This is a genomic window from Fonticella tunisiensis, assembly GCF_004364155.1.
Lineage (GTDB): Bacteria > Bacillota > Clostridia > Clostridiales > Caloramatoraceae > Fonticella > Fonticella tunisiensis.
Genome location: NZ_SOAZ01000002.1, coordinates 57,672 through 173,014 on the forward strand (window position 1 = coordinate 57,672; position 115,343 = coordinate 173,014).

124 protein-coding genes, 2 tRNA genes and 5 pseudogenes (2 of these 131 cut by a window edge) are annotated in these 115,343 nt (G+C 36.4%); 104 read left to right on the forward strand and 27 right to left on the reverse strand.

The window, feature by feature from the left end; all coding sequences use genetic code 11:
• From EDD71_RS01405 to EDD71_RS01415, 3 genes are all read left to right on the forward strand, one after another.
• Nucleotides 1-595 carry the 3' portion of an amino acid ABC transporter ATP-binding protein gene (locus tag EDD71_RS01405; protein WP_133626954.1) on the forward strand. Its footprint begins 161 nt before the window's first position, so only the last 595 of its 756 coding nucleotides appear in the window; its start codon lies beyond the left edge, outside the window; its stop codon occupies nt 593-595.
• A 205-nt stretch (nt 596-800) separates the two neighbouring features.
• The gene (locus EDD71_RS01410; RefSeq protein WP_133626955.1) at nt 801-1,913 is read left to right on the forward strand and encodes an amidase domain-containing protein; all 1,113 of its coding nucleotides are present in this window, start codon (nt 801-803) and stop codon (nt 1,911-1,913) included.
• 118 nt (nt 1,914-2,031) lie between these two features.
• Nucleotides 2,032-3,417 (forward strand): CehA/McbA family metallohydrolase, encoded by a 1,386-nt coding sequence (locus tag EDD71_RS01415; RefSeq protein ID WP_133626956.1) that lies wholly within the window; start codon nt 2,032-2,034, stop codon nt 3,415-3,417.
• Nucleotides 3,418-3,431: 14 nt separating this feature from the next.
• Here the strand turns inward: EDD71_RS01415 and EDD71_RS01420 are convergent, their stop codons facing one another.
• Nucleotides 3,432-4,280 (reverse strand): DMT family transporter, encoded by an 849-nt coding sequence (locus EDD71_RS01420; RefSeq protein WP_133626957.1) that lies wholly within the window; start codon nt 4,278-4,280, stop codon nt 3,432-3,434.
• Between the two features lie 160 nt (nt 4,281-4,440).
• Here EDD71_RS01420 and EDD71_RS01425 point away from each other — a divergent pair, with 160 nt between their 5' ends.
• Nucleotides 4,441-5,580, forward strand: coding sequence for a glycosyl hydrolase family 18 protein (locus EDD71_RS01425; protein ID WP_166636283.1), 1,140 nt, complete (start codon nt 4,441-4,443; stop codon nt 5,578-5,580).
• A gap of 27 nt (nt 5,581-5,607) precedes the next feature.
• On the opposite strand, the gene EDD71_RS01430 is transcribed toward EDD71_RS01425, so the two are convergent.
• The 4 genes from EDD71_RS01430 to EDD71_RS01445 all read right to left on the reverse strand — a co-directional run bounded on the left by EDD71_RS01430 (nt 5,608) and on the right by EDD71_RS01445 (nt 7,381).
• Entirely contained in the window at nt 5,608-6,126 is a 519-nt protein-coding gene (locus EDD71_RS01430) for a ferritin (RefSeq protein WP_133626959.1), read from the reverse strand.
• A gap of 209 nt (nt 6,127-6,335) precedes the next feature.
• Nucleotides 6,336-6,908, reverse strand: coding sequence for a manganese catalase family protein (locus tag EDD71_RS01435; protein WP_133626960.1), 573 nt, complete (start codon nt 6,906-6,908; stop codon nt 6,336-6,338).
• Between the two features lie 13 nt (nt 6,909-6,921).
• Nucleotides 6,922-7,182, reverse strand: coding sequence for a spore coat protein CotJB (locus EDD71_RS01440; protein ID WP_133626961.1), 261 nt, complete (start codon nt 7,180-7,182; stop codon nt 6,922-6,924).
• Nucleotides 7,183-7,204: 22 nt separating this feature from the next.
• The gene (locus tag EDD71_RS01445; RefSeq protein WP_243116361.1) at nt 7,205-7,381 is read right to left on the reverse strand and encodes a spore coat associated protein CotJA; all 177 of its coding nucleotides are present in this window, start codon (nt 7,379-7,381) and stop codon (nt 7,205-7,207) included.
• Nucleotides 7,382-7,753: 372 nt separating this feature from the next.
• Here EDD71_RS01445 and EDD71_RS01450 point away from each other — a divergent pair, with 372 nt between their 5' ends.
• The 9 genes and pseudogenes from EDD71_RS01450 (at nt 7,754) to EDD71_RS01485 (ending at nt 17,285) form a co-directional block, all read left to right on the forward strand.
• Nucleotides 7,754-9,736, forward strand: coding sequence for a sensor histidine kinase (locus EDD71_RS01450; RefSeq protein ID WP_133626962.1), 1,983 nt, complete (start codon nt 7,754-7,756; stop codon nt 9,734-9,736).
• 545 nt (nt 9,737-10,281) lie between these two features.
• Entirely contained in the window at nt 10,282-11,637 is a 1,356-nt protein-coding gene (gene rlmD / locus EDD71_RS01455) for a 23S rRNA (uracil(1939)-C(5))-methyltransferase RlmD (RefSeq protein ID WP_133626963.1), read from the forward strand.
• Between the two features lie 84 nt (nt 11,638-11,721).
• Nucleotides 11,722-12,003 (forward strand): annotated as a pseudogene (locus EDD71_RS15895) (recombinase family protein); the annotation flags it as partial.
• Nucleotides 12,004-12,141: 138 nt separating this feature from the next.
• Nucleotides 12,142-12,615, forward strand: coding sequence for an IS200/IS605 family transposase (tnpA, locus tag EDD71_RS15640; RefSeq protein WP_166636298.1), 474 nt, complete (start codon nt 12,142-12,144; stop codon nt 12,613-12,615).
• A 222-nt stretch (nt 12,616-12,837) separates the two neighbouring features.
• On the forward strand, nt 12,838-13,533 hold the full coding sequence (locus EDD71_RS01465; RefSeq protein WP_133626965.1) for a lantibiotic protection ABC transporter ATP-binding protein: 696 nt from the start codon (nt 12,838-12,840) through the stop codon (nt 13,531-13,533).
• Nucleotides 13,533-14,291, forward strand: coding sequence for a lantibiotic immunity ABC transporter MutE/EpiE family permease subunit (locus tag EDD71_RS01470; protein WP_133626966.1), 759 nt, complete (start codon nt 13,533-13,535; stop codon nt 14,289-14,291). Before EDD71_RS01465 ends, EDD71_RS01470 begins: the two co-directional genes overlap by 1 nt.
• Nucleotides 14,291-15,076, forward strand: coding sequence for a lantibiotic immunity ABC transporter MutG family permease subunit (locus EDD71_RS01475; protein ID WP_133626967.1), 786 nt, complete (start codon nt 14,291-14,293; stop codon nt 15,074-15,076). Before EDD71_RS01470 ends, EDD71_RS01475 begins: the two co-directional genes overlap by 1 nt.
• Before the next feature lie 27 nt (nt 15,077-15,103).
• On the forward strand, nt 15,104-15,799 hold the full coding sequence (locus EDD71_RS01480) for a response regulator transcription factor (RefSeq protein WP_133626968.1): 696 nt from the start codon (nt 15,104-15,106) through the stop codon (nt 15,797-15,799).
• Nucleotides 15,800-15,824: 25 nt separating this feature from the next.
• Nucleotides 15,825-17,285, forward strand: coding sequence for a HAMP domain-containing sensor histidine kinase (locus EDD71_RS01485; RefSeq protein ID WP_133626969.1), 1,461 nt, complete (start codon nt 15,825-15,827; stop codon nt 17,283-17,285).
• A 603-nt stretch (nt 17,286-17,888) separates the two neighbouring features.
• On the opposite strand, the gene EDD71_RS01490 is transcribed toward EDD71_RS01485, so the two are convergent.
• Nucleotides 17,889-18,224: a winged helix-turn-helix transcriptional regulator gene (locus EDD71_RS01490; RefSeq protein ID WP_133627127.1), complete on the reverse strand. Its 336-nt coding sequence runs from the start codon at nt 18,222-18,224 to the stop codon at nt 17,889-17,891.
• Between the two features lie 203 nt (nt 18,225-18,427).
• Here EDD71_RS01490 and acgA point away from each other — a divergent pair, with 203 nt between their 5' ends.
• The 29 genes and pseudogenes from acgA to EDD71_RS01630 all read left to right on the forward strand — a co-directional run bounded on the left by acgA (nt 18,428) and on the right by EDD71_RS01630 (nt 42,617).
• On the forward strand, nt 18,428-18,634 hold the full coding sequence (gene acgA / locus EDD71_RS01495) for an ACGX-repeat peptide (protein ID WP_133626970.1): 207 nt from the start codon (nt 18,428-18,430) through the stop codon (nt 18,632-18,634).
• A 125-nt stretch (nt 18,635-18,759) separates the two neighbouring features.
• A pseudogene (gene acgM / locus EDD71_RS01500) lies at nt 18,760-19,779 on the forward strand (radical SAM/SPASM domain protein, ACGX system); the annotation flags it as partial.
• Nucleotides 19,776-20,744, forward strand: coding sequence for a zinc-binding dehydrogenase (locus tag EDD71_RS01505; RefSeq protein ID WP_243116362.1), 969 nt, complete (start codon nt 19,776-19,778; stop codon nt 20,742-20,744). The pseudogene acgM and the gene EDD71_RS01505, both read left to right, overlap by 4 nt.
• A 145-nt stretch (nt 20,745-20,889) precedes the next feature.
• Nucleotides 20,890-22,116: a multidrug effflux MFS transporter gene (locus EDD71_RS01510; protein WP_133626971.1), complete on the forward strand. Its 1,227-nt coding sequence runs from the start codon at nt 20,890-20,892 to the stop codon at nt 22,114-22,116.
• A gap of 564 nt (nt 22,117-22,680) precedes the next feature.
• Nucleotides 22,681-23,853 (forward strand): iron-containing alcohol dehydrogenase, encoded by a 1,173-nt coding sequence (locus tag EDD71_RS01515; RefSeq protein WP_133626972.1) that lies wholly within the window; start codon nt 22,681-22,683, stop codon nt 23,851-23,853.
• Between the two features lie 11 nt (nt 23,854-23,864).
• The gene (locus EDD71_RS01520) at nt 23,865-24,443 is read left to right on the forward strand and encodes a sugar O-acetyltransferase (protein ID WP_133626973.1); all 579 of its coding nucleotides are present in this window, start codon (nt 23,865-23,867) and stop codon (nt 24,441-24,443) included.
• 197 nt (nt 24,444-24,640) lie between these two features.
• Complete coding sequence (locus tag EDD71_RS01525; RefSeq protein WP_133626974.1) at nt 24,641-24,961, forward strand: carboxymuconolactone decarboxylase family protein; 321 nt, start codon at nt 24,641-24,643, stop codon at nt 24,959-24,961.
• 31 nt (nt 24,962-24,992) lie between these two features.
• Nucleotides 24,993-25,412, forward strand: coding sequence for a cupin domain-containing protein (locus EDD71_RS01530; protein ID WP_133626975.1), 420 nt, complete (start codon nt 24,993-24,995; stop codon nt 25,410-25,412).
• Nucleotides 25,413-25,595: 183 nt separating this feature from the next.
• Nucleotides 25,596-26,069, forward strand: coding sequence for a flavodoxin (locus tag EDD71_RS01535; protein ID WP_243116363.1), 474 nt, complete (start codon nt 25,596-25,598; stop codon nt 26,067-26,069).
• Between the two features lies 1 nt (nt 26,070).
• Nucleotides 26,071-27,033 carry an aldo/keto reductase gene (locus EDD71_RS01540; RefSeq protein WP_133626977.1) on the forward strand — a complete coding sequence of 321 codons (963 nt, stop codon included), beginning with the start codon at nt 26,071-26,073 and terminating at the stop codon, nt 27,031-27,033.
• 39 nt (nt 27,034-27,072) lie between these two features.
• Nucleotides 27,073-27,918 (forward strand): aldo/keto reductase, encoded by an 846-nt coding sequence (locus tag EDD71_RS01545; RefSeq protein WP_133626978.1) that lies wholly within the window; start codon nt 27,073-27,075, stop codon nt 27,916-27,918.
• Between the two features lie 53 nt (nt 27,919-27,971).
• Nucleotides 27,972-28,970: an aldo/keto reductase gene (locus EDD71_RS01550; RefSeq protein WP_279232993.1), complete on the forward strand. Its 999-nt coding sequence runs from the start codon at nt 27,972-27,974 to the stop codon at nt 28,968-28,970.
• Nucleotides 28,971-29,331: 361 nt separating this feature from the next.
• Entirely contained in the window at nt 29,332-31,290 is a 1,959-nt protein-coding gene (locus EDD71_RS15990; protein ID WP_133626981.1) for an alpha/beta hydrolase-fold protein, read from the forward strand.
• 141 nt (nt 31,291-31,431) lie between these two features.
• Nucleotides 31,432-31,815: a nuclear transport factor 2 family protein gene (locus tag EDD71_RS01565; protein WP_133626982.1), complete on the forward strand. Its 384-nt coding sequence runs from the start codon at nt 31,432-31,434 to the stop codon at nt 31,813-31,815.
• A gap of 292 nt (nt 31,816-32,107) precedes the next feature.
• Complete coding sequence (locus tag EDD71_RS01570; RefSeq protein ID WP_133626983.1) at nt 32,108-32,725, forward strand: flavodoxin family protein; 618 nt, start codon at nt 32,108-32,110, stop codon at nt 32,723-32,725.
• Nucleotides 32,726-32,832: 107 nt separating this feature from the next.
• Nucleotides 32,833-33,981: an iron-containing alcohol dehydrogenase gene (locus tag EDD71_RS01575; RefSeq protein ID WP_133626984.1), complete on the forward strand. Its 1,149-nt coding sequence runs from the start codon at nt 32,833-32,835 to the stop codon at nt 33,979-33,981.
• Between the two features lie 221 nt (nt 33,982-34,202).
• Nucleotides 34,203-35,286, forward strand: a pseudogene (locus EDD71_RS01580) (aldo/keto reductase).
• Between the two features lie 93 nt (nt 35,287-35,379).
• Nucleotides 35,380-36,096: a RibD family protein gene (locus EDD71_RS01585; RefSeq protein WP_133626985.1), complete on the forward strand. Its 717-nt coding sequence runs from the start codon at nt 35,380-35,382 to the stop codon at nt 36,094-36,096.
• Between the two features lie 16 nt (nt 36,097-36,112).
• Nucleotides 36,113-36,289 (forward strand): hypothetical protein, encoded by a 177-nt coding sequence (locus EDD71_RS15655; protein WP_243116364.1) that lies wholly within the window; start codon nt 36,113-36,115, stop codon nt 36,287-36,289.
• Nucleotides 36,290-36,479: 190 nt separating this feature from the next.
• Nucleotides 36,480-36,686, forward strand: a complete 207-nt coding sequence (locus tag EDD71_RS15660; protein WP_243116373.1) for a carboxymuconolactone decarboxylase family protein — start codon at nt 36,480-36,482, stop codon at nt 36,684-36,686.
• Between the two features lie 29 nt (nt 36,687-36,715).
• Nucleotides 36,716-37,861, forward strand: coding sequence for an MFS transporter (locus EDD71_RS01595; protein ID WP_133626986.1), 1,146 nt, complete (start codon nt 36,716-36,718; stop codon nt 37,859-37,861).
• A gap of 136 nt (nt 37,862-37,997) precedes the next feature.
• Complete coding sequence (locus EDD71_RS01600) at nt 37,998-38,210, forward strand: hypothetical protein (RefSeq protein WP_133626987.1); 213 nt, start codon at nt 37,998-38,000, stop codon at nt 38,208-38,210.
• A gap of 180 nt (nt 38,211-38,390) precedes the next feature.
• Entirely contained in the window at nt 38,391-38,537 is a 147-nt protein-coding gene (locus EDD71_RS15135; protein ID WP_166636284.1) for a hypothetical protein, read from the forward strand.
• Between the two features lie 119 nt (nt 38,538-38,656).
• Complete coding sequence (locus tag EDD71_RS01605) at nt 38,657-39,187, forward strand: flavodoxin (RefSeq protein WP_133626988.1); 531 nt, start codon at nt 38,657-38,659, stop codon at nt 39,185-39,187.
• 43 nt (nt 39,188-39,230) lie between these two features.
• The gene (locus EDD71_RS01610; protein WP_423244795.1) at nt 39,231-39,542 is read left to right on the forward strand and encodes an aldo/keto reductase; all 312 of its coding nucleotides are present in this window, start codon (nt 39,231-39,233) and stop codon (nt 39,540-39,542) included.
• Nucleotides 39,543-39,644: 102 nt separating this feature from the next.
• Nucleotides 39,645-39,809: a hypothetical protein gene (locus tag EDD71_RS15490; protein WP_207669254.1), complete on the forward strand. Its 165-nt coding sequence runs from the start codon at nt 39,645-39,647 to the stop codon at nt 39,807-39,809.
• Nucleotides 39,810-40,086: 277 nt separating this feature from the next.
• Nucleotides 40,087-40,473, forward strand: coding sequence for a MerR family transcriptional regulator (locus EDD71_RS01620; protein ID WP_133626989.1), 387 nt, complete (start codon nt 40,087-40,089; stop codon nt 40,471-40,473).
• 136 nt (nt 40,474-40,609) lie between these two features.
• On the forward strand, nt 40,610-41,479 hold the full coding sequence (locus EDD71_RS01625) for a Cof-type HAD-IIB family hydrolase (protein ID WP_166636285.1): 870 nt from the start codon (nt 40,610-40,612) through the stop codon (nt 41,477-41,479).
• A 157-nt stretch (nt 41,480-41,636) separates the two neighbouring features.
• Complete coding sequence (locus tag EDD71_RS01630; protein WP_133626991.1) at nt 41,637-42,617, forward strand: aldo/keto reductase; 981 nt, start codon at nt 41,637-41,639, stop codon at nt 42,615-42,617.
• Nucleotides 42,618-42,875: 258 nt separating this feature from the next.
• On the opposite strand, the gene EDD71_RS01635 is transcribed toward EDD71_RS01630, so the two are convergent.
• Entirely contained in the window at nt 42,876-43,337 is a 462-nt protein-coding gene (locus EDD71_RS01635) for a MerR family transcriptional regulator (protein WP_133626992.1), read from the reverse strand.
• A gap of 173 nt (nt 43,338-43,510) precedes the next feature.
• On the opposite strand from EDD71_RS01635, the gene EDD71_RS01640 reads away from it, so the two are divergent.
• A complete protein-coding gene (locus EDD71_RS01640) occupies nt 43,511-44,356 on the forward strand; it encodes an aldo/keto reductase (protein WP_133626993.1) in 846 nt (281 codons plus the stop codon).
• A gap of 146 nt (nt 44,357-44,502) precedes the next feature.
• Here the strand turns inward: EDD71_RS01640 and EDD71_RS15665 are convergent.
• Together EDD71_RS15665 and EDD71_RS15670 are read right to left on the reverse strand one after the other, a co-directional pair.
• Nucleotides 44,503-44,778: pseudogene (locus EDD71_RS15665) on the reverse strand (integrase core domain-containing protein); the annotation flags it as partial.
• Between the two features lie 42 nt (nt 44,779-44,820).
• Nucleotides 44,821-44,976 (reverse strand): annotated as a pseudogene (locus EDD71_RS15670) (transposase); the annotation flags it as partial.
• A gap of 443 nt (nt 44,977-45,419) precedes the next feature.
• Here EDD71_RS15670 and EDD71_RS01655 point away from each other — a divergent pair.
• The 13 genes from EDD71_RS01655 to EDD71_RS01720 all read left to right on the forward strand — a co-directional run bounded on the left by EDD71_RS01655 (nt 45,420) and on the right by EDD71_RS01720 (nt 64,101).
• Nucleotides 45,420-46,532 carry an aldo/keto reductase gene (locus tag EDD71_RS01655; RefSeq protein WP_133626995.1) on the forward strand — a complete coding sequence of 371 codons (1,113 nt, stop codon included), beginning with the start codon at nt 45,420-45,422 and terminating at the stop codon, nt 46,530-46,532.
• Between the two features lie 150 nt (nt 46,533-46,682).
• Complete coding sequence (locus tag EDD71_RS01660; RefSeq protein ID WP_133626996.1) at nt 46,683-47,672, forward strand: aldo/keto reductase; 990 nt, start codon at nt 46,683-46,685, stop codon at nt 47,670-47,672.
• Nucleotides 47,673-47,807: 135 nt separating this feature from the next.
• Nucleotides 47,808-48,788: an aldo/keto reductase gene (locus tag EDD71_RS01665; protein ID WP_133626997.1), complete on the forward strand. Its 981-nt coding sequence runs from the start codon at nt 47,808-47,810 to the stop codon at nt 48,786-48,788.
• Between the two features lie 872 nt (nt 48,789-49,660).
• Entirely contained in the window at nt 49,661-49,972 is a 312-nt protein-coding gene (locus EDD71_RS01675; RefSeq protein ID WP_133626998.1) for a nucleotidyltransferase domain-containing protein, read from the forward strand.
• On the forward strand, nt 49,953-50,351 hold the full coding sequence (locus EDD71_RS01680) for a nucleotidyltransferase substrate binding protein (protein ID WP_133626999.1): 399 nt from the start codon (nt 49,953-49,955) through the stop codon (nt 50,349-50,351). The genes EDD71_RS01675 and EDD71_RS01680 overlap by 20 nt, the downstream gene beginning before the upstream one ends.
• Nucleotides 50,352-50,466: 115 nt before the next feature.
• Nucleotides 50,467-53,703, forward strand: coding sequence for a helicase-related protein (locus EDD71_RS01685; RefSeq protein ID WP_133627000.1), 3,237 nt, complete (start codon nt 50,467-50,469; stop codon nt 53,701-53,703).
• Between the two features lie 5 nt (nt 53,704-53,708).
• Complete coding sequence (locus EDD71_RS01690; RefSeq protein ID WP_207669256.1) at nt 53,709-54,467, forward strand: DUF4391 domain-containing protein; 759 nt, start codon at nt 53,709-53,711, stop codon at nt 54,465-54,467.
• A 14-nt stretch (nt 54,468-54,481) separates the two neighbouring features.
• Nucleotides 54,482-55,369: an STM4504/CBY_0614 family protein gene (locus EDD71_RS01695; RefSeq protein ID WP_133627002.1), complete on the forward strand. Its 888-nt coding sequence runs from the start codon at nt 54,482-54,484 to the stop codon at nt 55,367-55,369.
• 153 nt (nt 55,370-55,522) lie between these two features.
• Nucleotides 55,523-57,655, forward strand: a complete 2,133-nt coding sequence (locus tag EDD71_RS01700) for a helix-turn-helix domain-containing protein (RefSeq protein ID WP_133627003.1) — start codon at nt 55,523-55,525, stop codon at nt 57,653-57,655.
• 431 nt (nt 57,656-58,086) lie between these two features.
• A complete protein-coding gene (locus EDD71_RS01705; protein ID WP_133627004.1) occupies nt 58,087-59,910 on the forward strand; it encodes a site-specific DNA-methyltransferase in 1,824 nt (607 codons plus the stop codon).
• Between the two features lies 1 nt (nt 59,911).
• A complete protein-coding gene (locus tag EDD71_RS01710; protein WP_133627005.1) occupies nt 59,912-62,842 on the forward strand; it encodes a type III restriction-modification system endonuclease in 2,931 nt (976 codons plus the stop codon).
• Nucleotides 62,843-63,047: 205 nt separating this feature from the next.
• On the forward strand, nt 63,048-63,401 hold the full coding sequence (locus EDD71_RS01715; protein ID WP_133627006.1) for a CidA/LrgA family protein: 354 nt from the start codon (nt 63,048-63,050) through the stop codon (nt 63,399-63,401).
• Nucleotides 63,394-64,101, forward strand: a complete 708-nt coding sequence (locus EDD71_RS01720; RefSeq protein WP_133627007.1) for an LrgB family protein — start codon at nt 63,394-63,396, stop codon at nt 64,099-64,101. Before EDD71_RS01715 ends, EDD71_RS01720 begins: the two co-directional genes overlap by 8 nt.
• Before the next feature lie 163 nt (nt 64,102-64,264).
• Here EDD71_RS01720 and EDD71_RS01725 read toward each other — a convergent pair whose 3' ends face one another.
• Together EDD71_RS01725 and EDD71_RS01730 are read right to left on the reverse strand one after the other, a co-directional pair.
• Complete coding sequence (locus tag EDD71_RS01725; protein WP_133627008.1) at nt 64,265-65,107, reverse strand: YjjW family glycine radical enzyme activase; 843 nt, start codon at nt 65,105-65,107, stop codon at nt 64,265-64,267.
• On the reverse strand, nt 65,097-66,623 hold the full coding sequence (locus EDD71_RS01730) for a YjjI family glycine radical enzyme (RefSeq protein ID WP_133627009.1): 1,527 nt from the start codon (nt 66,621-66,623) through the stop codon (nt 65,097-65,099). Before EDD71_RS01730 ends, EDD71_RS01725 begins: the two co-directional genes overlap by 11 nt.
• Nucleotides 66,624-66,889: 266 nt before the next feature.
• Between EDD71_RS01730 and EDD71_RS01735 the strand changes: the two genes are divergently transcribed.
• Complete coding sequence (locus EDD71_RS01735; protein ID WP_133627010.1) at nt 66,890-67,699, forward strand: DUF2935 domain-containing protein; 810 nt, start codon at nt 66,890-66,892, stop codon at nt 67,697-67,699.
• Between the two features lie 35 nt (nt 67,700-67,734).
• Here EDD71_RS01735 and EDD71_RS01740 read toward each other — a convergent pair whose 3' ends face one another.
• A complete protein-coding gene (locus EDD71_RS01740; protein ID WP_133627011.1) occupies nt 67,735-69,330 on the reverse strand; it encodes an ABC1 kinase family protein in 1,596 nt (531 codons plus the stop codon).
• 40 nt (nt 69,331-69,370) lie between these two features.
• The gene (locus EDD71_RS01745; protein ID WP_133627012.1) at nt 69,371-69,658 is read right to left on the reverse strand and encodes a phasin family protein; all 288 of its coding nucleotides are present in this window, start codon (nt 69,656-69,658) and stop codon (nt 69,371-69,373) included.
• A gap of 180 nt (nt 69,659-69,838) precedes the next feature.
• Between EDD71_RS01745 and EDD71_RS01750 the strand changes: the two genes are divergently transcribed.
• The 3 genes from EDD71_RS01750 to EDD71_RS01760 all read left to right on the forward strand — a co-directional run bounded on the left by EDD71_RS01750 (nt 69,839) and on the right by EDD71_RS01760 (nt 71,912).
• Entirely contained in the window at nt 69,839-70,063 is a 225-nt protein-coding gene (locus EDD71_RS01750; RefSeq protein ID WP_133627013.1) for a DUF1858 domain-containing protein, read from the forward strand.
• 11 nt (nt 70,064-70,074) lie between these two features.
• Nucleotides 70,075-71,292 (forward strand): DUF438 domain-containing protein, encoded by a 1,218-nt coding sequence (locus EDD71_RS01755; RefSeq protein WP_133627014.1) that lies wholly within the window; start codon nt 70,075-70,077, stop codon nt 71,290-71,292.
• A 212-nt stretch (nt 71,293-71,504) separates the two neighbouring features.
• Nucleotides 71,505-71,912 (forward strand): hypothetical protein, encoded by a 408-nt coding sequence (locus tag EDD71_RS01760; RefSeq protein WP_133627015.1) that lies wholly within the window; start codon nt 71,505-71,507, stop codon nt 71,910-71,912.
• A 13-nt stretch (nt 71,913-71,925) separates the two neighbouring features.
• On the opposite strand, the gene ltaE is transcribed toward EDD71_RS01760, so the two are convergent.
• Nucleotides 71,926-72,960, reverse strand: coding sequence for a low-specificity L-threonine aldolase (gene ltaE / locus EDD71_RS01765; RefSeq protein WP_133627016.1), 1,035 nt, complete (start codon nt 72,958-72,960; stop codon nt 71,926-71,928).
• Between the two features lie 338 nt (nt 72,961-73,298).
• Here ltaE and EDD71_RS01770 point away from each other — a divergent pair, with 338 nt between their 5' ends.
• Together EDD71_RS01770 and EDD71_RS01775 are read left to right on the forward strand one after the other, a co-directional pair.
• Nucleotides 73,299-74,684, forward strand: a complete 1,386-nt coding sequence (locus EDD71_RS01770; RefSeq protein ID WP_133627017.1) for an aminotransferase class V-fold PLP-dependent enzyme — start codon at nt 73,299-73,301, stop codon at nt 74,682-74,684.
• A gap of 80 nt (nt 74,685-74,764) precedes the next feature.
• Nucleotides 74,765-75,241, forward strand: coding sequence for a DsrE/DsrF/DrsH-like family protein (locus EDD71_RS01775; protein WP_133627018.1), 477 nt, complete (start codon nt 74,765-74,767; stop codon nt 75,239-75,241).
• Nucleotides 75,242-75,299: 58 nt separating this feature from the next.
• Here EDD71_RS01775 and hcp read toward each other — a convergent pair whose 3' ends face one another.
• Nucleotides 75,300-76,967: a hydroxylamine reductase gene (hcp, locus tag EDD71_RS01780; RefSeq protein ID WP_243116366.1), complete on the reverse strand. Its 1,668-nt coding sequence runs from the start codon at nt 76,965-76,967 to the stop codon at nt 75,300-75,302.
• Nucleotides 76,968-77,266: 299 nt separating this feature from the next.
• Nucleotides 77,267-78,193 carry an arginase gene (gene rocF, locus EDD71_RS01785; protein ID WP_133627019.1) on the reverse strand — a complete coding sequence of 309 codons (927 nt, stop codon included), beginning with the start codon at nt 78,191-78,193 and terminating at the stop codon, nt 77,267-77,269.
• Between the two features lie 577 nt (nt 78,194-78,770).
• Here rocF and cls point away from each other — a divergent pair.
• From cls to EDD71_RS01810, 5 genes are all read left to right on the forward strand, one after another.
• The gene (gene cls / locus EDD71_RS01790; protein ID WP_133627020.1) at nt 78,771-80,213 is read left to right on the forward strand and encodes a cardiolipin synthase; all 1,443 of its coding nucleotides are present in this window, start codon (nt 78,771-78,773) and stop codon (nt 80,211-80,213) included.
• Nucleotides 80,214-80,299: 86 nt separating this feature from the next.
• A complete protein-coding gene (locus EDD71_RS01795) occupies nt 80,300-80,953 on the forward strand; it encodes a helix-turn-helix domain-containing protein (protein WP_133627021.1) in 654 nt (217 codons plus the stop codon).
• Between the two features lie 197 nt (nt 80,954-81,150).
• Entirely contained in the window at nt 81,151-82,890 is a 1,740-nt protein-coding gene (locus EDD71_RS01800) for a sensor domain-containing diguanylate cyclase (protein ID WP_133627022.1), read from the forward strand.
• Nucleotides 82,891-82,988: 98 nt separating this feature from the next.
• Nucleotides 82,989-83,684 (forward strand): phosphatase PAP2 family protein, encoded by a 696-nt coding sequence (locus EDD71_RS01805; RefSeq protein ID WP_133627023.1) that lies wholly within the window; start codon nt 82,989-82,991, stop codon nt 83,682-83,684.
• A 6-nt stretch (nt 83,685-83,690) separates the two neighbouring features.
• Nucleotides 83,691-84,596, forward strand: a complete 906-nt coding sequence (locus tag EDD71_RS01810) for a radical SAM protein (protein ID WP_133627024.1) — start codon at nt 83,691-83,693, stop codon at nt 84,594-84,596.
• A 237-nt stretch (nt 84,597-84,833) separates the two neighbouring features.
• On the opposite strand, the gene EDD71_RS01815 is transcribed toward EDD71_RS01810, so the two are convergent.
• The 4 genes from EDD71_RS01815 to EDD71_RS01820 all read right to left on the reverse strand — a co-directional run bounded on the left by EDD71_RS01815 (nt 84,834) and on the right by EDD71_RS01820 (nt 88,354).
• A complete protein-coding gene (locus EDD71_RS01815) occupies nt 84,834-86,807 on the reverse strand; it encodes a SpoIID/LytB domain-containing protein (protein WP_133627025.1) in 1,974 nt (657 codons plus the stop codon).
• Between the two features lie 108 nt (nt 86,808-86,915).
• Nucleotides 86,916-87,080, reverse strand: coding sequence for a hypothetical protein (locus EDD71_RS15140; protein ID WP_166636287.1), 165 nt, complete (start codon nt 87,078-87,080; stop codon nt 86,916-86,918).
• A gap of 5 nt (nt 87,081-87,085) precedes the next feature.
• A complete protein-coding gene (locus EDD71_RS15145) occupies nt 87,086-87,250 on the reverse strand; it encodes a hypothetical protein (protein WP_166636288.1) in 165 nt (54 codons plus the stop codon).
• Between the two features lie 54 nt (nt 87,251-87,304).
• Entirely contained in the window at nt 87,305-88,354 is a 1,050-nt protein-coding gene (locus EDD71_RS01820) for a YkvI family membrane protein (RefSeq protein WP_133627026.1), read from the reverse strand.
• A 161-nt stretch (nt 88,355-88,515) separates the two neighbouring features.
• Here EDD71_RS01820 and EDD71_RS01825 point away from each other — a divergent pair, with 161 nt between their 5' ends.
• Nucleotides 88,516-89,676, forward strand: coding sequence for a hypothetical protein (locus EDD71_RS01825; RefSeq protein WP_133627027.1), 1,161 nt, complete (start codon nt 88,516-88,518; stop codon nt 89,674-89,676).
• 50 nt (nt 89,677-89,726) lie between these two features.
• On the opposite strand, the gene EDD71_RS01830 is transcribed toward EDD71_RS01825, so the two are convergent.
• Complete coding sequence (locus tag EDD71_RS01830; RefSeq protein ID WP_133627028.1) at nt 89,727-90,509, reverse strand: anti-sigma factor domain-containing protein; 783 nt, start codon at nt 90,507-90,509, stop codon at nt 89,727-89,729.
• A 12-nt stretch (nt 90,510-90,521) separates the two neighbouring features.
• Nucleotides 90,522-91,169 carry a sigma-70 family RNA polymerase sigma factor gene (locus EDD71_RS01835; RefSeq protein ID WP_166636289.1) on the reverse strand — a complete coding sequence of 216 codons (648 nt, stop codon included), beginning with the start codon at nt 91,167-91,169 and terminating at the stop codon, nt 90,522-90,524.
• A 204-nt stretch (nt 91,170-91,373) separates the two neighbouring features.
• Here EDD71_RS01835 and EDD71_RS01840 point away from each other — a divergent pair, with 204 nt between their 5' ends.
• From EDD71_RS01840 to EDD71_RS01865, 6 genes are all read left to right on the forward strand, one after another.
• Nucleotides 91,374-92,555, forward strand: a complete 1,182-nt coding sequence (locus EDD71_RS01840) for a DUF5667 domain-containing protein (protein ID WP_133627030.1) — start codon at nt 91,374-91,376, stop codon at nt 92,553-92,555.
• A gap of 135 nt (nt 92,556-92,690) precedes the next feature.
• Complete coding sequence (locus tag EDD71_RS01845; RefSeq protein WP_133627031.1) at nt 92,691-92,870, forward strand: hypothetical protein; 180 nt, start codon at nt 92,691-92,693, stop codon at nt 92,868-92,870.
• 148 nt (nt 92,871-93,018) lie between these two features.
• Nucleotides 93,019-94,128 carry an ABC transporter ATP-binding protein gene (locus EDD71_RS01850; RefSeq protein ID WP_133627032.1) on the forward strand — a complete coding sequence of 370 codons (1,110 nt, stop codon included), beginning with the start codon at nt 93,019-93,021 and terminating at the stop codon, nt 94,126-94,128.
• Nucleotides 94,129-94,139: 11 nt separating this feature from the next.
• Nucleotides 94,140-95,069, forward strand: a complete 930-nt coding sequence (locus EDD71_RS01855; RefSeq protein ID WP_133627033.1) for a PucR family transcriptional regulator — start codon at nt 94,140-94,142, stop codon at nt 95,067-95,069.
• An 11-nt stretch (nt 95,070-95,080) separates the two neighbouring features.
• Nucleotides 95,081-96,106, forward strand: a complete 1,026-nt coding sequence (locus EDD71_RS01860) for a LacI family DNA-binding transcriptional regulator (protein WP_133627130.1) — start codon at nt 95,081-95,083, stop codon at nt 96,104-96,106.
• Nucleotides 96,107-96,363: 257 nt separating this feature from the next.
• On the forward strand, nt 96,364-97,065 hold the full coding sequence (locus tag EDD71_RS01865; RefSeq protein WP_133627034.1) for a 2-phosphosulfolactate phosphatase: 702 nt from the start codon (nt 96,364-96,366) through the stop codon (nt 97,063-97,065).
• Between the two features lie 330 nt (nt 97,066-97,395).
• Here the strand turns inward: EDD71_RS01865 and EDD71_RS01870 are convergent, their stop codons facing one another.
• Nucleotides 97,396-98,568 carry a class I SAM-dependent rRNA methyltransferase gene (locus tag EDD71_RS01870; RefSeq protein WP_133627035.1) on the reverse strand — a complete coding sequence of 391 codons (1,173 nt, stop codon included), beginning with the start codon at nt 98,566-98,568 and terminating at the stop codon, nt 97,396-97,398.
• A gap of 198 nt (nt 98,569-98,766) precedes the next feature.
• Between EDD71_RS01870 and EDD71_RS01875 the strand changes: the two genes are divergently transcribed.
• The 3 genes from EDD71_RS01875 (at nt 98,767) to EDD71_RS01885 (ending at nt 99,402) form a co-directional block, all read left to right on the forward strand.
• On the forward strand, nt 98,767-99,087 hold the full coding sequence (locus tag EDD71_RS01875) for a hypothetical protein (RefSeq protein WP_133627036.1): 321 nt from the start codon (nt 98,767-98,769) through the stop codon (nt 99,085-99,087).
• Between the two features lie 109 nt (nt 99,088-99,196).
• Nucleotides 99,197-99,272 (forward strand) — tRNA-Pro (locus EDD71_RS01880).
• Between the two features lie 54 nt (nt 99,273-99,326).
• Nucleotides 99,327-99,402, forward strand: a tRNA-Pro gene (locus EDD71_RS01885).
• Nucleotides 99,403-99,510: 108 nt separating this feature from the next.
• Here EDD71_RS01885 and EDD71_RS01890 read toward each other — a convergent pair.
• From EDD71_RS01890 to EDD71_RS01905, 4 genes are all read right to left on the reverse strand, one after another.
• On the reverse strand, nt 99,511-100,644 hold the full coding sequence (locus EDD71_RS01890) for a site-specific integrase (protein ID WP_133627037.1): 1,134 nt from the start codon (nt 100,642-100,644) through the stop codon (nt 99,511-99,513).
• A 205-nt stretch (nt 100,645-100,849) separates the two neighbouring features.
• The gene (locus tag EDD71_RS01895; protein ID WP_133627038.1) at nt 100,850-102,052 is read right to left on the reverse strand and encodes an exonuclease domain-containing protein; all 1,203 of its coding nucleotides are present in this window, start codon (nt 102,050-102,052) and stop codon (nt 100,850-100,852) included.
• 214 nt (nt 102,053-102,266) lie between these two features.
• Nucleotides 102,267-102,689 carry an ImmA/IrrE family metallo-endopeptidase gene (locus tag EDD71_RS01900; RefSeq protein ID WP_133627039.1) on the reverse strand — a complete coding sequence of 141 codons (423 nt, stop codon included), beginning with the start codon at nt 102,687-102,689 and terminating at the stop codon, nt 102,267-102,269.
• Nucleotides 102,690-102,735: 46 nt separating this feature from the next.
• On the reverse strand, nt 102,736-103,215 hold the full coding sequence (locus EDD71_RS01905) for a helix-turn-helix domain-containing protein (RefSeq protein ID WP_133627040.1): 480 nt from the start codon (nt 103,213-103,215) through the stop codon (nt 102,736-102,738).
• Between the two features lie 165 nt (nt 103,216-103,380).
• On the opposite strand from EDD71_RS01905, the gene EDD71_RS01910 reads away from it, so the two are divergent.
• The 27 genes from EDD71_RS01910 to EDD71_RS02025 form a co-directional block, all read left to right on the forward strand.
• On the forward strand, nt 103,381-103,623 hold the full coding sequence (locus EDD71_RS01910; RefSeq protein ID WP_133627041.1) for a helix-turn-helix domain-containing protein: 243 nt from the start codon (nt 103,381-103,383) through the stop codon (nt 103,621-103,623).
• A 101-nt stretch (nt 103,624-103,724) separates the two neighbouring features.
• Nucleotides 103,725-103,871, forward strand: coding sequence for a hypothetical protein (locus tag EDD71_RS15150; protein WP_166636290.1), 147 nt, complete (start codon nt 103,725-103,727; stop codon nt 103,869-103,871).
• A gap of 5 nt (nt 103,872-103,876) precedes the next feature.
• Nucleotides 103,877-104,053: a helix-turn-helix domain-containing protein gene (locus EDD71_RS01915; RefSeq protein ID WP_207669257.1), complete on the forward strand. Its 177-nt coding sequence runs from the start codon at nt 103,877-103,879 to the stop codon at nt 104,051-104,053.
• The gene (locus EDD71_RS01920; protein ID WP_133627042.1) at nt 104,050-104,361 is read left to right on the forward strand and encodes a hypothetical protein; all 312 of its coding nucleotides are present in this window, start codon (nt 104,050-104,052) and stop codon (nt 104,359-104,361) included. The genes EDD71_RS01915 and EDD71_RS01920 overlap by 4 nt, the downstream gene beginning before the upstream one ends.
• A 22-nt stretch (nt 104,362-104,383) precedes the next feature.
• Nucleotides 104,384-104,923, forward strand: a complete 540-nt coding sequence (locus tag EDD71_RS01925; RefSeq protein WP_133627043.1) for a host-nuclease inhibitor Gam family protein — start codon at nt 104,384-104,386, stop codon at nt 104,921-104,923.
• On the forward strand, nt 104,924-105,499 hold the full coding sequence (locus EDD71_RS01930) for an ERF family protein (RefSeq protein ID WP_133627044.1): 576 nt from the start codon (nt 104,924-104,926) through the stop codon (nt 105,497-105,499).
• Nucleotides 105,500-105,605: 106 nt separating this feature from the next.
• The gene (locus tag EDD71_RS01935) at nt 105,606-105,917 is read left to right on the forward strand and encodes a LysM peptidoglycan-binding domain-containing protein (protein ID WP_166636291.1); all 312 of its coding nucleotides are present in this window, start codon (nt 105,606-105,608) and stop codon (nt 105,915-105,917) included.
• Entirely contained in the window at nt 105,914-106,075 is a 162-nt protein-coding gene (locus EDD71_RS15155; protein WP_166636292.1) for a hypothetical protein, read from the forward strand. The genes EDD71_RS01935 and EDD71_RS15155 overlap by 4 nt, the downstream gene beginning before the upstream one ends.
• Nucleotides 106,076-106,091: 16 nt before the next feature.
• Nucleotides 106,092-106,694 carry a hypothetical protein gene (locus EDD71_RS01940; protein ID WP_133627046.1) on the forward strand — a complete coding sequence of 201 codons (603 nt, stop codon included), beginning with the start codon at nt 106,092-106,094 and terminating at the stop codon, nt 106,692-106,694.
• A 41-nt stretch (nt 106,695-106,735) separates the two neighbouring features.
• Nucleotides 106,736-107,485, forward strand: a complete 750-nt coding sequence (locus tag EDD71_RS01945; RefSeq protein ID WP_133627047.1) for a BRO family protein — start codon at nt 106,736-106,738, stop codon at nt 107,483-107,485.
• A gap of 58 nt (nt 107,486-107,543) precedes the next feature.
• Nucleotides 107,544-108,443 carry a hypothetical protein gene (locus tag EDD71_RS01950; RefSeq protein WP_133627048.1) on the forward strand — a complete coding sequence of 300 codons (900 nt, stop codon included), beginning with the start codon at nt 107,544-107,546 and terminating at the stop codon, nt 108,441-108,443.
• Between the two features lie 33 nt (nt 108,444-108,476).
• Complete coding sequence (locus tag EDD71_RS01955) at nt 108,477-108,719, forward strand: hypothetical protein (RefSeq protein WP_133627049.1); 243 nt, start codon at nt 108,477-108,479, stop codon at nt 108,717-108,719.
• Nucleotides 108,712-109,104, forward strand: a complete 393-nt coding sequence (locus tag EDD71_RS01960; protein WP_133627050.1) for a single-stranded DNA-binding protein — start codon at nt 108,712-108,714, stop codon at nt 109,102-109,104. Before EDD71_RS01955 ends, EDD71_RS01960 begins: the two co-directional genes overlap by 8 nt.
• 58 nt (nt 109,105-109,162) lie before the next feature.
• Nucleotides 109,163-109,759 carry a hypothetical protein gene (locus EDD71_RS01965; RefSeq protein WP_133627051.1) on the forward strand — a complete coding sequence of 199 codons (597 nt, stop codon included), beginning with the start codon at nt 109,163-109,165 and terminating at the stop codon, nt 109,757-109,759.
• 53 nt (nt 109,760-109,812) lie between these two features.
• Nucleotides 109,813-110,004: a hypothetical protein gene (locus EDD71_RS01970; RefSeq protein WP_133627052.1), complete on the forward strand. Its 192-nt coding sequence runs from the start codon at nt 109,813-109,815 to the stop codon at nt 110,002-110,004.
• Nucleotides 109,985-110,251, forward strand: a complete 267-nt coding sequence (locus tag EDD71_RS01975) for a hypothetical protein (RefSeq protein ID WP_133627053.1) — start codon at nt 109,985-109,987, stop codon at nt 110,249-110,251. The genes EDD71_RS01970 and EDD71_RS01975 overlap by 20 nt, the downstream gene beginning before the upstream one ends.
• Entirely contained in the window at nt 110,232-110,525 is a 294-nt protein-coding gene (locus EDD71_RS01980; protein WP_133627054.1) for a pyrophosphohydrolase domain-containing protein, read from the forward strand. The genes EDD71_RS01975 and EDD71_RS01980 overlap by 20 nt, the downstream gene beginning before the upstream one ends.
• Nucleotides 110,515-110,913: a RusA family crossover junction endodeoxyribonuclease gene (locus tag EDD71_RS01985; RefSeq protein WP_133627055.1), complete on the forward strand. Its 399-nt coding sequence runs from the start codon at nt 110,515-110,517 to the stop codon at nt 110,911-110,913. Before EDD71_RS01980 ends, EDD71_RS01985 begins: the two co-directional genes overlap by 11 nt.
• Before the next feature lie 11 nt (nt 110,914-110,924).
• Nucleotides 110,925-111,206, forward strand: a complete 282-nt coding sequence (locus EDD71_RS01990) for a hypothetical protein (RefSeq protein ID WP_133627056.1) — start codon at nt 110,925-110,927, stop codon at nt 111,204-111,206.
• Nucleotides 111,184-111,762, forward strand: coding sequence for a DUF5651 domain-containing protein (locus EDD71_RS01995; protein WP_133627057.1), 579 nt, complete (start codon nt 111,184-111,186; stop codon nt 111,760-111,762). Before EDD71_RS01990 ends, EDD71_RS01995 begins: the two co-directional genes overlap by 23 nt.
• Nucleotides 111,759-112,157 carry a hypothetical protein gene (locus tag EDD71_RS02000; protein WP_133627058.1) on the forward strand — a complete coding sequence of 133 codons (399 nt, stop codon included), beginning with the start codon at nt 111,759-111,761 and terminating at the stop codon, nt 112,155-112,157. Before EDD71_RS01995 ends, EDD71_RS02000 begins: the two co-directional genes overlap by 4 nt.
• A gap of 11 nt (nt 112,158-112,168) precedes the next feature.
• On the forward strand, nt 112,169-112,501 hold the full coding sequence (locus EDD71_RS02005) for a hypothetical protein (protein WP_166636293.1): 333 nt from the start codon (nt 112,169-112,171) through the stop codon (nt 112,499-112,501).
• A 58-nt stretch (nt 112,502-112,559) separates the two neighbouring features.
• Entirely contained in the window at nt 112,560-112,931 is a 372-nt protein-coding gene (locus tag EDD71_RS02010; protein ID WP_133627059.1) for a hypothetical protein, read from the forward strand.
• Nucleotides 112,919-113,341, forward strand: coding sequence for an ArpU family phage packaging/lysis transcriptional regulator (locus EDD71_RS02015; protein WP_133627060.1), 423 nt, complete (start codon nt 112,919-112,921; stop codon nt 113,339-113,341). Before EDD71_RS02010 ends, EDD71_RS02015 begins: the two co-directional genes overlap by 13 nt.
• A 213-nt stretch (nt 113,342-113,554) precedes the next feature.
• The gene (locus EDD71_RS15160; RefSeq protein WP_166636294.1) at nt 113,555-113,728 is read left to right on the forward strand and encodes a hypothetical protein; all 174 of its coding nucleotides are present in this window, start codon (nt 113,555-113,557) and stop codon (nt 113,726-113,728) included.
• Between the two features lie 172 nt (nt 113,729-113,900).
• On the forward strand, nt 113,901-114,674 hold the full coding sequence (gene terS, locus EDD71_RS02020; protein ID WP_133627061.1) for a phage terminase small subunit: 774 nt from the start codon (nt 113,901-113,903) through the stop codon (nt 114,672-114,674).
• Nucleotides 114,652-115,343, forward strand: partial view of a PBSX family phage terminase large subunit gene (locus EDD71_RS02025; RefSeq protein ID WP_133627062.1) — the 5' portion only. The gene runs 589 nt beyond the window's last position; only the first 692 of its 1,281 coding nucleotides appear in the window; it begins with the start codon at nt 114,652-114,654; its stop codon lies off the right edge, out of view. The genes terS and EDD71_RS02025 overlap by 23 nt, the downstream gene beginning before the upstream one ends.

A 115,343-nucleotide genomic window follows, 5' to 3' on the forward strand; every position in this document is an offset into this window, starting at 1 on the left:
AATGGATGATGGAATTATTGAAATTGAAGGAGTTAAGATAGATAACCACAGTGAAGGAGGTATATTAAGAAGGTTAAAGGGAAATTCAAATAAAAATTCTTCAAAGGTAGGAATGGTATTCCAAAATTTCAACCTCTTTCCGCACAAAACGGTACTTGAAAACATCATAGAAGCACCTATTATTGTAAATAAAATGAAGAGGGATGAAGCTGTTGAAATAGCAGAAGAGCTTCTTAAGAAGGTTAATCTTTTTGATAAGAAGGACTTTTATCCTTCAAAAATTTCAGGGGGTCAGAAGCAAAGAGCGGCCATAGCAAGGGCCCTTGCCATGAAGCCGGATATAATGCTCCTCGACGAGCCAACCTCAGCCCTTGACCCTGAGCTTGTGGGAGAGGTTTTAAACGTTATAAAGGATTTAGCAAAGGAAAATCTTACAATGGTTATAGTAACCCATGAAATGGCCTTTGCCAGGGAAGTTTCAGACAGGGTAATATTCATGGACAGGGGAGAGATAATAGAGGACGCCCCACCGGAAAAAATATTTGAAAACCCGGATAACCAGAGGATAAGAGCCTTTTTGAGTAAAGTTATGTAATAAAGCAATAAGTCATGCACAGTGCACATGACTTATTGCTTTTACTTTTTGCATGCCATCCTTCAAAGGTTTAAATATATCCCTTTAGCAAAAATTGTAGATATAGCTCTGAAAATTTTGCACATCCTATGAGTATGATATTTTTAATTCTACAGTTTTGAATTTCTTCATATAATCTTATGAGTAAGGTACAGGGAGAGATGGTATGTATTTATTTAGCGCTATAAAAAAATCAACACTTATTTATATTCTGTCCTTTACAGTTATCACCATACTTCTAGTATGTCTATATATTTTCGAGCCACTTGCAAAGGATGTAGTTGTTAATGAAGAATTTACTGCCAGGGTTGAGGAGCTTTTTCAGATTAGAAATATGGCTATGCTTAAGAACAATTTAAAAGCCCTTGAACCGCTGTATGACAGGGGAACAAGAAATGGGCAGTGGGCCTATGAACATGAAGTTAAAAAGACAAAATATCTTCACAAATGGGCTGATAAACAGGGTATAAAATTTATAGATATAAAAACCAAAGTACTCGTAAGGAATGCGAAGCAAAAGGGAGATGGATATTATATAAACTATATAGCTTCAACGGAGTATAAATATGTATATGAAAACGACCCTGGAACTATAAACATGTTCAGAATAGGCACATATCATTCCCTGGATGTTAGAGATAACGAGGAAAACTGGGTAATAAAAAGGGAGTGGTATACCGACCCCTTTGCAGATTCTTTAAATCTCGATGAAATAAAGGCTTTGGACATAGAACAGTATATTACATCACAGCCCCCCAGGGATTTTTCCGGAATAAGTGAAAGGAGAAAAAACGCTGTAAAATATGCAGATCAGTACTGCGGTGCTGCAGGAAATGAGGAGACGGGTTATAAATACAATAAACAGTACAGGGATTATAATCCACAGGGAGGGGATTGTGCAAACTTTGCGTCCCAGATCCTTTATGAGGGTGGAAAGTTTAAAAAAACAGCTGCATGGAACTACACTAAAAGGGATGCAAGCAGAGCATGGGTAAATGCGCAGGGTTTCAAGGATTACATGATAAACAGCGGAAGGGCATCACTTATAGCCTATGGAACCTATAATCAGGTATATAAAGCCTCATATAAGCTGCTGCCTGGAGACTTTGTTGCATACGAGAAAAATGGCAAGGTAACCCATATATCGGTGGTAACGGGAGCAGATTCAAAGGGCTATGCCCTTGTCAACTGCCACAACACTGATAGATACAGAGTTCCCTGGGACCTTGGATGGAGCGATAGGGGAATTAAATTTTACCTTGTAAGGGTGCACTATTAAAATTTGATGCGCAGCTATTTTGGTGTAATTCGTCAAAATAGCTGTTTTTTGTTTTGTAACAAATCAGGTTTGAATAAAGTATTATATATAGTGATTTTAGCATTTCGGAGGGGAATATATGAAGGATATGTCCGGATATTTAAAGGAGTATATTAGAAGCTCAATAAAAAGGGATTTTAAATCCTCCGAAAATATAAAGGGTTTTCATAAAGAAAAAATGAGTGTTTACAATTTAAAACCTTTAAATATGACTTCTACCTTTGAAAGAATGCCGTTTATATCTGCAGAGATCAGTGGTTTCGAAATTTTAAGTGCCAGGATGTTTCTAGATGGTAAGGAGGTTTGTCCACTTATATCTAATTTTAGGATGGAGTATAAGCCCCTTGAGCCTATGGATTTCGGTGAACATAAAGTACAAATTGAAATGGAGGATATATATGGAAATATAAAGAAGTTAGAATGGGGTTTTATAGTTCAGGATAGGGAGGCTAAGTATAACTTCTATTTTGGAGTGCCACACTGCCATACCTCCTATTCCGATGGAAGGGGGAGGCCATATGATGCATGTGCGCATGTAAGAAAAAATAATCTTGATTATATAATCATAGCCGATCATTCAAATTTTTTGGATGGGGTAATGAATAACAACTACGAGTATGATAAGGAAAGGGATGAGTATGTTGAAAGGAAGGGTTCAAGATGGTATAAAACCAGAAAGGAGATAGAGAAGATTAACAGAATATATGATGGATTTCTTGCCATTAGAGCATTTGAGATGAGCTCAAGCAGATGGGGCCATATAAACGTCATTGGCAGTGAAACATACGTAGAGGCAAATAGGCAGGCAATGGATATAAACAAATTTTTTGCATGGCTCAAAAAGCAACGTAATATAGCTGTGGTTATAAACCATCCCCATAAACATTTCAAGTACATTAACTATATGGAGGATATGGACGGAATTATAAACTTAATAGAAGTTGCAAACGGGGCGCCTCCCCGAAAGTATAGGAGGCTCGAAGAACATTATTATAGAATGCTTGATATGGGCTGGCACCTCGGAGCAGTAAATGGCCAGGATAATCATAGAGCTAACTGGGGAGATAATGATAACCTTACTGTTATACTGGCAAAAGAGCTTAATAAAGATGCTTTTATTGAAGCCCTTAGAAATAGAAGGACATATTCAACGGAAACGAGAAATTTGAAGCTTTATTTTAAAGCAAATGGCTTTTATATGGGAAGTATAATAGGTCTGAATGAGGGAGACAAGATTAATTTTAATATTAACGCCCAGGATGAAAGGGTACCCATAAAAAAGATTCAACTCATATCAAATGGAGGCAGGGTAATAGATGAAATCAGGTTTAAGGGGGATAATAATGTACGATGGAACCCGGTCCTAAAAGCTCAAAGGGACAGAACATGGTATGTGGTTAAGGTTACTCATATAAACGGAAGGCAGGGTATTTCATCTCCAGTGTTTATAAAATTTAACAGCTAAATATAAAGTATATGTTAACGTTCTCCAATGAAGGTAGAACCTAAAATTAAAAACCCTCCAATTATCTGATAGAGATTTAAAGGCTCAGCTAAAAATATCGTTCCAAAAATAATCGCTGCAATAGGGTCAATATAGCTGAGTATTGCAGCCCTCTGAACTTCAAGCTCCTTTATTCCGGAGAAGTAGAGAAGGTATGCAAGTCCCGTATGAACTATTCCTAAAACAGCAATGAGCAAAAGATTTTTAAGATTTGTGATTGTTAAAGCACTCCTGTATATTATAAAAGGCAGAAGAACAAGGGCCGAGGTAGAAATCTGTATTAGCGTCATCATATATCCTGAAATACCCTTTATATATTTGTTAAGAAGGACAACACTTCCATAGAGCCCTGCTGCCATAAGCCCGAAGGCAATTCCCTTTAAATGGTTTGGAGAGCTGACGGAGGCTTGTGATTGGTTATTTACAATAAGGAAAAGCCCTATCATTGCACCTGCTGCTGCAATTAATCTGGATTTAGTAAGCTTCTCCTTAAAAACAACTGGCGACAGAAGTATTACGAAAACAGGGGCAAAATAATAGCTTAGTGTTGCATTTGAAATCGTTGTGTAGTTATATGCTTTAAAGAGAAGTATCCAATTTGCACCTATTGCGCCGCCTGACAGTATCAAAAGCAGTATATTTTCCTTTAAATTTTCTGAGTCCCTTTGGGATTTGAACATCGGATAAACAAGGGCAAGAACAGTACTTGCAATAACTGCCCTTAAAAAGGCAAGTTCCACTGAAGGAAGATTTATATTTTTAACGAAAATTCCTATGCTTCCCCATATAACCATAGAGATTATGATTTTAATAATTGACGGCATAGCAGTTTTCCCCCTGGTTTGTTTTGATATTGTCGATATTGGTTCCTTTTAGTATAAAATAAATTTTTTTCAATATCAATTCTTGAATACCACTTTTAGACATACCCTACTTATTTTGTGGAGAATATACTGTTTAGTAGTGGAAAATGGGGGAATGCCTATGATATATGTAGTTAGAAAAGGTGAACCTTTGGGGCTTATTGCAAGGCAGTTTGGAGTAAGCCCTGAGGAAATAATAGAGGAAAACGAACTTAGATTTATTTCTTATCCTGTTCCGGGACAATCGGTTATTATACCTGAAGGAGAGCTTTCCAAGCAGCATGTATATAGAAATATACACACAAATGGATATATAATACCTTCATCAATAAATAGTGACTTTTATATCCTTGAAGATGGAAGGGAGGTATTAACCTGGGCTTGTCCCTTAACCTGCTTTTCAGCTGGAGATGAAGGGGACAGCTATGACAAGAATATTGCATTGAGGTCAAAGGAAATTAAAATCAGCCCGATGCTTTATGTTTCAAATGGAAAGGAAAATCAATTCGACGGCAATATGGTTCATGATATATTAATAAATCCTGATAGACAGGCAAAGATTATAGAAAATATATTAAATATTTTAAAAAACAATGGCTATTACGGAATCAATATCCACTTTGAAAGGGTTTTTCAGGAGGATAGGGAAGCACTGAGCAGCTTTTTTAAAAGACTTTATTATTCACTAAAACGTGAAGGATACTATCTTTTTATATCCCTTCCACCGAAGCAATTTGATACGGACTCAGGACAGTGGTTTGGAGCCTTTGACTATGAAGAGATAGGAAGAAATTCAGATGCGGTTATAATTATGCCTGGAGAGTGGGGATGGCACGAAGGACCTCCCATGTCGCTGCTTCCAATGGAAAAGCTGAAAAACGTTATTGAATATGCCGTTTCCCTTATAAATTCTAATAAAATCATGATATCAATGCCTCTGTATGGATATGACTGGATTATGCCCTACTGTCCCGGCGGGCCCCCCGCGAGGAGGATTACAACTTATCAGGCATTTATGATTGCGGCAAAATATCATTCGGAAATACTTTATGATGAAAAAAATCAGTCCCCATATTTTGATTATAGCGACGATAAAAATTCCCACAGGGTGTGGTTTGAAGATCTTAGAAGCTTTGAGGTAAAATTAAAGCTCATATGGGAGTACTCACTTAAGGGATTGAGTTTCATATTTTTTGAAAAGGTTTATACTCCATTTTTTAAAGTTTTAAATGATATATTTAAAGTTCAAAAAATAGTTTAAAGGGATGCTTAATGGCATCCCTATATGTTATTCAGCCGAATCTGCAGCTGGAGGTGTGAAGGCCCTCTGTGCAAGTTGGGAATCCAGCATATATATAGCAGCGGGATCATTTTGAATTCTCTCAAGCTTCTTTATAATTCCATTGAAAAGATCCTGTTCCTCAATTTGTTCATCTACAAACCATTTTAAAAAGCTTATTGTAGCATACTCCCTTTCTTCCGCAGCAATGTCCATAAGATTATATATTTTAGTAGTTAGGGCCTTTTCATGCTCAAAGGCATGGTTAAAGGCATCCAATATGGATGAAAAATCGTTTTTGGGGGCTTCAATCCCGCCTATTTTTATTCTTTCATTTATTTGGTTTATGTAGTTAAATATCTTCATTGCATGAAATCTCTCTTCATCAGACTGAACCATAAAGAAGTTGGCAAATCCAGGAAGATCCTCCGAGTGGAAGTATGCCGATATTGCAATATAGGTATGAGCTGATTCTAATTCCCTTGTAAGCTGTTTATTAAGTTCGTCAATAAGCCTTTGGCCTATCATATGTTATTACCTCCTTAGTATTTAATACTATCGCATTAAATTAATCTAATATAAATATAGTTTTACCAGAAAGAGAAATTTAATTAACAGTTTATGTATTAAAATATTGCTTATATTTTCCCAGAAAATCGGTGGTCGGGCATGTAAACCCGACCAAATTGCAAGGGAGGAGGTTCGCCAACACAGGGAAATAAACATCATTTTAACGCTTAGAAAAACTTTTTGCTGTCGAGGAATTCATATACGTTAACCAGGGCTTCTCCAAATCTCTGGAAATGTACAACTTCCCTGGCCCATAAAAATCTCAGTGGAGCGATTACGTCAGGGTCATCCGTTAAATCAATTAAATGTTCGTATGTTGATCTTGCCTTCTGTTCTGCAGCCATATCCTCGGTTAAATCAGTTACAGGATCTCCCATAGATTGAACATATGCACCGGTCCATGGTACACCGTTTGCATCTGCCGGGTAGATTGCTTTATCGTGTTCAGCGTAGTATCCTCCAAGGCCTGCAGCTTTAAGCTCATCTGGTGTGGCATCCTTTGTCAGCTGATAGATCATGGTTGCGATAATTTCAACATGTGCAAGTTCCTCTGTTCCTATATCGGTTAGAAGACCCTTGGTTTTGCTTGTAGGCATTGTATAGCGCTGGCTCAGATATCTTATTGAAGCGCTAAGTTCACTATCGGGACCACCATATTGAGCCATAAGGAATTTTGCCATTCTTAAATCCTTATTTTTTATTTTAACTGGGAATTCAAGCTTTTTTTCATATATCCACATAGCAAGACACCCCCTATTCCCCTGTTTCCCAGGGCCATGGCTCATTTACCCACTGCCATGGATAAGCACTTGGTGCATTTCCAAAATTACAAAGAGGCCCATATTTAGATTCATATTCCTTTTTAAGGGCACAAAGATCCTTTGAGATGTTGTTATAGTCAACTAAAGCCTTTTGTTCATTCGGATGATTGTCTAGGTACAAGTTTAACTCTACTGCAGCGAATTCAAGTTTCTGTATTTTTCTTTTCAACTCTTCACGAGTCATGTCTACCATTTAGCTTCCTCCTATTAATTGATTACTCTTTGCTTTTAATGGCATAGGGAATGTCAAGGTTTGGGAAGAGAACGCCCTTTTTAAGAGCCTCATCCAGCGGGAGAATGCCTATATAGGGCTGGTCCGGGACGTAGGCACGGGCAAGCATGAGGTTTATAACCTTTGACTTATCAGGTGTGGATCTGTAATATGGGTACACTTCATTCACTCCTTTAACTGAACTACAATATTATAATATTCATTGCGTTAAAAAGTGTTCATTTCACTATTTATTAGGGTTATTATGGATATAGGCTGTAAATATAATGGTTTAAGGAATAAAGATGGGATTATGGTTACTCTTTGTTTATCGGACCATCTAATACTGATTTATTCGAGGATTTGAGAACAAAGATGAATATTGTTAAGGAGCTGTCAGGTATTATAAAGGGCTTTGGCAGCATAATCAAAGTAGACTTATAATTCTGAAATATCAAAAAAATTTAACATAAGGCAGGATTTTGTATTTTTTAGCAGAATATATAATACAATTAAAATTTTTTAATATAACATTTGCTAAGGAGGGGCTTTGATGGAGGGGGAAATAATCAAAAGTTATCTGCTTTTCCACACTTTAATAGAAATGGCTACTATTTTGATCGCCTTTTCAACTTTTATAATAGCTTTTAACACCTATGAAATATCCAAAAACAGTTATTTTACATTTATAGGAATAGCATTTGGATTTGTTGGGTTAGCAGATTTTATGCATACAATTTCCTATAAAGGAATTGGTATTTTTAGAATGGATAACGCTAATATTGCTGTACAGTTTTGGATTATAGCAAGATACTTGGAGAGCATATCCCTCTTCATTTCTTTGGTTTTTGTAAAAAAAAGCATAAAGCCCCTAAAAGTTCTGGCTTCATACTCTGTTATTCTTTTAATACTTTGTGCTACTATTTATCCTTTAGGAATATTTCCTGATTGTTTCATAGAAGGGTATGGCCTAACTGAGTTTAAAGTTATTAGTGAATATATAATTATAGTGTTTTTAATAGGTTCGGCTTATTTATTGAATAAAAACAAAGAAAGCCTTGATAGAAACATATTTGAATGTATGATGGCAGCTATAGGAATGAAAATTTTATCGGGAATATTTTTTACACTTTATAAGGATGTTTATGCGTTTTACAACATGCTTGGCCATATATTTAAGCTCATATCCTTTTATTATATCTATCAGGTTATGATAAAAAAAGGAATTAAAGAACCATATAAACTTCTATTTAATAGGCTGGATGAAGCTAGGAACGATCTGAAGAATAAGAGCAATGAGCTTGAAAATATAATCAAACAGCTCAATATTCAAAAGTCAGAAAAAAAAAGCATAGAAAAGCAGCTCTTAAAAAGTGGGGAATATTATAAAATGCTTGTAGAGTTCTCTAACTGTTCCATATTTGCACATAGTGAAGGTAAGTTTTTATTTGCTAATTCAATAGGTGCAAAGCTTCTGGGTATGAACAGCCCCGATGAGTTAGAGGGATTAAATATTTACGGTTTTATTGATCCTGTATATCATGAGAAAATAAGAAAGGAAATTGAGGAAGTTTCTAAAAAGAACATAACTCTTCCTCCAATGGAGTTTAAAATAATAAGCAGAAGCGGGGAAGAGATACTTGTAGAGTCTATGGCTACATCGTTTATTTATAATGGAAAGCCTGCAGTTTTGAACGTTTTGAGGGAGGTTTCAATTAGAAAAAAAATAAATGAATTTATTGAGAAAGACAGGATTAAAACGAAGGTTTTTGCAAGTATATCCCATGAGCTTAAAACCCCCATAAACGTGTTTTTTGCATCCCTTCAGCTTTTAGAGCTTTATTTAAAAAATGGGCAGTCATGGGATAAAAATGGGCAGATAGATAAGCATATAAAAACTATGAAGCAAAACTGCTACAGGCTTATAAGGCTGGTTAATAATATTATAGACATTACCAAAATAGATGCTGGTTATTATAAACTCAATCTTCACAATTATAATATTGTAAACGTTATAGAGAGCATTACCTTATCCGTCGCAGAGTATGCGGAGGATAAGGGAATTGAGCTTGTATTCGATACTGATGTTGAGGAGAAGATTATGGCATGCGATCCCGAAAAAATTGAAAGAATTATGTTAAATCTTATTTCAAACGCAGTTAAATTTACAAATCCTGGAGGGAAAATTGAGGTTAATATATATGACAGGAATGAAAAAATATTGATATCGGTTAAGGACTCGGGAATAGGAATTCCAGAGGATAAGCTTGATATCATATTTGAAATGTTCAGCCAGGTTGAGAGTTCCCTTGCAAGAAACAGACAGGGAAGCGGTATAGGGCTGTCAATTGTGAAGTCCCTTGTGGAGCTCCACGGAGGCAATATAAAGGCAAAAAGCGAATATGGAAAGGGAAGCGAGTTTATAATTGAAATGCCAGTTAGGGTGATCGATGAAACATGCAGCATGTTAGAAAGTGGCCTTGAAAACGATAATGTAGAGAAGATCAATATAGAGTTCTCAGATGTTTATATGTGAAAACTATGATGAATTTCATAATCAAATAGAATATAAGGCTACTTGAAAAGTCCGTTGGAATAAAGGTAGAAAATATAAACAGATTGGCGCTGCGATAAAAAATATATTTCATTCACCAGCACGCTTGGCAAAGAAGTTCTAAGGCTTTTGATTTGAAAAATCAAGAACTTTCGTTAAACTCGCCTTGCTTAAGTCACGAAAGTTCCAGGATTTTTCTTCATCCCTTCGCCAAGAACTTCTAATTGCCCGCTTTATGTGAATTTCATATATTTTTTATCGACCCCTAGGTACTGCAAAACGTTAATGTTAATATAAAATCTTTCTTAACTTATGTTTAGATTATTATTAGTGAAACTGTTTTCATAATCTTGTGGTGAAATTTATTTCATGTATAGCTAGTAAAAAATAAAGGCGGGGAGAGTTCATCAGAGGAATAGATAATCATATTTTGGATTTTAGAAAGGCATGGGGTATAATAGTTGTTGTGTTAGATTAAAATATCAAAAGGAAAAACAGCGATGGCAGCGTTTAAGGAGGAAGAGACCTTGAAGAAACATGATATTATAGAAACGGTTATAGAGGATGTTCATTTCCCCAATAGAGGAATAGCAAGGGTAGATGGAAAGGAAGTTATTATAAAAAACGCAATCAAAGGTCAGAGGGTAAAGGCCAGGGTTGTTAAAAATAAAAAGGATAGGGCGGAGGCTTCCATAATTGAAGTTCTTGAGAGAGCCCCCTATGAAACGGAGCCCATATGCCCCCATTTTGGGGTCTGCGGTGGATGTTCCTATCAGACGCTATCCTATGAGCATCAGATTGAGCTTAAGGCCAGCCAGGTTAAGAGACTCCTTGACGATGCGGGAATAGGGGAATACGAATTTTTAGGAATCGAGAGAAGCCCAAGGGAATTTCAATACAGAAATAAAATGGAGTTTTCCTTTGGAGATGTTGAAAGGGGAGGAGAGCTTGCCCTTGGACTTCATAGGAAGGGTAGTTTTTATGAGGTTGTTACTGTAAATGGATGCCAGATAGTTGATGATGACTTTGGGAAAGTTTTAGAGGTAGTTCTTGATTATTTCAGGGATAAGGGGATCCCTTTTTATAAGAAGAAAACCCACGAGGGAGTTTTAAGGCACCTCGTTGTAAGAAAGGCTCAAAGGACGGGGGAGCTCCTTGTAAACCTTGTAACGTCATCACAGATGGAGCTTGATTTAAGCAGTCTTGTGGAAAGGGTAAGGGGTATAGAGCTTGATGGAGAGCTTGTAGGATTTTTACATACTATAAACGATTCCATATCAGATGTAGTAAAAAGCGATGAAACAAGGGTTCTGTTTGGAAGGGATTATATATTGGAAGAGATACTGGGCCTTAAATTTAAAATATCCGCCTTCTCATTCTTCCAGACTAACTCCCTCGGGGCGGAAAGACTATACTCAATTGTAAGGGATTTCGCTGGAGAGACAAGGGATAAGGTTATATTCGACCTTTACAGCGGAACAGGCACTATAGCACAGATAATGGCCCCGGTTGCTAAAAAGGTTATAGGCATTGAAATCGTTGAAGAGGCGGTTGAAGCCGCGAGGGAAAATGCTGCTTTAAACGGCCTTACAAACTGCGAATTTATTGCAGGAGACGTTTTAAAGAAGGTTGAAGAGCTTAAGAATAAACCGGATATCATAATACTCGATCCTCCAAGGGATGGAATACATCCAAAGGCCATAGGAAAGATAATAAGCTTTGATGCTCCGAGGATTGTATACGTATCCTGTAAGCCAACATCCCTTGCAAGGGATCTGCAGGTATTTGTTGAAAGGGGATATGAGGTTAAAAAGGTAAAGTGTATGGATATGTTTCCACACACGTATCATGTGGAAACGGTGGTTTTAATAGAGAAGAAATAACTTTGTTTGAAAGGTTTTGGGGCAATTTGCCCCTATTTTTTATGTGTGTTTTATGTTTCCATGAACGAGAAAAAGTAAGGGAGTATGAGTAGGGGGGTGCACCCCCCTATTAGTTTTTATGCAGTTTTTGCAGATAGAGGGATTACAGGAACAACAGATAATAGACCAGAGTTTCAAAAAATGCTGGAGCTCTGCAGAGATGGGAAGACAGATTTAATCATAACAAAATCTATCTCAAGATTTGCAAGGAATACAGTTATAATGTTACAAGTTGTAAGAGAATTTAAGAATATTGGTGTTGCAGTTTATTTTGAAAAAGAAAATATAAACACATTGTCCGGGGACGGTGAGCTTATGCTTACTGTCCTCTCTTGTATTTTGAATACCACGGGCTATGCCCGTGGTTCCAAAAGGCTTAAAGCTATGAGTAGAAAAAATAAACCTCCTTTGATAGAATGGAAGTGTGTTTGCCAACCACAACCAAATCAAAGGAGGAAAATCCATATGGATAATGAAAGTTTATCACATACTAAATGGAATTGCAAATATCATATTGTATTTGCACCAAAATATCGAAGGCAAATAATATATGGAAAAATAAAAGAAGATATAGGGAAAATATTGAGGAAATTATGCGAATATAAAGGAGTAGAAATAATAGAAGCAAATGCATGTAAAGATCATATACATATGCTTGTGAGTATACCACCGAAATTAAGTGTTGCACAATTTATGGGATATTTAAAAGGGAAAAGTTCATTGATGATATTTGATAGACATGCAAATTTAAAGTACAAATACGGGAATAGACAATTTTGGTGTAAAGGATATTATGTAGATACGGTTGGAAGAAATAAAAAGGTAATAGAAGAATATATAAAAAATCAACTTCAAGAGGATATTGCATATGATCAAATAAGTTTAAAGGACTATATAGACCCGTTTACGGGTGACCCAGTAAATAAAGGCAAAAAATAAAGCCCCTTTAGGGGTTGCCTGAAAAAATTATGCGGTTGGCAGACCATTCAGTGGGTCTTGAGACACAGCCAGTAATATGCCCTTATAGGGCTAGAGCAAACCACCCGTTTTACGTTACGGGTGGTCATGATTAGTAAAGAGCAACTTTATAAATTCTTTATAATTGCCTGTTACATTAATAATCGTAGTAGAGATTAATAATGTTATGAAAGGATGAGTTAAATGTCAAACTTGATACTTGAAACAAGAGGGCTGAAAAAATACTATGGAAAGCAGCTTGCCGTAAATGATGTTTCACTCAAAATCCCAAGGGGTTCAATCTACGGATTACTTGGTCCAAATGGAGCAGGAAAATCCACTATATTAAAAATGCTTACGGGACTATTGTATCCGTCAAGCGGTGAAATTATTGTTTTTGGTGAGCCATGGCAGCGAAAACACCTTGAGCGAATTGGAGCATTAATTGAATCCCCTGCTTTATATGGCAATCTAACCGCAGTTGAAAACCTTCTCGTTCACACAAAATTGATGGGACTTCCAAAAGAAAGAATTTACGAAGTGCTTGAGACAGTAGACCTTAAAGATACAGGCAAAAAGTTGGCAGCGCAATTTTCAATGGGTATGAAGCAAAGGCTTGGCATTGCAATTGCGCTTTTAGGATATCCAGAATTATTGATACTTGATGAACCTACAAATGGCCTTGATCCTATAGGCATTCAGGAACTGAGGGAATTAATCCGTTCATTCCCCAAAAGAGGGATTACGGTAATTCTATCAAGCCATATATTGCCGGAAGTGTCACAGCTTGTTGACCATATTGGTATCATAAGCGATGGTGTACTTAAATACCAGGGTAAAATAAGTTATGGTGAAGACCTTGAGGAATTATTCATGAAAGTTGTAAAGGGGGCTAAATAATGATTAATATAATAAAGTCTGAGAGCCTTAAATATAGGAGGACTTTTACCAGACGCCTTATATTACTTGCACCACTGTTTTTTATAATAATAGCATTACCACAAAAATTATTCATGCCTGCTAATTATTTAAGGCCATGGCAGCTTCTTCTTGACCAGGTATACAATTGGTGGCCGGTAATATTCATTCCACTTGGTATAGCTTTATTTGCTGCATTAGTGGCGTTGCAGGAAAAAAAGGTGGGAAATTACCGCAATTTGCGAGTTCACAATATTCCACCGTCCGTTATCTGGACAGGTAAAATTGTATTAATGGCATATCATACGATGCTGGCGACACTTGTTCTTATTGCCGTCATAATAATATCGGGGCTTATTACAGCAGGAGGAGAAATTCCATGGGTAAAGATTTTTGTGGGTGGGTTTACGATATGGCTCACATCCCTTGCTGTAATACCACTCCAGTTATGGGCAGCAACATGGAAAGGCACCTTTTTTAGTATGGCTATGGGATTTGCTGGACTTATTGCCGGTGTTATAGCGGCACCCAAATCCTATTGGATATATGTCCCATGGAGCTGGCCGACAAGGCTTATGTGTCCTGTAATAGGCGTACACCCGAATGGGGTCCCCCTGGAAGCATCAGATTCTCTCATGAATCCTTCAGTAATACCAGTAGGAATAGTCCTGGCAATTGCTGCCTTAATAATCTTTACTATAATTACAGCAGTGTGGTTTAATAGAAGGGAGGTAAGATGATGAAGATATTAATATCAGAATGGATTAAGACAAAGCGCACGCCTATAAGATGGCTTACGTTTTTAACACCTATGATTTTAGCAGCGCTTATTGTATGGTATTTTTCATTAAAGGCAATAACGATAGATACTCAAATTTCAATATTTCAGGCATTTTTTGAAGTATGGACGGCACTGGTTATTCCGTTGGGTACAGGTTTAATATCAGGAATTATGATACATCAGGAGGAACTTGCCGGCAGTTTCAACGGCTTTCTCGGAAGCAAACTACCGCGCAGGGATTTGTACCTTGGAAAACTTACAATGCTTATCTTATTGACATCGGCAAGTACCTTACTTGCGGCATTGGCGCTTTTAGTAGGATTAAGTTTTATATTGAATATACCCCTATCCTGGCCGATTTTTATTATAGCAGCTCTAATGGCTATGATTGGAACCCTTCCACTATTGGCATTCCATTTATGGATAAGTTTCGCATGGGGAATGGGTGCATCAATTGGGATTGGCGGCGGTGGTATTCTAATAGCTGCTTTGATGGCAACAAGTCTGGGCAATAAGATCTGGCAATTTGTACCGTGGGCATGGCCAGTTCGTTTAACAGGGTTAGCAGGAGCATATTTATTATATTTGCCTGGTATGAAATTACCACCCGAAATCATATCTGCAGGTTTTATCGCAGTTCAGGCTATAAAGGGTCTTATTCCAGCTGCAGTATTTTTTTTAGTTATGTTGGTTGGAGGTTTGATTTGGTTTGAAAGGTGGGAAGGCAGAAAAATATCTGATTAAAGAAAAATTAAAAGGAGGCATGATGGTATGAGTAAGATTCTTATCATTGATGATGAGGAAGATTTAGTCACTCTTTTAAAAGATTCTCTTGAGAGCAGAGGTCATATTGTATTAGCAGCATATGATGGTGAAAGCGGTGTTAAAAAAGCCCAAGAACAGCCGGATATCATTATTCTCGACATAATGATGCCCGGCATTGACGGGTATGAAGTTTGTAGAAAAATAAGGGATGCAGTTTTTTGCCCGATCATATTTTTGAGTGCAAGACAGTCAGAGGCTGACAGGATAAAAGGCCTTGCCCTAGGAGGCGATGATTATTTAATAAAGCCTTTTAGCCTTAATGAACTGCTTGCGAGAATAGATGCACATTTAAGAAGAGAGAAAAGGGCTATCTTCCTTAATAACTCAAACAAGAGAGTGTTGATTAGCTTTGGCAGACTGTCGGTTGATTTAAAATCAAGACAGGTTAATATTAATGATAATATCATTTCCCTTACTAAACGAGAATTTGACATTTTAGAACTGCTTTTAATGCATCCGGGTCAGGTGTTTTCGAAAGAACAGATTTATGAGAAGGTTTGGGGATATGATGCAGAAGGAGATTCTTCAACTGTGACTGAGCATGTGAAAAACATAAGGGCAAAGATAGCTGAATTTGATCCCGATACAGAGTATATATCGACAGTATGGGGTATCGGCTACCGATTTAACAGAATAATGTAAGGCGAAATTTGGCGGGTGTATTGATATGTTGGAAAGAAAGCCTCTCAAGTCCCAATTTGTAATAACGTTTATTTTGATTATCATATCAAGCATAATAGCTACAATAGCTACGTATTATGCGGGTTATATTATTTATACAAAAATTGAATATAAAAAAATATATCCGGCCAACTACTATGAAAAGAAAATTCCTGATATTGAAGGCTATATCAGAAAAGAAGGTGTAATTCTTTTAAACGGGAGCGAAAAACAACTCATTGAGAAAGTAATTCCTTCAGAAGGTATATTGTATCAGGTGATGGATGAAAATGGCAATATGATATATGGGACGGATTATAAAAAACTTTTAAATAGCAAAGAGGATCTATATAATAAATTGAATACTACCATCGGTACAGATGGGAGATATGTAAGAATCATCCCGGTATTCGATTCTCAAGGAAAGATAAGCGGAGCAGTTTCATTATCATATACATTAACACCTCATTATCCAAGTACATCAGATAAAATATTGCTCGCACCATTATTTGTTGTAGTTGTTTTTTCTCCGTTTATTTATATAGTAATCTTTACGTTGCTTTTTTCAAAGAAATTTGCCGCTAATATAGGCAAGCCAGTTAATATGCTTATTGATGCATCAAGAAAGGTTAAAGAGAAGGATCTTGATTTTAATATAGATTATTTTGCCGATAATGAACTTGGAAGACTTTGTAAAGCATTTAATGAAATGAAAAACGAACTTAAGGAGTCATTAATATCACAGTGGAAAGCAGAGCAGGAAAGACATGAGATGGTTCAAGCCCTTGCCCATGACCTGAAAACACCTCTTTCTGTAATACAGGGCTATGCTGAATCACTTCTGGAAGGCAATTATGTTGATACTCAAAAAGTAAAAAAATATCTACAGGTAATAAAAGACAATGCAAATAAGGGGTCGGAACTTATCAAAAAAATGCTTTACGCCGCAGAGCTTGAAACGTCCGGCGCAGAGCTTAATATCACTCCAGTGGATATATACTCTTTCTTAATGTATAAAAAAGAAAGTTATGAGATGATGGCAAAAAATAAAAAGATAGGTTTTAAAGTTGATGTAACTTATGAAAACCAGGCTAAAATGACATGCCCTGTTGATATTGTAAAACTTGAGCGTATTCTTGACAATATCGTTTCGAACTGCATCTGTTATACGCCGGAAAATGGGACAATAACAATTAATGCTAATATTACTTGTTATAATATTTGTTTTAAAGTATGTGATACAGGAAAGGGGTTTAGTAGTAAAGATCTATCTAATCTTTTTAATAAATTTTACAGGGGAGATGAATCCCGTTCTTCCAAAGATGGTCACGCCGGACTAGGACTCTATATTGCAAAAAGACTGGTAGAAATGCATGGTGGAAGTATTGTTGCCTTTAATGCAAAGGACGGTGGTGCATGTATTAAATTCGATTTGCATTTTCTAAAAAATAATAACAATAAGAAATGATGCAATTACGAAAAGCGTTTCCTATCTATATCAGTATATTTGGTATTTTTAAGTATTAAAGCTGATATGGAAACATATTAGGTATTTTCTTTTAACCGCTGAGACAGCTGTATCAAAAAGCTAACTTGGAGGCTTATCTTTTTCGTGCACTCAAGGCATATGGAATGTGTAATAATTATTGCGTAAGAATGTAAATATATATAATTCTGAACCACCTTACTTTTAGGGGGTTCACCTTTACGCAAAATCAATATTAATGCGTATTAGTATCATTTTTCTATCAAAACACACGTGGAGTGCGTGGTGTTGATGCAAAATGTAAAAAATAAATAAAAGCCTGAAAAATAGCTTAAATACAGGGTTTTCCGGTAATTTGCCGCCCGCCGAAAATGTGTTTTTTGGCGGCACAGGCACAGGAAAGCCCTGTTTTTTATCTGTGTGATTGTTCGAGGAAACACATCCACAGCCGTTCGAGTAGGCCTTTCGGTGGGCAGGGTTGTGTTGACGGAAAATACGGAAATTGAAATGGCTTGATGTGTTCGCGGGAACATGTCTATGGGAACTTGCATACTTTTATTCCACTTTTTATATTAAAGCCCAGCTTTAAATTTGGCTTTTTACAATTTTCTGATACTCTACTCCCCATATTTCCATTGCCTTGATAATTGGACGCATACTTTCGCCTAATTCACTTAAGGCGTACTCTACGCGGGGCGGTACTTCTGGATACACAGTGCGGATAATAATTCCATCTGCTTCCATAGACCTCAAGCTATCCGTCAGTACCTTTTGACTGATACCTGGGATGTTTTTTCGCAGTTCGTTAAAGCGCCAAGGGCGCTGAAGCAAATTTCGCAAGATCAACAGTTTCCACTTGCTGCCTATCAACTGAACCGTGGTCGCTACAGGACATTCAGGCAATTCTTCTTTTGTTAGCATCGCACGCATCATCTCCTTCATAAGTTCAGATTTGAATGTTACATTCAAATTATAATATAAGATAACGATTAAGACAAGTTGGTTATAAAAAGGTAACTAAGTAATAGATTTGTGCGTACTTTTCTTTAAATAGAGCAGAAGCTAAAATAATAATTGCGGACGAACAAAAAGTTCGTAAAATCCAAAAATGGAGGTAAAACACTATGGCACTTTCTAATCTATTTGGATGGAACAAAAAAGAGGCGTCTTCTGCTTGTGGTTCTGCCTGTGGAGCATCCGATAAGCCTGCTGAAGCTCCCGCTGCCTGTGGTGCTGCCGATGATGCTCCTGCTGCTTGCGGCACTGCTGACAAGCCGGAAGAAAAACCTGCCGCCTGCGGTTCTGCCTGCGGCGCTGGTGACAACAAATAATCCAGTCAACACGCCAACACATCCCCGGCATAGCTGGTCTTGCCGGGGACTTTTAAAATCATTCCGGCAATTGCCAGTTTTCATATAAAGAGAGGTAATCAATGATGAAATAATATTTTGCTTTTCAGTGGCACATCACTGACGAGTGCGATCAGCGATGCAAACATTGTTATATCTTTTCGGAAGATAATGGAAAATATCTGGACTCTATGAACTGGGAGCAGATGGTGGACGTAGTGGACAACTGCTGTGATATGTGTGAAATGTACGACCGGCTGCCCTATTTTTATATTACCGGCGGCGATCCAATCCTGCATCCCGATTTCTGGCGGCTGCTTGACCTTCTGAAAGGAAGGCGTATCCCTTTTACTATCCTCGGTAACCCATTCCATCTGAATGACGAGGTATGCAAAAGGTTGAAAGAATATGGATGCCAGAAATACCAGCTCTCCCTTGATGGGATGCGGGAAACCAATGACTGGTTCCGTAAACCCGGCTCATTTGATTGCACCCTTGAAAAAATTGACTGCATTAAAAAGGCCGGTATCCGCTCAGTCATCATGACTACGGTATCTGGAAAAAACATTAAGGAAATCCCGGATATTATTGACATCGTTGTGGCACATAAGGTGGATGTGTTTGCTTTTGCACGGTACTGCCCGACCAGCGAGGAAAAGGACATAGGCATAACACCACAGGAATATCGGAAACTGCTGGACGTGTGTTATCAAAAGTTTCAAAAATATAAAGAAGAAGGTTGCCAGACATACTTCAATCGAAAAGACCATCTATGGACGCTCTATGAATACGAAAAAGGCATTTTTAAAATCCCGGAGAATACACAGGAGGGTATGATCTACGGCGGATGTAACTGTGGCAACTGCCATTTGACCATTTTGCCTACCGGTGATTTATATGCATGCCGTCGCTTTGAAAGCAAGGTGGGTAATGTGTTTGAAGATCGAATTGCCGATGTGTGGGTAAGCGATTGTATGGAATCCTACCGTGACTATACTAAATTTAAAAAATGTTCCAAATGTGAATTGCTGGCTTGGTGCCGGGGATGCCCCGCCGTTGCTTATGGTACAACCAGGGATTTTTACGAGGCTGATCCCCAATGTTGGAAGGAGGTTAAAGGAGCATGATTCCAAAAACAATGAAAGCCGTTGTATTGTCCGGCATTACTGAAGCGGCCAATATAGAATTGACAGAATATCCTGTACCTAAAGTAAAACCTGGCTGGGTGCTGGTTAAGATAAAGGCATTTGGTCTGAACCATTCCGAAAAAATTTTGCGATTGTCGGAAATTCAGGAGGATTATATCAAAAAACCCATTATTCCTGGCATTGAATGTGTCGGAGAAATCGCAGATGCGTCAGACAGCGGCTTTGCTGTGGGACAAAAGGTAGTTGCTCTGATGGGAGGCATGGGCCGCAGCTTTAATGGAAGTTACGCTGAATATGCTTTATTACCGTCACATCACGTGTTTGCGGTTGAAACAAACTTGCCATGGGTTCAGCTTGGAGCAGTACCCGAAACTTATTATACCGCATGGGGATCGTTATTCGATTGCTTGCAGCTTAAACCAGAAGATAAGCTTCTTGTTAGAGGAGGAACCTGTGCTTTAGGCTATGCGGCGATTCAGCTTGCAAAGGCGCTGGGTTGTCGGGTGATTGCCACAACTCATCGGGAAAGCAAGCTGCCCCTGCTGAAAGAGGCAGATGAAGCCATTTTGGACACAGGTAAATTGGAAGGCACATTGTCCGGCGTGACAAAGGTGCTGGAATTGGTAGGACCTAAGACCCTTCATGATACCCTGCGCTGTGTGGAAAAGGGCGGAATTGTCTGTAATACGGGGATTCTCGGTGGCGTCTATGCATTGAATGGCTTTGATCCCATCAAGTTTATCCCAAACAGCGTATATCTCACGGGATTTTACAGCAACTCGCCCACGCAGGAAACCATGAATGACATTTTCTCCTTTTTAGATATGCACAATTTAATCCCCTGTATGGGAGAGGTGTATTCGTTTGCCGACATTGCAAAAGCTTGTGTGGATCTGGATAACGGGAAAGTGAACGGAAAGATTGTAGTGGAGGTATCGGAATGAATTGAAAAAAGATCCCGCTAACAAAAATGTGTGTACTTTTCGTAACACTAACGGTATTGTATGATTGCATTGTAAATTGAATAATCCATGAATTGCAATGAGCTAATTCTGCAGTTATAGAACGAATTTAAAGGAGGTGTACACGATGGAACAAACAATTCAGCAACATGACGGAAGTCATTTAAAACAGAAGTATCTTGGTAAAAAAGGGTTTATTGTTTTTATAGCATTTTTAGGTGCCTTTGTACCGCTTTCAACAGATGCCTATCTACCAGCACTGCCACAGATGGTTCAATACTTTAATACAACAGTAAGTAGGGTCAATCTAAGCTTGGTTATGTTTTTCATCTTTTATGCTGTCGGAATCTTGTTTTGGGGGCCGCTAAGCGACAAATATGGTAGAAAACCCATACTGATGATTGGTATGATTTTTTATACCGGTGCCAGCATTTTGTGCATATTTGCACAAAATGTTCAGCTGCTGATTGCATACCGTATCTTGCAATCCATTGGCTGTGGTGCAGCAACCGCTGTATCGACTGCAATGATTAAAGATGCCTTTGATGGTAAAGAAAGAGTAAGAACTTTAGCCATTGTTCAAACGATGTCTACAATCTCTCCGGTTATTTCACCGGTCATTGGTGCGTTTGTATTGAGTTTTATGTCTTGGCGTGGCGTTTTTGTCGTTTTTACTGCAGTTGGTGTCATTAGCCTTATTTTTGGTTTAATGTTACAGGAAACCTTGAACCATAAATCGGAGATTAATGTCTTCAAAACAGTTGCGCGTCTGGGAACTGTGGCGAAAAATAAAAGTTTTACCTCCTTGCTATTGTTATTTGCCATCTTACAAATTCCATTTCTGGGCTTTATTATATCTTCATCCTTTATTTATATTGAAGGATTTGGTGTTAATGAGAAGGTCTATAGCTATTTCTATGCGGCTAATGCCATATTTTTGTTGCTTGGACCTTTAGTTTACCTGAGATTAAATCGTATTTTTAGCTATCGAACCATTATATCGATGGGATATCTGGTCATTTCGCTAAGCGGTCTCTCTGTCATGACAATAGGGACACAAGGTCCAATAATCTTTTGCTTGTTGCTGATACCGGCATCCTTGTTCGCAAATGTTATTGGACCGCCAAGAATGAGCCTTATGTTGGAACAAATTGAAGGCGACACAGGCTCTGCCGTCTCGCTGATTAGCTCGACACAGATGGTTTTTGGAAGTATTGGTATGTTTATTATGCCTCTTGTATCAGGATTCAAAATTCAGTTTCTTGGCGGAGCATACTTAATAGTAGGCACGATTAGCTTTATAGGTTGGAAAATCCTGTTTAAAAAGCCCTTTATTAAACATCTGGAAGATTAAGTAATAAAAACATTCTATGAGGCAGAAAAAATGAGTTTCAAAAATATTGCGATTGAAGAATTAAAATTGAACCCTATGACGATGATTTGGAAAGAGTCTAACAGAGTTAAGCAGCGAATATGGCGTTTCAAAATCTACTATCAATGGCTGGATTAAGAGCTCCAGGCCTGTAATTGTTGATGATGGTGAAGCTGTAACTATGAAAGATTTAAAGCATTGAAGCGAGAAATGGCTATGCTTAAGGAGGAAAAAAGAGACTTTTCCACAACTACAATCAATGAAAAATGGGTTACTGATATTACATATATCCATAGAAAAAGAATCCGTAGTAGCATAGGGTATATTACTCCTCGGCAATGTGAGGATAGAGCCAGGAAATCAGCATAAAAAATTCGAGTTTTTCTGTCTACTATATTGACATAAGTCCAAAAAAGTTCATCTAAAAATGAAAAACAACTTTTAAGACCTCTTGACTTAGAGTTAACTCTAAGGTTTATCATAATGTTACCAAACATAAGTATATGTGTCAACAATTGAAATGAAAATCCATAGGAGGAATTAAAAATGGGATTTAATATGTATGTGCCAACAAGATTTATTTTCGGCTGCGGAAGGCTTAACGAACTGCACGAGCAGAAGCTTCCCGGCAAAAAGGCAATGATAGTTATTTCAAACGGAAAATCTGTTAAAGAAAATGGTTCGCTTGACCGTACAAAGGAACAACTAAGGATGGCAGGTGCGGAATTTGTTGTATTTGATAAAGTACAGGCAAATCCGCTTAAGTCTACTGTTATGGAGGGAGGCGCATTTGCTCGTGAAAATGGCTGCGACTTTATTGTTGCTCTCGGCGGCGGCAGCGTAATGGACGCTTCCAAAGCAATGGCGGCAATGGCGACCAACGATGGTGACCTTTGGGATTATATAAGCGGCGGCACTGGCAAAGGTAAAGCGCTTATAAATGATCCGCTTCCGGTAGTTTGCATTACTACAACAGCAGGAACCGGTTCGGAAGCAGACCAATGGGGTGTTATCACAAATGATGAAACAAATGAAAAAATCGGTTTCGGTGGTGATGATCGTTTATTCCCGGTAATATCAATAATCGACCCTGAACTGATGAAGACAGTACCACCTAAATTTACCGCTTATCAGGGCTTCGATACACTTTTCCATGCTACAGAAAGCTATATTTCAAAATTTGCAAGCCTTATGAGCGATATGTATGCGCTGACTGCAATTGAAAATACAGCTAAATATCTTCCACGTGCGGTAAAAGATGGCAGCGATATGGAAGCAAGAGAACACATGGCATTTGCCAATACCATTTCTGGTATAGTTATGACTGTCAGCGTTACTACTGCTGAGCATTCCATTGAGCATGCGATGAGTGCATATCATCAAGATTTACCTCACGGGGCAGGACTTATTATGATTTCAAAAGCGTTCTATGAATTTTTTATTGAAAAGCATGCTTGTGATGAGAAATTTATAGCGATGGCAAAGGCAATGGGAATCAAAGATGCCGATAAGCCGGAGGATTTCATCACAGCGCTTGTGGACTTGCAAAAAGCTTGTGGTGTGGCAGAACTTAAAATGAGCGATTATGGTATCACACCGGATGAATTTGATAAAATTGCGACCAATGCTCGTGAAACCATGGGCGGTCTGTTTGTAGCAAATCCATGTGAAATGACACATGAGGATGTTGTTGAGGTACTAAGAAAGTCTTATCGATAAGGAGGATACAGATGGACATTCATGAATTCTTAGATTATTTGAACCGAGGTGAAACAATTGAGGGAGGTTCTGAAATACATCAGATGATGTATATTGTCGCACAGGAAGCGCTAAAGTTAACGGCTGAACTTAACGGGCAATATCATACTCCGGAAGAAATTAGGGAATTGTTTTCCAGATTAATCGGAAAGCCTGTGGATGAAACATTCTCCATGTTCCCTCCTTTTTATACGGATTGCGGGAAAAATATTTCTGTTGGCAAGAATGTCTTTATTAATTCGGGATGTCGTTTTCAGGACCAGGGCGGCATTACAATTGGCGATGGTACCCTTATTGGGCACAATGTAGTGTTGGCTACCCTTAATCACGAGTTGAATCCGAAAAAACGCAGCACTATGCATCCTGCACCTATCGTAATTGGCAAAAACGTTTGGATTGGGTCAAATGCCACTGTTGTTCCAGGTGTGACCATTGGTGATGGTGCTGTTATTGCTGCCGGTGCAGTTGTGACAAGGGATGTACCTGCAAATGTTATTGTAGGCGGCGTGCCTGCTAAAATTATCAAGAAAATTGAGACCAACCAGGAGTAATCCTGTTGGTTTCATTTAAGATGCTGCCGTAAAAGGATTGCAGGGATGGATTGCATGCTTTGATAAGGCAAAACTATCGGGTGTCATCCGGTGTAGGGGTAACAGATACCGGCGATATTCAATATAATAAGAAATTATTGAGCGAAGCATATAAAATGGGGAAAGCAATTTAGAATTTACGGAAAGGATGATAAGCGATGAAAAAACAAACAGCAGGCAGAGATGCCCTGGGATCATTTGCACCAAAATTTGCTGAATTAAACGATGATATTCTTTTTGGAGAGGTTTGGTCTAGAGAAGACAAATTGTCATTAAGAGATCGAAGTATTATCACTGTGACTGCCCTCATATCAAAAGGTATATTTGACAATTCTCTAAAACATCATATTGCCAATGCAAAAAATAACGGTGTTAGTGCTGAGGAAATGGCAGAAATAATCACGCATCTGGCATTCTATGCAGGATGGCCAAATGCATGGGCAGCATTTTCATTGGCAAAAGAGATATATGTTGAATAATCAAAAAAATTTGAATGGAGTGAATTTTATTATGGATAGAAATGAATTAGAAAAGATATCTGATTTTCCATTAGGTGAGGAAAATGTGACATTTGCACAATATTTTACTGGAAAGAGCTATTTAAGCCTCTTAAATGATAAAGAAGTAAATATTCATAATGTTACCTTTGAACCGGGATGCCGAAACAATTGGCATATACATCATGGCTGTGGTCAGATACTGATCTGTGTTGGGGGGCATGGCTGGTATCAAGAAGCTGGGAAAGATGCACGGCCATTAAAAAGCGGTGATGTAGTATATATACCACCGGAGATTAAGCATTGGCACGGCGCTGTCAAGGATGAAGGGTTTGCACATCTGTCATTAACAGTTCCGACGGAAGGAGCAAACACTGAATGGTGTGAACCGGTTACCGATGAAGAATATAACAAACTACTTCGAAATTTTTAGATAAAGTGAAAACCTCTTGACTTAGAGTTAACTCAAAGGGCTATTATTATATTAACGCGCACAATTATATGTTTAAAGTGTTGATTTGAAGTGAAGTGAGAGGAAATAAATAGATTTAATGGCTTAAAAAAATTAATACCATATTTTTCAAGAGAAGGAGACAATTATGTAAGTGGCTGTATTGTGAATTTGCCGGTTGGGAATACAGAAGTAGCTGCAAAAAGGATTCAGATGATAACCGGCTGTGAATTGTTCCGCATTAACACGGTAAAAAAATATCCTGATGATTATACAGAAGCTACAAAAGTTGCCCAGCAGGAATTGCGTGATAATGCAAGGCCTAAGCTTTCAGAATATCTTGATAATATTGACGACTATGAAATTATCATATTATGCTATCCCAATTGGTGGGGAACTATGCCAATGCCTGTATTTACATTTCTTGAGAAATATGACTTTACAGAAAAGACCATTCTTCCGGTCTGTACACATGAAGGAAGTGGTTTAGGACACAGCGAAAGTGACATAAGAAAGACTTGTCCGTCTGCAAGGCTTGAAAAAGGTCTTGCTGTTAAGGGGAGCAATGTGTATTCAGCTCAGCCTGAGATTGAGAAATGGCTGCAAAAATTCATAAATAATTTTAAGAGGAGGAAGTGAAATGGAATATTCAAAACTGGGAAATTCTGATATTCTTGTTTCTCGCATTTGCATGGGCTGCATGAGCTTTGGTGACACGTCAAGTAATTTTCATGCATGGACACTAAACGCTGAAGATAGTGAAGCAATAATCAAGCATGCTCTTGATCTTGGCATAAATTTCTTTGACACTGCAAATGTATATTCTGGCGGCACAAGTGAAGAATATCTCGGCCGTGCGATAAAGAACAATGTAGCTCGTGATAAAGTAGTTATAGCGACTAAAGTTTATTTTAACGAAGGCAAACTTTCAAAAAAAGCGATACTGCGTGAGATTGACGGCTCACTAAAACGACTTGGTACAGATTACGTTGATCTTTACATTATTCATCGCTTCGATTACGACACACCGATAGAGGAAACGATGGAGGCACTTGACAGTCTTGTCAAGGCAGGAAAAGTGAGAGCTCTCGGCGCTTCGGCAATGTATGGCTACCAGTTTTACAATATGCAGCTTGCTGCCGAGAAGAACGGTTGGACAAAGTTTGTCTCAATGCAGAATCACTATAATCTGCTTTACCGTGAGGATGAACGAGAACTTATTCCAATCTGCAAGCAGATGAATGTTGCACTTACTCCGTACAGCCCACTTGCTGCAGGAAGGCTTTCACGTCTTGAATGGAAGGCTGATACGAAACGAAGCCAGACAGATAAAACTGCAGTTTCAAAGTATGACAGTACACAAGAGACAGATTATGGTATTGTACTTCGTGTAAATGAACTTGCCAAGAAGTATGGTGTTACAATGACGCAGATTTCTCTTGCATGGCATTTTGCTAAGGGAGTTACAGCGCCAATTATCGGTGTAACAAAGGCAAAATATTTAGACGACGCTGTAGGGGCTCTCAATGTAAAACTTACGGATGATGATATTGCCTACCTTGAGGAACTGTATGTTCCCCACAAAATAGTTGGTGCGCTTTAACTATATAACTATAAATATATATTAAAGGAGAGTGTTTTTATGCAAAAGGTAGTTTTAAATAATGGTGTGGAGATGCCTATCTTAGGATTCGGTGTTTATCAAATAAATGATGCTAATGAGTGTGAACGTTGTGTTTATGATGCAATTGAAACAGGGTATCGTCTTATCGATACCGCTGCATCATACGGCAATGAAGAAGCCGTAGGAAGAGCAATAAAAAGGAGCGGTGTTCCAAGAGAAGAACTTTTTATTACAACGAAACTTTGGGTTCAGGATGCCGGTTATGAAAAAACCAAAAAAGCCTTTGAAAAATCGCTTAAGAATCTTCAGCTTGATTATCTCGATCTTTATTTGATTCATCAGCCGTTTGGCGATGTGTATGGTTCATGGCGTGCTATGGAGGAGCTGTATCGAGAGGGGAAAGTCAGAGCAATTGGAGTAAGCAACTTTTACCCAGACAGGCTTGTTGATTTAATCCTCAATAATGAAATACCTCCTGCGGTTAATCAGGTAGAAACGCATCCATTCTGTCAACAAATTGACACTCAAAAAATAATGGAAGAATACAAGGTTCAAATAGAATCCTGGGGACCTTTTGCTGAGGGCAGAAACAACATGTTTCAAAATGAAGTGCTGATGTCGCTGGCCCAAAAGCACGGTAGATCGGTTGCTCAAATTATATTGCGTTGGCTTGTGCAGAGGGGAGTTGTTGCAATTCCAAAATCAGTACACAGAGAAAGGATTATTGAAAATTTCAACATATTTGATTTTGAACTTTCTTCAGAAGACATGGATAAAATTGCAGAACTGGATAAAAAAGAAAGTGCTTTCTTTTCACATAGGGATCCAGAAATCGTAAAATGGATTTGTTCATTAAAGAGATAATTAATGGTATTGGAGGTCTACGTATGAGAAAAAGATTTTTAGGTAAAAGTTGACTGGAAGTTTCCACTGTCGGATTAGGATGCATGGGATTATCTCATGCTTATGGAGCGCCAATCGAGAAAAATGAAGCAATCCGTCTGATCCAGCAGGCGGTGGAGATAGGTTATACATTCTTTGATACAGCCGAGATTTACGGAACACTGGATAACCCGCACCACAATGAAATGCTGGTGGGGGAAGCACTGAAACCTTACCGGGATCAGGTGGTCATCGCGACAAAATTCGGTATCCGGTTTGATACTAACAGTCGTGAAGTACCTTATCCTATTATCCCGGATTCCCGCCCTGAGTGCATCCGCGCTTCAGTGGAGGGTTCTTTGAAACGGCTCAAGATCGACTGCATTGACCTGTATTACCAGCACCGAATCGACCCGAAAATTCCCGCCGAAGAAGTGGCTGGTGTGATGTCCGACTTAATCCGCGAGGGCAAGATCAAGCATTGGGGAATTTCGGAGGCCAATGAGGAATATATTCGCCGCGCTCACGCAGTATGTCCGGTGACGGCGGTACAAAACCGGTATTCAATGATGGCCCGGCACTATGAGCCTTTGTTCCCTGTATTGGAGGAACTGGGTATTGGATTTGTTGCTTTTTCTCCGTTGGCAAACGGGTTCCTAAGCGGTAAATATAGAAAAGGAATTGAATTTGATGAGAAATATGATTATCGCAGCAAAATGCCGCAGTTTACTGATGAAGCCATTGAGAAAAATCAGGAACTGATAGAACTATTAAACCGGATGGCAGAAAAAAAAGATGCTACGCCTGTTCAGATTTCGTTGGCGTGGATGTTGTGTAAAAAGCCGTGGATTGTTCCGATTCCTGGTACCCGTAAGGCTGAGCGCCTGAAAGAAAACGCAATCGCTGCTGATATAGAACTGACAGACGCAGAGGTTAGGGCTTTGGATGACGCGTTGGATACCATTCCCATGTCTGAGGTATTCGGAGGTACCCGACTCAATGGAAATAATGAGAACATGAGTAAAAGGAAATAATACAAAAAGCTGATATTGACTGCCAGCTTCAGCAAAGATGGGAATTCTGCCATGTTTTGCGATACATGTTATTGAGGTTTCTATAATGAAATTAAATTTCCTAATAGGCTTATTGTGTTTTTCACTTCTTTTTTTAAAGGTTGTGCTGACAAAGGTGCTATTGTCGATACCTCATTTAAAAATCAGCAATACGGTGCATGACATCGCAAACCATTCGAAAGAAAGTGCATTCTTTTCACACAGGGACCCTGAAGTCGTAAAATGGATTTGTTCATTAAAGAGATAAGCTATTAACTGGTACAGTTGAAAGGATCTTTAAAAGAGCCCTTTCAACTGTATATTAATGAAGGAAGGAGAGAAAATGAGAAAAATCGTAATTACAGGGTTGGTTATGCTCATGGTGTTACTGCTTGCTGCCTGCAGCATTACAAAAAAATCTTTGGGTGAAGTGGCAACGGAAAATACGGTAATAACAAAAACACAAGATAAAAATGCCCAGAAAACAAAGCAGAATGTCATGATTCCGAAAGCGATCGAAAAAATTCCTGATCGGTATTTTAAAGCATCAGAGCAGCCAGGAACATTAACGAATTTATATTACGATACATATGAATCCTTTTCTTATGATAAAAAATCAAGACCACTTAAAAAACATGCGGTTGTATATCTCCCCTATGGCTATAGTAAGAATCAAAAATATGATGTGTTCTATCTGATGCATGGCGGTTGGGGCGATGAAACCACGATGCTCGGAACTCCGGCTAAACCATCCTCCTTTAAAAACGTCATTGACAATGCAATTGCTGCAGGCGAGATTAAACCGCTGATCATAGTATGTCCGACTTATAACGACACAAACGAGAATGGATTGGATTCCGCCAGCTTTTCTCTGGCAATGCAGCTGACGAGGAACTATCATAACGAGTTATTAAATGATTTGATTCCTGCAGTGGAAGGAACGTACAGCACCTATGCTACCAGTACATCTGCAGAAGATCTGATTGCTTCCCATGATCACCGTGGATTCGGCGGGTTTTCCATGGGATCGGTCGCAACCTGGCGGACATTCCAATACGGACTTGATTACTTCCACTATTTCCTGCCGATGAGCTGCGGAACAACTCTGGATGACAAAGAGATCTTTGCCGCAGCTGAAGGACATGATCCGAATGATTATTTCGTCTTTGTGATGACAGGAACTAATGACTTTGCGTACAGCTACGATAAAGCCAGAACGGATCTTATGAGAACGTCCCCTTATTTCATCGATATCGATGATAGAGCTGATGGTAATTTTGCGTTTCGTGTCAAAAATGGATATTCACATGACGGAACCGCTGCGATGGAATACACCTATAACGGGATGAAAGCATTCTGGAGCGGTGAGGAGGAGACACAGGAGAAGCAGAAAGGGGTTCAGTCAGTCTTGGGAAATGATCAATCCTATAAAGCTTTCACTGCAGATACAAGAATTGAAGATGTGATTAAGGATCCAGCTTTCGGAAATTTTGGAAGGCTTCTCTTTCCGATAGATAATAGATACTACAGTGGGGATACTCTTGGAAAACTTTACCTGACATGGTATAGCAACATTAGCCCGAATAAAACAGTGGAAATCGTTAATTACTTGAAAAAACGTGCCGAATCAGGAGATACAATTTTCTATGACATTTATTCTGATGAAGAAAAAGCGCAAGACCCTACCAAAGAGGATACAGGGCTGTTCTTTTTCCGCGGCAATAAAGGCGCAAAAACAGCAATTATCAATGCAGGCGGGGGATTTGTATTTGTCGGCGCGATGCAGGACAGTTTTCCACATGCTCTTGAACTCAGCAAAAAGGGGTATAACGCATTTGCCTTAATTTATCGTCCAGGTGCGCAGACTGCCTGTGAGGACCTCGCAAGGGCAATTGCTTTCCTGTATGAGAACGCCGACGAACTCGGAATAGACATGAAAGACTATTCTCTATGGGGCGGATCTGCCGGAGCACGTATGGCAGCATGGCTTGGAAGTTACGGCACTGAGAGCTTTGGAGAAAAGAGATATCCGCGTCCTGCGGCTGTCATTATGCAGTATACTGGTTTGTCGGAAGTAACGGGAAAGGAACCCCCGACATTTGCATGCGTGGGAACGAATGACGGAATTGCATCTTACAAAACGATGGAAGACAGAATCAACAGGATTAAGGCAAATGGAACCGATGCGGAAATAGAGGTCTTTCAGGGACTTTCACATGGATTTGGGCTTGGGGAAGGAATAGTCGCAGAAGGCTGGATAAATGATGCTATAAAATTTTGGGAAAAACATATGACAGAATAAGGAGTATACGCTTATGAAAAAATTGGCATGGTATCTATATCCATGCACATCATCGAATATACATACAAATCCCTTGATTTTGAGTTACTTTTACGCGTTAAATTTCACCAATATAATAATTTGCAAAGGAGATAGATAGTTATGAACAACGAAAAATTTGAACAAGAATTAATTTCTCTTTCTAATGAAAAATGGCACTGGATGTCAGAATGTAAAGTAGATTCCTTGAGCTCTCTCTTCCACGAAAAAGCTGTTTTTGTTCATATGGGCGCAACCATGTCCAAGGAAGAGGAACTCGATGTCATTCGAAGCGGCAGAATTCATTACAAAGATGTGGACATTCAAGAAGTATCAGTACCGTTTATTGGAGAGACAACAGCGATCCTTTTGAGTAAAATTCGTTTAGTAGCCGTCGTTGGCGGTAATGAGGTTACCAATCCTTTTGTTGTCACAGAAGTGTATGTGAAACAAAACGAAACTTGGATGTTAGCCTCACTCTCATTTACAAGACTGATTACTCCTTAAGAAAGCGGGCGTTACAATAAAATCCCATGCGCTGGAAAGATGGTCACATGGTTTTGTGTATCGTGGGGGATGGGTTCTCGCTATAGATCGCTTTCTTACAGTAGTATTTGATAAATAAAATGGAGTAATTATAAAACGAAACTAAAAATATTGACAATAAATCACAAAGTTTCTTATTTTATAAATCAATAAAGACTGATAAAGAAAAAAAGATATTGATCGCTTATTTTTCATGCACGGGAAACACAAAGGCTATAGCGAAAAAGATTAATTAGGATTAGGAGGAAATAATGTGAAAGTATTATTAATTAATGGAAGTCCAAACAATAAAGGATGTACATATACGGCTTTGAGTGAAGTAGCAAAAACTTTGGCAGAACAAGGAATTGAAACAGAAATTGTTCATGTGGGAAATAAGGACATCAGAGGATGCATCGGATGTCGCAAATGCAAAACTATAGGCAAATGCGTGTTTAATGATGTAGTAAATGAAGTGGCTTCTAAGTTCGAGCAAGCGGATGGCATTGTAATTGGATCGCCTGTATATTATGCCTCGGCAAATGGAACACTTATATCTTTTTTAGATCGTCTTTTTTATAGTGTACCGTTTGATAAAACCATGAAGGTAGGAGCGGCGGTTGTATCGGCAAGGAGAGGCGGATGCTCAGCAACCTTTGATGAAATCAATAAATATTTTACAATTTCAGGCATGCCAATTACTTCAAGTCAATATTGGAACAGTGTTCATGGATATACGCCAGATGATGTGATGAAGGATGAGGAGGGAATGCAAACAATGCGCACATTGGGTAGAAATATGGCATTTTTAATCAAGTGCATTTCGTTAGGAAAAGAAAAATTCGGCTTACCGCAAAAAGAGCAGCGAATTGCTACCAATTTTATTAAATAGAAAAATGTAAAAGAGAAATGAATGTGGTCATGACATAATAATAATCTAAATGGACAAAAGTGAGTTTGGTATTTAATAGGAAGATTAAATGATGGAGGTTATTATCAATGGAAAATTTTATTTTTGAATACGCAACAAAGGTTTATTTTGGCAAAGACGCTGCAAAAGAATATCTGGCAAAGGCACTTTCCACATATGGAGGAAATGTCATGCTTGCCTATGGCGGCGGTTCTATTAAGAAAAACGGCATTTATGAAGAACTGATAGACATCTTAAAAGATGCTGGAAAAAACGTGACAGAATTTTCCGGCATCATGCCAAATCCAACTTACACAAAGGTACAGGAAGGTGCTGCATTGGCAAAAAAAGAAAAGATTGATTTTATTCTGGCTGTTGGAGGTGGCTCGGTCATTGACTGCTGCAAGATTATTGCAGCGCAGGCAATGATGGACGAGGACTTATGGGAAATGGAGATGGAACGACACCAGCTTCCCTCCGTCCAGCCGATTCCTATGGGAGCGATTGTTACTGCCTCCGGTACCGGTGCAGAAATGAATGGCGGTGCAGTAATTACCAACGAAGAAAAGAAAATCAAAACCGGACTGTTTTCTGCTCCACCCCGCTTTGCAATCCTCGACCCGGAATATACCAAGTCCGTGCCACCTATGCAGGTGTTTTCTGGCGCTTTTGATACGCTGAGCCATGCCATGGAAACCTATTTTGGACGCTCTGACATGGACAATGTGTCCGATGATGTAGCATTGGCGATTATGCGGAATACGGTAGTCAATATGCGTCGCCTGCTTACAGACATCAATGATATGCAGGCCCGTGGCAATCTGATGTGGGATTCTGCTATGGCAGAAAACGGCATCCTTAAGGTTGGACGTTTTACAGACTTTCAGGTACATCAGATCGAGCATCAGCTTGGAGCTTTTACCGATTGCAACCATGGTCAGGGGCTGGCTGTTATTCACCCTGCTTACTATCGACATATCGTGAAAGATGCGGAGGAAAAGTTTACACGGTTTGCAAAGATCGTGTTTAATGTTGATAATGCTAAGGCAGGTATTGACGCTTTGGCCGACTTTATCAGGGAGTGTGGACTGCCCACCAAAATGGGGCAACTGAAATCTAAAGTGGAGATTACATCGGAGGTGCTGCGCCAAGTAGCTGATACCTGCAATATCATTAAATGTAATCCTCGTGAACTGAGTCGTGACGAAATTTATGAAATCCTGATGGAATGTCTGTAATTATGTCAGCAGAGTGAATGCTCATCCTTAGTATGATAATGTTTTTTTTAAAACCTAAAAATACTTGCCCTAATCAGAAACGATGGAGGCACTTGACAGTCTTGTCAAGGCAGGAAAAGTGAGAGTTCTCGGCACTTCAGCAATGTACGGCTACCAGTCAAACTTTAAAAATAATTGAAGATATATTTAAAGCCTTAAAAAAAAGGAGAGAATAACACATTATGAAAAAATTAGGCTTTGGATTGATGCGTCTGCCACTATTAGACAATAACGATCAGGCAAGCATCAATATGGAAGAAATGAAAGATATGGTGGATACTTTTATTGAGAATGGATTTACTTATTTTGATACAGCATATATGTACCATAATTTCAAAAGTGAAATAGCAGCCAGAGAGGCTCTTGTAAAAAGGCACTCTCGCGACAGTTTTACTTTGACAACAAAAATGCCGACAATGTTTCTAAAAACAAAACAAGATATGGAGCGTATTTTTAATGAACAGCTTGAAAAATGCGGCGTTGAGTATTTTGATTATTATCTGATTCATAATCTTGGAGTATCTCATTATGAGATAGCACAGAAGCTTGACAGTTTTGAATTTATTCAAAACAAGAAAAAAGAAGGTAGAATCCGAAAAATCGGCTTTTCTTATCATGACAATGCTGATTTGCTTGATAAAATATTAACTGAACATCCCGAGGTTGATGTGGTACAGCTTCAGATTAATTATTTGGATTGGGATAATAAAAGCATCCAATCTCGAAAATGTTATGAGGTAGCAAGAAAACATAATAAAGACATCATTGTAATGGAACCTGTAAAAGGAGGTACACTTAAGATTACGCTCCAATTATGTCAGTTGCTTCTTGGGCAATACGCTTTGCTGCAAGTCATGACGGCATCATGGTTGTGCTGAGTGGTATGAGCAATATAAAGCAGCTTCTTGACAATATCAGCTATATGTATGATTTTAGACCCATGACAGAAGAAGAATTTGGAATTGTTAAAAGGCTGTTGATATAATTAATGACTCCATTGCCATGCCATGTACTGCCTGTGCTTATTGCGTTGATGGATGCCCTATGAATATTCCAATTCCAAAGTATTTTGCTTTGTATAGTGCTGAAAAGTAAGCCATCAATACAGCCTTTTCAATACAAGGCGTATATTACAACGATTATGCGCAAACCTGCGGGAAGGCTTCTGAATGCATTAAATGCAGACAATGCGAAAGACAGTGTCCGCAGCATCTGCCTATTTCCGATTTGCTCAAAGAAGTTGCCAAAACTTTTGAAAGTGTCTAAGCTTGTTTAGTTGATAATAGAAGCAAATCCGAAAGCAGATCCAGTCGAATGGCTGTAAACAATGACCAAAGAAGATAATCAGGAGGTGTGCCTATGGACAGACCGTACATAATATGCCACATGGTGACATCGTTGGACGGAAAAGTCACTGGAGATTTTTTAAAAAAAAGTGAATACAGTAAATTCATTGAGGACTACTACAGAATACATAGGGAGTACGGTGCGGATGGTTTTCTCTGCGGCAGGGTGACGATGGAGGGCAGTTTTCCCCAGCCGTCCGTTCCTTCTAATGATTATGACGGCCCGCCCATTGCGCGGGAGGATTATATCGCAGAGAAAGCGGCGTTTTATGCGGTTGCAATAGATCCGAAGGGAAAGCTCTGGTGGAGCAATCGTGCGATTTCTGACACGGACGAAGGCTACGACGGTGCGCATATCATAGAGGTGCTGACAGAAAGTGTCCCAGACGCCTTTCTGGCGCATTTGCGGAATAAAGGCGTTTCTTACCTGTTTGCCGGAAAAACCGAGCTGAACCTTCCCCTTGCCGTCCAAAAACTCAAAAAACTATTCGGCATTCAAACACTGCTGCTGGAGGGCGGCGGCATTGTCAACGGATCCTTTTTACAGGACGGTCTGATTGATGAAATCAGCCTTGTGGTAGTGCCGACAGCCGAGCCGTCGGAAAAGGCGATTCCGCTCTTTCAAACGGGCAAATATCAAAGCGGCGATAAGGCGCCGGCTTCCTTTCGGCTGAAAGACACAAAAAAATTAGACCACGGCGGCCTTTGGCTAATCTATTTAAAGAATTAAAAAGGAGTGTTAATTTATGCGTATAAGTGAAACAGCAAATAAAAATCTTGAAAAATTGTTTCCAAATCATAAATCAACATTAGAAGTAACAGATCCGGAACTTGTAGAAGTTTTTGACAATTTTGCTTTGGAATTGCAAAAGCACTTGATTTTATACATGCCACAAATGAGATATTGGAAAGCAGAGGAATAAAACTGCCATAAGAAGGTCAATCTACAACTTCACCGGAAACACGATATCAAAAAGGATTGGAAATATAAAAATCAATATTCGGGCAAAGGATTGATAATATGTATAAGGAATCACCGGCAAATCAATTCATATTCAAAAATATTTATCTGCAAATTGTTTTGGTGATTACTACACCAGAAAAGGACTGGATATAAAGACAAGAGAATTTTTAACTTTTTCTATGATTTTATCTTTGGGTGGATGTGAGCCGCAGTTAAAAGGACATATACAAGGCAATTTAAATGTTGGCAACGATAAAGAAATATTGCTTAGTACAATTACACAGTTATTGCCGTATGTAGGATACCCCGGAACATTAAATGCACTAAGATGTTTAAATGAAGTAATACCAGAATAGATATAATTTATTTGGAGGAGATACGAAATATGGAGCGTCTATGGACAAGGTCTTTTATTCTCATGATCCTGGGAACATTTTTTCTGTTTACCGCATTTTATATGCTTTACCCAACTTTACCACTGTTTATAAAGCAAATAGGTGGTAATGAAACCCATGTGGGTCTCTCTATGGGTATCTTTATGTTGTCTGCAGTTGTTTTCCGACCAGTTATCGGGGGACTTCTGGATAGGTTTGGCAGGCGATCATTTATTATACTGGGGCTATCTTTCTTCACTTTAACAATGTATATGTATAATTCGGTGAACGGAATTACTGATTTGATATGGCTTAGAATATTTCATGGAGTAAGTTGGGCTATTTCTACAACTGCTATTGGTACAGTAATTGCAGACATAGTTCCCAAAGCTCGCTATGGGGAGGGTATGGGATGGTATGGTACAGCCATGACCTTGGCTATGGCTATTAGTCCAATGTTGGGTGTCTGGATTGTACAGAACCTTTCATATCATGCTCTGTTTCTATTTGCTGTAGCTCTTTCTATCACAGCATTACTATTACCGTTTGGTGTGAAAATGCCTTTCCAACCACAACCGGATGTAAAGAGAATCGAATTTTTTGATAAATCTGTCTTGTTTGTTGCGATATCGGTCTTACTTCTGTTTATCTCCTATGCCAGTATTACCACTTTTGTTCCACTGTTCGCTGACTTGCTTAAGGTCAATTCCGGTTTATTTTTTCTGGTTTATTCTGCAACACTTTTCTTAAGCCGTCCCATTGGAGGAAAACTTTCAGATCAGTATGGTGAGACGTTTGTGGTTATACCTGCTCTTTTGATTTCTATTTTAGCTCTGATTGTTCTGAGTCTATCAACGGGATTGTTCGGTATGCTTGTTTCAGCGATTCTGTACGGTATTGGTTTTGGTTCTGCACAACCAGTTCTCCAAGCGACGATATTACGTCTCGTTCCTCTAGATCGTCGGGGAGTAGCCAGTGCCTCCTTTTCAACTGCTACTGATCTTGGCATCGGATTGGGTTCAATTATATTTGGTTGGATTGCAAAATACGCAAGCTACCAGATATTATTTATAATTAGTGCTGTTTCGGTTATATTTTCCTTGTTAGTGTTTGTTTTTTTTGTGAAACATTTGTTGAAAAACAAAGGGCTTCGCTAATAGTTCTTCGCGTTATTCAAAAGAGGAGGTATTTTCCTGAGAGATTTGTCAATTATATCTTTTGGAAGATAGTTAGAGAGACTGTTATTGTGTAATGGCATGTGGCTGTCCTACAGTGGTCTCCAATTTATCCTCTTTGCTTGAGATCTGCAGTGATGCAAGCTTTTATGTAAATCTATATGATTTAGAATGTATTGCAGAGGGGATTGAAAGGGTTATTGAGGATGAAAATCTCAAAGATACTCTTATTCAAAAGGGATTTTTAAGGGTTAAAAATTTTTCCTGGGGGAAATCTGCAAAAGAACATATAAGGGCTATTCTTGAACTTATTAACAGAAATTCCGTATAAGGATTAGAAGGTGAAACCTTCGTAAATTTTTAAATATTCTATAGCCTTAAATGGATATTGATTTGGAGTTAACTACAGCATGTATACTTTAATTATGGACACCAAAAAGGACATGCCATGGCTGGTTTTGGCGGCGCAATATAAAACATGTCAATTGGTATTGCGTCGTCTGGTAGAAAAATGTGGATTCATACAGCAGGGGTCACCGGTAAAATTAGTGATTTTAAGCTCTGCTTCGAAACCCAGCAGGAGGCGTTTCTAGAGTCTATGGCGGAAGCAGCCGGCGCTGTAATAAATAGTCTTGGAAACAAATCACGATGGACATGATTTGATAGAGCGAATGGAATCAAAAAACGGCATCCATACTCTGGAGTACGCGGAAGAACTTGGTCTTTGATATTTAATAGGTAGAATAAAAAATATGTTTGATTGGGAAGGGATAGAAAATGGCAAATTCAAAGAGCCTTATCGCTTATTTTTCACGCAAAGGAAATAATTATGTGGGCGGTAGTATTGTATACCTGCCAATTGGTAACACAGAAGTAATAGCAAAGAAAATACAGGAATTAACAGGAAGCGACATGTTCCAAATCAAAACAGTAAAATCTTATCCAGAAGATTATACGGAAACAACAAATGTAGCACAGGAAGAAAAGAGAAAAAATGTCAGACCTGAGCTTACAGAGACAGTAGACGATATGGATTCTTATGATGTGATTTATCTCGGGTATCCGAATTGGTGGGGAACAATGCCAATGGCGGTATTTACGTTTTTAGAGTCCTATGATTTTTCAGGAAAGATCATTATTCCATTTTGCACACATGAAGGTAGTGGAATGGGAAGTAGTGAACGCGATATCAAGAAACTTTGTCCGAATTCAAAGGTGCTGCCTGGTTTAGCGATTCGAGGCGGCAGTGCTGAAAGAGCAGACAAAGATGTTGCAAACTGGCTAAAAAAACTCTATTTGATACCATAAACGAAAGGGAAAATAAAATTGGAAAAACGTAAATTAGGAAACAGTGGTACCCCGCTTCAAACTGGAGAATCTCGAAGCAAATCAGGTTTTGGTCGAACTGATAAAGAAGGTTGCAGCAAATAAAAACGCACCACCAGCTCAAATTGCACTGGCGTGGGTGCTTGCCCAGAAGCCATGGATTGTTCCGATTCCCGGCACGCGCAAATTGGAGCGTCTGGAAGAAAATCTTGGCGCAGTGGACGTTGAGTTGACTTACGAGGAACTAAGTGATTTGAACGACGCCCTCTCGAAGATCAAGATTTCTGGAGATCGCTATCCGGCAGGTTCTGACTACGCAAAAAGAGCGGGCAGATAACGGGTAATAATTTCAAATGTTGCAGAAGTGTTTAATCTAAATCTCAACATTGAAAGAGGAGTGACATTGTGGTATTGAGCCAAACTCCGTTACGAAACATTGATGAAAGCTGCAGAAATTGTACGGAAAGAGAATGTTGATTTTTTACTTGTAGTTGGCGGTAGCGAAGACGAAAAGATAGACTTGGCAATCCAGAAAACCAGAGAATTCTTTGAAAGCCTTATGGCGTCGGAGCAGATAAAATACCTGCAATTATTGAACAGCTAAAGGTTCATGGTATGACTTCACTCTCAGAAACTGGGGATCTAACATTGGATATAAGCCAAAAGATTCTTGAAAGAGCTCTGTAATGCTCCTTCATAACTTATTCTTTGTTTGCCAGGAAGGTATTTTAAGCGCATCAAACAGCTTGCTGTAGAACCCTGAAAAGACGAATGCACATAATATTTTTAAATAGTAGCATAATTCGTGCTACTATTTAAAAAATCTTGACTTGAAGTTAACTCCAAGCGCTATAATATCGGGTATCAGGAGGTGAAAACGTATGACGATTGCAGAAGTAAGTGAAAAATTTGGTCTTTCGCAGGATACAATCCGCTATTACGAACGCATCGGACTAATTCCTCGTGTGAACCGCAATAAAAGCGGAATCAGGGATTTTACGGAAGAAGACTGCAGGTGGATTGAATTTATCAAATGTATGCGAAGTGCAGGTCTTCCGATTGAAGTATTGATTGAGTATGTTGCGCTGTTTCAACAGGGTGATGAAACCATTGAGGCAAGAAAAGAACTCTTAATCGAGCAGCGTGAGCAGCTCATAAAAAGAATGGAAGATATGAAGAAAACGCTGGAACGCCTGGATTATAAAATTGCAAGATATGAACAGGCAGTAGTTGAAAAAGAAAAAACACTAAGAAGATCGGTGGATTAGTTTTTTGATTGTTGAGTAACTATTTTAAAATGCCATAGTTCGAAGTGACAAATTATTAAACATTGTATGAAAAGGCTTATATTCCGTAAATATACCTATTGTTATTATCTATTTTTTGCAAAGGAGGGAAATGTTTTTGAAACTAATTGCACTTGATTTAGACGGTACTACACTAAATTCAAAAAAAGAAATTAGTGAAGAAAACATCCGAGCAATTAAAAAAGCTCAACAACAAGGACATATCGTTATGGTATTATCTGGACGTTCACCGAAATCGATTAATGCCCTATTGGCTAAATACGGCTTAGAGTGCCCGCTTGGCGCCAATAACGGAACGGCTGTGCTTGCTGATGGAAAATTGTTAGAGTTAACCTCTTTGACTCCATCTCAAAATCAAAAAATTGCCTTAGAGCTTGAAAAGGAATTTGTGCCATATAATATCTCTACCAACAAAGGAGTTTTTGCCCCTAGAAATTGGAGGGAACGATTAGAAAGAGTTCTGTCATCAGGACGTGTACCAGATGAATACTACGAAAATGAACACTACAAAATGTTCACTACACCTCCTGAAGAATACGGACATGCGTTTTTTGACCAAATTGAGGAAGTAATCAATAATAAAGAATTCATGATACAAAAATTTCTTATTTTGGGGTTTGACCCAGAGCAGAAAAAACGTTTGCAGCTGCATTTGGAATCCATTGAAGAAATCAATGTTACCGGTTCTACTCCTTTTAATCTTGAAGTCACTCACATTAATGGAAACAAAGGGAACGGTCTAAAAGTAATGGCGCGCTATTTTAATATTCCATTAGAAGATACGGTTGCTATCGGGGATGAAAAAAATGACATTCCGATGTTTAAAGTAGCTGGGTTATCCATCGCAATGGGAAATGCCGAAGAAGAAGTGAAAAAACATAGTGATATTGTTACTTTAACCAATGATGAAAATGGAGTTGCCTACGCTATTGAAAAATACATTTTAAAAGATCGAAATGTTGCATGAAAGTAAAAGCAAAGACAAATGCAGAGATACCGTTTATTTGTGTTCGGTATCTCTTCTTCCTTGGTTTAATTGGTGTGGTAGCTTGTTTTGAGACATACAATCCTAATAAAACAATGATTAGCTATATTAAATCTACTAGAAAGTGAGGATCAATCAGATGGAATATGTAAAACTTGGAAATACCGGCTTGGAGGTATCCAGAATTTGTCTTGGCTGTATGGGTTTTGGTGATGCAGAGAGGTGGATTCATCCATGGGTACTTGATGAAGAGCGCAGTCGTCCTATTATTAAAAAAGCCCTTGAGCTTGGTATCAATTTTTTTGATACGGCGAATTCGTATTCGGGCGGAGCCAGCGAAGAAATTGTTGGACGCGCTCTAAAGGATTATGCAAACAGGGATGAAGTTGTCATTGCAACAAAGGTTTATTTTCCAATGCGTAAAGGCCCAAATAGTGGAGGACTTTCGCGTAAGGCTATTATGAGTGAAATTGATAAAAGTCTTAAAAGACTGGGAACTGATTATGTAGACCTCTATCAGATTCACAGGTGGGATTACAATACTCCCATTGAAGAGACCATGGAAGCCTTGCATGATGTTGTGAAGGCTGGGAAGGCAAGATACATAGGTGCTTCTTCCATGTCCGCATGGCAGTTTCAGAAGGCGTTATATGTCGCTGAGAAAAATGGGTGGACCCGGTTTGTAACGATGCAGAGTCATTACAACCTTATTTACCGCGAGGAGGAGAGGGAGATGCTTCCCCTTTGTAAGGAAGAAAAAATCGGTGTGATTCCATATAGCCCGCTTGCATCAGGAAGATTGGCGCGTGATTGGTCGGAAACAACACATCGTTCCGAAACCGATCAAGTTGCAAAAGCTAAATATGATGCGACTGCAAATACCGATCGATTGGTTGTGGAGCGGGTTGCGGCAATCGCAGAAAAACGCGGCGTTTCACGCGCTCAAATCGCACTTGCCTGGTTGTTGCAGAAAGAACCAGTAACAGCTCCTATTATCGGCGCTACGAAAATGTCCCATCTCGAAGATGCGGTAGCTGCTCTATCAATTAAGTTAACACCTGAAGAAATTGCGTTCCTGGAAGAACCTTATGTACCGCATCCAATAGTTTTTTATAGGTAATTGTGGTGCTGCGACAGCTTTAAAGGAGAGTAAAGTATGGATAAATCAAACAACTTAAGTGAAAGTATAATCTTCATGAAAGGTGAAAAAATTAGTCCAAAAGGGAGACGTGGAATGGTTGGAACCAGTAACGGATGAAGAATATAACAAATTAAAATAAAAGAATGTCTGTTTCAGAGAAAAAGCTGAATGATTTGCAGAGGCAATTATCATTCAGCTTTTCTATATAGCGATGAAGTTATACCATTTAGTGGTATGCTACAAAGCTTCATGTCCAACCGAACCCAGAGATGCATAACTCTCCACTTGTGATTCTGAACCAGAAGTACTCCATGTTCCTGGATTACTGTTATCCGGTATACGATGATTCATGATGTCCAGATACCAGTTTACTTTATGCTCAATATATTTGTATCTTTCATTCATTTCCTTTAACTGTTCTTCTAGCTTTTTCTTTTGCTCTAAAATAATTTCATATCTTATTTTTAAAGTTGATTCACCCTGCAAGCACAGGTTTACATATTCCTTGACAGCTTGTATGGACATACCAGATCCTCTAAGATTTTTTATGCCAATCAGCCAGTTCTTGGATTGCTCATCAAAAAGTCTGTTTCCGTTCTTATCACGTTTTAAAGAAGGCACTAATCCCATATCTGTATAGTACCTTACCGTATGTTCTGACATATCAAGGAGTTTTGCAATCTCTTTTACTGTATACATTTTTACCTCCTTTCCATAGTCAAAGACGAAATATATTTTTTATGAAATACTTGACTTAGAGTTACTCGAATGGAATACAATAATTTTATCACAGCAAATTCAGTTGTGTAAAGATAGTTCAGCTCAATCAGATAACAAAGAGCAGAAAAAATTAGGGGAAAGGAGAAATTAGTATGGAGTATGTAGAGTTAAACAATGGTGTTAAAATGCCAATCTTGGGATATGGAGTATTCCAAATTACAGATCAGGAAGAATGCGAAAGATGTGTACTGGATGCAATAGAGGTAGGTTATCGCTTAATCGATACTGCTCAAGCTTATGGCAATGAAGAAGCGGTAGGAAAAGCTATTAAAAAATGTGGTGTTCCAAGAGAAGAATTATTTATTACTACAAAGGTATGGATTTCCAATGCTGGATATGAAAAGGCAAAAAAATCTATCGAAGAATCATTAAAAAGACTTCAGCTTAATTATTTGGATTTATTATTAATTCATCAGCCTTTTAATGATTATTATGGAACCTATCGTGCAATGGAAGAACTATATAAAGAAGGAAAGATTAGAGCCATAGGTGTAAGTAACTTTTATCCGGATAGATTGATAGACCTTATTAAGTTCAATGAAGTTGTTCCTGCAGTCAATCAGGTTGAAACACATCCATTTAATCAGCAGGTAAAGGCACAGGAAGTTATGAAGAAATATGGAGTACAAATTCAAGCTTGGGCACCTTTTGCTGAAGGGAGAAATAACATGTTCAGTAATGAAACATTAAAATCAGTTGGAGATAAATATAATAAATCCAATGCTCAAGTTGCTTTAAGATACCTTATTCAAAGAGGTGTAGCAGTAATTCCTAAAACTGTTCGTAAGGAAAGAATGATACAGAATATTGATGTATTTGATTTTGAGCTAACAAAAGAGGATATGGATCTCATTGCTACTTTAGATAAAGGAGAAAGTTTATTCTTCTCACATTATGATCCACAAACCGTTGAATATTTAACAAGCTTAGTAAGATAGAATTAATTGTTAATGCATCTAGAATAAGAACTGTCTGAAACAATCAGGCAGTTCTTATATAATACATTGATTTCACCAGTGAATCGAAATGCGGGGGAATCAGAGTGGACTTATGTCAATATAGTAGACACAAAAACTCGAATTTTTTATGATGATTTTCTAGCCCTATCCTCACATTGCCGAGGGGTGATATACCCTATGCTACTATGGATTCTTTTTCTGTTGTACCAGGATTCTATATATTCAAACATTGCTAGCTTAGCAGCATTGAAGTCATAATAGGTTACTAAGTTAACCTCTTCCTTTTTTAGGGCAGCATGAAAAGACTCAATGCAGGCATTGTCATAGGGATTTCCCTTTGAACTGAATGAGTGAATGATTTTAATACTTGAAATATATTCTGCAAACTTAAAGTCTGTATACCATGCTTTAAATTCTTTTATAGTTACAACTTCACCATCATCAACATTTACAGGCTTGGATCTCTTGATCCAGCCATTGATAGTAGATTTTGAAATGCCATATTCGCTGCTTAGCTCTGTTAGACTCTTTCCGAAATTATACAGCTCTACAATTGTATTTTTAAATTCCTCAGCATATTTTCTTTGATTTCTTGCCATTTTGTAGACACATCCTCTCTCTTTCTTATTTTAATTTGTTCGAGTTATTGTGTCTACAAAACTATACTAACACCAGTTGGTCCCAGATCATTTTTTACGAATCAAAGGAAACCCCAAATGGGTTTCCTTAAAAAATGTATAAATATCAACAATATTTTTAAACAGAGCAAAATTTAAAAAAGTGCTTGACTTGGAGCACACTCCAAGTTATATCATAGTCTATGTACTAGCTGTATTAATGCTGTTCGATTAGGTATCAAAAAAGAAAATTAGGGGGAAAACAAATGGCAAAAAGAAAAAGGTATTATTTATGGTACAGGTGCATGGAGTATTGGAGATATTAAAGGCAGCAAAGCAATGGAAGATGCATATGAAATTGGAAGAAATGTTTAAATTGAGTGGTGAATAGAATAAATAAAAAATATAGATTAGGAGGATTAATAATGAAAAAATTAGGATTTGGGTTTATGCGTTTACCGGTAATAGACAAGGATGATGCTGGAAGTATTGATTTGGATGCAGTTAAGAAAATGGTAGATATTTTTATAGAAAGAGGGTTTACGTATTTTGATACAGCCTATCCTTATCATAAGGAAATGAGTGAAATAGCGATTAGAGAAGCGGTAGTAAAGCGTTATCCAAGAGATAAATTTTTTCTTGCAACTAAATTGCCTGTTGCTCGTTTAAAAACTATGGAACAACAGGAAAGTATTTTTAACGAGCAATTAGAAAAGTGTGGAGTAGAATATTTTGATAATTATTTACTTCATAATTTAGGTGAAGTCCATTACAAAATCGCCCAAAGATTAAATAGTTTTGAATTTATTCAAAAAAAGAAAGAAGAAGGGAAAATAAAAAATATAGGTTTTTCTTACCATGATCGAGCTGATTTATTAGATGAGATTTTAACTTCTCATCCGGAAGTAGATTTCGTTCAATTACAAATTAATTATTTGGATTGGGACAATGAAAGTATTCAATCAAGAAAATGTTATGAAGTTGCAAGAAAGCATAACAAACCAATTATTGTTATGGAACCAATTAAAGGTGGTACTCTTGCAAAAGTACCTGAAGAAGCAGAAAAATTATTTAAAGAATATCATCCTGATATGTCTGTGCCATCATGGGCAATCCGTTTTGTAGCCAGCCTTGAAGGAGTAATGATGGTTTTAAGTGGAATGTCCAATATGGAGCAATTATTGGATAATACAGGTTATATGCAGGATTTCAAACCATTTGTAAAGGAAGAATATGATATTGTTGAAAAGGCAGTTGATATTATTAATAAATCAATTACAGTACCTTGTACAGCCTGTGAATATTGTGTAAAAGATTGTCCTAAAAATATTGCTATTCCAAAATACTTTGCATTATATAATACTGAAAAACAATTTACCCCAGGGTATTTTTCGCTTCAAAAGGTGTATTACAATAACTACATTCAAAAGTATGGTAAGGCATCAGACTGTATTGAGTGCAAACAATGTGAAAGACAATGTCCCCAGCACATTAAAATTACTGAGTTTTTAAAAGACGTCGCAAAAACATTTGAATAATTTTATTAATAAACTCCATCCCCAGAATTGGAAGTTTGCTGCCGCTTGGGTGTGAACAAACCTGAACACAGAGCTATAACAAGAAAGTGAAAAGCACTTTAGGTAATATAATTATGCACTGTAAAAAACGATCAATTGGAGGTTTTAAAAATGAAAAAACGTAGATTAGGAAACAGTGATCTTGAGGTTTCTGCTATTGGGCTGGGATGCATGGGAATGAGTCATGGTTATGGCCCGGCAGCAGACAAGAAAGAGATGATTAAGCTTATTCATGCGGCGATTGACCGCGGTGTTACTTTCTTTGACACCGCCGAAGTTTATGGACCCTATGTGAATGAGGAGCTTCTTGGTGAAGCCCTTGCCCCGTTCAAGGGAAAGGTTGTCATCGCTACCAAGTTTGGTATCAAAATGGTAGATGGAAAGCAGGTGCTTGACAGCAAGCCGGAGACCATTAGGCAATCAGTGGAAGGCTCCCTTAAACGCCTTAAAGTTGATACCATTGACCTGTACTATCAGCATCGTGTTGACCCAAATGTGCCGATTGAGGAAGTGGCCGGAGTAATACAAGACCTTATCAAGGAAGGCAAAATCAGGTATTGGGGACTCTCTGAAGCAGGAGTGGGAACGATTCGACGCGCACACGCGGTTCAGCCCCTCACTGCAGTTCAAAGTGAATACTCAATGATGTGGAGAAGTCCTGAAGAAGAAGTGCTGCCTACGCTCGAAGAACTCGGAGTAGGCTTCGTTCCCTTCAGCCCGCTGGGCAAGGGGTTCCTTACCGGAACAATTGATAAGAATGCAACGTTCGCCAGCTCCGATTTTAGAAGCATTGTTCCTCGCTTCAAACCGGAGAATCTCGAAGCAAATCAGGTTTTGGTCGAACTGATAAAGAAGGTTGCTGCAGCTAAAAACGCAACGCCGGCCCAAATCGCACTCGCATGGGTACTTGCCCAGAAGCCATGGATTGTTCCGATTCCCGGCACGCGCAAATTGGAGCGTCTGGAAGAAAATCTTGGCGCAGTGGACGTTGAGTTGACTCCCGAGGAACTAAGTGATTTGAACGACGCCCTCTCGAAGATCAAGATTTCGGGAGACCGCTATCCGGCAGGTTCTGATTACGCAAAGAGAGCGGGCAGATAACGGGTAATAATTTTAAATAAAATTCAAAAAATATTTTGACCTGGAGTAAACTCCAAGATTTATACTAACAATACATATAGATTATAAAACAATAATTATCTATATTAAATCTATTGGAAAGTGAGGATCAATCAAATGGAATATGTAAAGCTTGGAAATACCGGCTTGGAGGTATCACGGCTTTGTCTTGGCTGTATGAGCTTTGGTGTACCAGAGAGGGGAATTGCACCATGGTCTCTTAACGAAGAACAGAGTCGTCCTATTATTAAAAGGGCTCTTGAGCTAGGCATCAACTTTTTTGATACTGCTAATGTTTATTCAGATGGAACCAGTGAAGAAATTGTTGGACGGGCTCTAAAGGATTATGCAAACAGGGATGAAGTTGTCATTGCGACAAAGGTTTATTTTCGCATGCATGAAGGTCCAAATGGTGGCGGGCTTTCCCGAAAGGCAATTATGAGTGAAATTGATAAAAGTCTTAAGAGATTGGGAACTGATTATGTAGATCTCTATCAGATTCACAGGTGGGATTACAATACTCCCATCGAAGAGACCATGGAAGCACTCCATGATGTTGTGAAGGCTGGAAAGGCAAGATACATTGGTGCTTCTTCCATGTACGCATGGCAGTTTATGAAGGCGTTACATGTAGCTGAAAAACATGGATGGACTCGGTTTGTATCGATGCAGAATCTTTACAACCTCTTATATCGTGAGGAGGAGAGGGAGATGCTGCCCCTTTGCAGGGAAGAAAAAATTGGTGTGATTCCATGGAGTCCCCTTGCAAAAGGAAGATTGACGCGTGATTGGAACGAAACCACGCAGCGTTCCGAAAACGATGAAACTGGGAAAAAGTTTTTCCCCGTAACCTCCGAGTCGGACCGAAAAATTATTGAACGAGTAGCTGAAGTAGCAGCAAAACGAGGTGTACCAAGGGCTCAAATAGCACTTGCCTGGGTGCTGCACAAGGAACCTGTTACTTCTCCTATTATTGGGTCTACGAAAATATCTCATATCGAAGATGCGGTAGCTGCTCTTTCGATTAAGTTAACACCTGAAGAAATTGCATACCTTGAAGAGCCCTATGTGCCGCATCCAGTGATTGGTTTTAAATAATTGTGGTACGACGATAGTTTTAAAGGGTGACTTGTCATTCAGCTTTTCTTACTATCAATGAAGTTACCCTGGAAAGTGAGCAAGGACTTATGGACATTGAATTTGATTGCAGAAAAATTAGTAACAAGGAGTATGGAATTATTCATACTCCTATAAATTTACTCTTGATTTAAAGATAACTCCAAACTGTATCATAGTTTATGTATTAGCTGTATTAATGCTATTCGCTTAAGTATCAAAAAAGAAAATACGATGGGAAAATAGCAAATTAAAATGGCAAATGATAAAAAACGAAAGTCGAGGTGTTTTTTGTGTTTTCAAATAAGGCCCTTAGAAAATTGATTGTTCCCCTCTTCCTGGATCAGATTCTTATTATCACCGTTGGCATAATTGCTACTATGATGCTTTCCTATGCCGGCGAAGTAGCCGTTTCCGGCGTTTCCCTGGTGAAAACTCAGGTGCCAGCCACCTGAGTTTTGCAGAAAAGATTTTTATCGAAACTTGCGGTGAAAAGATAAAAAGGAGTATGGTATTTTATGGAGAATAATATTTATTATATTCTTTAATTAAGGTTGGTTGATTTTTATGATGCTGAATGGAGTGGAAATGCTATAAGAAACTTGATTTTAAAGATACTAAAAAAATACGGTTTTAGGCAAGGGATTATAAAGCTTACTTCAGAGCTGATTATACTTCTTTGAATAAAGACTGATGTGCAAGCCCCTTGAGTTTTTTAGTAAATGTAAATTTAGTAAAGAATTATACTTTGTTATCAGCTTAGAGGAATTGCTTTATAAAGATAATTGGCATTACAATCTGGTAGCAAGCGTGCTATACTGATTAATATAAATTAAAATCACTAGAGGTGAAGTATGAATCAATTTGGGATTTCAGAGGAATTGTTGAATAGTATAATATGTATTCTAAAGAAAAATAAATTTGTCAACTTAGCATACATATTTGGTTCACGTGCAAGAGGTGATTTTAGGGCAAATTCTGATATAGATATTTGCATTTTTGGAGAGTTGTCGCATATTGAACTAAATTTGATAACTGATAAATTTTTAGAACTTAATACTCCTCTTGATTTTGATGTTGTAAACTTTGAGAAAATTAAGAAAGAGGAGTTTAAAAAAAGCATTCTTAGAGATGGAGTGAAAATATATGAAAGAAAGAATATTTGAGAAGTATAAGGATTATAAAAATGCGTTGTGTAGGTTAATTGAAGCGTTAAATTTGCAGGATATAAACGATGTAATTATTGATGGAATTATTCAAAGGTTTGAATTTACTTTTGAACTTAGTTGGAAACTTATGAAGGAATATTTAAAACATGAAGGAATTGAGGTTAATAGCCCAAGGAGCACTATAAGGGAGGCGTTTTCAATTGGACTTATTGAAAATGGAGATAAGTGGATTAGTATGTTAACAGATAGAAATAAAACCTCACATATATATGATGAAGATGAGTCAAGAGAGATATATTTAAGTATTAAGAATATTTATGCAGATGAATTTAAAACCTTGCTAAACAAATTTGATGAGATTGTTAAGGGACTGTGAAATTAAAACTCAGGTGCCAGCCACCTGAGTTTTTTAAATAATTGTCCATTTTTTAAAATTGTTATGCTATTATATATTTGTAACAATTTTCAGCTCAAGAAAAGTGGGGATGGGAATGATAAATAAAATTGTTGATAATAAGCAGTATTTATTAGCAGGAGAAGTGCTAATGGAAAACATAGAAGAAGGAGCAAAGATTTCAATAGCTGCTGCATATTTTACCCTATATGCCTTTGAAGAACTAAAAAATGTAATGAAGAAGATAGATAAACTAAGGTTTATTTTTACAGAACCGGCATTTGTTAAAGTTGAAAATAAATATCTCAAGGAACAAGTTAAACAGAACGAAGAAAGAATACTTGGAATTGAAGAAGAGAATAAATATAGAAACAAATTAACTACCCCTTACGTTGCAAGGGAATTTGCAAAATGGCTTCAAGAAAAGGCAGAGTTTAAATCAATAAGTGGAACTAAAATTGAAGGAAGTCTTTATCATATTGAAAATAAAGATAAAAACACATTGATAATTGGTGGAATTCCTTTTTCAACAACGGGATTAGGGATGAACAATACAACAAATAATTTTATTGGAACAATATTAGAAGGAGAGGAAAAAAACAATCAATATATAAGATGGTTTGATAACATATGGAATAATAAGCATCTTCTTAAAGATGTTAAGGCGCAAATATTAAACAAGATTGAACTTTTATATAAAGATAATAATCCTGAATTTATTTATTTTGTTACCCTATATAACATATTTAAAGATTTTCTTGAAGATAATGAATCTAGAGAAAAAATACAATCAAAGACAGGATTTAAGGATACATTGATTTGGAAAAAACTATATAACTTTCAAAGGGATGCAGTTTTAGGTGCAATAAACAAAATTGAAACCTATGGTGGATGTATAATAGCTGATAGCGTTGGTCTTGGAAAGACATTTGAGGCTCTTGCAATAATAAAATACTACGAACTTAAAAACTACAGGGTTCTTGTTTTAGCACCTAAAAAGCTTCGTGAAAACTGGCTAATTTTTAGACAAAATGATAGAAGAAACATATTCCTGCAGGATAGATTTTCATATGATCTTTTAAATCACACAGACCTTTCAAGAAAGTTTGGTAAAAGTGGAGATATAGACTTAGAACATATCAACTGGGGTAATTATGATTTAGTTGTAATTGACGAGTCCCACAATTTCAGAAACAATGAAGCAAGAAATGACAGAGAAACAAGATATGAAAAATTAATGAGTGATATCATTAAATCTGGAGTAAAAACTAAGGTTTTAATGCTTTCGGCAACGCCTGTAAACAATAGGCTCCAAGATTTGAAAAACCAAATAGCATTCATAACAGAAGGAAAAGATAATGCACTTGAGGATACTGCAAATATTCAAAGCATAAGCAAAACACTTCAAAAGGCCCAATCTCAATTTAATAAATGGTCAAGCCTTGATGAAGAGGAAAGAACAACGGAAAAACTTTTAGAAATGCTGAATTGGGATTATTTTAAACTTCTTGATGCCCTTACAATTGCACGTTCAAGAAGACACATAGAAAAGTATTACAACATAAAGGACTTGGGAGATTTCCCAATAAGAAATAAACCTAAAAATATAAAGGAATCAATAGATATTTATGACCAATTTCCACCGATAGATAAAATAAACAACGATATATTAAGATTAAAACTTGCTGTTTATTCTCCAATGAAATATATTTTACCTCAAAAAGCTGAGTATTATAGCAAAAAATATGATACAGTTGTTAAGGGTGGTAAATCAGTATTTAGGCAGACCGACAGAGAAAACAGCTTGATATACTTAATGAAGGCAAGTCTGTTTAAAAGACTTGAAAGTTCTATTTATTCATTTTCAAAAACAATTAGCAGCATAATACAAAACATAGAAATAACGCTTAATAAAATTGAACAAAGGCAAAGCACACTGGAAATCAATACTGAAAAAATAAGTGAAATTTCAGAGGAAGCAGAAGAACTATTTATAGGGGATAATGTAAAAATATTTATAAATGATATAGACCTTATAAAATGGAAGCAGGACCTTTTATTTGATAAGGAAATATTAGAGATGCTGCTACGAAAATCCCAAAGCATTACCCCTGATAGGGATAAGAAACTTCAAAGGTTAAAAGAAGAAATAGAAAACAAAATTAAAAACCCTATAAATCCAGGCAATAGAAAAGTTTTAGTTTTTACTGCCTTTGCGGATACTGCTGAATATATTTATGAAAATATATCAAAGTGGGCAAAGGAAAAATTTAATATACATTCAGCCCTTGTTACAGGTTCAGTAAATCCAAAAACAACAATGAAGCTAAATAGGGTTGACTTTAACAACGTCCTTCTGCACTTTTCACCTGTCTCAAAGGAAAGAGAAAAAATTTATCCAGAGATAAAAGAAGAAATCGATATTATGATTGCTACTGATTGTATTTCAGAAGGACAAAACCTGCAGGATTGTGACTACCTAATAAATTATGATATCCACTGGAACCCGGTTAGAATAATCCAGCGTTTCGGCAGAATAGACAGAATTGGAAGCAAAAATAAATACATTCAGCTTGTTAATTTCTGGCCATCTATGGAGCTTGATGAATATATCAACTTGATTGATAGGGTCAAAGAAAGAATGATGATGGTTGATGTTTCGGCAACCGGGGAAGAAAATATAATAGATGAAAAGAGCAATGAAATGAAGGATTTAGAATACAGAAGAAAGCAGCTATTAAGCCTTCAAAATGAAATAATTGATTTAGAGGATATACAAGGAAATATCTCGCTAACTGATTTTACCCTTGATGATTTTAGGATGGATCTTTTGAATTATTTGGAAGAACATAAAAAAGAGGTTTTAGAAGCTCCAAAGGGAATATATGCGATAGTTAGAAATGAAAATACTAAATTAAATGAAGAGATTGAAAAGGGAGTTATTTTCTGCTTAAAGCAAATAAAGTATAATGAAAGCAATAATCTTAAAAATCCGTTATATCCATATTACTTGGTTTATGTTAAGGACGATGGTGAAATCTCATACACTTATACAAATGTTAAAAAGATTCTGGATATATACCGTTCCTTGTGTTTTGGTAAAAAGGAAGTTTTTAAGGAATTAGTTGAAGAGGTTAATAAAGAAACTAAGTTTTGCAAAAATATGGACAAGTACAGGGAGCTTTTAAAAAGTGCAGCAGATGAAATAACGGGAAAAATAGAACAGGATGTTGCACTAAGCATATTTCAGCTAGGAAGCCTTAATGAACTTTTGGATGATAATAATATCGATTTAGAGGATTTCGAATTGATAACGTTTTTAATTATAAGGTGATGGGGATGTGGGATTTTTTTAATTTTATTGAACTTGATAAAAAGGTAAGGCCAGTTAATATAAAAATTGACAAGAAGACTATTTATGAAAATATTGACTTAAGCTCATCTGAAAGGAAAATCATAGCAGAATGTATTGAAAAGATTGAAATTGCCTATGTTTTAAACTCAAAAAACATAAACATTCAGCCATATTCTGATGAGAATATGAAATATGAATCTATTGCCTTTATCGGAATTAAAATGAGAAAAAAGGAAAAGGTTGAAAGGATTGCTGAGATTTTAAACTGTTCAATCCCCAACCCTATAGCTTTGGTTTTTGAATTTGAAGAAAGTATATTAATTGCAACTGCTCTGAAAAGACTAAGTAAAATAGATAAAAATAGGGCAGTTTTTGAAAAAATTAATTTAACTGATTGGATAAACCTAGATAATATTGATGACTTACAATTGCAATTTATAAATGCAATTAAAATGTCAAACCTTCCTTACACAGATTTTTATGAGTTCTATTCCGCAATTGATGAAGCTGTTTTCTTGATAAATAATTCTTGTATCGTAAAACAATTTAAAATATCACAAAACGAGGAAGAAAGAATCCACAAAAAGGATATTATCGAAAATATTAAGAGTCTTGAAGAAAAACTTGCAAAGATACAAATTAGGATAAACAAGGAAAAGCAGTTTAATAAGAAACTTGAGCTTAATATTGAAGCAAGTAAGATAAAGGATGATATAGAGGGGTTAAAAATGAACTTAAATTAGGGGGTAATAAGAAAATGATTTTTGAATTATATTCAAAACGACAAAAAAGGTTAAATCAAATAGAAGATATTTTTGTATATGATATTATACCGGAGAAGTTAAGGCATCAAATCATTCATATATGGAATGATTCAATTAATTATGAGCTATGGGAAGAAATACATAATATTATGGCAAGAGAATTAGGTGTTCCACAATTATCTAAATATGGTAATAGTGCAAAAGAAAAATCTATTTGTTTTTTTATTCAAGCTAATACAGAAGAGGCATTAGACTTTGTAGAGCTAACTTTTTTTACTATAGATAAAGTTATAAGGGATTTGCCATATTTTAAAAAATCAGAATTAAAAATGGATGCTGATAGTGCTATTGAAGAACTAAATTATAGATTTATAGAAAATGGCATAGGTTATGAGTTTGTAAATGGAAAAATTATAAAAATAGATTCCAAAATAGTTCATAATGAAATAGTAAAACCAGCTATAAAGTTACTTTATGAAGAGGAATTTGATGGTGCAAATAACGAATTTTTGAAAGCTTATGAGCATTATAGAAGAGGAAATTATAAAGAAAGTATAGTCGAAGCTTTGAAATCATTTGAAAGTACTATGAAAACGATATGCAGAAGATGTAATATTATTTATGAGGAACATTATACAGCTTCTAAATTAATAAGTATCTTGATTAATAATGGGATAATACCATCATATTTGAATAATCATTTTACAGGATTGAGGACTACATTGGAATCAGGATTGCCAACTTTACGCAACAAAACAAGTGGACACGGTCAAGGAGAAAATCTAATAGAAATACCAAGTTATTTTGCATCGTATGCGATTAATTTGACTGCAACAAATATTATTTTTCTAATTAATGCGTTTAAAAATTATCAAAAATAGGAAATAATAGGCAAAAACATATTTGAGTTTATTTATATTAAAAAAGGAAAATAAATGCATTTTTAAAAGAATTAATTATAGTTTACATATATTTCAAATACTATTTATTATTATAGGTTTATCATAAATAAATTTTAGGAAAGGAAGATAAATATGCAGTCTAATGATGAATTCTTAGATAATATAAATAAATTAATAATATCATTGAAGCTTGCACAGAGAGCGGAACTAATTAGTGAAGAAAATAATAAAAATATTATTGATAAATTATATGTGGACCCTCTTCCTAACGAGGCAATATTTAAACAGGTAATTGAAGATTCAACTGTTTTTTTAATAGGGAGAAAAGGAACTGGAAAATCAACTATATTTGCAAGAGCACAGGAATACTTTAGACATCAAGATAAAGAAATATCAGCTTATATAGATGTTAAGACTCTATATGGTAAATCAATTTCTCAAGATATTAAATTAGAATCACATAATGAATATATACATAAATTACTATTATTACAGAATTTTGTCTTACAAGTTCTAAGTGAATTAATAAGTGAACTTGAGAAAAACTTAGAAAATAAATCTACCATAGGTAAGATGCTTAAGAAAAGTAATTATACAAAAACAAAATTGCGCTTAACAGAACTTAAGGAAAGAATAAAAAAACCTGAATTTACAGATGTTAGTCTTATAGTTCAAAGTTCAAATCAATTAAAAGGGATAGTGAGTGTAGAGAAAGCCAATGATGTTAATTTTCGAATGAAAGGAAATATATCTAAGACAGATTCTTCGCTTGAAACAGCATATGATGGAGTTATGGGTATAAAAAATAGTTCGTCTGATGAAGAAATGAGGCAATTTTCATCTATATTATTAAGACATTTCAGTATCAAGGATTATATGGAAAGTATATCTGAAGAATTAAAATCATTAGGTATAAATAAGACGCACATATTTTTAGATGATTTTTCTGAGATAGATTTTGAAGCACAACAAGTTTTTGTTAATACTATTTTAGCCCCATTAAACAATTGGTCAGAAAAGTTTTTCAGGTTTAAAATAGGGTGCTATCCAAAAAGAATTTTTTACGGTGATATTGATAAGGGTAAGATAAATGAAATTAACTTAGATTATTATAATATTTATAAAGTTAAGGATTTGCCAGAACTTGAAGAAAAAGCTATTGATTTTTTGGACAGGCTCCTATTAAAAAGATTTAAGTTTTATCTTGATGAGCATCCTTCTATAATATTTCAAATAGATAATAAAGACAATACATGGGAGAGTTATAAAGAATTATTATTTCAAATATCAATGAATATACCACGTGTTCTTGGATATATACTTGATTATTGTTATAAGAGTGCATTAATTTATGGTAAAAAGATTACAAAAGCATTGCTAGAAGAAGCTGCACAAAAATATTATGAAAATCAAGTGGCCTACTATTTCGAAAAAATTAATTATTTAGCAGAGGCGTTCAATGAAAACCTTGATAGGCATGCACAACAAATTCTTATGAATAAAATTGTTGAAAAAGCAAAAGAGTTAAAGACTAAACTTGCAAATGAAGATACTCAACTATTTAAAGATATACCTAAGAATAAAATTCCAACAAGCCATTTTTATATAAAAAAAGGATATGAAAAGTTTTTCTATTCATTAGAATTAAATTACTTTGTTACAAAATATTATGAACAATCTGACAGAGATGGAGTGCCAATAAGCATTTATTCTATAAATTATGGATTATGTAAGGCTAATAATATATTATTTGGAAGACCTAAAGGTGATTCTAAATACAGAAAATACTATATTTCGAGACATTTTGATTATAATGAATTCTTAGAGAAATATTTATTAGGACAAACTAAGTTTATTTGTAACAAATGTGGAGCAATCTATGATTTTAACGAATACGATATTTTGAGCAAGATTGATATGTTATGCTATAAAGGTTGTAAAGAAAAAGGTTTTATTGAAGAAAAATACTATTTTGAAAATAAAGATTTATTTAATAACGTAGAAAAAGAAAATTTATTATCAGAAATTGAGCTAGATATTTTACATTTATTATATCAGAATGAAGATTTAGACTTACATGCTGCATTAATAGCAAAAGAATTAGATTGTTCTTATCAATTAATAGCTAAACGAGCTACTCTTCTTGAAGAAAAAGGACTACTGACGAAGAATCAGGTAAATGTTGATGGCATTTCAAGGAAGGTATATAAAATTACAGATAAAGCAAAAAAAATATATTTTGAAAATAGTAATAAGAATTATTAATATTGAATCTCTTCATATGAATTGAGTAGTAATGAAAGTTAAACAGTGATTATATAGATTTTATTTTAAATGATGCGATAGCTGAATATTATAATTTTATAAGTTATTTCCATATTATACAACTTAATTCGAAGTTATAATAAATACATATGAACTTTATGTTATATAACTCACGTTTTGCTAAGGACATAATTTTTTAATTATTTTATGATTTATGCGAAATCAATACTTATAATGGAATAAATAAAAATATTAACTGGTGTTATATTTTATGCTTAAAAGTTGTTAGGAGAAATTCTGTATAATTATAAGCTTCACATTAGTAAATAACTTTTAGCGAAATATGAGATATAATATAATTCTTGCTCTATTTTTAAACAGTAATTTAGTTAGTAATCTAGGTATTACAAAATTCAAAATGAGGTGGTATAATGCAAAAAATGGATGGAAAATCAATGGATTTAACAAAGGAAAATATAGAGGCTTTAAAAAAGCTCTTTCCTGAGGTTGTAACTGAAGGGAAAATAGATTTTGAAAAATTAAAGGTAATCCTTGGAGAAAACATAGAAAAATCAAATGAAAGATATGAATTTACATGGAATGGTAAAACTGCAGCAATGAAACTTGCCCAAACTCCTTCAATGGGAACGCTAAGACCAGATAGGGAAAGCAGCAAAAATTGGGATTCAACAGATAACCTTTACATAGAAGGAGATAACCTCGAGGTTTTAAAGCTTCTTCAAAAGTCCTACTTTGGAAAGATAAAGATGATCTATATCGATCCTCCATACAATACAGGAAATGATTTTGTCTATAAGGATGATTTTAGGGACAATATTAAAAACTATAAAGAAATAACCAAGCAAACGACAAAAGCAAACCCTGAAACCAGCGGAAGATACCATACCGATTGGCTTAACATGATGTATCCAAGGCTTAAGCTTGCAAGAAACCTTTTGACTGAGGATGGAGTTATTTTTATAAGTATAGATGACAATGAAGTTGCCAATTTGAAGAAGATTTGTGATGAGATTTTTGGCGAGGAAAATTTTATTGCTAATATTATATGGGAAAGGTCATTTTCTCCTGTAAACCTTAAAAAACATTTTTCAATAAATCATGATTATATTATTTGTTATTCAAAAAATATAGATTTAACTATATGTAATGGATTGAAAAGAACTGATGAAGCAGATAATAGATATAGAAATCCTGACAATGATTCAAGAGGTCCATGGATGTCAGATAATCTAACAGTTGGACCAGCAATACCTGAAAAAGTTTATGAAATAACTACCCCAAGCGGTAGAAAGGTTCTACCTCCTAATGGATACTGTTGGCGACTTACGAAAGAAAGATTTGAAGAATTTTTAGCTGATAATCGAATTTGGTTTGGAGAGGATGGTAATAATGTACCTCGGATAAAACGTTTCTTGTCAGAAGTTAAAGAAGGTATTACACCAATGACTATTTGGAAATATACGGATGTTGGACACTCCCAAGAGGCAAAACAAAAGTTAAAAGATTTGTTTGATGGAAAAGCATATTTCGATTATCCAAAATCAATAGAGTTAATTAAAAGATTGTTAGTACTTTACTCTAATAGTGATTCCCTCATCCTCGACTTCTTCTCAGGCTCTGCAACAACAGCCCATGCAGTTATGCAGCTTAATGCAGAGGATGGGGGAAATAGAAAATTCATAATGGTTCAGCTTCCAGAGCCAACTCCTGAGAATTCAGAGGCCTATAAGGCAGGGTATAAAAATATTTGCGAGATAGGAAAGGAAAGAATAAGACGAGCTGGGGAAAAGATTAAAGCCGAGACTGGAAAAGAGGACTTGGATATAGGATTTAAGGTGTTTAAGCTTGATGAATCCAATATCAAAACATGGGATCCTGATTATGACAATCTTAAAGCAACACTTGAGGACATGGCAAACAATATTAAAGAAGGCAGAACAAAAGAAGATGTTCTGTTTGAAATAATATTGAAGTTGGGATTAGAGTTAAATGTTCCAATCGATGAGATAAAAGTTAATGATAAAGTAATATATAATGTTGGAAAAGGAGCTTTAATTGTTTGTCTTGAGGATGATATAACAGAGGATATATTAAATGAAATACCAAAGCACAAATCTGAATTTATGGAAACAAGAGTTGTGTTTAAGGATAATGCCTTTAAAAAGGATGCTGATAAATTAAATGCCGTTCAAAATTTAAAACAACATGGTATCCTTGATGTAAGGAGTGTTTAAAATGAAGCTGCAGTTTAAATCTGACTTAAAATATCAGCTTGAGGCTGTAATGTCAGTTGTTGATATATTTAGTGGACAACCAGTAAAGCAGTCAAACTTTACTGTTATAACAGGTGAAGTTTTTGGAATAGAACAAAGGGACCTTGGAATAGGAAACAGGCTTGAACTTACACAGGATGAAATACTAAAAAACCTTCAGCAGGTTCAGATGAGAAATGGCCTTCCAAGAAGTGAAAAATTGGAGGGAATGAATTTTACAGTTGAGATGGAAACGGGAACGGGTAAAACCTATGTATATCTTAGAACGATTTATGAACTTAATAAAAATTACGGCTTTACCAAGTTTATAGTGGTTGTTCCGTCGGTTGCAATAAGGGAAGGGGTATATAAGACAATTCAAATAACAAAGGAGCATTTTGATGAGCTGTATGATAATGCTCCAGTAGATTATTTTATATATGATTCTTCAAAACTTGATCAGGTTAGAAACTTTGCTACATCACCCAATATTCAAATTATGATAATAAACATTGATGCATTTAGGAAAAGCTTTGTTGATCCTGAAAAAGAGGACAAGGCGAATATTATTCACAGGCCAAATGATAGACTTAATGGATTAAGACCAATCGATTATATAAAAGAAACGAATCCAATAGTTATAATAGACGAACCGCAAAGCGTTGATACAACGGATAAATCAAAGGAAGCAATAGCATCATTAAACCCTATATGCACATTAAGGTATTCTGCAACCCATGTTGATAAATACAACATGGTTTATAGGCTTGATGCTGTAGATGCCTATGAGCAAAAGCTGGTTAAAAGAATAGAAGTTTTATCAGTTAAATCGGAGGAAGCTTTTAATTTGCCCTATATAAAGCTTTTAGAAGTAGGCGAGAGAAAGGCAAAGATTGAATTAGATGTTGAAAGCAGAGGAAAAGTTAGAAGAACTTCTAAAACGGTTAAACTTGGAGATGATTTGTTTGACATTTCCGGTGAGAGGGAAATTTATAGGGGATATAAGGTTGAAGATATAAGCTGGGGCGAAGGAGAAGAGTATATCGAGATAAACGGAATAAGAATCGATCTAAATCAATCCGTTGGCGATATCGACGATGATGAAATAAAAAGGTTTATGATAAGAAAAACAATTGAAGAGCATCTTGACAAGGAACTTAAACTAAGGCATAAAGGAATAAAGGTTTTAAGCCTTTTCTTCATAGATAGGGTTGCAAATTATAGGGACTATGATGGGGAAGGAAACCCTGTAAAGGGGAAATATGCCAAAATGTTTGAAGAGGAGTACAGGAAGCTTATAAAAAAGCATAAATATAACACCCTTTTCAAGGATATTGATGTTGATGCGGAAATCGAAAGAATTCACAACGGCTACTTTGCACAGGATAAGAAGGGAAGGCTTAAGGATACAAAGGGTAATACAGAGGCTGATAATGACGTATATAACCTTATTATGAGGGATAAGGAAAGACTTTTAAGCCTTGACGAACCTTTAAGATTTATATTTTCCCATTCAGCTTTAAGGGAAGGATGGGATAACCCTAATGTGTTTCAAATTTGTACTCTTAAAGATTCCTCTGGAACGTATGTTAGTAGAAGGCAGGAAATAGGAAGGGGTTTAAGGCTTGCCGTTGATAATAGTGGAAAAAGAATTGAGGATCCTAATATAAATACATTAACTGTTATGGCAAACGAGTCATATAAGGAATTTGTTGAGAAGCTCCAAACTGAAATTGAAGAGGATACGGGAATTAGATTTGGTGTTGTTGAAAAGCACATTTTTGCAGGATTATCCTTTACAAATGAAGATGGTGAAGCTGTTCCATTGGGCTATGAAAAATCTGAAAAACTATATGATTTGCTAACTAAAAGAGGATATATTGATAAAGATGGCAAGATGACAGCTGTTTTAAAGGAAGCCCTTGAAAATGAACAGGTCGAATTATCCTATGAATTCAATAACTGGTATCCTGCAATAATAAGGGAGCTCAAACATAGAGCAAGCAGATTAAAGATAAAGGATGCAAACAAAAAGACAAAGGTTCAGCTTAATAAGGCTGTTTTGGAAAGCGAAGATTTTAAAGCTTTATGGGATAAGATAAAGCAAAAAACCATATATTCACTTGATTTTGATAGTGAAAAGCTAATTGAAAAATGCGTTGAAAATATAATGAGGATGCCCAAAATACATGCATCTCAATTAGTAAGCCAAAAGGCAAGAATAAACATCGAAAGGGATATGGGGGTATCTGAGCAAGTTGTCAGGGAAGATGTTGAGGAAGTAAATATTAAAAATAACTTACCTGATATTTTAACTGACCTTCAGAACAAAACAAGTCTTACAAGAAAAACTCTTGTTGAAATTTTAATAAAGTCTAATAGACTTGAAGATTTTAAAAGAAATCCTCAAAAATTTATAGAACAAGTAGCTGAGATTATAAAAAGGGAATTAAGGCTTTTTGTTGCTGATGGAATAAAATATCATAAAATAAATGACTATTATGCAGTAGAATTATTCAACAGTGAAGAACTCCTTGCTTATTTGAATGAAAATGCAGTTAAAAGCAAAAAATCACCCTTCGATCATGTTTTATACGATTCAGATATAGAGGAGAGCTTTGCAAAGAAATTTGAGAATGATGAAAGGGTTAAGGTTTATGTAAAGCTTCCAGGCTGGTTTAAAATAGACACACCCCTTGGCTCATATAACCCAGACTGGGCCGTTGTAATAGATAAGGATGGAGAAGAAAAATTATATTTTGTTGTTGAAACAAAAGGAACTGATATATTTGAACTTTTAAGACCAGAGGAGCAGCTTAAGATAAAATGTGCAGAAAAGCACTTTAAAGAGTTAGGAACAGAGGTGGAATTTAGAGCACCTGTAAAGGATGCAGAAAGATTTATGCGTGTATAAGAAAACTCAGGAGCCAGCCTCCTGAGTTTTTTGGCTTCGGTTTATTCTGCTTTTTTTAATGTAAGAGAAAAGGTGAGGGGAAAAATGGGCGGGAGAATTTCAATGAACAAAGGATTTTTAGTTTTTTTAAAACATAGGCAGGTTGAGTCAAATGTAGAGTAAGTGCTATAATAAATTTGTTATTTTTAACTCGGAGTGACCAAGGATGAAATTAATTAGAGAACTATCAATTGTGTTGGCTATATCTTTTGCAGGAGAGTTGCTGCATAGATTTTTCATTTCTGCGATACCCGGAAGCGTAATTGGAATGTTACTGCTTTTCGGAGCTTTGTGTATGGGTATTTTAGATGTAAAAGAGATTGAAACAACAAGTGAGTTTTTATTAAAACATCTTGCATTCTTTTTTGTGCCTGCAGCGGTTGGATTGATAACATGTTTAGGAATTATAAGCAGTAATTTAATTGGCATTTTAGGCGTTTTGGTTATTTCTTCAGTAGTAGTTATAATTACAACAGGTTTCACAGTACAAATTTTAAAAAGGATGATGAAAAATGGATAGTTTAATGAGCTCTCCAATATTTGGAGTAATGTTATCAGCCATTGCCTTTGAAATAGGAAATATATTATATAATAAAACCAAAGTTTCCTTATTTAATCCTCTGCTTATTAGCCAGGTTTTAATAATAGCAATTCTTTCAAAATTTAAAATAAGCTTTAATGACTATAATATGGGTGGACAAATAATCTCCTTTTTCTTAATACCCTCAACCGTAATTCTTGCTGTTCCACTTTACAAGAAAATTAAACTATTAAAAGCTTACTCCATACCTATAATTGGAGGTATCGCAGCAGGATCAATCTCTGGAATAGTAAGCATAATTTTACTATCAAAATTGTTTCATCTGGATAAGGTTTTACTCTCTTCTTTAGTACCAAAGTCTGTAACCACCCCTATCGGAATGGAAATTTCAAAACAAATCGGGGGCATTCCAGCAGTAACCGTGGCCTCAATAGTCGCTACGGGAATAATTGGTTCTGTTATAGCGCCATATATTTGTAAAATGTTTAAAATAACTGATGAAATAGCCGTAGGTATAGCGATAGGAACATCTTCACATGCTATAGGAACCGCAAAGGCGTTGGAGATTGGTGAAGTTGAAGGTGCCATGAGTGGACTTGCCATAGGGGTTGCAGGATTAGTTACTGTTTTTGCTGCACCCTTAATAATAAGGCTTTGTCAGGCGTTATCCATACTGTAGGGAGATATTCTCTGCCACATGAAATCAAGGCGTGAGGGGGTTGTCTTCTATTTGAAAGGATGAAAATGATGTGGATGGTATAAGATATAGAAAGAGGATATTTCTGCAAAGCTTGTGAAGGTCCTTGATAAGAAGGAAGCATCTTAAACCGATGCTTCCTTTTTTAAATAATTAATTCAACTTTTCTTACTCCAATATCCCTTATCTTCTCCCCGAGCTGCCTTACATACTCCGCGGATGGTACCTTATCCTTCACCTTTTCCTTTTGTTCATCTCTGAGACCCTGGGTATGAACCCTTATAAGCTTGTATATAACTTCAGGATACTCTTTAAGGATAGAGGCAACCGTAAACAGGGTATTTTCAACATCCATGTAATCTTGAATAATTACTGATCTAACTTCGTATACCTTATTCAGCCTTAGCAGATATTTAAGGTTCTCAATATTATTTTTCATGGTTGTTCCGCATAATATATCTATATTGTCAATGGCCTTTATATCAACCATAAACTTATCCGCAGCCTCAATCAGCCCGGAAATCCTTTCCCTATCAAAGAACCCATTAGTATCCACAAAGCAGGTAAGGCCCAGAGGTTTGACCCTTTTAAAAAGCTCCGTTATAAACTCCGCCTGAAGAGTAGGCTCCCCCCCTGAAACCGTAATACCCCTTATGAAAAGCTTGTAATCGTCAATTATTTTATATAATTCATCCACAGTATATATTTTTGCTCTTGGAGATGAATTATACCTACAGGTTTTTATGCATCTGTCACACTCAGTGCATACTTTTTCATCATATATTACACCTTCATCACAGGTTTTAAGGGCTCCCGAGGGACATCCTGAAACGCAGGCCATACAGCTAATACATCTGTTTATTGTTTCAGGATTATGGCAATATATGCAGCTAATATTACAGCCCTGAAAGAAAATCGCCAGCCTGTTGCCCGGGCCGTCTACATTTGAAAAGGGTATTATCCTGTTAACTACGGCTTTATTTTCCATCTACTCTTACTCTTCTTTCAAATACGTGGGCCCTGTCGTTTGTGCCGTATCCTAATATATCCGTATCCCTCAGGGTAGCATGGCCCTGGCCTGCTTTAAATGCATCGCTTTTCTTAACCAGGTAACCGGTAACCCTTATAAGATCTGTATTGTGAAGGTATGTTGTTATATATCTTGCACCTGAGGCGAAGGCACCCTCTATAATATCGAGTACCGCATCAAGTTTGTTGAGGTAAGTCTGATCCAGTGCAAACAAATCCCCTGTGCCTGAAGTGAAGTATTCATGGAATGGAGACGCCTGCCTGATATGGACAGGAAGAATTGGTTCCTCTCCTACCCTTATTCTATGGGCCGGGGTATTGTCATAATCCTCCTGGCTGAGGCTTGCTCCTACCTGTGCATGCAGTAGATATCTGTTGTTGGTTCTTTCACAGTACACGCCTTCGTGGCTGTTTGCAATATCAGATATTACCTTTAAAATGCTGTGACCTATTTCATCACCTCTTTTTGAAGTACCAAACTTCTCATTCAGCCCTTCAAGCTTTAATATATAGTTTACAGCATCTGCAAGACCTACTATTCCAAACATGGCTGAGAAGTTTTCCCTCTTTATAAAGCCTTCCTTTACAAGGAAAGAGGTTTCAAAGAAGTTTGATTTTTCAACAAGGAAGCGAATTCTTTTATCTATCATAGAAGCCATGGCCCTTGTTACCTTAGGCAATCTATCACTTAAAAGTTCGTCAAGGGACCTTACTCCCTTAACTATTGTACCAAGTCTAAGCCTTGGAAGAGTGTATGCTCCTCCTCCATGTGGCAGTGCATTATAACAGCTTACTATTCTGTGGTCTCCCAAGTCACTATAGTATTTTTTATTATTACTGAAGGAAGGCTTTGAAACTCTTAAACAAGCCTCTGCAGCTTTAAGTGCAAAATCCCTTGGAGTTATATCCTTATCATATCTGATTGTCATATTGGGAGTTGGGTTTTCAAGCTCAATTATAGCTCTTAATATAAGCTCGCCGGCCTTTGTTTTTTCAGGACCAATATCGGCATGGCAGAATGAGTCAGGTATGGCCTTATCAACATGGTTTAAAAATCTCTTGATTTTTATATAATCCTTTTCTTCGTCGGTTATAAAGGGTTCCATAAGCTTATCGAGATCCCCTATAAATACCGGAAAGGATGTGATTGAGGGGACGTGGTTATATAAAATTAGAAGGCTATCGAGAAGCTCATCCAGATCTGTCGGAGGTTTTAAATCAAGGAACTTGCAGCCTTTAGATAAAAGAACATAGTAATCTGGAACTATATACCTTGGACGATAAATCGCGTAGCCTTCATTTAAGTCGCATATCATATCGTTTTCAATATACATCATTTCCTCATCGGTATACTCCAGTATTTCTCTGGGATCTAAAAGCCTCTCTGCAATATTTGCAAGATTATAAAGCTTTTGTTGATATGTTAAGCCTTTACTTGTTACAACGTCTAAAATATCACTCATTTTTGACCTCATATTAGAACTCCCCCTTCATTTAGATAATAGATATGCTGCTGAAAAACTGCGACTTATAATTTTGAATATCTTTATGTTTTTATTTTACAACAGGGATAGGTAAGTAACAATAGATGAAAACGGTTCGTCACAAAATGTGATTTAGTATGCTTTTACTTCATATCAGGTATTGTGAACTGTCCCTATAATCAAGAGTGAATAAGCATATTTTAACATTATTCTCATACATATAGTATGAATAGCATGTGTTTGTGGGAGGTAGACGATTGGCTGATAAGATAAATAAGGGTCAAATAGCTTTTGAGCATCAATTTTGGCTTCAAATTTTAGGTGATCACGCAAGATTTATTCTAAATGAACTGTCCCCGGAAGAGAGTGAGGAGGCTCTTGGGGCAAGGTATTTTATAGATACATTCGACAAGCTGCTTGAGGAATCACGAAGGGGCCTGTCAGAAACTGAACTTGAAGAATTTACAAAGAGGGCACTTAAACACGCTCAGGAGATTAGGGGGTTTAAGCTAAATCTTATCAGGCAGCATCTTGTTGGAGAAATCAAAATTGGGCTTACTCCAACGTTTTTAAACCATATGGTAAATGAACTGGATGAATATATAAGAATTCTTAATTGCTTCCTATCCGGCAAACTTGCACCAATGAATGATATACATCATCATCTGCTGTGGCTTTTGGATGCTTCTGGTCATGCGGAAGGTATTGCAAAGGTTCTCGATGAGGTTGAAAAGAGGCTTATTTATAAGGCAGAGGAGTTTAAAAAGGATTTTGATAATCTTTATAGAAGGGCTGTTGAAATGGCAGGCTATGTGAGAACCAGCATAGAAAAATTCCCGGCCCTTACCAGATTCAATGAAGAGGTAGAACTTGAAATGCAGCTCTTTATGGGATATCTTAATGAGATTGAAAAGATGAGACTTGATAAGGAAGTACTTGGCGGGATACTTCCACTTGTGCCTGATCACATGTACAGGGAGGAATGTTATTACTTAACTAAGCTATCTATGGTGTCTGAGGTTAAAAGGCCCGAGTGTGATCCAGCAAAGCCACGTACAGAAACATGATTATGAAGCTGCAACGGAAGGCTCCAGGCAGCAGCCTAGAGCCTTCCTGATTTTAATATGGATATTAAAAGCCATAATCCCATGAAGGCTGCAATTATAAATCCTGTTATTCCTATTATGGAAACGCCGTATATCTTAGGCCCTATATTGCTGGTCAAAATGAACGAGGAACTAATTATTAATGAGGATACAATAAATGCGAATACAATTCTATTTATCATTTTGCTCAGTTCATGTATGGGCTGTGATAGGTTTCTATGCTCAAACTGAATTTTAATCCTTCCACTTAAAATTGCGTTTGAAAGCCTTATAAGCTTTGAAGGAAGGGACACCATATCCTTAACATATGTATGGAATCCGATTAGCAGGTCGTTAAAATCCGGTATAAGCTTAAACTCCATGTTTGATTTCACATATGGTATGGCAATGTCGAGTATTTTTATATCCGGAGAAATTTTAGCAACAACTCCTTCAATTATTACAAGGCTCCTTATAAGCAGGGTTAAATCCTTTGGCAATCTTATATTGTTTCTCTTTGATGTTTCGAATATGTCCTGAAGAAGCTGAGATATTTTTATATTTTCAAGGGACACTGAGAGATAACTGGTAAAGAGGTAATCAATATCCTCATAAAGCTTATTTCTGTTTATATGTCCCTTTCTTATGCCAATGGCAAGAAGGGCTGAAATGAGCATATCAATATCCTTATAGGCAATGGCAACAATAACATCGTTTAATACATTTTTAAGGGAATCAGATATTAGGCCAATTATTCCAAAATCTATATAATATATTTTCCCATTCATTACAAGAAGATTACCCGGGTGAGGATCGCCATGGAAAAATCCATCCTCAAATATCTGTTTAAAGTATGAAAGTATAAGTTTTTTACCTATATCCTTTGGATCATAGCCCTCCTTTTCAAGCCTTGAAACATCCGTTATTTTTATTCCATCTATATATTCCATAGTAAGTATTGAATGAGAAGTGAAATCCCATATAACCTCCGGAACTCCAATATATTTAACTTCGCTATTAAGCTGTTTAAATTTTTCGATGGACTTTGCTTCGTTTATAAAGTTAAGCTCCCTCCTTGTCGATATGAGTATTTCATCCAGTGCTTCCCTTGGATCTATGAGTGAATCCTCGAATTTAATGGCTGTGAGGCTGAGTATCCTTTTAAGTATTGCAATATCAAGCTCCATATTTTCTTTGATTTTAGGTCTCATCACCTTGACAATAACATCTCTTCCATTTTTTAAAGTTGCCCTGTGCACCTGTGCAACGGATGCTGATGCAAGGGGAGTCTTTTCAAAGAATGAAAAGGCTTCTTCAATATCAATTTTGAATTCGCCATAAAAGGCGTTTTTGATGTCATCAAAATTAACGGAAGGAACTCTATCCTGGAGTTTTTGAAGCTCTTCGATATATTCTGATGGAAGCAGATCTGGGCGTGTGCTTAATATCTGTCCTATTTTGATAAAGGTTGGTCCCAGCTCTTCACAGGCTTTTCTGAGGTTTTGACCAGGGTTTTTACCTTTTTTCATTTTGTTATCTACAATGTATCCAAATCCATAATAAGCAAGCACTCTTGCTATGTGCCTTAATCTCTGTGCAGCGTTCTTTGACATATATATCATCCTCATATAATAAGCCATACATGGGTATGGCCTATTTGTTATTTATTTTATTTTCAAGCTCTAAAAGTTTGACCTTGATCTCTTCAAGTTCATCTCTGGTTACAAAATTCATAATATCAGCATCCTTTTTAGAAAGTGGCTTTGTACTTTCATCCTTTTCCTTTATATTTCTTTTTAATTCCTCTGAAAGATCTTTGGCTTCATCTACTGTAAGCTGACCTTTTTTAACAAGGTTTTCAATGATATCCGATATCTTCTCATAGGTATAGGCGGCAGAACCCAACCCTAAAAATATTATCTTCTTAAAATCCTCAATCATATTATCCCCCTCTGTTTACTACCTTAATCATATTATATGAATGGGAATTGGAAATAATTATGTTTTCCATTTGACGAAGGGTATTAAAGCATAAATATTTGTATTGTGATATTTGTTACATATATTTTTTCAAGGAAATGTCTATAATATAAGTAAATAAAGGAAAAGCGGTGATATTAAGTGAAGGTTTTGAATTTAAAGCTTACAGTATATGAAAACGTTAAAAACAATCCTGAAGCAGCTGAAATATTGAAGGACCTTGGTTTTGTTGATATAGTAAAACCAGGTATGTTAAATACTGCAGGAAGGTTTATGACAATACCTAAGGGGGCAGCTATGAAGAAGATAAGCCTTGATACTATAAAGAAAACTTTTATTGAGAAAGGTTATGAGGTTATAGAATAGGAGGGGTGTTTATGAGTGAAATTATCAACAATCGGGAATATAGGCAAAGGGTTTTAAAGGAGCTTATAAGGGAGCTTCATGATGGGAAAAGTGTTGAGGAGGTAAGGGAGAGGTTTGCAAAGCTTATTGAGGGGGTATCAGCATCTGAAATATCTCAGATGGAGCAGGCCCTTATAATGGAGGGTATGCCTATTGCTGAGGTTCAAAGGCTTTGCGATGTTCATGCAGCAGTTTTTAAGGGGTCAATCCAGGAAATACACCATCCCGACGAGATACCTGGCCATCCCGTCCATACCTTTAAAATAGAAAACAGAGAGATTGAAAAACTGCTGGAGGACATTAAAAAACACCTTGAGAATTTTAAAAAGGATGACAGTAAGGAAAGTGTTTATAAGCTTATTGAGGATTTTAACGCACTATGGGATATAGATAAGCACTACAGCCGAAAGGAAAACCTTCTGTTTCCATATCTTGAGAAGTACGGAATTACAGCACCTCCAAAGGTTATGTGGGGTGTGGATGATGAGATAAGGGATATGATAAAGGGGACAAAGAGCATCCTCATCAGTTATTCAGGAAATAGGGATGAGGTAATATCCAGGGTAAATGAAGCTGTTGATAAAGTAAGCGAAATGATATTTAAGGAGGAAAACATTCTCCTGCCTATGGCAATAGATACATTAACTCAGGATGAATGGATAAATATAATGAATGAAAGCGACGAGATAGGATACTGCTTAACTGAGCCACAGGGAAAATGGAAGCCTGAAAGGGTTGATGTTGAGGCAAAGGAAGAAAAAAAGATTGGAGACGAAAATTCTAAGGGATATATTAAATTCGAGACTGGAATTCTTAAGCCGGAGGAAATATCTGCATTACTTAACCATCTTCCTGTGGATATAACCTTTATAGATAAGGACGACGTTGTAAAGTATTTTAACCAGGCTAAGGACAGGATATTTGCAAGGACGAAGGCGGTAATAGGAAGAACGGTTCAAAACTGCCATCCACCTGCAAGTGTTCATATTGTGAATAAGATGCTTGATGATTTTAAATCAGGGAAGAAAGATCATGAGGATTTTTGGATTAAGATGGGAGATAAATACGTTTTTATAAGATATTTTGCTGTAAGGGACGAAAGAGGAGAGTACATGGGAACACTTGAGGTAACGCAGGATATAAAGCCTATACAGGAGATCACTGGAGAAAAGAGGCTCCTTGGGGAATAGTAAATTAAAACCTCTGAAAATGTCAAAGATTTCAGAGGTTTTAATTTAGGGAAAATACGATTAACAGAATACATCAATAACGAGAAAGAAATATATTAATGAAGATAATTGTCTTAAAATTCTCAGTATTGGGAATAGTCAAGTTGTTTTTTTTACTTTTATGTGATATAAATTGAATAGGGTTTTATTTTATGTCATGTAGGGGTGGTATCATGGGAAAATATGTAGTCTTAAAGTGTACTTCCTGCGGTAGAGAATCGGAAATCGCCTGGGGAAAGGAATTTTATGTTTCTAGCAGAGGAGAAGAAAAGATCTATGGGTATCCAGAGCCTGTGAGCGAAGAAGCTAAAACAAGAGGAATATCGGGATTTTGGGTAGATAAAGTGTGTAAAAGCTGTGGGGAAGTAATACGAGAAAGCAGGTACATAGAGGATCCAACGGATGAATATGCTGAGGCTTGGGTTAATTTCCCCAAGGTTGATATAATAGAGGAATGCACAAGCTGCCACAGTAAGGACATATTAACCCTTTATGAGGTTATCGTTGGAGAAGAGGCAAAAATTCCATGTTCGCGCTGTAGAGAAGGCAAGATGGAGATTAAAAAAGTAGTCAACGATTAGAAAATAGGGCTTATTAAGCCCTATTTTTAATGAGTTCCTTTAATGTGTTTACAACATAGCAAATGTCTTCAGCAGTTACCCAGTAATTTGTTACAAAGCGCATCAGGCCGTTTTCGGCAGGATTTATCTTTATACCCCTGTTTAGAAACTCTTTAACAAGTTTGTTTGTATCATATCCTGTTTGTGACATATCAAAGAAAACCATGTTTATATGTATATCGTCAAGATTTACCTTGATTCCAGGAATTTTTGAAAGCTCTCTTCCAAGAAGAAGGGCGTTTTCATGATCATCTTTAAGCCTTTGAGTCATTTCTTTAAGTGCAACAAGCCCTGCAGCAGCAAGGAACCCTGCCTGTCTTAATCCTCCACCCATAAGCTTTCTGCCCTTTCTCGCCCTGTCTATAAACTCCCTGCTTCCGGCAAGCATTGAGCCTACGGGTGCACAAAGTCCCTTTGAGAGGCAGAACATAACGGAATCACAGTATTTTGTTATTTCCTTTACATCTACATTAAGATATGTTGCTGCGTTAAAGAGCCTTGCTCCATCGAGGTGAACAGGAATATTATGTTCCCTTGCAATATTATGTATCTCCTGCATATTTTCAAGGGGTATTACCCTTCCGTTTGAATGGGCATTTTCAAGGCATATAAGGCCCGTTTCAGGAAAGTGTATATCCTCTTCCCTTATTTTTGCTTTAACTTCCTGAGGGTCAAGGGCTCCCTTATTGCTCCTCAATGTCCTAAGCTGAACTCCCGCAATAACCGATGATGCACCAACCTCATGCTGAACTATATGACAGTCGTCGCCAAGTATTACTTCATCTCCTCTTTTGCAGTGCGTGAGAAGTGCAAGCTGGTTTCCAAAGGTACCGCTTGGAACAAACAGGGATGCTTCCTTCCCAACAAGCTTTGCGGCGTAATCTTCAAGCTCCTTCATGGTTGGGTCATCTCCGTATACGTCATCACCGACCTCAGCCCTAAACATAGCTTCTCTCATTTTATCAGTTGGCATTGTAACAGTGTCGCTTCTTAAGTCTATATATCTCATGTTACAACCTCCCATTAAGGTATTTATAGTTAATTATAATCTATACCTGGAAGAAGAAAAACATAAATTTTATATTAATCCGTTATGCTGCTCTGAAGAGCCCATTGGAATAAAAACGGAAAATATCTACAGGTCGACGCTGCGATAAAAAATATATTCCATTTAAAAGCATGCTTTACAAAGAAGTTCTAAGGCTTGAGATTTGAAAAATGTGAATTTCATATATTTTTTATCGTAGAACCGATCAAAATGGTATGTCCACTGAGCATACGTTAAATGGCACAATTTTGTGATTAGCAGATATTATATATAGAGGAATAGTTAGAATAGGTGATGATATGAATTTTTATAATTATGATCAGGATTTGAGAAAACTTGTTGTTGGTGTGGATACAAAAATACCGCTGATTGATGGGAGTTTTGTAACTGCCATCAATTTCGACAACGCAGCAACTACACCCCCTTTTGTTTCAGTACTTGATAAGGTGTACAGATTTTGCCCATGGTATTCTTCAGTTCACAGAGGCACAGGATATAAATCCCAGATTTCATCTAACCTATTTGACGTCTCTAGAAAGATAATTTTAGATTTCGTAAACGGAGATCCAAATCACGATACTGTTATTTATGTAAAGAATACTACTGAGGCTATAAATAAGCTGGCATACAGGTTGTGCCGTGAAACAAAGGAATGCGTAGTATTATCTACGGATATGGAACATCATTCTAATGATCTTCCCTGGAGGAATAAGTATAAAATTGACTATGTAAATATAGATTCTAATGGAAGGCTATCATTAGAGGATATGGAGGAGAAGCTTCAAAAGTATATGGGAAAAGTGAGGCTCTTAACAATTGCAGGGGCCTCAAACGTTACGGGCCATATTAACCCTATCTATAGGGCAGCGGAGCTTGCCCATAAATATAACACAAAAATACTTGTAGATGGGGCGCAGCTTGTACCACATGCCAAGATGGATATGAGGCCGGTAGAATCACCCCAGCATATAGATTATCTGGTCTTTTCAGCCCATAAGATGTATGCACCCTTTGGAATAGGCGTCCTTATAGGTCCCAGGGAAACCTTTGCTTATGGAGAGCCTGATTATTCAGGCGGCGGCACCGTAAAGATCGTAACACATGACTTTGTAGATTGGGATGCTCCTCCAGAAAAGGAGGAGGCAGGTACCCCAAATCTTATTGGCATAGTAGCACTTATAGAGGCTATTAAAACAATAAAGGACGTTGGAATGGAGAGAATAGAAGCCCATGAGCGGAACCTGCTTAAGTATGCGGTGACAGGGCTTAAAGGTATTGGAGGTATTAGATTATATGGAGATTGTGAAGAAAATTTCAGTGAAAAGGTTGCTATCATACCCTTTAACGTAGAAGGACTTCATCATGAGACTGTTGCGAAGATACTTTCATATGAGGCAGGCATAGCAGTTAGAAATGGATGCTTCTGTGCACAGCCCTATATTCAGAAGCTTTTAAAGGTTAATAAGGATGAAATAGGAGCGTATATGAGGGACAGAAGCATTCCAAAACCAGGTATGGTAAGGCTTAGTTTTGGGCTATACAATACTTTTGGGGAAATAGATAGGCTAATAAGGGCGCTTGACTATATTACAAGAAATAAAAAAGCATATGATGAAAAATATAAAAGGATTAATGTAAGACTAAATGAAGATTTTCTCTATACGGTTTCATACAATATGGAATAAAGATTTGATTTAGAGTAAAAATAAGTTTATCAATAAATTATTTAATGGTTGGAAACTTTAAATCCGGGGAGGTAAGCCTATTGAGCAAGAAATTAAATATCCTTATGTTCAGCGGAGAATATGATAAGGCCCTGGCGGCACTTATATTAGCAAATACTGCCAGAGAGATGGAAGTAGAGGTTACAATGTTTTTTGCATTCTGGGGACTGCTTCTTTTAAGGGATCCTGGAAAGATGACCCTTGAGGACAAAACAACATTTGAAAAAATGTTTGGAATAGTAACACCAAAGGGGCCTGAAGAGCTTCCTCTATCAAGAATGAACATGGGGGGGCTTGGGGAGAGAATGCTGCTTAAGATGATGCAGGATGATAAGGTACCTCCTTTAACTGCATTTTTAGACGGTGCGAGGAAAAAGGGTGTCAAATTCTACGGCTGTAAATTGTCCGTGGACGTGATGGGGTTTAAAAGGGAGGAATTCATTCCCGAGGTTGAGATAATAACGGCCGAGGAGTATTTAAAGGATGCCCTTGAATCGAATATGCAGCTTTTCATCTAAAGTATGACAGTACAATAAAACTCCCTACCAGCCAGGGTAGGGAGTAAGCCAAATGGAATTATTGTGCCATAAACATTTTTATATCGTCTTCAACGTTTGTAATTCCGCCGATTCCGAAGTTTTCAACAAGTACCTTGGCTACATTTGGTGACAGGAAGCCAGGCAGCGTTGGTCCAAGGTGAATGTTCTTGACTCCAAGGTAAAGCAATGCAAGTAATACTATTACAGCCTTTTGTTCATACCATGCTATGTTGTATGATATTGGTAGTTCGTTAACGCTGTCAAGGCCAAATGCTTCCTTGAGTTTTAAAGCTATTACAGCTAGTGAGTATGAGTCGTTGCACTGTCCTGCGTCAAGCACCCTTGGAATTCCATTGATGTCTCCAAGGTCAAGCTTGTTGTACTTATACTTGGCGCAGCCTGCTGTAAGGATTACCGCATCCTTTGGAAGCTTCTTAGCGAATTCTGTGTAGTATTCTCTGCTCTTCATTCTTCCATCGCATCCAGCCATTACGAAGAATCTCTTAATTGCTCCGCTCTTAACAGCTTCTATAACTTTATCAGCAATTCCTAAAACCGTTGCATGTGCAAATCCACCAACTATTTCTCCTCTTTCTATTTCTGTTGGAGCAGGAAGTGTCTTTGCAAGCTCGATTATCTCTGAGAAGTCCTTTGTTCCATCGGCATTCGCCTCGATATGCTTTACACCATCAATACCTGTGGAACCTGTTGTAAACATTCTGTTCTTGTAGGAAGCCTTTGGAGGTACTATACAGTTTGTAGTCATTAGGATTGGTCCATTGAAGCTTTCGAATTCCTTATCCTGCAGCCACCATGCATTTCCATAGTTTCCTACAAAGTGTTCATATTTCTTGAATGCTGGATAGTAGTGAGCCGGGAGCATTTCTCCGTGGGTGTAAACGTCTACTCCAGTTCCCTTTGTTTGTTCAAGCAACTGCTCTAAATCCCTAAGATCGTGACCACTTACAAGTATTGCAGGGTTATTTCTAACTCCTATATTAACCTTAGTTATTTCAGGATTTCCATATGTTGATGTATTAGCTTTATCAAGCAGTGCCATTACATCTACGCCATACTTACCTGCTTCAAGGTTTAATGCAACTAACTGATCAGCAGTTAAAGCATCGTTTGTTATATCTTCAAGAGCTTTCTGCATAAATGCATTTATGGAATCATCGTCATATCCAAGGTTGTTTGCATGTTCAAGGTAAGCAGCCATACCCTTTAATCCATAAGTCAATAGTTCTCTTAAAGATCTTATATCTTCATTTGCTGTTGCAAGAACCCCAACTTCAGGAGCTTCAGACTTAGCTTTAAGCTCTTCGTCTGTTTCACCATACCATGTTACAAAATCGCTTGTATTTTCTATGGATCCACCAGCTTTAACAACAGCTTCCTTGATTTCTTCCCTTAGCTTTAGTCCTGCTCTAATCTTGTCATAGAATCTGGCTGGGTCCCAATTAGCATTTGTAATTGTCATAAACAGTGCATCAACTATAAATTTATCTGTTTCTTTTTTGTTAATACCAAGGGCTCTTGCTCTGTTATTAACAATGGCAATTCCCTTTACTACATATATTAACAGGTCCTGTATGTTTGAAAGATCACTTGTCTTACCACAAACACCTCTTATTGTACATCCAGTTCCCTTTGCAGTTTCCTGGCACTGATAGCAGAACATGCTTACGCTGCTCCTGTTATCCATACTTCTTACCTCCATCTCTTTATTTTTTATAATTAATTTTGACTAAATAAATGAAAATCCTAATGGCAAATTGTTTACTTTTTAATGTATCTCATGCTGTCCATGTTTATATAATAAAACATCATTTCTCTTTTGAATGTGATATTTATCATATTCTAATGATGATATTTATTAATTTTATAAACAAAGTAACTTTATTCATTGTATTAGTTTTGGACTTAAAAGATGCTAGAATAAAAATATGTTTTATTTACAAAAATATAAAGAGCAGGTGATGAGCCTGCCCTGTTTTAACCTGTTTATCCAAGCATTAGCTGCCTGTCTTCAACTTCCCTTAAATTATCAAATACATGCCTTAAAAGCTCCATATATGTTTTTGCTGTAACCTCATCCCTGTCTATGTGAGGGTTGAGTTCAACGAGGTCCATAGAAACAACCATTCCCGATGAAGCCAGCGTACCAAGTATATATTTTGCTTCATCTACTGTAAAGCCGTCCTTAACAGGCGTTCCTGTACCTGGTACAAGGGATGAATCCAGCGAATCGATGTCAAAGCTTACGTGTATTCCATCTACCTTATCCCTCAAATAAGAGAGAGTCTCATTAATAACGTTTTCAACGCCGCATTTTTTTACCTTATCCATGGTAAAGGCTTTAATGTTTGAGTTTTTAATAAGCTCAATTTCCCCTTCGTCAAGGTCCCTTGCACCTATAATGAATACATTTTCATCCTTTACCTTTATCCTGTGTTCGAAAAGATTTACAAGCTTGTCAGGTCCAAATCCCATTGATGCAGCAAGGGGCATGCCGTGTATATTTCCGGATGGAGTTGTTTCGTGGGTGTTTATATCTCCGTGAGCATCTATCCATATAACTCCCAGATTTTTAACATGTTTACTTACCCCTGCAATACTTCCCATTCCAAGGCTGTGATCTCCTCCAAGTACAAGGGGGAAATTTCCGCTTGAAATAGATTCATAAACCTTAAAGGCAAGCTTAGTATTGGCGTCCACAACTATGTCCAAATACTTCAGCTTTCCGTCATATTTATATTTATGGTCCTCGCCAACAACAGGAACCTCTATGTTGCCGAGATCCTTTACATCAAAGCCCATATTTTTGATTTCCTCTTCGATGTGCATTTCCCTGAACTTATCAGGGCCCGAGCTTGTTCCATGCTTTTGGGCTCCGTAACCAATGGGCATACCTATTATGTTTATTGCCATTTTTAATTCCCCCTTAACAGAAATTTAATTAAGATATATAATATAATTTTGGTGAATTTTTACTCTGAGCTTTATGCGCTGTTTACTTTCATTTCTGTAAGTGGGGTGAATCACTGCCCTTTACTCCAGTAAATTAAAGTTGCTTTACTATATATAAGCGCCATCAAGCCCAGTGAATAGCAAAATATCGTTTAGGTTAAATTATATTACCTAAAAGATATTTGCGCAAACAAAAATATCTAAATTTTATATGATTTAAACTATGAAACGAATTAATTTTATAAAAGATATAGTAAAATGTCTATAATAAAAAAATACAAATATATGGTAAATGAATTATTTTTATGTGATACATTCATTTATTTATTAATAAATATAATATAGATTAGATTTAGAATGTAGTAAAAAAAGAAAATAAAGTGTATGATATGAAATTGACAGAAAAATGAATTTAAATATAAATAATAATTTAAAATTTGCAATAAAATGTATATTACATAAAATAAATATACCTAAAAAAGTTTAAAAGCTGCCTTTATACAGGTCTAATAAATTGATATCATTGTATTGTGAGGTGATGCAGTTGAAGTATGGCTTTACCTTCATATTATCATGGTTTTTTATTATCAATATCATCATATCAACCGTAACAATAATACTTGAAAGAAAAAGGCCTGAAAAAACAATAGCGTGGCTTTTGATATTTATATTTTTGCCTCCACTGGGATTGATACTTTATATTTTTCTGGGCCGAAACTGGAAAAGAAATAAGCTCAATGAGGAGTTTTCTCCATATGTTAAGGATCTTATTCAGCGTGTAATAAAAAGGATAAACGATCCTGATTATGTTCATCTTATAGAACTCATTGCAAATACAAGCAATTCCCCTCTTTTTGTGGATAACGAAATAACAATATTTAAGGACGGGACTGAAAAGTTTAAGGCACTTAAGGAGGAACTTGAAAAGGCTAAACATCATATTCATCTTGAGTATTACATAGTAAAAAGTGATGGTATAGGAAATGAAATAAAGGATATATTGATAAGAAAGGCAAAGGAAGGCGTTAAGATAAGGTTTATAATGGATAGGATGGGGGCAATAAGAACCAGTAGAAGGTACATAAAAGAGCTAAGGGATGCAGGGGTTGACGTTGCAATATATTCATATTTTCTTGCACCGTTTCTAAGGTTTATAAACACCCAGATAAATTACCGAAACCATAGAAAGATAGCTGTAATAGACGGAAGGGTTGGATTTATTGGGGGAAATAATATTGGCGATGAGTATCTTGGGAAGGGAAAACTTGGATACTGGAGGGACACCCATATAATGGTTAAGGGGGACTTTGTCCTTGGACTTCAGGGAGTATTTATAGACGATTTCTGGGCTATTAAGAAGGTTAACGAAGGGCGTATTAGCCATGAAAAGGAGTTTGACAAATATTTTCCAAAACCGGAGAAATCGGGAAAGAAGATTATGCAGTTAATAACAAGCGGCCCCGATTATGAAGTTCCTGCCATTATGCACAGCATTCTGAAGATGATAACCATTGCAAAGGATCATATATACATTGCAACACCATATTTCGTTCCGTCGGAGAGTATTATGGATGCCCTTAAGGTTGCAGCTTTAGGAGGCATCGATATAAGAATACTTTTTCCAGGAAGGTATGATCACTTTACAGTTTACTATGCTTCGAGAACGTACCTTGCGGAACTTTTAAAATACGGCGTAAAGGTTTATCTTTACAGGGAGGACGCTTTTGTTCATTCAAAGGTTATGACTGTCGATGGTAAGATATCCACTGTAGGAACTGCAAATATGGACATTAGAAGCTTTGAACTCAATTATGAAATAAACTCTGTAATATACGATGAAGAGGTTACAAAAAAGCTTGAGGATATGTTTTTGGAGGATATCAAGGAGAGCAGGCTTATGACCCTTGAGGATTATGAAAATTCACCAAAGCATATCAAAGTTATTGAAGCGGTATCGAGAATTTTTTCATCTCTTCTGTAGAGTGGATTATACTTTGCAGATATTGATTTTTTTTGTTATACTTATACCAATAATTCTCAATGCAACTTTAACTGAGAGGTGTTAGGATGAGCAGGGTAGGCAAAAAAATTCAAGAGGCAAGAATGAAATCAGGTATATCTGTAAAACAGCTGGCTAAAAAACTTGGCGTTTCAGAAGGTTATATTCAGGATGTTGAGTCAGGAAGAAAGATAATAAACGAAGATTTGATTAAAAAAGTCGAAAAAATATTAAATATTGATATAAATGAAGATGTATTTGAAGGTGCTGATGTTCCGGTTGAAAACATAAAGGAAGTTAATGCCAGTGCTGCTATAAATGCTGAGTGGGAGAATGCCTTTTCACATATACTAAAAAAGATCCCCGTGTTTGATATAAATCAAAAGGAGATTTACGATTATAAATATCTTCCTATAACGGACAAAAAAATAGAGGGATATAGTGCTGATAAAATATTTTATATAAAGGCACCCGATGACAGCATGAGGGGGTTTAGGATTCAGAAGGACGACAGGCTTATGATTTACCAGAACCCTGAAATAATCAATAACAGCATAGCTCTTATTGAAGTTGATGGAAAAAGGTTAATACGACAGCTTAAAAGGCTCGACAGCAACAAGGTGCTTATTTTATCACATTCAAATAATCTAAAAACTGAAACAAGGGATGTAAAGTCATTTAGCGTTCTTGGAAGATGTATTAAACTTGAAATAGATATGTAATATAAAAACAGCAGCTGCAATTTTAGTTTATCGCAGCTGCTGTTTTTATGTAAAATTATGTTAGAAATTATTTATAAAACGGTTGAAAAAGAATAAATGTCTTGATATTTAAGCTAATTTTCCATATTTAATTGAAATAGTTAACAGGTTGTGCTATATTTATCTTATATTTACTTTTATTGGTAGTGGTGAGGGGTATGAAAAAAGATAAAATGTTCCATGGGATTTTTAGAACTATGCTGTACTCATCAGCTTTGCTTGTATTGTTAAAATCAGTAAAAGGTTTTCACCTTCAAAGCTCAGAAGATACCATTCTGTTTTTGCTAAGTTTTATTGCGTCAATTATCATAGGATTTATGATTATAAATGCAGGTAAAGGCCGCCATATAGAGTTTTCAGATGCAATAATCGGATTTTTGATGCTTAATCTTGGAGTAGAAACTACAACGGTTTTTTCGGCTATTAATTCAATCATTAATGGAATAATATCCGAAAGAGCTGTTGTTTATCAGAGTGACAAATCAAAAAAATACTTTAATACAGCCATGTTTACCGTAATTGCCTATGTTGTTGGAACAATAGCCAGGCAGCTTTTAAGGTATATTTCTTTTTCCCAGAAATATTTTATGTTTTCTCTTGCTTACTCTGTAATTTTTATTGGACTATATTTGATTTTTAATGCATTGATAGTAAAAATAGAATACACATTATCTACAGGGAAGAATTTCAAATTCAGCTCTGAAAGTATAAAACTTCTTATCATCAATTTTGTTGTATCCTCAATGCTAACAGCTACACTTTATATAATAAATGAAACTTCCGGGATACTTGGAAGCATTCTCGTTGCTGGAGACCTTATAATTCTTCATTACTGTTTCTTTATTTACAGAAAGCTTCAAGTTAGAAATGAGGCTATTAAGGCCTTGATCGATATCACAGGCAACATTGTAAAGTATGGAGACTTTAGGGACAAGTGTAAGCATTTAATTATAACCCTTAAAGACCTTATACCATATAATATCTGTGCGATGTATACATTTGAAATTGAAGACGATGACATAACCTATCCTATTGTATACAATGGCCCGAAAGATATAGACATAGGAGAATTAAGCATAGATCTTTCAAATGAGGGAACAACTTTAAAGACCGTAAAAGAAGGAAAAATATACATTAGCCGGGATATTAAAAGGGACAGAAAGATTAATATAACAGGAAGGCTGGCAGAATACTGCAGCGCCATGATATTTGTACCGATAAAGTCAGGCGATAAGATTGTAGGCCTTATGATGCTCGGTGGAGGACAGGATCTTATTGAGTTTTCAAACAATGAGGTTTATGATATATTTAATATACTTTCAAATCAAATGGCCCTCGCTATTGAAAACGACAGCTTTTACAATAATATAAAAAATAAAGCTGACAGGGATTATTTAACAAAGCTATTTAACAGAAGGGTACTTGAAAGGGAGCTTGATATATTGCTTAAGACAAAAACCCCCTTTTCCCTCGTTATCTATGATATAGACGATTTTAAAGTAACGAACGACACCTATGGCCATCTGGCAGGAGATGAAGTTTTAAAGATGATTTCAGAGGTTATATTAAAATCCATCCGAAAGACGGATGTGCCATGCAGATTCGGTGGAGAAGAGATAGTTATTATATTTAAAGATCTTTCAAAGGAAGATGCTTATATAATATCAGAAAGAATCAGACAAAATATTGAGACAACCCCGGTTCATATTGGAAGTGAAAGCATATATATAACAGTAAGTGGAGGAGTTTCCTCATATCCTGATGATGGTGATACAAAGGATAAAATTATAGGAGCTGCCGATAATATTTTGTATTCTGAGTGCAAAAGGAAGGGAAAGAACAGGGTATGTGCCGTAAGCGTTAGAGGTTCTAAAAACACATTAATGAGTCATGCATAAATGATTAGTGCAATGAGTTGATTTATACACTGCTAGTTTTATAGTATAATTTATATGTAGCTGTTCTGGTATACATAAACAGGGAAACGGGGGATATTATGAATTTCGAAGAGATGATAAACAACATTAAAACGGATTATAAAAATATCATAATACGCCTTTTATTTACTGTATCTCTTGCAATAACGTCTTTAGGATATACATTGCTGAATAATTACAGGGGTAAGGTATATAATATACAGACGACCCTTGATACCATTATACCTTTTAATAAGTATTTTATTGTACCATATTTAATCTGGTATCTTTACGTAGGATTTTTTATATTTTATTATTCTATAATGGATGATAAAAGATATTTTAAGATACTTATAGGGATTAACGTGGGTATGATCATATCCTTCATAATTTTTTACTTTTTCCCAACCACAGTACCAAGACCCTTTGTTTATGGGAAGGATATATTTGCAAAACTGGTAAGGCTTGTTTATTTAAATGACAATCCCTACAACTGTTTTCCAAGCATACATGTTCTGGATTCGGTAATAATTGGGGCATATGTTAATAGAGATCCTAAAATTTCATCTGCAGTTAAGATAATATCAACTTCAATAGCAATATCGATTATTTTTTCTACTGTTTTTGTAAAGCAGCATTATGTGTATGATGTTGTTGGTGGAGCAGCTTTGGCATACTTCATGTATTTTGTATGCAACTATAAAGAAGTGAGCGCAAAGCTTGCTTGTAAAATGCAGGTTTCATCAGAAAAACAAGTTAATGTAGGTGAGGAATGAAAAGGCATGGACAAAATTTTTAGCGAGCTTATGGAATGTAGAATTTGCCCTAGAAATTGTGGCGTAAATAGATATGAAAAAAAGGGCTACTGCAAAGCAGGTGATAAGGTCTTTGTTGCAAAGGCCTTTCTTCATACATGGGAGGAGCCATGTATATCAGGGGAAAGGGGCTCTGGAACAGTGTTTTTCTCAAACTGCAATCTCGGGTGTGTTTTTTGTCAGAACGATATTATAAGCCATGGTGGGCATGGAAAGGAAATATCTATAGTGAGATTATATGAAATATTTCTTGAACTTCAGGCAAAGGGGGCCCATAACATAAACCTTGTAACTCCTACCCATTATATACCTCAGATAAGGGAAGCTCTTGTAATGGCGAAGGAAAGGGGCCTTAAAATTCCTGTGATTTATAATTCAAATGCCTATGAAAGGGAAGAGGCGTTAAAGGGCCTCGAGGGATTAATAGATGTATATCTTCCTGATATAAAGTATTTTGACAATAGGTACAGCGTCAGATATTCGAAGGCACCGGACTATTTTAAGTATGCTTCTAAAGCAGTGCTTGAAATGTTTAGACAGGTTGGCACTCCTGTTTTTGACGATAGAGGTTTACTTAAAAAGGGGCTAATGATAAGGCATTTAATGATTCCGGGACTTCTTTTTGATTCAAAGAAAATAGTTGACTGGGTGCTTGAAAGCCTCCCCAGGGAAGTATATTTTAATATAATGTGTCAGTATACACCTTTAAATAACCTTGAGGCATATCCTGAAATAAGAAGGAAGGTAAACAGAGGACATTATGAAAGTCTTATAGACTATGCAATATCAAAGGGACTTGAAAATGGGTTTATTCAGGATTTTGAAAGTGCAACGGATGAATATGTGCCGGATTTCAACCTTGAAGGGGTATAAAAAAGTCAGCTTGAATTTTTGTGTAAGCCTATCTTTTAAAGAATGCTGAGATAAAAAATATATGAAGCAAACTATTTTAGCGAGTAACAAGAGGTTTTTGACGAGTGGGCAGCTGGGAAGGCGAGCGAGTTTCACGAACCCACTTGGCTTCTCAGCTGCCCTGAGCTTTAGAACCTCTTGTATAAGCGTGTAACATATTTTTTATCACAGAGTTTTATATATCCTTTACACAGTCTTTTATATTATACTCCTAAAATCCTTTATTTCGACTCCATCGTAGAAGGTTAAAAGTATATCTCTGTATCCCTTTCCTGCTCTTTCAAGGGATACAACGGCGTTTTGACTCATTCCAACGCCATGACCATAGCCACCGCCATATAATGTTATACTTCTTATTTTTCCTCCGGACGTGTATCTATCTAAATAAAAGAATCCTGAAGGAAGAGAATAGCCGTAATTTTTAAGGGATTCCTCTTTACCCAGCTTATTAGTTAGAATTACATTGTCGCTCCTTGGAACCAGTATTTTCTTTATATTTCTTTCTTTCTCGACTTTATATGTTCCTGTATCGGATACTATGGTCATTTCAAGAACGTTTCCCGCCCTTCCCCTTTTGCTTATGAATATATCCTGAATATTGCCTATTCCATTTTTTGCTATATTGGCTTGCCTGTATATGTTAAAATACCATTTCTTCTTGAAGCTCTTAGGATCATTCTTATATCTCTCATAAATAGCACTGTTTACATTGTTATAAAAATCATTTACAGGTATGGATACCTTCCACCTGAAGAGTTTTTCGTCTGAATCGTAGGCTTTGATTGTCCAATCCTTGAAGAAATCCGATGCTGCCTTATCATCTGAAAGGTCCTTTATACCTGAATTTGTGTAATCCTTGAAGGTTAGGTAGGGTTCAGAATTCTTTCTTAGATCCTTTTTATTATTATACCATATCTCGTTAAATGGGGCGCCAACGCCACTGGAAGTTGAGTAATACTTTGCATCGATAATGTTGTTTTTATATGTTAAAACCTCTCCCTTTGTCTGTTCAATAGCTGCATCAACCTCGGGTTTTGAAGGCTGATTATTATACACTTGGCTCAGGGTTGTGTCATCAACATGAAATCCTGACTTTGCAAACCTTCCTGAAAGCATATCGGATAATACATATGTCCTTGCAGCTACTGCCTGAGCTTTGTAGCCCTCAGCTTTTGCATAGGGAGACATTTCCGATGGAACTACATATCTTAAATACTTTTCAATATCAACCTCATTTATTAGCCTCATAGCCTTATCCTTTATAAAGACTTCAAAACTTCCATAATAGGCTGGTACATACCTGTTTGGCCTTGTAAGCGTTGGTATTAATGTTGGTCCGGAGGATACAGGAGAAATGTATATTCTATCTTTAGTTGTTCCTATCTGTTGCTTTGGAGTAAAGGTATAATCCTTGCCCATTTCACCGGAGATAATTTTTATCACATCTCCTTCATAAACAAGCTGTATTGCCTCCGTACCCTTTGCGGTATAATCAATGTTTGTAGATTTTATTTGTAATCCTTTTCCAGATCCCAAATTAATATTTCCCGACCTTTCTGTCTTTGACAGGAACTCAAGTTTTGTATGGTCGAGGGATGAAAGGTCTGCGGTTGAAATTCCTACTCTTACATAGCTTATTTCAGGCTTTTCCACTATAACTGAGCGAACCATGCCATTATTATCCGTTAGAAATTTATAGGTGCTGTATCCTACAATAACTTTGTTGGGTGATACGTTAACGGCTTTTTTATCCTCTATCGTTATAAATCTTACATCAGTGGCTAAGCTTAGTGTTTTGCCTTCCAGTTCAATTTTATCGCTGCTTCGAGACAGGACCTTTCCGATATAGGTTTTACATGGAGATATTGATATAAGCCTGTTCCCCTTAAGGAATACATTATAGCCAGGGGAATCGGGGATGTTCAATTTTTTATCAACATGTATCCATCTTGTTCTGTCGCCGTAGGACAGCTTGAGCTTTATTAACTTACTGGATTCTTTCCTATCTACCACAACCCCGCAATCTATCTTAACAGGGTAAAAGAAAAGAGCATAAACTACAGCTGAAATAATTGGAATAGCAATTAACAGAGTTAAAATAATCCTTTTTGTTTTGTTCCATTTGCTGAACCTGGTGGAATATGTATAGCTTCTATATCTTCTTCGTCTCAAAAGTATCACCCCGTTAATTTTTTTACAATAATATTTTACTCTATTTTTACAGCTTCTTCATCTATATTATAGTAAATTAACTTGTTGTGCTAGATGAATTTACGTATTCTATCTTATTATTCCACTCATTGAAGTAACTTCAATTCCCCTCTTTTCAAGTTCACCTATAAATATGTTTATTCCAATGGAGTCTGATGGCATATGTCCGGCTACAATTACATTACCAATGTTCTGGTCTATAACTGCCTTTCTAACGTCTTCTGGTATATGCATGCATATTATTGTTCCAACACCTGCCTGAAAATATGCTTTAAATACGTTTTCTCCTCCATTTGTTCCGCTTTTATGTTCTGCCCTTCAACAATAATCCCGGAATCAGCAGGAACTTCCTCCAGGCCTGCAAGTGATAGAGCAATATCCATTATTTCCTTTGTATTTAACATTAAAATCCATCATTTAATTATTAAGTATATAATAACATATTTGTAAAATAAATCTTAAGCTTTATTTCTATTTGTCCCTAGGAATTTTATTATAGATCCTGCTAAAAATATAAGGCTTACTGCTCCATATGGAGGATATAATAGTTTGATTAAATTGGAAAAACCTATGAAAGCTGCAGGGATTGAAAAAAGCATAATAATTAAGAGCGAGGTTATATATGGTATTTTAAAGGAGTGGTGTATCCGGTTTGAAAGACTGTAAAGATCGCCAACATCCGTTGAAAACATCTCAAGCCATATAACAGCCGTTAAAATAAAAGGAATTAAATTACCAAATTTCTTTGAAATATAAAGGTTTGGGATTTCGCTTTTAAAACTTCCGGGTGCATATATAAGTATTGATGAATTTATTATGAGCATAAGCCCTATTAAAACGAGACTTCCAAGAATTGTTCCTCTTATAAAATGTTTTCCTGATCTGCTCTCGGATATCATAGGTGACAGTACACCTGTGGCACTCATGAGATTAAAGGAGGAATATAGAACTGCAGATAAAATCCAGTTTTTTTTGACGGATGGGGCGGCGGCCATAGATATTTGGAAATTGTACGGTGATGGTATATTAATGAAAACCAGTATACCCATAATAAGTATAGTTATGGTTGACAGAGGTACTATTATGGAATTTACTGCAACTACTCCCTTTGTTGAAAAAACTGCAGCGAGAAAAGTAAGACCAGCCATGATGAATATTCCCCAAGCTTTGTCCACATTTGCATATTCATGAAGCATTGCACCTCCGCCTGAGATCATGATTGTATTGCTGCCAAAAATGAAAAAGGTTAGAAATAAATCGATAAAAAAACCTGTTCTTTTTCCTAAGACAAAATCGACGGCTTCCTTATAGGAGTGAAACTTATACCTAAAACAGAGCCTTACAATTATGGACGTAAAGAATATGTAAAGGAAACAGCATATAAGTATTCCGTAAAATCCCTTTGTACCGTATAACGAAAAAAACTGAAGTATCTCCTGTCCTGATGCAAGCCCTGCACCTATAATAGTTCCTATAAAAACAGATGCAACTTTAAAATCCTCCTTCAAAATAAGCCCCCCAAAAAGTGTTTCAAATAATCATATTCATTTTTTTTATAAAAAATTCCCGATCCCGTATCCATATAATCTATAGGGTAAATATTGTTTCTGTAATAAAAAAAATCCTATTTGGAATACTATATATAAGACTCTAAGAATGGGTGATTGCTATGAAAAAACTGGCTTTAATACTTGTTTTGGTTATGTCAATATTTTTTACTGCATGCCCCGGACCAGAGGAAGAGGGAGAGAAAGGAGAGGGCACCAATAATGTTCAAACCAAAGAAATCAATATGCAGTCAGCAAAGGAATTTATGGATAATTACATGAGATACGTAATAAAAATGGATATGGATGTAATGAGATCCTTTTATACTAAAAGGTTCAGAGAGCAAATAAAGGATATACCTAAAACCAATAACCCTCATCCTATAGGATATAGTGTAGGAGAGGGGGAAAACAAGGGTGAAAATGGAGAGTTTACAGTTAAGATATTCAACGGAAGTACAGGTTCTCCATACTATTCAAGTGATACCTACAAATACAAAATAGTAATGGAGGATGGAAAGATGCTTATTGATGATATAACTAAGGAAAAAGAAGTAGAGGTTTATGGAAAGGGAAAAAACCTTTTAATGAAGGAGGGAGGAGATGTTGAAGAAAGGTATATACTTTCGGTGGATGAACTTCCATCCTACGCTTCTCCCCTTGCATCGCCTGAGAGAAAGCTTGCTGTTTCAAAGGATGGCCTGGGGCCCTGTGCTCTGTCTCCCGATGAAAGGAGTATAGTTATAACCAGTACAGGAAAGAACAGCCTTGTGGTTACAGGAGAATTTCAGGAGGCAGAATCAGCAATGAAGCAGCAGGAAGGTGACAAAAAGACCGGTGGAAAAGAGGATAAAAAAGGTGGGAAAGGGGAGGAAGAGAATGGCGGTAAGGAGGAAGATAAAGAAGAAAAGCAGGATATAGATAAAAATATTCTTCAAAAAGCTGAAGTGAAATTGAACCCTGTAGATGTTTATGTAGATGCAAAGATTAATACAATAACCTTTTCACCCGATGGAAAAATCTTTGCCGTGCAGATAGCGCCAGTTGGTGGGCTGGATCAAATAAAGCTTTATAGATCTGATAAGGGAGAGCCCATAAAAACCTATAAAATAAATACTAATTTTAGGAGCGATAGATTTTCTTTAACAAATCCATATTTCACATCCCCGGAGGCACTAAGCTTTACTGTAACGGCAGTAAGTGGTGCCCAGGCTGAAGAAAGTGCACTTGAAGGAGAATGGAGCTATGACATCAAATCCGATAATTTAAAGAAAACGAGATAAAAAAGTCAGAGATGTGTGTTAGTTATCACATTCCTGACTTTTTATTGCTGCTACTTTTTATTATGCTGCTTACTGTTATTTTCCTTATCCTTCTTTGATTCAGAATCCTTTTCTTTACTTTTATTACCATTATCCTTTTTCGCATCATAGGTTTGGGTTTCATCGCTATTATAATTCGTCTCCCTTAAAGCTTTTTTGTTGACCGAATTTTCATTAGATGAAGAATTGTTGTTTGAGTTCTTTTCTGACTTATCTTCGTTTTTGTGATTTATGTTGCTTTTTTCATTGTTTTCATGTTTTTGTTCATCTTCTTTAAATTGCTTAATATTGTTATCTTTATTTTTATTATTTATTGCCTTTTCAAGCCTATCCCTTATATTATTAATGTCAACATCCGAGTCCTTAAGCTGAGTAGAGGATATTACTGGTTTAGAATTGCTGCTTAAGGCTCCTTCCTCTATTCCAGCATCCTCAATTTTTTGAGCCGCTTCGTCAAGTGTAAGCCCTTTAAATTTTTCAGCGTTTTTGAGGCCTTCGATCCTTTGAATCGTTCCCTTTCTATTTATATAAAGTCTGATATTTTTATCACCGTTTATATCTACAAAGCCTACAATTTGGTTGGCGTAGGCTGTAATGCCGGTATAGGTTGATATAATTATAAGCATTATTGAAGCTGCTGCAGCATAGTAGTATGGGAATTTACCGCAGGGCCTTCCCTTATAAACATCGCCTATATTTACATTACCTTTTTTTCTAAGTTTTAAAAATTCACCGCTGCTTGTTAATACAACTACATATTTATTATGGACTTCTAAGACCATTCCCTCTTTCATAGCATCACCTCGTTAAACTATAAATTCCCTAAGGGAATCCAGCCGTTTATCACTGAATATTATAATAAGAGCAATTATATATTTTCTCCAGTCTTCAAGGGTCTTTCTGGATATTTCACTTATAAGCAGTATCTCTTTAATGGGAAGGATTTTTTTAATTTTTATTACAGTAATAATTTCATCTATGGTTGCAAGGTGTTTAGCCAGCTCAATAAGCTTTTCACGGGTATCCCTGTGCTTTGGGGATTTTCTTGTTAAATCTTCAAGGGTAATGTTGAAATCTTCCATTATCTCTTTAAAAAGATTTATCTGGGAAACCCTATCAAGCTTTTCATCTATGGAATGGGTGTAAGATGTATAGTTTTGAATGCTTTCATCCTCAATAGGAATTTCATTTCTGGAGTTTTTCCTGAAGTAATCAATAAGTCTGTTTTTCATTATTATCTTACTATATGTTTCAAAGTTCCCTTCTTTAAATGTATCTATTGCATCATTAAAAGCCATTAAGGCTATGCTGAGTTCATCATCATTTTCCCAGGATAGATATCTTTTACATATTAGCGATGCATATTGATGGATATAAGGCTTGTTTGATTCTATAAAGTAGTTTCTGGCATCCATATCGCCCTTCTGAGCTAAATTGAGTAGCCGTAAATCCATGTAATCACCTGCCATTCACTATAAATATACGAAATCTATAAAAATTTTAGAGGGGAATAATATTACCCACCGAAATACATTTTTTTATACGAACTATTTAATGTCAACGTTGATGAATCCTTAAGGTGCATTGACTTAAAAATATCCAGAAATCAAGCAAAATAAAAGTTACTCTAATTATACTTTACATAGGGAGGTTTATGTATGAAAAAAATATTGTCAACGCTGGTTATTACTTCAATTTTATTTGGAAGTGTAAATCTTCCAGCCTTTGCAGCAGAAGAGGATAACAATGCGGGAATTACACCGGACAGCATATTATATCCAATCGACAGGGCAGTGGAGAAGGTACAGCTTGCTTTAACATCTGATCCTGCTGAAAAAATAGAACTTTTAACCAATAATGCCGATGAAAGAATTGACGAAGCACAGGTTATGGCAGAGGAGCAGAAGGAGGATTTATCCTTAAAGGTCATTGAAGACAGTCAGGCTGCTCAAGAAAAGGCTGAAGAAATAGTAAATGAAAATGATGAGAAAGTTTTAGAGGCGGATCAGGAGAAGAATGAAGAGGTAAAGAACGTTCAGAAGAACCTTGATGAATATGTGAAAAATAGTATTGAAAGGCTAAAGGAAATACTTGAAAAGGTTCCAGAAGGGGCTAAACCAGCCATTGAAAAGGCCATTGCCATTCAAACATTAAAGCTTGATGAAAAGTCAAGGATTGCAGAGGCTTCAAAAAATATTGAGGAAGCAAAAAAGAGAGCTGAGGAGACTAAAAAACAGATAGAAGAGCAGAAAAAGTCCATAGAGGAACTTCAAAAAGCACTTGAGGAGGCCAATAAAGCCCTTGAGGAAGCAAAAAAGTCAGGGGATACCGCAAAAATGGATGAGCTTACAGGTAAGATTTTAGAACTTCAAGCAAAGCTTGATATGGCAAATGCAAAGCTTAATGAGCTTAACGGTACCCTTGCAGAAGTTGAAAAGAATATGGAAGGCCTTCAAATATCTTTGAAAACAATAAAAGAGGAAGCAAAGTCCAAGAGAGAAGAAATAATGGCTGCATTTAAGAAGGCAAAGGAAGGCGCGAAGGCAGAAAAAAATAGTAAGAAGTCAGAGGATGGGAAAAAAGAGGACGTAAATGAAGAGAAAGAGCAGAAGAATACAGAGGCTGTGAACAATGTTCAGCAAAAGGAATTTGGAAGCTTAAATGTGATTCAAAATAGTGAGGTAAAGAATCACGCCCAGCAGATAAAGAAAGAAGTAAAGGAAAAGGTAGAGGATAGTAAGGAAGAGATTAAAAGAAAAATAGAACAGAAAAAAGAGGAAATGAAAAATGAAAAGGAGCAAGAAAAAGATAATAAAGCGCAGGGAAAAAACAAAAATTAAAATAAAAGATTAATTTGTCAAAGGAGTCTTAGGGCTCCTTTATTTTATTTATTAATTGGTTGTAAAGAAGCCTGCAATTTTATATAATTAATAAAAAGAATATTTAGAAAAGTGAATCTGGGGAGTGTTGATTAGGTGGTTGGGGGGAATGAAAGCAAGGTAATAAGCTTAAAAGAGTTTAAGAACAGAAGAAGACTTAAAAAGATTATGGATTTATGGTCAAAGGTTTCTTCGATTTTCAGAATCAAAAGCAAGAAGATAAAGAAAAATAAACAACAGGGCAGGAAGAACACAAACAATAAAAAGCATATGTGATGATTTTAAAATACCCCGGTAATTTTATACCGGCTAAATTTTGTGAAAATTGTACAATGCATTCATATATCTTTGCCATGTTGAGAAGATTAAAATAATGTTAGAATGAAAATAGTCCAAGTATTATGTAGGGATGGGGAGGTTTAATATGGCAAAGGTAATTTTAAAAAACATTTATAAAGTATACCCCGGAAACGTTGCTGCCGTGAAGGATGTTAACCTTAATATTGAGGACAAGGAATTTGTAGTTTTAGTTGGGCCTTCAGGGTGCGGAAAGTCAACTACTCTTAGAATGATTGCAGGTCTTGAGGAAATAACGTCAGGAGAGCTCTATATTGGAGATAGGCTCTGTAATGATGTTGCTCCAAAGGACAGGGATATAGCTATGGTTTTCCAGAACTATGCCCTGTATCCACATATGACAGTTTATGAAAACATGGCCTTTGGACTTAAACTTAGAAAGACACCAAAAAATGAAATTGACAGAAAGGTTAGGGAAGCAGCTAAAATACTTGATATAGAACATCTTTTAGATAGGAAGCCAAAGGCTCTGTCAGGCGGGCAGAGGCAGAGAGTTGCCCTTGGTAGGGCCATAGTCAGGGAGCCAAAGGTGTTTTTGATGGATGAACCTTTGTCAAACCTTGATGCAAAGCTCAGGGTTCAGATGAGAACTGAGATACTTAAGCTTCACAGGAGGCTCAATACAACTTTTATATATGTAACACATGACCAGACTGAAGCTATGACAATGGGTACAAGAATAGTTGTTATGAAGGATGGGGTTGTACAGCAGGTGGATACTCCCAAGAATATTTATGAAAACCCTGCCAATGTGTTTGTTGCAGGCTTCATTGGAAGTCCACAGATGAACTTTATAAGCAGCATAATCACAAAAGAAGGGAATAGACTATATGTAAAAATTGGAGGACAGAAGCTTCCGGTTCCCATAGATAAAGCTAAGGTTCTTGAGGAAAAGGGATATGTAAATAAGGAGGTTATCTTTGGAATAAGGCCTGAAAACATGGATGACAATTCCGACTTCCTAAATAAATATAGCGAAAGCACAATAAATGCAAAGGTTGAGGTTATGGAAAATATGGGGTCGGAAACATACCTTTACCTGCTATTTGAAGGAAACAGTATAATAGCTCGGGTTGAGCCAACAAGCAATGCAAAGATCGACCATACAGTAAAGCTTGCGGTTGATATGAATAGAATGCATATATTTGACAAGGATACTGAAGAAGCAGTAATATAAGGGGGATTAATATGACATTCTGCGATACGCTGCAAAATGCACTGGGCTGCAGTATAGGGATTTACAATCTTGAGGGAAGGCTCATTGAGGGTGAGGATATTGGTTTCAAAGTTACTGAAAACGTTATCTATAATGATGTAAATACCTATATTAGGACAGGAAATTACATTATAAGTGCCAGAGCCAACCTTTCGCAGGATGCATGTAGTATAATAAGGGTAATGTGGAGTGCATCGTTAGAAAAAGAGGCTGCAGATTATATGCAGCCTCTTGAGCATATTTTAAAGAGCAATGTATCATACGAAAGCGTTAGGGGCAGATATTTGGATAATACTGTATTATATATATATGCTAACAGGAATATATTGGGCATGCTGAAGAGCATATATGAAGGATATAACGCTCATATAGTGTATGATGGAGAAGGATATTATCTTGTAAATCGGGCTGAAGATATTGAACAGGAGGCTCAGTCCATATTAAGCGATATAAGACAGGAATGCGGTGTGAATGTTATAATAGGGTGTGGGAGAAGGGTTAGCGACAGCTATACAATAAAACAATCTGCTGACCATGCTAAAAAGGCCTTCTATTTAGCACGGAGCCTCGGGTTTAAAGAAGGTTTTTACCATATAGATAAAATGATTTTGTATGGTATTATTGATGAAGTTTCCGCTGATGATATAGATTTTTATGTTAAGGGTGGGTACGAAGGTTTTAATGAAGTTATGAGAGATAAGGAACTTATAGATACTGCTGAAGAGCTTTTAAGGTGTCATTTAAATATAAGTGAAGCAGCAAGAAGGCTCTATCTTCATAGGAATACACTTTTATACAGAGTTGAAAAGATAAAAAACCTTACAGGGCTTGATATAAAAAAGTTTGAGGAAGCTGTTATATTTAGAACGATTATGTCAATTTATAAACTTAAATGGAGATAAAGGGTGATTATATGGTTACTATTAAAGAAGTTGCAGAAAGGGCTGGAGTTTCGCCTTCTACGGTTTCGAGGGTAATATCAGACAGTCCAAGAATAAGCGATGAAACCAAACAGAAGGTAAGAAGGGCAATGGAGGAGCTTGGATACCATCCAAACGCAATCGCAAGAAGTCTAGTAAATAGAGCTACTAATACCATTGGAATCGTTATGCCGCGTTCGGCAGAGGATGTATTCTTGAACCCCTTTTTCCCTGAGGCACTTAGAGGGATTGCTAAATGTACACATGATGAAGGCTTTTGTGTGCTTTTGACAACAGGCAATTCCGATGATGAGCAGATAGAGTCCCTTCTTTCCGTTGTGAGAGGAGGAAGGGTTGATGGGGTAATTCTTATGTACTCAAAGCTTGATGACCCCATACTTGAAATGCTTACAGAAATGAACATACCTTTTTCAATGATTGGAAGGCCAACGATTAGCGAAGATATAAATTTCGTAGACAATGATAACGTGAATGCTGCTTATGAGGCTGCAAATTACCTTATAAGTATGGGGCATAGAAGGATTGGGCTTATAAATGGTTCTTTAAACCTTGTGGTTTCCATTGATAGATATGAGGGTTACAAAAGGGCACTTGCTAAAAATAAAATTGAACTGGATGAAAGCATTATCATGTCAAGCGAATTTGTCCAGGAGGGCGGATATGAGAGCATGAAAAAAATGCTCAGCGTGGAAAACCCTCCATCGGCGGTGCTTGTTACAGACGATTTAATAGCCTTCGGTGCCATAAGAGCAGCAAGGGATATGAAGGTAAAGATTCCAGATGAAATGTCAATAATCAGCTTTAACAATATTCCCCTTGCAGATTTTGCAACACCTCCTTTAACATCCGTTGATATAAATGCATACAGTCTGGGATATAAGGCTGCGAAGCTGGTTATCGATGATATTAAGGGTAAAAAACATAAACCGTCATGTTATATAGTTGAAACCAGGATAGTTTTCAGGGATTCAGTAATTTCTAAAAATAACATCAGTTAGATTGGCAGATAATTGTGTATATTAAAAATGGTTTTGTTAAAATACAAACGTTTGCAAAAGATCTTCTCCATTCATCATTCCGATAAGGGTACTGCTTCCGTCAACCTTAGAACTTTTCTGGGCAAGCGAAGCAATGAATGAAATATATTTTTTCAGCGTATTTTAAAGACAAAAACCTGCAAAGTAATTTAGTTTAAGGATAAAAATAATTATGCATTTTGAAAAATGCAGGATGCAAAATAAAATGGGGTGATATTATGAACATAAGCCTGATTCCATCTGTGGAACATATAAAAGAAGAAGAGCTTAAGGATAAAGTAGTTATAGTAATTGATGTTTTAAGGGCTACATCAGTTATAGTAACAGCGCTGGCAAATGGTGCAAAGGAGGTTATTCCTGTACTTGAAATTGAGGATGCATTAGAGCTTAAAAGTGATATGGAACTTCTAGGAGGTGAAAGAAAGGGGCTTAAGATAGATGGATTTGACCTTTCAAACTCTCCACTTGAATATACAAGGGAAATGGTTGAAGGCAGAAGTATAATAATGACTACAACCAATGGCACAAGGGCTCTACATAAGGCAAAAGAAGGGGATAAAATTTACATAGGAGCTGTTATAAACGGGGTGTCGGCGGCGAAAAAGGCCTCAGATGAGAAAAAGGATATGGCTATTATATGCGCTGGAACCTATGGGAAGTTTTCACTTGATGACTTTCTGTGCGCCGGGAAAATTATATATGAAGTTCTTAAAAGAGGAGAATATGAGCTTGATGATTTCGCAGCAGCAGCATATATGGCATACAGGGACAACAAGCATGATCTAATATCATATGTCAAAATGGCAAAGCACTGCAAGTATCTTATATCCATAGGCCTTGAAGAGGATATAAAGTACTGCTTTACGGAAGATATAGCAGACGTTGTTCCGGAATACAGGGACGGTGTTATAAAATTATAAGAAGATTATTTAACTTGTTGTGCTAGATAAATTTACAGATCGGCGCTGCGATAAAAAATATATTTCATTCACCAGCACGCTTAGCAAAGAAGTTCTAAGGCTCGGGACTTGAAAAATCAAGAACTTTCGTTAAACTCCCCTTGCTTAAGTCACGAAAGTTCTAGGATTTTTCTGCGTCCCTTCGCCTAGAACTTCTAATTGCCCGCTTTATGTGAATTTCATATATTTTTTATCTCCGCTCAGTCTCAAAACTAGCACAACAAGTTAATTTATAAGAAGCTTAGGAGAAAATTTTCATTTTAATTAAAACCCCTTTAAAACAATTACTTACTATATTACCTGAAGTATCAAAAATTTAAGATATAAGGTTTCCTCCGAGTTGAAAAGCACAGGATGGTCCTTTGCCTGGTTTCTATATTCAACGAGGCGTATTGTCTTTTTAGCATCCTTTGCAGCATCCATTATAATCTCCATGAAAAGCTCAGGATACATAAAATGGGAGCAGGAGGCCGTCACTAAAAAACCACCTGATCTTACAAGCTTCATAGCCCTTAAATTTATTTCCTTATATCCCCTTATTGCACTTTCAACGGCAGAACGGCTTTTTGTAAACGCAGGGGGATCAAGTATGACCACATCAAACTGCCTTTTTTCCTTAACCCATTCAGGCAGTACGTCAAATGTGTTTGAAACTTGAAATTTACATACGTCAGATAATCCGTTTAACTCAGCGTTTTTTCTTGCAAATTCAATTGCATGCTCGGATATATCAACCCCAAGAACGCTTTTTGCTCCGTAATGTCCTGCGTGGAGTGAGAAGGAGCCTGTATGGCAGAAGCAGTCAAGCACATCTGCATCCTTTACTATTCCTTTAATAGACGCTCTGTTTTCCTTCTGATCGAGGAAATAGCCTGTTTTCTGGCCGTTTTCAATATCAACATAAAATTTAACACCGTTTTCTTCAGTTTCAACCATGGTATCGAAGGGTTCGGTTAAAAAACCCTTTCTTTCTTCAAGTCCTTCAAGCTTTCTAACGGGTACATCGCTTCTTTCATATATACCCCTTGGTTTAAATATTTCCTTTAAAACCTTAACAATTGTGTCCCTCCATCTGTCCATTCCAAGGGATAGAATCTGAACTACAAGATAATCGCCGTACTTATCTATAACAAGTGCAGGAAGAAAATCAGCCTCTCCAAATACAACCCTGCAGGAGGTTGTTTCTATAACTTTCTTCCTATAATCCCAGGCAGCCTGAATCCTTCTTCTGAAAAAGTCTTCATTTATTTCTTCATTTATATCTCTAGTTAAAATTCTAATTGTGATTTTAGAATGTGGATTTATGTATCCCTTTCCAATGAATCTACCCTTAAAGTTATAAACCTCAACTATATCGCCAGGTTCGAAGTCCCCTTCATATCTTTCTATCTCGTTTGAATATACCCAAGGGTGGCCATCCTCAACCCTTTTTCCTTTTTTAAAGCCAAGAAAAACCTTTGCCATATGTATTCCTCCATTATCTTTTGTTACAAATGTAGTATACCATAAGCAGGGAAAAAATAAACAAGCAATGTCCCATTATAAAAATCTATTAAGATGTAAACAATATCTATAGAAGACACCGGCGGCACTTACAGAAAATAGGACTGGTTATTCATTCTTTTAAATGAGTGCTTTTGAACCAACTATAGGAGGGATATTATGAGTATAGTTTTAAAGTTTGCACTGCTGGATCTTGTTATCTTCGTAGTAAGTTTTGCAGTTTTTTCAGCTTTAATTCCCGGAAATAAAAGGCATATAATATGGGAAAAGTATATAAGTTCCTTTGCAAAATTCGTTATATATATTTTCATTCTGGCACTGGCAATAAACATTTTAACTGCGGTTATAGTATATGCATTGAGATATGAGCGCTATCTGAACATGATAGCGCCTGCAGTTCAAGCAGTTCTAATAGGGTTTGTAGCAGCATGTGTTCCAAGGCGCGGTGTTGGAGATAAAGGAGAAGAAATGGCAAAGTGACAAAGGCGATTTACCATCGCCTTTTAATCTACATAAAATTCTATGAAAAAATAGTATCTAATATGTTGCAAAATAGACGAGTATAATATATAATAAACTATGTCAGCAGCGGGGTGTGGCGCAGATGGGAGCGCGCGTGGTTTGGGACCATGAGGTCGCAGGTTCAATCCCTGTCACCCCGACCATAAAGGCTTAGTGAGTGCTAAGCCTATTTTATTACATTTATAAGGAAAAAATATCGGGGTGTGGCGCAGATGGGAGCGCGCATGGTTCGGGACCATGAGGTCGCAGGTTCGAGCCCTGTCACCCCGACCAGTTAAAAGCCTGTTATCTCAAAGGATTTCAGGCTTTTATATTTTTGTTGTCATGACAACAAATTATTAAATGACAACATATTGACAACATGCAAAAAAGAAGGCTTTTTTAAGCCTTCTTTAAGAACAAATCGTTAAGTTTTTCAGCAGCCTCCTTTTGCATTGTTGGAAGAACGTGGCTATATATATCAAGTGTAATATCTATGCTTGCATGACCTAATCTTTCGCTAACTATCTTAGGATTTACCCCTTGGAGCAATAACAACGTTGCGTGAGTATGTCTAAGATCATGGAAACGTATATCAGGTAACTCTAACTTTCTTAGTAGCTTTTTAAATGCATGTGTGATATAATCAGGTTTAAGTTCTTCGCCATTAGGCCATGAACAAACAAGGTTAGTATCTTTATATTCACTACCGAAAAGCAGCTTATTTTCAAGCTGTTTTTTTCTATGTTGTTTTAAAATAGGTATTACAAACGAAGGTAATTCAACAATTCTCTCTCCAGCATCAGTTTTAGTGTCTAAAATAATGTTTTTCCCATTTTTTCTAATAGCAGCACTTTCACTAATAATGATATGTCCTTTTTCTAAATTTACATTAGACCATTTCAAAGCAATTATTTCACCGCGTCTTAAACCGCAGGTTAGAGCTAATAAGAGAGGAATATGCATAACTTCCTGTGAATTATGTGCATAATCTAAAAGCAAATTCACCTGTTCAGGAGTTAAAACTTGCATTTTTTTCTTTTCTCTTTTTGGTGGTTCAACAGCTTCACAAGGATTTGAAGGTATAAGTTGCCATTTTACTGCTTGGTTTAAAGCTGTTTTAAGTGTAGTGTAGTAATGCTTAATTGTAGTAGAATTAATATCTTCTCTTTCATAAAGTTTTGATATAAAACTTTGAATATGAATAGGTTTAAGCTTTGATAGTTCTGTAGAACCTAATCCGGGAATCAAGATATTATTAACTATCTTCTCATAGAAAATATAAGTTGTAGGCTTAAGCAAAGGTTTTTTATTTTCAAGCCATTTTAATAAAAAGTCCTTTAAGGTTGAATTTTTATATTCAACATATTCTCCTTGTTCTATCTTTGCAATCAACTCCGCTAGGGCCTTCTCGGCTTCTTTTTTTGTCTTGAATCCCCCAACTGATTTTTGTTTACGTTTGCCCGTCAACGGATCCCTGCCTACATCAACAACTATTTGATATCCTGCACCACGCTTTCGGATATGTCCTCTCATTTTCATTCCTCCTTTTACCAAAAAATAAAAACCCAACACACATATAGTGCATTGGGTTTCATGAACCTCTCAACGGATTTCATTGAATCTCTTTTTGGGTTTCTAATATTATTTTAACGAACAAATGTTTGTGTGTCAAGAATAAAATAGACATACTAATTATATATTATATTTAGTAACGTTAAAAAGTAAATTTTTTAACATATTAATTTATTTCCAATTTTCTTTGTACTGATTCTAACCGTTCTAAGAGTTTTGGATTTGGACCACCAGGCCCTTTTTTTTGTTGAGAATAACGTTCCAATATTTCAATTTCTTTTGATAAATTTTTTTGTTTTCTATAAATTATTGCTAATTGTTCATAGTACCATGGGGCAACACCCCAATTTTCTTTTTTACTTTCACTTTCTACAGCTTCAACTAAACATAGTAATAATTTTTCAGCTTTATCATATTCCCCAGCTCTTTTTAATTCTTTTACTAAATCAACATAATCTGTATAATGCTTACCCTGATAATAACCTGGTTTTTCGTTTTGGAACATTGGAGGAAAATCTAATTCAGAAAAAGACGAAGGTTCAATTTTAGGTTTGCTGGGTTCTTTTTTTTGTTTAGGCAAAGTTTTATCAAATTTAATATAATCAAGATAGATTTGGGCTGTAACAAGTGTATCATCATGAGCTCTATGACTGTTTAGATTTATATCAAGGTATTCTTTTATTGTAGTTAGCTTATGATTTGGCAGGTTAGGATATATTTTTCTTGCAACCTTAACTGTGTCTATAAATTTATTGGTTATCATATCTTCCCCCAAATTATATAGAACAGCATATTTCAAAAACTTAGCATCAAAAGGTGCATTATGTGCAACGATTGGTAAATCCCCAATAAAGTCAATTAACAAAGGTAAAACTTCTTTTATAGTTGGTTTGTCTTTTACCATATTATTAGATATGCCAGTAATTCTTGTTATTTCAGGAGGTATTTTAATCAAAGGGTTAATAAGTGTTTGAAATTCATCAATTAAGACACCATTTTTATATTTGAGAATTGAAACTTCAATAATTTTATCAGTAGAAGGGTTAAGACCTGTCGTTTCAAAGTCTAACACAACAAATTCATCAAATGCTTCAAGTGAATAATTAGGATTGTTTATTATTTTTTCAGGTTTATTTTCAAAGTTAATATTTTCATTGTTGTTAATTTCTATTTTTATATCTTTAATTTTATTATATTTGAAGAGTTTATTTGCTAATTTGAAGCCTAACTTGTATGAAATGTAAATAGCAATAAATAAAACGAAAAAACCTAAAAAAGGATTTTCGATTTTTTCAAAAATAGGTGAAAAAAAACTTGTAATTATAATTGTTAATATAACTCCTATTATTTTTCTTGAAATATTTTTCATATCCCCAACCTCCTAATAAAATTTATATTCTAATAATTCTTTAGGCACATCAAAGTAAAATTTTATTTGTTCAACTGTCACGCTTTTGAACTGATGCTTATCCAAATCTATTTCATTGATTAGTAATTCTGTGGCAAATATAGTATCCAACAGCCCCATAACAACATATGTAAGGTTGGTGCTCAAAGGCTCTCGAATTTTGGTCGCCTATTTTTTATCTAATCATAAGTAATTCAACTGGTATATTAAAAGTTGCGGCAATATACTCTAATGAATATCCAGAGTATTGATTTAAAACATCATCAGGAATTAAAAGGTATGAACAAAATTGATTAGCTTCATGTTCAAATCTATTTACATTAAAGAGAGTATATTGTCTTAAAAAAGTACAATTAATTTTAGTATGAAGTACAGCATGTCCAAGTTCATGACCACAAACATACATTCTCTCGTGATAAGATAACTGACTATTTAGGTAAATAAATTTATTTTTCTTTTCATATTGGTAAATACCTTTGACCTCTGCAGGGAAATCAAAGGTTTTAACAGTTACACCTAAAAAATCAGCAATTTCAAAAGGATTATTTGTTTTATATTTCTTTGTTAATTTATTAACTTTATTCTTGATGTAATTCAAAAAATCCCCTCCCCAAATTGGCGACCATATAACCTAAAAGGGAGAATTATTCTTTATTATTATCTTTTCTATATTTTTTAGGAGTATATTTTTTATTGATAATCTTAGCTTGCCTTATACCAAACTCAAGAGCAGCTAAAATACTTTCTACAGCTTCCTCTGAAACTGGTTCCCCATAAAACATAAGACCTTGTTGTTGAAGTAAATCCTCACGCATTTTTTCTAATCTCTTTGCAATGTCTTTCTCTTCTTTAGGGGTGAATCGTGGCATATCTGGATTGGAAGGTTCATTTTTTTCAATATATCCAGCGGCCATAAACATATATTCTTCATCAACATCTAAAGATTGAGCAAGAATTTTTATTGTTTCAGCATCAGGCTTTTCTGTAATTCCACTTTCAATTCTACTTATAGTAGTATTACTCAACCCAGTTAATTGTGCTAATTTCCTCTGGCTGTAACCTTTACTCTGCCTTAGTCTAACAATATATTCACCGAAGGTTTCGTTATTTTTCTTTTCTATCATAGATTTACTTCTCCTCCTTATTCTTGCTCTAATAATAATTATATCAAAAACGTTGCACACAAGGAACAAAATTAAATAAATTTTTCAAAAAAGTGTTGCATAAAAGCTACATTTTAGGTTATAATAAAAGTGTCACATAAAAGCAACGAAAATGGAGGTGATTATATGGTTTTGGTTGCAAATACAAATGAATTTAATAAATTAAAAAAGGAATTAGGTCTAAATTATAGCCAATTAGCTCAAAAAATCGGTGTTTCAAGGACACAATTATGGAGAGTTTTAAATCAACAATGTGTTCCTGGAGAACAATTTATTACAGGATTTAAGATAGCTTTCCCAAATTGTGAATTTGAAAAATTTTTTTTACTTCAAACGTTGCAACAAAGTGACACACAATCAACAGCTTAGTTACCTAATATAGTTTATGCAAAATAAAACAAAAAACTTCATAAAAATTCTGGGTTTCGTGGAAAAGGGAGATGTGGGGCAATAAAGAGGAGGAAATAGATATGGATGTATTTGAAGGAATGAACGAGTTTAGATGCCCCAAGTGTAATAGACTATTCCTAAGATACAAGTTAAAAGGTGAGCTAGTGGCTCAAATAAAATGCACAAGGTGTAAGACAGTAGCAACCCTGCAAGTTACAGGGAGGTGAATTAATTGGAAACTAAAGTATATAAAGTTGATGAAGTGGCACAAATGTTGAGATGTGGCAAAACAAGCATATATGAAATGATTCGACAGAAAAAGCTCAAGTGCATCAGAGTTGGAAGAAAGATTTTGATACCAGAGATGTTTATTGAAGAATTTCTTTCTAAAGGAGGTGAACTAAGTTGACAGAAGTACAAAAGCTGCAAAGTGAGAGGCGAATATACCAGGACTTGTTGATACTGAAAGAGCTTCCGTACTGGAGGAAGAAAATACAGGAACTTGGAGACGTAGCAATAGCCGAACTACTAAAAATGTCTTATGACGCAGAGGTCCGGGCACAAGTGGCAGAGAGGGAGCTCAAGAAGTTAGAACAAAACTTTGAATTAGACTCCTTTGAAGTTGAATTTCTGTCAAGAAGCGAAATAAAGCTAACTGATAAAGTTGGCGGAACAATGACATTTAGATATGAGGATGAAAAGGTAGTATGTGAATAAAGCACAAAGGAGGTAAAGTGATATGGATTTAAGATTAAGTGATGTATTCCTACCAGTGGAAGAAACAGAGCAAGAAGGGTTTAGAGTTGATGATGATTTAAAGGCTGATTGGTGCTTAGACAAAATAAGAGAAGCAAACGCAGAATATAACAGGTTTGAAATGGTTGTAAATGCAAAGATTGAACAACTACAACAAGCTTTAAAGAAGGCACAGGAAAAAAGAGATAGAGAAGTTGGTTTCTTTGAAGGCAAGCTTAGAGAATACTTTGAAACAGTAAAAGCAAAAGAGACTAAAACACAAAAGAGTTACTCATTACCAAGTGGCAAATTGGTGCTTAAATATCAGCAACCAGAGTTTAAAAGAGACGAAGACACTTTATTAAACTGGGTTGAGAATAATAAACCTCAATTTATAAAAATTAAAAAATCAGTGGATTGGAGTAACTTAAAGAAAAATGTAAAAGTAGTAAATGACTTAATAATTGATAGTCAAACTGGAGAAATCATTGAAGGGGTAACGATTGAAGAAAGAGAACCAAAGTTTGTTGTGGAGGTGGAATAAATGTCAGTAAATCAAAAACTTTTAGATATACAACAAGAACTTAAAGCACCAAAAAATCAATTTAATTCATTTGGTAATTATCATTATAGAAGTTGTGAGGATATTCTTGAAGGATTAAAGCCTTTATTAAAAAAGAATAAAGCTACTCTAATAATTACTGATGAATTAGTTCTGATAGGACAAAGATATTACATTAAAGCAACTGCAAGACTTATAGATGCCGAAACAGGAGATTTTATAGAAACAACAGCATATGCAAGAGAAGAAGAACAGAAAAAAGGAATGGATGGCTCACAAATAACAGGTGCAAGCTCAAGCTATGCTAGAAAATATGCGCTTAATGGATTATTTGCTATTGATGATACAAATGACAGTGATGTAACTAATACAGGTGAAAATAAATCAAATGAAAACAAAACAAGTTCTAAACAACAAACAAAGAATACTGCGAATGAAATGAAATGTAGCAAATGCGGAGTTGAAATCACACAAGCAGTAAAAACATATAGTGAAAAGTTCTATGGTAAACCTTTATGTCAGAATTGTCAAAAGACAGAGAAAAAACAAGGGCAATAGAAAAAGCCCTCGGCAAAGGGCTCTGGAATTAGTGATGAAATTTTGGGGTATTGGGAACTGCAACTCCCTGTACCCCCCATTATATCACAAACGGGGGATGATAAAAATGTGTAAAAAGAAAAACGGGGTAAAATTTCTTTTAATATTGGCCGTTTCCATAGGGGTCCTTACTATTAGTATATACAGAGGGATAGAACTTTATACCTCAAAAAACGAAAAATTTTCTTATGCATATCAGGTACATGTGGTAATGCCAGGGGAAACTCTATGGGATATATCAAAACAATATAAAACACCAGATCAGGACATAAGAGAGCTTATATACAACATAAGGCAAGCCAATAAACTTGATTCAGTAATAATCAAACCAGGACAAGAGATATTAATTCCAAAAACTAAGGAGGATGGGGGGAATTGAAAATTAAAGACTTAAAAGAATTGATAAAACAATTTAATGATGAGGACGATGTTGTAATAGAAATCGAAGAAAACTTATATGACTGCTACGGTTATGATGACGATTGGTGCAGGAGGGAAGGTCATCCATGCCTAGTAATAGCAATGGAGGAAATCTAGAAAAGAGGTGATATTCTTGGAGTCACAGCTAAGTATTTTCCCTGAACAATCAGTGCCTAAATCTCAAAAGATTGAGAAAAATCCCAGTATTATGAAGATGATACTGAGATATGAAAAATCTCTTGAGCAAAAAGATGAATTGATTAAACTGCTTCGCGAAGAAAACAAGGCCTTAAAAGCTGAAATAAATAACTTGAATGAAAAATATAAGCAAGTAGCAAAAGAGAATATTGACGCATTCGGAATTACAAAATCAAGTAATAGACCAATGATAGCCATATTTGCAGATTGGATAGGGTATAGAATGTTTGTCAAGGATGGTAAATTCGATAAGTTGCCCGCTGAAACGCAGAAGATCTATGAGAAGATACATAAAGAATGTGTTTTAGAAGCATACGAAGCGTTTACTAATAGATTTGGTGATGGGGCTGATTATATCGAATCAATATCCTTCTCTCATGAGAGACAACGATTAAGAGGAGAAATAATAAGGCTGGAAAATCAGTTGGAGAAATACGTGAAAAAATTTGGGAAGATAGGGTCTGAAAAAGTAAAGCACTGGCCCAAATCTATAAAGAAAAGTGAAGCTGGAAAAAGGTACTTCAGGCTTAAAGATTGATTAGGACTTCAAAGATTAAATTACTAAGGAGGATGGGAAAAATGAATAACTTACAAATTTTCAAGAATACGGAGTTTGGTCAGATAAGGGTAATTGAAAAAGATGGGCAACCATGGTTTGTAGGGAAAGATGTTGCTGAAGCATTAGGATACAAAGACACAGCAGATGCAATAAAAAGACATGTAGACGAGGATGATAAGGGGGCCGGTGAAATACCGACACCTGGTGGAATACAAGCCATGATATTAATTAATGAAAGTGGACTTTACAGCTTAGTTTTAAGCTCAAAATTAGAAAGTGCAAAGAAATTCAAGCGCTGGGTAACATCAGAAGTACTGCCAACTATCAGAAAAACCGGTGGTTATGTTAGCAATGATGATATGTTCATTAATACATATCTACCGTTTGCAGATGAATCTACTAAAGTAATGTTCAAGAGCACTTTAGAGATAGTCAGAAAACAAAACGAGCAAATACAGCTTATGAAACCTAAGGTAGATTATTTTGACGCGTTGGTTGAACGTAATCTTCTAACAAACTTTAGAGATACAGCCAAGGAACTCAAAGTTCCAGAAAGGACATTCATGCAGTGGCTTGAGGATAAAAAGTTCATTTATAGGGACATCAAAGGTAAAGCTCTTCCATATGCAAAATATGTACCGGAACTATTTGAGCTCAAGGAATGGGCAAGAAATGAAAAGACAGGCAATCAAACACTTGTAACACCAAAGGGAAGAGAGACATTCAGGTTGTTGCTAATAAAAGATGGATTGATTAAGGAGGCAGTATAAAAGGAGCAAGCCCTGGCGGCTGCTCCGTACAAAGGCAAAATATAAGGCAGGTGATTATATGCCGCAACAAGGTTGGATATGTCTATATAGAAAAATTAGTGATAGTTGGTTATGGGATGATAGACCATTTAGTAAAGGTCAGGCATGGATTGATTTAATATTACTTGCTAATCACGAAGATAGAAAAATTCTCTTGGGTAATGAGCTCATAACTATTCCCAGAGGCAGTTTTATAACCTCTGAACTTAAACTTATGAAGCGTTGGGGATGGAGTAAAGAGAAGGTTAGAAACTTTTTAAAACTGCTTCAAGATGATGGAATGATTGTAAAAATTAGCGATAAAAAAAAGACCACTATAAACATAGTAAATTACAGTATTTATCAAGATATGCCAGACCATAAACAGACCACAGAAAGACCACAAAAAGACCAAGAGCAGACCACGAGCAGACTGCCAGCCGACACAAACAACAATGATAACAATTACAACAATGATAACAAAGATATAAATAATATGTGTGTCACCCCGGCTGAGAAACCTGAGGAAGGTGGAGCGCAGGAAAATAATCCTGGCAAAGGTGAGTACACAGAGGATTTTGAACGATTTTGGTCCTTGTATCCAAGACGTAAGGAAAAAATAAGAGCTTTTAAAGCATGGAAGGCAAGGCTTAAGGAAAAGGTGAATCCTGAGGAACTAATTAAAGCTGCTAGCAATTATGCTATGTACTGTAAGCTTAATCACACTGAGGAGCGGTACATAAAACACGCAAGTACATTCCTTGGTCCTGATAAGCCCTTTATGGAGTATATCGAGTGGCACCCAGAGCATGAAGTGAGTGTTACTGCTGATGCTTTTAAAGGGCAGAAAAAGAATATCTTCCGGGATTATGGTGGGCAAAGGCAATATGACGTTCAAGAGCTGAAAAAACAATTATTAGGGAGGTCGGGGCATGACTAAAGAAAATAACTACAGGCTAAAGGGAGTGGTTTAGTGGATGACAAATATCTAATCCTCTCCCTTGCAAAGAGGGAGATAGAAAAGAAACTTGAGAGAGCCCAGGCTGATATAAAAAAGAAAAGCGAGAAACTGCGACAACTGGATGTATTCCGAGACAGTAAAGCTAGGCGTAGAAATGCCAGAATAGCCTTGACGTGTGCATGTGAGGAAAGGGACAGATGGGAAAGAAGGCTTGAAATAGTCAATAAATGGATGGAGGAAATAAAGAATGAATAAAGTTTTTTTAATAGGCAGATTAACTCGTGAACCGGAGCTTAGATTTACTCCAGGAACGGGAATTGCGGTAGCTAACTTTACACTGGCAGTTGATAGAAATTATGTAGGGCAAGACGGACAAAAGCAAGCTGATTTTATTCCGGTTATATGCTGGAGAAAGCTTGCTGAAGTTGTTGCAAACAATCTTGGGAAGGGAAGGCTTGTTGCTGTATCGGGTTCTATCCAGACAAGCAGCTATCAAGCACAGGATGGGAGCAAGAGATATAAGGTAGAGGTCGTTGCAGATGAGGTAAAGTTTTTAGATTGGCCGAAGGATAACAAAGATGACGGCGGAGTAGATGGATTCTACCCGGTTGATGGGGACGAGGATATCCCTTTTAGGTAAGGAGTTTATCTATTCTCCGTAATCAAAAATAGATGGCACGCAAGAGGGGATGGTTAAAGTGGGATATATACAAGGGATAAAGTGGACAGAAGAAAAAATAGAGCAAGAAATCAGAAAAGTCATGGCTGCTCTGCATATTTATCGAATGCCAAGTAGGAGTGAGATTAAAAGCGTCTTAAAGGACAACGCTCTTTGTAATAAAATTTCAAGAACTGGTGGATTCAAATATTGGGCTGATAGACTTGGACTGGATATGAAAGAAAGTGACACTAAAACAGGGAAAAGATATGAAGTTGAAGCTGCCAATATGTTAAGAGCCCGAGGATATGAAGTCGAACAGATGTCTATAAAGCATCCGTACGATTTGCTGGTAAATGGAAAGATAAAAATTGATGTTAAAGTTGGTAGACCATATATGCTAAGGGGCGAAAGTAGGGTACATACGTTCAGAACTGAAAAAAGACATGCTACTTGTGATTTATATTTAATATTCGCCCTGGATGAACATGAGGAGATTGAAAGAATATTTATTATCCCTGGGTATGAGTTAAAAGTTGTCACTATGTGCATTGGGCGAGACAGCAAGTATAACAAATTCATAGGAAGATGGGACCTTATAGAGCAGTATGATAGGTTCTACAAGAGCTTAAAGTGACTAAGACGCAATTTGATTAAAAAACGAACAAAGGGGATGGTAAGGTGGATGAATTGAGAAGGAACGTGCTGAGCTTGGCGACAAGCTTGGCACTGCAGGCTAGCGCAGAGCAAGGTGTAGATTATACGAAAGCTATTCCAGGGGCGCTGGAAGAGGCCTGCTTGAGATTAGGCGTAGATAGGAAGAAATTCATAAGAATGTTTGCATGGTCAAGGGGAAAGGAAAATGGAAAGAAAAAACTATAATAATCTTGATTTTAATAAACTAATAGTTTCAATCATCGCACAAGCTGTAAGAGATTATAAAAATCCTAGATGTTTCCATGAAAATAAAAATACAGAACTGAAGAAAAAGCAGATTAAGGAAAGTGCTATAAGTTTCCTTAAAAGTGAGGATTGCAGATATATGTGTGATGTGCTGAATATAGACCACAAGAAAATATTATTTAAGTTGGGACTGGAGGGACAGAACGGTGGACATATTAGTGCTTAAGAAGAATGACACAATAAAAGAAATGCTAAGCAAGCTCGATGAAGAAGTATTAGAGGTAATACATGCTGCAACCGCTGAAAATGAGGAAAGGGTTGCAGAGGAAGTATTTGACACTATTCAGGTTTGTATAGGTATATTGGACAAGCTAGAAAGATTTGGAGCAGACATAAAAGGATCTTTGGAAAGGCATAATAAAAAACTTCTTGAGCGTGGATGGGAGTATGAGAAGGTTATACATATCAACGTTGTGAGGGGTGAAGCATATGAAGGTTAGTTTTACTGTGCCGGGGCGGCCTATGGGTAAGCAAAGACCGAGGGTGATGAAGTCAGGCATCACCTTCACCCCCAAGGAAACTATATCATATGAAAATCTTGTAAAGATGGTATATATGCAGAGTGGTTCAAAGATGTTTGAAGGGCCAATCAAAATGAGAATAATAGCTTATTATGAGATACCTAAATCTACTTCAAAGAAAAAAGCAGAGCTCATGAGAGCACATATCGAGAGGCCAACTAAGAAGCCGGACGTGGATAATATAGTTAAAATCATTTGTGATGCTCTAAATAAAGTTGCATACCATGATGATTCACAAATTGTAAGTTGCGAGATACAGAAATACTATTCAGATAATCCGCGTGTGGAAGTTGAAATTTGGGAATAGGAGGGGTTGATATGAACAGGGCCATGCGCAGGAAAATGGACAAACAGCTTAGGGCAAAACTTACTGATGAGCAGTTTCAGGAGCTTAAAAGCAAGACAATATCCGAAATGATTGACATTGAAGTAAAAAGACGACTTGATGATACATGGAGTAAGATGAGTAGCGTGCTTATTGAAATTATGCGCAAAAACAGAATTAGTCAGGAGAGGATACACAAGATAGTATCTGAGTTCTCTGAGGAAATATATAAAAGATATGGGAGGGACAATGATGAAGGATTATCTCAATGCTGAAGAAAGAAATCAATTAATGGTATTAATGACAGTAATCCAAATGTTTGACGGTAATAGAGGTATAAATGGCCCTACAATGCAGAACATAGTAGATTCATGGTCAAGTAGAGGTAATCTAACTAAGGATGAGCAAAGGAGCCTTAAGATGGCTCAAACTTATCTCAATAAGTTTTGTAAGAGCGTCTACAATAGGATGCATGCTAACGAAAAGGAAACAATAGCGAAAAGACTTGCTAAGTTTGATTTCAGGTTAGTAGATGATTATACGTTGCAGAAGATATATAGAGATATCAAAGATAGGATGAAAAACGCTATTGTGCCCAGGGAACAATTTGAGAACTGGTGCAGGGACATCATGGAGGTTCACTGCAAGGGATGTACAAAGCATCATGCTGAGTGTGAATTGCATACTTACTTTGAAGATAACTTTGTTCCTGAGAGCTCCTGGGGCCTTGAAAATTGCAGATATGCTTACAAGGAAGTTGATGTGAAGAAGGATGAGAAGAAAATCAAAGAGTTTCAAGAGTTCAAGGCTAAGAAGGCAAAGGCGGTATGAAGTACTACTATTATGGCTCAGCCAATTATATCGAGCTTGAAGATGATGAAAAAATCATAGAGAAACCTGTGGAACTGGGAGACAAGCTCCTGGTTCCCGGGGACTTCGTGAAGAAGATAGGTGAAAAAGAGCGTAGTAGTTTTGAAATGCAAGAAGGATATTTTTTAAAATATATGGGATATGTAGAAAGCGAATACGGCAAGGATCTGCTTTTCGGAACAAATGTTATATCAGCAGATACACGACGATTTTACTATTCCTTTGCATACATAGACAAAAATACTCTACTTGTACAAGGTAATCAAACAGGTTTCTGGGATATAAGAGTTGAAAAGCTTGAAGTATTCAAGGATGTTGAGATGAAATATATTCATAGACAGTTAAGCTTCATTTAGGCGGTGATAACATGGCGCTGGACATGATAGACATAGGACAGGCTATATACGAAACAAGCAAAAGAATAGAAAAAGGTGTAAATGAGTTATACAAGTACGCAAAGGCATATGCAGAAGCTGAAAAAGATTACAGGTTAGCCCTAGCAAGAGAAATAATATCTCTTAGAGACGCAGGGCTACCTGCAACCTTAATAAATGATGTGGCCCGAGGGAACATAAGTGATTTGAAATATAAAAGGGATTTAGCAGAGGTAAGCTACAAAACAGCAAGAGATATGCTTGAAGCACTTGAAGCAGAACTGAGCGGACTGCAAAGCATATACAAAAATCAAAAAGAAATATAACAAATAAGCATTTTATTATAAAGATCAGCATTTAAATTAAAATTGTGAAGGTGTTTACATGAAAAATACACTTGAAGGACAAATAACTTTTGATGATTTAATAAAAACATCTAAAATTGATGAAGCTTCAAAGGATTTATCTAGGCAAGCAATAAATGAACTCAATGAAATTGGAATCAGCGGGATAGTTGATTATGTCGACTTTAGAAACGTACAAGCTTATGTAATTTTTAAAAACAAATTTCAATGTTTACCTGAAACACTCAATTTATCATATAAGTCTTGGTGTTTTTGGTATGGAGGCGGAATTTACATTTATGGACGAAAATTTAATCTTATAAATACAGAATACTGTGGACTTGTAGGAACAGTTAGATCAAGGATAGAAGAAATAGACAAAAACAGGAGGGCTAAAGTATGGATTACATAAGAGAAACAGAAAAGTGGCTTTATAACTACAAAACTATTAAAGCAAGTATAGAAAACCTTCAAAGGTTATATGCTGAGAAAGAGAAAGAAGTAAAAGAGGGAAGACCAATTAGGTACGATAAGGACAAGCTAAGCCCTACATATGCATTCAATAGCGAGGCTGAAAATATAGCAATAGACTTGGCAACTATAAAAAGCAGAATAGAAAGAATGAAAGCAAAAGTTGAAATAATAGAAACTGCTATAGAAGGCTTAAATGAGATTGAGAAAAAAATAATCCTGATGAAATATATAGAAGGTCATCATTGGTGGCGTATAGCTTATGAGGTGAGATACAATGAACGATGGTGCAGACAATTAAAAAATATTGCTTTAAAGAAATTATCAGTTGCAATATTTGGAGAAGAATAAACACAGCCGTTTTACAGCCGATTTTTTGGTAAAAAGCATGATAAAATAGTAATATGAAAATCTATAGCCGAGCAGGTGCGGCATACCAAAGAATACATCTGCAGAAACCTCCATGGCGGTCCCGTGGGGGTTTTCTTATTGAAATAAACTTATTAACAATATATTGTGTATAATGTGGATAATAAACACAAAATATAGAAAGGAGGGAGAGGTGTGAAACTTGGACAAGTACTCCGGGAGAAACAGCCTAATGAGTATCGTAAATTGAATAAGCGTAAGAAGAAGGAGAGGAAAGCCAAGGAGCACCTCTCCTTTTATGATATTTTGGAACTTATGAAGCATGATAGTTATGAAAGGCATAGAGGAGCTTTAAGGCAAAGGTATTAAATTTTTTATTTTATGTTTTTGAGATGTTACTGGAACAGGATACAATATTAAACACATAAAATAAAAAAGCATTCCGAAAGAAGAGTAAATGATAGTTAAAAGAGCTCCTAACCGGGCTCTTTTTTCATGCAAAAAACAAACTCGAATAAGCGATTAGCGTTGAGGTGGTGATATGGCCAGACAGAGAAGTCCAGATAGCTTAAAAGCTGAACAGATGTATCTCGAAAGCGGTGGAAAGCTTGAATTAATTGATATTGCAAAAGAATTAGGTGTATCTGATGGCACGGTTAGATCATGGAAAAATCGATATAAATGGGATGAATTATTAAATGCAACGTTGCAAAAGGATAAACGCAACGTTGCGAATAAAAAACGTAAAAGAGGAGGCCAGCCTGGCAATAAAAATGCCATCGGTAATTCTGGAGGAGCAGCTCCGCCAGGTAACCTTAATGCAATTAAACACGGAGCCTATCAATCCTTATATGCTGATATGCTATCACCAGAGGAAAAAGCCATATATGAGCAGACTACAGCTGAGGTAAACATAGATGAAGAAATAAAACTGTTAAGGCTTAAAATAGTAAGGCTACTCAACAGAGATAAGACATTTTTTTATGATGTCTTTGGCAACAAAATAGAGAAAGAATTGACAGAGGAAGAAAGAGAAGCTGGAGTTTTGGCATGTATGGACCAGTTAAGAAGGCTTATAGAAACGAAAGCTACTATAGCTGATGATACAGAAAGACTTGCCTTTGATAAGTACAAATTTGAAGTTGAGATGCAGCTCAAGAAGGAAAAAATTGATATTGATAAGCAGAAGCTTGAAATAGCCAAAATTAAGGCCGGCAGCGTAGAACAGGAAGAGGTTGAGGATGATGGATTTATTGATGCACTGAAGGGTGAAGTAGAGGAAGTGTGGGCAGATGGCGATAGTGAAGAGAATTAAAAAAACTGTATTCAAGTTTAGCCCATTCTCAGTAAAGCAAAAGAAAGTTCTCACCTGGTGGCTGCCTAACTCTCCTGTGAAGGATAAGGATGGAATAATAGCTGATGGATCAATAAGAAGTGGGAAAACCCTTTCAATGTCATTGTCCTTTGTCATGTGGGCTATGGAGAGTTTTGATAATCAAAACTTTGGTATGTGTGGTAAGACTATAGGTTCCTTTAGGCGCAACGTTCTATTCTGGCTCAAGCTAATGCTCAAGGCAAGAAAATATAAAGTAGAGGACCTGAGGGCTGATAATCTTCTTGTAGTTAGCAGAAATGGCAAGACAAACTACTTTTATATTTTCGGTGGGAAGGATGAGCGTTCCCAGGACTTAATCCAAGGTATTACTCTTGCTGGAGTTTTCTTTGATGAAGTTGCCCTAATGCCTGAAAGTTTTGTTAACCAGGCAACCGGTAGATGTTCCGTTGAAGGCTCAAAATATTGGTTTAACTGCAACCCGGATGGGCCGTATCACTGGTTTAAGCTTAACTGGATTGATAAGCGTAAGGAAAAGAATCTTATATATCTCCATTTCACTATGGATGATAATCTTTCCTTAAGTGAATCCATCAAAGCAAGGTACAGGAAAATGTATTCCGGTGTGTTCTATAAGCGGTACATTTTAGG

Excerpts from the sequence above, each read along its gene's own strand:
- EDD71_RS01410 (WP_133626955.1), top strand. The coding sequence starts at position 801 with ATGTATTTATTTAGCGCTATAAAAAAATCAACACTTATTTATATTCTG.
- EDD71_RS01415 (WP_133626956.1), top strand. The coding sequence starts at position 2,032 with ATGAAGGATATGTCCGGATATTTAAAGGAGTATATTAGAAGCTCAATA.
- EDD71_RS01420 (WP_133626957.1), bottom strand. The coding sequence starts at position 4,280 with ATGCCGTCAATTATTAAAATCATAATCTCTATGGTTATATGGGGAAGC.
- EDD71_RS01425 (WP_166636283.1), top strand. The coding sequence starts at position 4,441 with ATGATATATGTAGTTAGAAAAGGTGAACCTTTGGGGCTTATTGCAAGG.
- EDD71_RS01430 (WP_133626959.1), bottom strand. The coding sequence starts at position 6,126 with ATGATAGGCCAAAGGCTTATTGACGAACTTAATAAACAGCTTACAAGG.
- EDD71_RS01435 (WP_133626960.1), bottom strand. The coding sequence starts at position 6,908 with ATGTGGATATATGAAAAAAAGCTTGAATTCCCAGTTAAAATAAAAAAT.
- EDD71_RS01440 (WP_133626961.1), bottom strand. The coding sequence starts at position 7,182 with ATGGTAGACATGACTCGTGAAGAGTTGAAAAGAAAAATACAGAAACTT.
- EDD71_RS01450 (WP_133626962.1), top strand. The coding sequence starts at position 7,754 with ATGGAGGGGGAAATAATCAAAAGTTATCTGCTTTTCCACACTTTAATA.
- tnpA (WP_166636298.1), top strand. The coding sequence starts at position 12,142 with ATGGATAATGAAAGTTTATCACATACTAAATGGAATTGCAAATATCAT.
- EDD71_RS01465 (WP_133626965.1), top strand. The coding sequence starts at position 12,838 with ATGTCAAACTTGATACTTGAAACAAGAGGGCTGAAAAAATACTATGGA.
- EDD71_RS01470 (WP_133626966.1), top strand. The coding sequence starts at position 13,533 with ATGATTAATATAATAAAGTCTGAGAGCCTTAAATATAGGAGGACTTTT.
- EDD71_RS01475 (WP_133626967.1), top strand. The coding sequence starts at position 14,291 with ATGAAGATATTAATATCAGAATGGATTAAGACAAAGCGCACGCCTATA.
- EDD71_RS01480 (WP_133626968.1), top strand. The coding sequence starts at position 15,104 with ATGAGTAAGATTCTTATCATTGATGATGAGGAAGATTTAGTCACTCTT.
- EDD71_RS01485 (WP_133626969.1), top strand. The coding sequence starts at position 15,825 with ATGTTGGAAAGAAAGCCTCTCAAGTCCCAATTTGTAATAACGTTTATT.
- EDD71_RS01490 (WP_133627127.1), bottom strand. The coding sequence starts at position 18,224 with ATGCTAACAAAAGAAGAATTGCCTGAATGTCCTGTAGCGACCACGGTT.
- acgA (WP_133626970.1), top strand. The coding sequence starts at position 18,428 with ATGGCACTTTCTAATCTATTTGGATGGAACAAAAAAGAGGCGTCTTCT.
- EDD71_RS01505 (WP_243116362.1), top strand. The coding sequence starts at position 19,776 with ATGATTCCAAAAACAATGAAAGCCGTTGTATTGTCCGGCATTACTGAA.
- EDD71_RS01510 (WP_133626971.1), top strand. The coding sequence starts at position 20,890 with ATGGAACAAACAATTCAGCAACATGACGGAAGTCATTTAAAACAGAAG.
- EDD71_RS01515 (WP_133626972.1), top strand. The coding sequence starts at position 22,681 with ATGGGATTTAATATGTATGTGCCAACAAGATTTATTTTCGGCTGCGGA.
- EDD71_RS01520 (WP_133626973.1), top strand. The coding sequence starts at position 23,865 with ATGGACATTCATGAATTCTTAGATTATTTGAACCGAGGTGAAACAATT.
- EDD71_RS01525 (WP_133626974.1), top strand. The coding sequence starts at position 24,641 with ATGAAAAAACAAACAGCAGGCAGAGATGCCCTGGGATCATTTGCACCA.
- EDD71_RS01530 (WP_133626975.1), top strand. The coding sequence starts at position 24,993 with ATGGATAGAAATGAATTAGAAAAGATATCTGATTTTCCATTAGGTGAG.
- EDD71_RS01540 (WP_133626977.1), top strand. The coding sequence starts at position 26,071 with ATGGAATATTCAAAACTGGGAAATTCTGATATTCTTGTTTCTCGCATT.
- EDD71_RS01545 (WP_133626978.1), top strand. The coding sequence starts at position 27,073 with ATGCAAAAGGTAGTTTTAAATAATGGTGTGGAGATGCCTATCTTAGGA.
- EDD71_RS15990 (WP_133626981.1), top strand. The coding sequence starts at position 29,332 with ATGAGAAAAATCGTAATTACAGGGTTGGTTATGCTCATGGTGTTACTG.
- EDD71_RS01565 (WP_133626982.1), top strand. The coding sequence starts at position 31,432 with ATGAACAACGAAAAATTTGAACAAGAATTAATTTCTCTTTCTAATGAA.
- EDD71_RS01575 (WP_133626984.1), top strand. The coding sequence starts at position 32,833 with ATGGAAAATTTTATTTTTGAATACGCAACAAAGGTTTATTTTGGCAAA.
- EDD71_RS01585 (WP_133626985.1), top strand. The coding sequence starts at position 35,380 with ATGGACAGACCGTACATAATATGCCACATGGTGACATCGTTGGACGGA.
- EDD71_RS15655 (WP_243116364.1), top strand. The coding sequence starts at position 36,113 with ATGCGTATAAGTGAAACAGCAAATAAAAATCTTGAAAAATTGTTTCCA.
- EDD71_RS01595 (WP_133626986.1), top strand. The coding sequence starts at position 36,716 with ATGGAGCGTCTATGGACAAGGTCTTTTATTCTCATGATCCTGGGAACA.
- EDD71_RS15135 (WP_166636284.1), top strand. The coding sequence starts at position 38,391 with ATGTGGATTCATACAGCAGGGGTCACCGGTAAAATTAGTGATTTTAAG.
- EDD71_RS01605 (WP_133626988.1), top strand. The coding sequence starts at position 38,657 with ATGGCAAATTCAAAGAGCCTTATCGCTTATTTTTCACGCAAAGGAAAT.
- EDD71_RS15490 (WP_207669254.1), top strand. The coding sequence starts at position 39,645 with ATGAAAGCTGCAGAAATTGTACGGAAAGAGAATGTTGATTTTTTACTT.
- EDD71_RS01620 (WP_133626989.1), top strand. The coding sequence starts at position 40,087 with ATGACGATTGCAGAAGTAAGTGAAAAATTTGGTCTTTCGCAGGATACA.
- EDD71_RS01630 (WP_133626991.1), top strand. The coding sequence starts at position 41,637 with ATGGAATATGTAAAACTTGGAAATACCGGCTTGGAGGTATCCAGAATT.
- EDD71_RS01635 (WP_133626992.1), bottom strand. The coding sequence starts at position 43,337 with ATGTATACAGTAAAAGAGATTGCAAAACTCCTTGATATGTCAGAACAT.
- EDD71_RS01640 (WP_133626993.1), top strand. The coding sequence starts at position 43,511 with ATGGAGTATGTAGAGTTAAACAATGGTGTTAAAATGCCAATCTTGGGA.
- EDD71_RS01655 (WP_133626995.1), top strand. The coding sequence starts at position 45,420 with ATGAAAAAATTAGGATTTGGGTTTATGCGTTTACCGGTAATAGACAAG.
- EDD71_RS01660 (WP_133626996.1), top strand. The coding sequence starts at position 46,683 with ATGAAAAAACGTAGATTAGGAAACAGTGATCTTGAGGTTTCTGCTATT.
- EDD71_RS01665 (WP_133626997.1), top strand. The coding sequence starts at position 47,808 with ATGGAATATGTAAAGCTTGGAAATACCGGCTTGGAGGTATCACGGCTT.
- EDD71_RS01675 (WP_133626998.1), top strand. The coding sequence starts at position 49,661 with ATGAATCAATTTGGGATTTCAGAGGAATTGTTGAATAGTATAATATGT.
- EDD71_RS01680 (WP_133626999.1), top strand. The coding sequence starts at position 49,953 with ATGAAAGAAAGAATATTTGAGAAGTATAAGGATTATAAAAATGCGTTG.
- EDD71_RS01685 (WP_133627000.1), top strand. The coding sequence starts at position 50,467 with ATGATAAATAAAATTGTTGATAATAAGCAGTATTTATTAGCAGGAGAA.
- EDD71_RS01690 (WP_207669256.1), top strand. The coding sequence starts at position 53,709 with ATGTGGGATTTTTTTAATTTTATTGAACTTGATAAAAAGGTAAGGCCA.
- EDD71_RS01695 (WP_133627002.1), top strand. The coding sequence starts at position 54,482 with ATGATTTTTGAATTATATTCAAAACGACAAAAAAGGTTAAATCAAATA.
- EDD71_RS01700 (WP_133627003.1), top strand. The coding sequence starts at position 55,523 with ATGCAGTCTAATGATGAATTCTTAGATAATATAAATAAATTAATAATA.
- EDD71_RS01705 (WP_133627004.1), top strand. The coding sequence starts at position 58,087 with ATGCAAAAAATGGATGGAAAATCAATGGATTTAACAAAGGAAAATATA.
- EDD71_RS01710 (WP_133627005.1), top strand. The coding sequence starts at position 59,912 with ATGAAGCTGCAGTTTAAATCTGACTTAAAATATCAGCTTGAGGCTGTA.
- EDD71_RS01715 (WP_133627006.1), top strand. The coding sequence starts at position 63,048 with ATGAAATTAATTAGAGAACTATCAATTGTGTTGGCTATATCTTTTGCA.
- EDD71_RS01720 (WP_133627007.1), top strand. The coding sequence starts at position 63,394 with ATGGATAGTTTAATGAGCTCTCCAATATTTGGAGTAATGTTATCAGCC.
- EDD71_RS01725 (WP_133627008.1), bottom strand. The coding sequence starts at position 65,107 with ATGGAAAATAAAGCCGTAGTTAACAGGATAATACCCTTTTCAAATGTA.
- EDD71_RS01730 (WP_133627009.1), bottom strand. The coding sequence starts at position 66,623 with ATGAGGTCAAAAATGAGTGATATTTTAGACGTTGTAACAAGTAAAGGC.
- EDD71_RS01740 (WP_133627011.1), bottom strand. The coding sequence starts at position 69,330 with ATGTCAAAGAACGCTGCACAGAGATTAAGGCACATAGCAAGAGTGCTT.
- EDD71_RS01745 (WP_133627012.1), bottom strand. The coding sequence starts at position 69,658 with ATGATTGAGGATTTTAAGAAGATAATATTTTTAGGGTTGGGTTCTGCC.
- EDD71_RS01755 (WP_133627014.1), top strand. The coding sequence starts at position 70,075 with ATGAGTGAAATTATCAACAATCGGGAATATAGGCAAAGGGTTTTAAAG.
- EDD71_RS01760 (WP_133627015.1), top strand. The coding sequence starts at position 71,505 with ATGGGAAAATATGTAGTCTTAAAGTGTACTTCCTGCGGTAGAGAATCG.
- ltaE (WP_133627016.1), bottom strand. The coding sequence starts at position 72,960 with ATGAGATATATAGACTTAAGAAGCGACACTGTTACAATGCCAACTGAT.
- EDD71_RS01770 (WP_133627017.1), top strand. The coding sequence starts at position 73,299 with ATGAATTTTTATAATTATGATCAGGATTTGAGAAAACTTGTTGTTGGT.
- hcp (WP_243116366.1), bottom strand. The coding sequence starts at position 76,967 with ATGGATAACAGGAGCAGCGTAAGCATGTTCTGCTATCAGTGCCAGGAA.
- rocF (WP_133627019.1), bottom strand. The coding sequence starts at position 78,193 with ATGGCAATAAACATAATAGGTATGCCCATTGGTTACGGAGCCCAAAAG.
- cls (WP_133627020.1), top strand. The coding sequence starts at position 78,771 with ATGCAGTTGAAGTATGGCTTTACCTTCATATTATCATGGTTTTTTATT.
- EDD71_RS01795 (WP_133627021.1), top strand. The coding sequence starts at position 80,300 with ATGAGCAGGGTAGGCAAAAAAATTCAAGAGGCAAGAATGAAATCAGGT.
- EDD71_RS01800 (WP_133627022.1), top strand. The coding sequence starts at position 81,151 with ATGAAAAAAGATAAAATGTTCCATGGGATTTTTAGAACTATGCTGTAC.
- EDD71_RS01805 (WP_133627023.1), top strand. The coding sequence starts at position 82,989 with ATGAATTTCGAAGAGATGATAAACAACATTAAAACGGATTATAAAAAT.
- EDD71_RS01810 (WP_133627024.1), top strand. The coding sequence starts at position 83,691 with ATGGACAAAATTTTTAGCGAGCTTATGGAATGTAGAATTTGCCCTAGA.
- EDD71_RS15140 (WP_166636287.1), bottom strand. The coding sequence starts at position 87,080 with ATGCATATACCAGAAGACGTTAGAAAGGCAGTTATAGACCAGAACATT.
- EDD71_RS15145 (WP_166636288.1), bottom strand. The coding sequence starts at position 87,250 with ATGTTAAATACAAAGGAAATAATGGATATTGCTCTATCACTTGCAGGC.
- EDD71_RS01825 (WP_133627027.1), top strand. The coding sequence starts at position 88,516 with ATGAAAAAACTGGCTTTAATACTTGTTTTGGTTATGTCAATATTTTTT.
- EDD71_RS01830 (WP_133627028.1), bottom strand. The coding sequence starts at position 90,509 with ATGAAAGAGGGAATGGTCTTAGAAGTCCATAATAAATATGTAGTTGTA.
- EDD71_RS01835 (WP_166636289.1), bottom strand. The coding sequence starts at position 91,169 with ATGGATTTACGGCTACTCAATTTAGCTCAGAAGGGCGATATGGATGCC.
- EDD71_RS01840 (WP_133627030.1), top strand. The coding sequence starts at position 91,374 with ATGAAAAAAATATTGTCAACGCTGGTTATTACTTCAATTTTATTTGGA.
- EDD71_RS01850 (WP_133627032.1), top strand. The coding sequence starts at position 93,019 with ATGGCAAAGGTAATTTTAAAAAACATTTATAAAGTATACCCCGGAAAC.
- EDD71_RS01855 (WP_133627033.1), top strand. The coding sequence starts at position 94,140 with ATGACATTCTGCGATACGCTGCAAAATGCACTGGGCTGCAGTATAGGG.
- EDD71_RS01860 (WP_133627130.1), top strand. The coding sequence starts at position 95,081 with ATGGTTACTATTAAAGAAGTTGCAGAAAGGGCTGGAGTTTCGCCTTCT.
- EDD71_RS01865 (WP_133627034.1), top strand. The coding sequence starts at position 96,364 with ATGAACATAAGCCTGATTCCATCTGTGGAACATATAAAAGAAGAAGAG.
- EDD71_RS01870 (WP_133627035.1), bottom strand. The coding sequence starts at position 98,568 with ATGGCAAAGGTTTTTCTTGGCTTTAAAAAAGGAAAAAGGGTTGAGGAT.
- EDD71_RS01875 (WP_133627036.1), top strand. The coding sequence starts at position 98,767 with ATGAGTATAGTTTTAAAGTTTGCACTGCTGGATCTTGTTATCTTCGTA.
- EDD71_RS01890 (WP_133627037.1), bottom strand. The coding sequence starts at position 100,644 with ATGAGAGGACATATCCGAAAGCGTGGTGCAGGATATCAAATAGTTGTT.
- EDD71_RS01895 (WP_133627038.1), bottom strand. The coding sequence starts at position 102,052 with ATGAAAAATATTTCAAGAAAAATAATAGGAGTTATATTAACAATTATA.
- EDD71_RS01905 (WP_133627040.1), bottom strand. The coding sequence starts at position 103,215 with ATGATAGAAAAGAAAAATAACGAAACCTTCGGTGAATATATTGTTAGA.
- EDD71_RS01910 (WP_133627041.1), top strand. The coding sequence starts at position 103,381 with ATGGTTTTGGTTGCAAATACAAATGAATTTAATAAATTAAAAAAGGAA.
- EDD71_RS15150 (WP_166636290.1), top strand. The coding sequence starts at position 103,725 with ATGGATGTATTTGAAGGAATGAACGAGTTTAGATGCCCCAAGTGTAAT.
- EDD71_RS01925 (WP_133627043.1), top strand. The coding sequence starts at position 104,384 with ATGGATTTAAGATTAAGTGATGTATTCCTACCAGTGGAAGAAACAGAG.
- EDD71_RS01930 (WP_133627044.1), top strand. The coding sequence starts at position 104,924 with ATGTCAGTAAATCAAAAACTTTTAGATATACAACAAGAACTTAAAGCA.
- EDD71_RS01935 (WP_166636291.1), top strand. The coding sequence starts at position 105,606 with ATGTGTAAAAAGAAAAACGGGGTAAAATTTCTTTTAATATTGGCCGTT.
- EDD71_RS01945 (WP_133627047.1), top strand. The coding sequence starts at position 106,736 with ATGAATAACTTACAAATTTTCAAGAATACGGAGTTTGGTCAGATAAGG.
- EDD71_RS01950 (WP_133627048.1), top strand. The coding sequence starts at position 107,544 with ATGCCGCAACAAGGTTGGATATGTCTATATAGAAAAATTAGTGATAGT.
- EDD71_RS01960 (WP_133627050.1), top strand. The coding sequence starts at position 108,712 with ATGAATAAAGTTTTTTTAATAGGCAGATTAACTCGTGAACCGGAGCTT.
- EDD71_RS01975 (WP_133627053.1), top strand. The coding sequence starts at position 109,985 with ATGGAAAGAAAAAACTATAATAATCTTGATTTTAATAAACTAATAGTT.
- EDD71_RS01985 (WP_133627055.1), top strand. The coding sequence starts at position 110,515 with ATGAAGGTTAGTTTTACTGTGCCGGGGCGGCCTATGGGTAAGCAAAGA.
- EDD71_RS01990 (WP_133627056.1), top strand. The coding sequence starts at position 110,925 with ATGAACAGGGCCATGCGCAGGAAAATGGACAAACAGCTTAGGGCAAAA.
- EDD71_RS01995 (WP_133627057.1), top strand. The coding sequence starts at position 111,184 with ATGAAGGATTATCTCAATGCTGAAGAAAGAAATCAATTAATGGTATTA.
- EDD71_RS02000 (WP_133627058.1), top strand. The coding sequence starts at position 111,759 with ATGAAGTACTACTATTATGGCTCAGCCAATTATATCGAGCTTGAAGAT.
- EDD71_RS02005 (WP_166636293.1), top strand. The coding sequence starts at position 112,169 with ATGGCGCTGGACATGATAGACATAGGACAGGCTATATACGAAACAAGC.
- EDD71_RS02010 (WP_133627059.1), top strand. The coding sequence starts at position 112,560 with ATGAAAAATACACTTGAAGGACAAATAACTTTTGATGATTTAATAAAA.
- EDD71_RS02015 (WP_133627060.1), top strand. The coding sequence starts at position 112,919 with ATGGATTACATAAGAGAAACAGAAAAGTGGCTTTATAACTACAAAACT.
- terS (WP_133627061.1), top strand. The coding sequence starts at position 113,901 with ATGGCCAGACAGAGAAGTCCAGATAGCTTAAAAGCTGAACAGATGTAT.